The 115,343-nt window shown below is 74.1% G+C and carries 84 protein-coding genes, 1 tRNA gene and 3 pseudogenes (1 of these 88 running past the window's edge); 57 read left to right on the forward strand and 31 right to left on the reverse strand.

Features of this window, described 5'->3' with window-relative positions; genetic code table 11:
• Both ACIBAD_RS13270 and ACIBAD_RS13275 read left to right on the forward strand, forming a co-directional pair.
• Positions 1–95, forward strand: a pseudogene (locus ACIBAD_RS13270) (ABC transporter permease); the annotation flags it as partial.
• Between the two features lie 8 nt (positions 96–103).
• Entirely contained in the window at positions 104–901 is a 798-nt protein-coding gene (locus tag ACIBAD_RS13275; RefSeq protein ID WP_398906444.1) for a sirohydrochlorin chelatase, read from the forward strand.
• A gap of 154 nt (positions 902–1,055) precedes the next feature.
• Here ACIBAD_RS13275 and ACIBAD_RS13280 read toward each other — a convergent pair whose 3' ends face one another.
• Positions 1,056–2,057: a ketopantoate reductase family protein gene (locus ACIBAD_RS13280; RefSeq protein ID WP_398906446.1), complete on the reverse strand. Its 1,002-nt coding sequence runs from the start codon at positions 2,055–2,057 to the stop codon at positions 1,056–1,058.
• A 46-nt stretch (positions 2,058–2,103) separates the two neighbouring features.
• Between ACIBAD_RS13280 and ACIBAD_RS13285 the strand changes: the two genes are divergently transcribed.
• Positions 2,104–2,952, forward strand: coding sequence for an aldo/keto reductase (locus tag ACIBAD_RS13285; RefSeq protein ID WP_398906448.1), 849 nt, complete (start codon positions 2,104–2,106; stop codon positions 2,950–2,952).
• Positions 2,953–2,954: 2 nt separating this feature from the next.
• On the opposite strand, the gene ACIBAD_RS13290 is transcribed toward ACIBAD_RS13285, so the two are convergent.
• Positions 2,955–3,506 (reverse strand): DUF1697 domain-containing protein, encoded by a 552-nt coding sequence (locus ACIBAD_RS13290; protein WP_134070216.1) that lies wholly within the window; start codon positions 3,504–3,506, stop codon positions 2,955–2,957.
• Positions 3,503–4,779: pseudogene (gene mgt / locus ACIBAD_RS13295) on the reverse strand (macrolide-inactivating glycosyltransferase). Before mgt ends, ACIBAD_RS13290 begins: the two are co-directional and overlap by 4 nt.
• Positions 4,780–4,851: 72 nt before the next feature.
• Here mgt and ACIBAD_RS13300 point away from each other — a divergent pair.
• Positions 4,852–5,712, forward strand: a complete 861-nt coding sequence (locus ACIBAD_RS13300; RefSeq protein WP_398906451.1) for a phosphotransferase enzyme family protein — start codon at positions 4,852–4,854, stop codon at positions 5,710–5,712.
• A gap of 73 nt (positions 5,713–5,785) precedes the next feature.
• On the opposite strand, the gene ACIBAD_RS13305 is transcribed toward ACIBAD_RS13300, so the two are convergent.
• Together ACIBAD_RS13305 and ACIBAD_RS13310 are read right to left on the reverse strand one after the other, a co-directional pair.
• Entirely contained in the window at positions 5,786–6,310 is a 525-nt protein-coding gene (locus tag ACIBAD_RS13305) for an AAA family ATPase (RefSeq protein WP_398906453.1), read from the reverse strand.
• Between the two features lie 95 nt (positions 6,311–6,405).
• Positions 6,406–6,602 (reverse strand): annotated as a pseudogene (locus ACIBAD_RS13310) (transposase); the annotation flags it as partial.
• 555 nt (positions 6,603–7,157) lie between these two features.
• Between ACIBAD_RS13310 and ACIBAD_RS13315 the strand changes: the two are divergent.
• Together ACIBAD_RS13315 and ACIBAD_RS13320 are read left to right on the forward strand one after the other, a co-directional pair.
• Positions 7,158–9,224: a hypothetical protein gene (locus tag ACIBAD_RS13315; protein ID WP_134070226.1), complete on the forward strand. Its 2,067-nt coding sequence runs from the start codon at positions 7,158–7,160 to the stop codon at positions 9,222–9,224.
• Complete coding sequence (locus ACIBAD_RS13320; protein ID WP_134070228.1) at positions 9,221–10,759, forward strand: hypothetical protein; 1,539 nt, start codon at positions 9,221–9,223, stop codon at positions 10,757–10,759. Before ACIBAD_RS13315 ends, ACIBAD_RS13320 begins: the two co-directional genes overlap by 4 nt.
• Positions 10,760–10,777: 18 nt before the next feature.
• On the opposite strand, the gene ACIBAD_RS13325 is transcribed toward ACIBAD_RS13320, so the two are convergent.
• Positions 10,778–11,533 carry a 3'-5' exonuclease gene (locus ACIBAD_RS13325; RefSeq protein WP_134070230.1) on the reverse strand — a complete coding sequence of 252 codons (756 nt, stop codon included), beginning with the start codon at positions 11,531–11,533 and terminating at the stop codon, positions 10,778–10,780.
• A 90-nt stretch (positions 11,534–11,623) separates the two neighbouring features.
• Positions 11,624–12,934, reverse strand: a complete 1,311-nt coding sequence (locus tag ACIBAD_RS13330) for an SAV2148 family HEPN domain-containing protein (RefSeq protein ID WP_134070232.1) — start codon at positions 12,932–12,934, stop codon at positions 11,624–11,626.
• Between the two features lie 307 nt (positions 12,935–13,241).
• Here ACIBAD_RS13330 and glgX point away from each other — a divergent pair, with 307 nt between their 5' ends.
• Positions 13,242–15,356 (forward strand): glycogen debranching protein GlgX, encoded by a 2,115-nt coding sequence (gene glgX / locus ACIBAD_RS13335; RefSeq protein ID WP_398906456.1) that lies wholly within the window; start codon positions 13,242–13,244, stop codon positions 15,354–15,356.
• Here glgX and ACIBAD_RS13340 read toward each other — a convergent pair.
• Positions 15,341–16,717: an MFS transporter gene (locus ACIBAD_RS13340; protein WP_398906458.1), complete on the reverse strand. Its 1,377-nt coding sequence runs from the start codon at positions 16,715–16,717 to the stop codon at positions 15,341–15,343. The genes glgX and ACIBAD_RS13340 overlap by 16 nt on opposite strands.
• 82 nt (positions 16,718–16,799) lie before the next feature.
• Here ACIBAD_RS13340 and treY point away from each other — a divergent pair, with 82 nt between their 5' ends.
• Positions 16,800–19,187 carry a malto-oligosyltrehalose synthase gene (gene treY, locus ACIBAD_RS13345; RefSeq protein ID WP_398906460.1) on the forward strand — a complete coding sequence of 796 codons (2,388 nt, stop codon included), beginning with the start codon at positions 16,800–16,802 and terminating at the stop codon, positions 19,185–19,187.
• Positions 19,188–19,271: 84 nt separating this feature from the next.
• The gene (locus ACIBAD_RS13350; RefSeq protein ID WP_398906463.1) at positions 19,272–20,627 is read left to right on the forward strand and encodes a M14 family zinc carboxypeptidase; all 1,356 of its coding nucleotides are present in this window, start codon (positions 19,272–19,274) and stop codon (positions 20,625–20,627) included.
• On the opposite strand, the gene ACIBAD_RS13355 is transcribed toward ACIBAD_RS13350, so the two are convergent.
• Positions 20,617–21,129: a GNAT family N-acetyltransferase gene (locus tag ACIBAD_RS13355; RefSeq protein ID WP_398906465.1), complete on the reverse strand. Its 513-nt coding sequence runs from the start codon at positions 21,127–21,129 to the stop codon at positions 20,617–20,619. The genes ACIBAD_RS13350 and ACIBAD_RS13355 overlap by 11 nt on opposite strands.
• 68 nt (positions 21,130–21,197) lie before the next feature.
• On the reverse strand, positions 21,198–21,761 hold the full coding sequence (locus tag ACIBAD_RS13360; RefSeq protein WP_134070244.1) for an FHA domain-containing protein: 564 nt from the start codon (positions 21,759–21,761) through the stop codon (positions 21,198–21,200).
• Between the two features lie 112 nt (positions 21,762–21,873).
• Between ACIBAD_RS13360 and treZ the strand changes: the two genes are divergently transcribed.
• Complete coding sequence (gene treZ / locus ACIBAD_RS13365) at positions 21,874–23,628, forward strand: malto-oligosyltrehalose trehalohydrolase (RefSeq protein WP_398906468.1); 1,755 nt, start codon at positions 21,874–21,876, stop codon at positions 23,626–23,628.
• Between the two features lie 266 nt (positions 23,629–23,894).
• On the opposite strand, the gene ACIBAD_RS13370 is transcribed toward treZ, so the two are convergent.
• Both ACIBAD_RS13370 and ACIBAD_RS13375 read right to left on the reverse strand, forming a co-directional pair.
• Positions 23,895–25,034: an aminopeptidase P family protein gene (locus ACIBAD_RS13370; RefSeq protein ID WP_398906470.1), complete on the reverse strand. Its 1,140-nt coding sequence runs from the start codon at positions 25,032–25,034 to the stop codon at positions 23,895–23,897.
• 39 nt (positions 25,035–25,073) lie between these two features.
• Positions 25,074–25,919: a LysR family transcriptional regulator gene (locus tag ACIBAD_RS13375; protein ID WP_134070250.1), complete on the reverse strand. Its 846-nt coding sequence runs from the start codon at positions 25,917–25,919 to the stop codon at positions 25,074–25,076.
• A 117-nt stretch (positions 25,920–26,036) separates the two neighbouring features.
• Between ACIBAD_RS13375 and ACIBAD_RS13380 the strand changes: the two genes are divergently transcribed.
• The 3 genes from ACIBAD_RS13380 to ACIBAD_RS13390 all read left to right on the forward strand — a co-directional run bounded on the left by ACIBAD_RS13380 (position 26,037) and on the right by ACIBAD_RS13390 (position 27,497).
• On the forward strand, positions 26,037–26,555 hold the full coding sequence (locus tag ACIBAD_RS13380; RefSeq protein WP_398906473.1) for a hypothetical protein: 519 nt from the start codon (positions 26,037–26,039) through the stop codon (positions 26,553–26,555).
• Between the two features lie 72 nt (positions 26,556–26,627).
• A complete protein-coding gene (locus ACIBAD_RS13385; protein WP_398906475.1) occupies positions 26,628–27,350 on the forward strand; it encodes a hypothetical protein in 723 nt (240 codons plus the stop codon).
• 74 nt (positions 27,351–27,424) lie between these two features.
• Positions 27,425–27,497 (forward strand) — tRNA-His (locus ACIBAD_RS13390).
• A gap of 62 nt (positions 27,498–27,559) precedes the next feature.
• Here ACIBAD_RS13390 and ACIBAD_RS13395 read toward each other — a convergent pair.
• Both ACIBAD_RS13395 and ACIBAD_RS13400 read right to left on the reverse strand, forming a co-directional pair.
• Positions 27,560–28,315 (reverse strand): alpha/beta fold hydrolase, encoded by a 756-nt coding sequence (locus tag ACIBAD_RS13395; RefSeq protein ID WP_134070252.1) that lies wholly within the window; start codon positions 28,313–28,315, stop codon positions 27,560–27,562.
• Positions 28,316–28,588: 273 nt separating this feature from the next.
• A complete protein-coding gene (locus ACIBAD_RS13400) occupies positions 28,589–30,649 on the reverse strand; it encodes a phosphocholine-specific phospholipase C (protein WP_398906477.1) in 2,061 nt (686 codons plus the stop codon).
• A 187-nt stretch (positions 30,650–30,836) separates the two neighbouring features.
• Between ACIBAD_RS13400 and ACIBAD_RS13405 the strand changes: the two genes are divergently transcribed.
• From ACIBAD_RS13405 to ACIBAD_RS13440, 8 genes are all read left to right on the forward strand, one after another.
• Positions 30,837–33,101: a hypothetical protein gene (locus ACIBAD_RS13405; protein WP_398906479.1), complete on the forward strand. Its 2,265-nt coding sequence runs from the start codon at positions 30,837–30,839 to the stop codon at positions 33,099–33,101.
• Position 33,102: 1 nt separating this feature from the next.
• Positions 33,103–34,407, forward strand: coding sequence for a hypothetical protein (locus ACIBAD_RS13410; protein ID WP_398906481.1), 1,305 nt, complete (start codon positions 33,103–33,105; stop codon positions 34,405–34,407).
• Entirely contained in the window at positions 34,404–36,968 is a 2,565-nt protein-coding gene (locus ACIBAD_RS13415) for a GTPase-associated protein 1-related protein (RefSeq protein WP_398906483.1), read from the forward strand. The genes ACIBAD_RS13410 and ACIBAD_RS13415 overlap by 4 nt, the downstream gene beginning before the upstream one ends.
• Positions 36,965–38,701 (forward strand): hypothetical protein, encoded by a 1,737-nt coding sequence (locus tag ACIBAD_RS13420; RefSeq protein WP_398906485.1) that lies wholly within the window; start codon positions 36,965–36,967, stop codon positions 38,699–38,701. Before ACIBAD_RS13415 ends, ACIBAD_RS13420 begins: the two co-directional genes overlap by 4 nt.
• A gap of 54 nt (positions 38,702–38,755) precedes the next feature.
• Positions 38,756–38,884, forward strand: a complete 129-nt coding sequence (locus ACIBAD_RS13425) for a hypothetical protein (protein ID WP_267880912.1) — start codon at positions 38,756–38,758, stop codon at positions 38,882–38,884.
• A 36-nt stretch (positions 38,885–38,920) separates the two neighbouring features.
• Positions 38,921–39,583, forward strand: coding sequence for a VWA domain-containing protein (locus tag ACIBAD_RS13430; RefSeq protein WP_134074325.1), 663 nt, complete (start codon positions 38,921–38,923; stop codon positions 39,581–39,583).
• Positions 39,584–39,663: 80 nt separating this feature from the next.
• Positions 39,664–40,620: a protein phosphatase 2C domain-containing protein gene (locus ACIBAD_RS13435; RefSeq protein ID WP_398906488.1), complete on the forward strand. Its 957-nt coding sequence runs from the start codon at positions 39,664–39,666 to the stop codon at positions 40,618–40,620.
• Positions 40,617–41,948, forward strand: coding sequence for a protein kinase (locus ACIBAD_RS13440; RefSeq protein WP_398906490.1), 1,332 nt, complete (start codon positions 40,617–40,619; stop codon positions 41,946–41,948). Before ACIBAD_RS13435 ends, ACIBAD_RS13440 begins: the two co-directional genes overlap by 4 nt.
• Positions 41,949–42,020: 72 nt before the next feature.
• Here ACIBAD_RS13440 and ACIBAD_RS13445 read toward each other — a convergent pair whose 3' ends face one another.
• The 3 genes from ACIBAD_RS13445 to ACIBAD_RS13455 all read right to left on the reverse strand — a co-directional run bounded on the left by ACIBAD_RS13445 (position 42,021) and on the right by ACIBAD_RS13455 (position 44,225).
• The gene (locus ACIBAD_RS13445) at positions 42,021–42,347 is read right to left on the reverse strand and encodes a hypothetical protein (protein WP_134070262.1); all 327 of its coding nucleotides are present in this window, start codon (positions 42,345–42,347) and stop codon (positions 42,021–42,023) included.
• Between the two features lie 28 nt (positions 42,348–42,375).
• Positions 42,376–43,878 (reverse strand): hypothetical protein, encoded by a 1,503-nt coding sequence (locus tag ACIBAD_RS13450; RefSeq protein WP_398906492.1) that lies wholly within the window; start codon positions 43,876–43,878, stop codon positions 42,376–42,378.
• A 143-nt stretch (positions 43,879–44,021) separates the two neighbouring features.
• On the reverse strand, positions 44,022–44,225 hold the full coding sequence (locus tag ACIBAD_RS13455) for an MbtH family protein (protein ID WP_398906494.1): 204 nt from the start codon (positions 44,223–44,225) through the stop codon (positions 44,022–44,024).
• Positions 44,226–44,454: 229 nt separating this feature from the next.
• On the opposite strand from ACIBAD_RS13455, the gene ACIBAD_RS13460 reads away from it, so the two are divergent.
• The 9 genes from ACIBAD_RS13460 (at position 44,455) to ACIBAD_RS13500 (ending at position 68,794) form a co-directional block, all read left to right on the forward strand.
• Entirely contained in the window at positions 44,455–46,806 is a 2,352-nt protein-coding gene (locus ACIBAD_RS13460; protein WP_398906496.1) for a lantibiotic dehydratase, read from the forward strand.
• Positions 46,806–48,311, forward strand: a complete 1,506-nt coding sequence (locus tag ACIBAD_RS13465) for an amino acid adenylation domain-containing protein (RefSeq protein ID WP_398906498.1) — start codon at positions 46,806–46,808, stop codon at positions 48,309–48,311. Before ACIBAD_RS13460 ends, ACIBAD_RS13465 begins: the two co-directional genes overlap by 1 nt.
• Positions 48,308–49,432, forward strand: coding sequence for a pyridoxal-phosphate dependent enzyme (locus ACIBAD_RS13470; RefSeq protein WP_398906500.1), 1,125 nt, complete (start codon positions 48,308–48,310; stop codon positions 49,430–49,432). The genes ACIBAD_RS13465 and ACIBAD_RS13470 overlap by 4 nt, the downstream gene beginning before the upstream one ends.
• A gap of 117 nt (positions 49,433–49,549) precedes the next feature.
• Positions 49,550–49,831 (forward strand): acyl carrier protein, encoded by a 282-nt coding sequence (locus ACIBAD_RS13475; protein WP_398906502.1) that lies wholly within the window; start codon positions 49,550–49,552, stop codon positions 49,829–49,831.
• A gap of 10 nt (positions 49,832–49,841) precedes the next feature.
• The gene (locus ACIBAD_RS13480; protein WP_398906505.1) at positions 49,842–52,142 is read left to right on the forward strand and encodes a lantibiotic dehydratase; all 2,301 of its coding nucleotides are present in this window, start codon (positions 49,842–49,844) and stop codon (positions 52,140–52,142) included.
• 198 nt (positions 52,143–52,340) lie between these two features.
• Positions 52,341–58,694, forward strand: a complete 6,354-nt coding sequence (locus ACIBAD_RS13485) for an amino acid adenylation domain-containing protein (protein WP_398906507.1) — start codon at positions 52,341–52,343, stop codon at positions 58,692–58,694.
• A gap of 52 nt (positions 58,695–58,746) precedes the next feature.
• On the forward strand, positions 58,747–66,093 hold the full coding sequence (locus tag ACIBAD_RS13490) for an amino acid adenylation domain-containing protein (RefSeq protein WP_398906509.1): 7,347 nt from the start codon (positions 58,747–58,749) through the stop codon (positions 66,091–66,093).
• Positions 66,090–67,454 (forward strand): cytochrome P450, encoded by a 1,365-nt coding sequence (locus ACIBAD_RS13495; protein WP_134070274.1) that lies wholly within the window; start codon positions 66,090–66,092, stop codon positions 67,452–67,454. The genes ACIBAD_RS13490 and ACIBAD_RS13495 overlap by 4 nt, the downstream gene beginning before the upstream one ends.
• Before the next feature lie 65 nt (positions 67,455–67,519).
• Positions 67,520–68,794, forward strand: coding sequence for an MFS transporter (locus tag ACIBAD_RS13500; protein ID WP_134070276.1), 1,275 nt, complete (start codon positions 67,520–67,522; stop codon positions 68,792–68,794).
• Between the two features lie 11 nt (positions 68,795–68,805).
• Here the strand turns inward: ACIBAD_RS13500 and ACIBAD_RS13505 are convergent, their stop codons facing one another.
• The 3 genes from ACIBAD_RS13505 to ACIBAD_RS13515 form a co-directional block, all read right to left on the reverse strand.
• Positions 68,806–71,724 (reverse strand): AAA family ATPase, encoded by a 2,919-nt coding sequence (locus tag ACIBAD_RS13505; RefSeq protein ID WP_398906512.1) that lies wholly within the window; start codon positions 71,722–71,724, stop codon positions 68,806–68,808.
• A 109-nt stretch (positions 71,725–71,833) separates the two neighbouring features.
• Positions 71,834–72,061: a hypothetical protein gene (locus ACIBAD_RS13510; protein WP_134070280.1), complete on the reverse strand. Its 228-nt coding sequence runs from the start codon at positions 72,059–72,061 to the stop codon at positions 71,834–71,836.
• A 104-nt stretch (positions 72,062–72,165) separates the two neighbouring features.
• Positions 72,166–75,417 carry a type 2 lanthipeptide synthetase LanM family protein gene (locus ACIBAD_RS13515; RefSeq protein ID WP_398906515.1) on the reverse strand — a complete coding sequence of 1,084 codons (3,252 nt, stop codon included), beginning with the start codon at positions 75,415–75,417 and terminating at the stop codon, positions 72,166–72,168.
• Between the two features lie 321 nt (positions 75,418–75,738).
• Here ACIBAD_RS13515 and ACIBAD_RS13520 point away from each other — a divergent pair, with 321 nt between their 5' ends.
• The 4 genes from ACIBAD_RS13520 (at position 75,739) to ACIBAD_RS13535 (ending at position 78,611) form a co-directional block, all read left to right on the forward strand.
• Positions 75,739–76,371 carry a LuxR C-terminal-related transcriptional regulator gene (locus ACIBAD_RS13520; RefSeq protein WP_134070285.1) on the forward strand — a complete coding sequence of 211 codons (633 nt, stop codon included), beginning with the start codon at positions 75,739–75,741 and terminating at the stop codon, positions 76,369–76,371.
• On the forward strand, positions 76,368–76,829 hold the full coding sequence (locus ACIBAD_RS13525) for a response regulator transcription factor (protein ID WP_398906517.1): 462 nt from the start codon (positions 76,368–76,370) through the stop codon (positions 76,827–76,829). The genes ACIBAD_RS13520 and ACIBAD_RS13525 overlap by 4 nt, the downstream gene beginning before the upstream one ends.
• Before the next feature lie 89 nt (positions 76,830–76,918).
• Positions 76,919–77,848, forward strand: coding sequence for a hypothetical protein (locus tag ACIBAD_RS13530; protein ID WP_134070287.1), 930 nt, complete (start codon positions 76,919–76,921; stop codon positions 77,846–77,848).
• Between the two features lie 19 nt (positions 77,849–77,867).
• Positions 77,868–78,611, forward strand: coding sequence for a hypothetical protein (locus ACIBAD_RS13535; protein ID WP_398906520.1), 744 nt, complete (start codon positions 77,868–77,870; stop codon positions 78,609–78,611).
• 28 nt (positions 78,612–78,639) lie between these two features.
• Here ACIBAD_RS13535 and msrB read toward each other — a convergent pair whose 3' ends face one another.
• The 4 genes from msrB to ACIBAD_RS13555 form a co-directional block, all read right to left on the reverse strand.
• Positions 78,640–79,047, reverse strand: a complete 408-nt coding sequence (gene msrB, locus ACIBAD_RS13540) for a peptide-methionine (R)-S-oxide reductase MsrB (RefSeq protein WP_134070289.1) — start codon at positions 79,045–79,047, stop codon at positions 78,640–78,642.
• A 21-nt stretch (positions 79,048–79,068) separates the two neighbouring features.
• Positions 79,069–80,466: a UDP-N-acetylmuramate--L-alanine ligase gene (gene murC, locus ACIBAD_RS13545; protein WP_134070291.1), complete on the reverse strand. Its 1,398-nt coding sequence runs from the start codon at positions 80,464–80,466 to the stop codon at positions 79,069–79,071.
• A 117-nt stretch (positions 80,467–80,583) separates the two neighbouring features.
• Positions 80,584–81,069: an indole-3-glycerol phosphate synthase gene (locus tag ACIBAD_RS13550; RefSeq protein ID WP_134070293.1), complete on the reverse strand. Its 486-nt coding sequence runs from the start codon at positions 81,067–81,069 to the stop codon at positions 80,584–80,586.
• A gap of 130 nt (positions 81,070–81,199) precedes the next feature.
• Positions 81,200–81,994 carry a pyrimidine reductase family protein gene (locus ACIBAD_RS13555; RefSeq protein ID WP_134070295.1) on the reverse strand — a complete coding sequence of 265 codons (795 nt, stop codon included), beginning with the start codon at positions 81,992–81,994 and terminating at the stop codon, positions 81,200–81,202.
• A gap of 84 nt (positions 81,995–82,078) precedes the next feature.
• On the opposite strand from ACIBAD_RS13555, the gene zapE reads away from it, so the two are divergent.
• From zapE to ACIBAD_RS13580, 5 genes are all read left to right on the forward strand, one after another.
• Positions 82,079–83,143, forward strand: coding sequence for a cell division protein ZapE (gene zapE, locus ACIBAD_RS13560; RefSeq protein WP_208329090.1), 1,065 nt, complete (start codon positions 82,079–82,081; stop codon positions 83,141–83,143).
• Between the two features lie 71 nt (positions 83,144–83,214).
• A complete protein-coding gene (locus ACIBAD_RS13565; RefSeq protein ID WP_030863232.1) occupies positions 83,215–83,640 on the forward strand; it encodes an OsmC family protein in 426 nt (141 codons plus the stop codon).
• A gap of 88 nt (positions 83,641–83,728) precedes the next feature.
• Complete coding sequence (locus ACIBAD_RS13570) at positions 83,729–85,069, forward strand: alkaline phosphatase PhoX (protein ID WP_134070299.1); 1,341 nt, start codon at positions 83,729–83,731, stop codon at positions 85,067–85,069.
• Between the two features lie 213 nt (positions 85,070–85,282).
• Positions 85,283–86,113 (forward strand): PPK2 family polyphosphate kinase, encoded by an 831-nt coding sequence (locus ACIBAD_RS13575; RefSeq protein WP_398906895.1) that lies wholly within the window; start codon positions 85,283–85,285, stop codon positions 86,111–86,113.
• Between the two features lie 84 nt (positions 86,114–86,197).
• Positions 86,198–87,124 (forward strand): polysaccharide deacetylase family protein, encoded by a 927-nt coding sequence (locus tag ACIBAD_RS13580; RefSeq protein ID WP_398906525.1) that lies wholly within the window; start codon positions 86,198–86,200, stop codon positions 87,122–87,124.
• Positions 87,125–87,140: 16 nt separating this feature from the next.
• Here ACIBAD_RS13580 and ACIBAD_RS13585 read toward each other — a convergent pair whose 3' ends face one another.
• From ACIBAD_RS13585 to ACIBAD_RS13600, 4 genes are read right to left on the reverse strand one after another with little or no spacing between them, the layout of a single operon-like run.
• On the reverse strand, positions 87,141–87,341 hold the full coding sequence (locus ACIBAD_RS13585; RefSeq protein WP_398906527.1) for a hypothetical protein: 201 nt from the start codon (positions 87,339–87,341) through the stop codon (positions 87,141–87,143).
• A gap of 14 nt (positions 87,342–87,355) precedes the next feature.
• The gene (locus tag ACIBAD_RS13590) at positions 87,356–88,015 is read right to left on the reverse strand and encodes an ABC transporter (RefSeq protein ID WP_134070306.1); all 660 of its coding nucleotides are present in this window, start codon (positions 88,013–88,015) and stop codon (positions 87,356–87,358) included.
• Positions 88,012–88,827 carry an ATP-binding cassette domain-containing protein gene (locus tag ACIBAD_RS13595; protein WP_398906897.1) on the reverse strand — a complete coding sequence of 272 codons (816 nt, stop codon included), beginning with the start codon at positions 88,825–88,827 and terminating at the stop codon, positions 88,012–88,014. Before ACIBAD_RS13595 ends, ACIBAD_RS13590 begins: the two co-directional genes overlap by 4 nt.
• Complete coding sequence (locus ACIBAD_RS13600) at positions 88,824–89,498, reverse strand: AIM24 family protein (protein WP_398906530.1); 675 nt, start codon at positions 89,496–89,498, stop codon at positions 88,824–88,826. Before ACIBAD_RS13600 ends, ACIBAD_RS13595 begins: the two co-directional genes overlap by 4 nt.
• A gap of 71 nt (positions 89,499–89,569) precedes the next feature.
• Between ACIBAD_RS13600 and ACIBAD_RS13605 the strand changes: the two genes are divergently transcribed.
• The 5 genes from ACIBAD_RS13605 (at position 89,570) to ACIBAD_RS13625 (ending at position 95,485) form a co-directional block, all read left to right on the forward strand.
• Positions 89,570–90,337: an aminoacyl-tRNA hydrolase gene (locus tag ACIBAD_RS13605; protein WP_398906533.1), complete on the forward strand. Its 768-nt coding sequence runs from the start codon at positions 89,570–89,572 to the stop codon at positions 90,335–90,337.
• Between the two features lie 129 nt (positions 90,338–90,466).
• Positions 90,467–91,768 carry a DUF692 domain-containing protein gene (locus tag ACIBAD_RS13610; protein WP_398906535.1) on the forward strand — a complete coding sequence of 434 codons (1,302 nt, stop codon included), beginning with the start codon at positions 90,467–90,469 and terminating at the stop codon, positions 91,766–91,768.
• Positions 91,765–92,883, forward strand: a complete 1,119-nt coding sequence (locus tag ACIBAD_RS13615) for a TIGR04222 domain-containing membrane protein (protein ID WP_398906537.1) — start codon at positions 91,765–91,767, stop codon at positions 92,881–92,883. Before ACIBAD_RS13610 ends, ACIBAD_RS13615 begins: the two co-directional genes overlap by 4 nt.
• 32 nt (positions 92,884–92,915) lie before the next feature.
• Positions 92,916–93,677, forward strand: a complete 762-nt coding sequence (locus ACIBAD_RS13620) for a TIGR04222 domain-containing membrane protein (protein ID WP_398906899.1) — start codon at positions 92,916–92,918, stop codon at positions 93,675–93,677.
• Between the two features lie 98 nt (positions 93,678–93,775).
• Entirely contained in the window at positions 93,776–95,485 is a 1,710-nt protein-coding gene (locus tag ACIBAD_RS13625; protein ID WP_398906539.1) for an alpha/beta fold hydrolase, read from the forward strand.
• Between the two features lie 131 nt (positions 95,486–95,616).
• Here the strand turns inward: ACIBAD_RS13625 and hemQ are convergent, their stop codons facing one another.
• Positions 95,617–96,330: a hydrogen peroxide-dependent heme synthase gene (gene hemQ / locus ACIBAD_RS13630; protein WP_030154553.1), complete on the reverse strand. Its 714-nt coding sequence runs from the start codon at positions 96,328–96,330 to the stop codon at positions 95,617–95,619.
• A gap of 47 nt (positions 96,331–96,377) precedes the next feature.
• The gene (hemG, locus tag ACIBAD_RS13635; RefSeq protein ID WP_398906542.1) at positions 96,378–97,811 is read right to left on the reverse strand and encodes a protoporphyrinogen oxidase; all 1,434 of its coding nucleotides are present in this window, start codon (positions 97,809–97,811) and stop codon (positions 96,378–96,380) included.
• A gap of 179 nt (positions 97,812–97,990) precedes the next feature.
• Here hemG and ACIBAD_RS13640 point away from each other — a divergent pair, with 179 nt between their 5' ends.
• Both ACIBAD_RS13640 and ACIBAD_RS13645 read left to right on the forward strand, forming a co-directional pair.
• Entirely contained in the window at positions 97,991–99,004 is a 1,014-nt protein-coding gene (locus ACIBAD_RS13640) for a DUF4349 domain-containing protein (RefSeq protein WP_398906544.1), read from the forward strand.
• Positions 99,005–99,075: 71 nt separating this feature from the next.
• Positions 99,076–100,464, forward strand: a complete 1,389-nt coding sequence (locus ACIBAD_RS13645) for an FAD-dependent oxidoreductase (protein ID WP_398906546.1) — start codon at positions 99,076–99,078, stop codon at positions 100,462–100,464.
• A gap of 194 nt (positions 100,465–100,658) precedes the next feature.
• Here the strand turns inward: ACIBAD_RS13645 and hemE are convergent, their stop codons facing one another.
• A complete protein-coding gene (gene hemE / locus ACIBAD_RS13650) occupies positions 100,659–101,723 on the reverse strand; it encodes a uroporphyrinogen decarboxylase (protein ID WP_134070316.1) in 1,065 nt (354 codons plus the stop codon).
• Between the two features lie 91 nt (positions 101,724–101,814).
• Here hemE and ACIBAD_RS13655 point away from each other — a divergent pair, with 91 nt between their 5' ends.
• From ACIBAD_RS13655 to ACIBAD_RS13705, 11 genes are all read left to right on the forward strand, one after another.
• On the forward strand, positions 101,815–102,471 hold the full coding sequence (locus tag ACIBAD_RS13655; protein WP_134070318.1) for a DUF3000 domain-containing protein: 657 nt from the start codon (positions 101,815–101,817) through the stop codon (positions 102,469–102,471).
• 339 nt (positions 102,472–102,810) lie between these two features.
• Positions 102,811–103,473, forward strand: coding sequence for a response regulator transcription factor (locus ACIBAD_RS13660; protein WP_007267191.1), 663 nt, complete (start codon positions 102,811–102,813; stop codon positions 103,471–103,473).
• Positions 103,474–103,598: 125 nt separating this feature from the next.
• Complete coding sequence (locus ACIBAD_RS13665; RefSeq protein WP_134070320.1) at positions 103,599–104,870, forward strand: ribonuclease D; 1,272 nt, start codon at positions 103,599–103,601, stop codon at positions 104,868–104,870.
• A 131-nt stretch (positions 104,871–105,001) separates the two neighbouring features.
• Entirely contained in the window at positions 105,002–105,796 is a 795-nt protein-coding gene (locus ACIBAD_RS13670; protein WP_398906550.1) for a ferritin-like domain-containing protein, read from the forward strand.
• Positions 105,797–105,995: 199 nt separating this feature from the next.
• Entirely contained in the window at positions 105,996–107,222 is a 1,227-nt protein-coding gene (locus tag ACIBAD_RS13675; protein WP_030154540.1) for an acetyl-CoA C-acyltransferase, read from the forward strand.
• Positions 107,219–109,348, forward strand: a complete 2,130-nt coding sequence (locus ACIBAD_RS13680; protein ID WP_398906553.1) for a 3-hydroxyacyl-CoA dehydrogenase NAD-binding domain-containing protein — start codon at positions 107,219–107,221, stop codon at positions 109,346–109,348. Before ACIBAD_RS13675 ends, ACIBAD_RS13680 begins: the two co-directional genes overlap by 4 nt.
• A gap of 126 nt (positions 109,349–109,474) precedes the next feature.
• Positions 109,475–110,530: a signaling protein gene (locus ACIBAD_RS13685; RefSeq protein WP_134070324.1), complete on the forward strand. Its 1,056-nt coding sequence runs from the start codon at positions 109,475–109,477 to the stop codon at positions 110,528–110,530.
• Positions 110,531–110,639: 109 nt separating this feature from the next.
• On the forward strand, positions 110,640–112,634 hold the full coding sequence (locus ACIBAD_RS13690) for a hypothetical protein (RefSeq protein WP_134070326.1): 1,995 nt from the start codon (positions 110,640–110,642) through the stop codon (positions 112,632–112,634).
• 96 nt (positions 112,635–112,730) lie between these two features.
• Positions 112,731–114,236: a bifunctional cytidylyltransferase/SDR family oxidoreductase gene (locus ACIBAD_RS13695; protein WP_134070328.1), complete on the forward strand. Its 1,506-nt coding sequence runs from the start codon at positions 112,731–112,733 to the stop codon at positions 114,234–114,236.
• A gap of 2 nt (positions 114,237–114,238) precedes the next feature.
• Complete coding sequence (locus ACIBAD_RS13700; RefSeq protein WP_398906556.1) at positions 114,239–115,048, forward strand: rhamnogalacturonan acetylesterase; 810 nt, start codon at positions 114,239–114,241, stop codon at positions 115,046–115,048.
• A gap of 12 nt (positions 115,049–115,060) precedes the next feature.
• A protein-coding gene (locus ACIBAD_RS13705; protein WP_134070332.1) for an Ig-like domain-containing protein crosses the window boundary here: on the forward strand, positions 115,061–115,343 show its beginning. Its footprint extends 527 nt past the window's final position; 283 of the gene's 810 nt are visible here — the first part of the coding sequence; its start codon is at positions 115,061–115,063; the stop codon falls past the right edge of the window.

The following is a 115,343-nucleotide window of genomic DNA, read 5'->3' on the forward strand; positions in this document are numbered from 1 at the left end:
TGATCCTCACCGTCGGCATCGCCATCGACCTCCTCATCTTCAGCCCCCTCGAACGCCGCACCCTGCGCACCCGCGGCCTCCTGGTCAAGAGCTGAGTCGCGCCATGCGTTCCGTGTTCCGCGCCACCGGCGCCGGCCCCGCCACCGGCCCCGCCGCTCCCGCCCTGCTGGTGATCGCCCACGGCAGCCGCGACCCGCGGCACGCGGCGACCGTGCACGCCCTCACCCGGCGGGCGCGGGCGCTGCGGCCGGGGCTGCGGGTGGAGACGGCCTTCCTCGACTTCGACACCCCCACCGTGGCGCAGATGACCTCCGCCCTGTACCGGTCGGGCGTGCGGGAGATCGTGGCCCTCCCCCTGCTGCTGACCCGGGCGTTCCACGCGAAGTCCGACATACCCGCGGTGCTCGCCGAGGCCACGTCCCGGCTGCCGGACCTCTCGGTCCGCATCGCGGACGTCCTCGGCCCGTCCCCACTGCTGGTCGGCGCCCTGGAGCGGCGCCTCGCGGAAGCGGGCCTCACCCCGGCGGACCGCGCCACCACCGCGGTGGTGCTCGCGTCCGCCGGTTCCTCCGACCCGGAGGCGATCGCAGTGATCGCTGAAATCGCGCGGGAGTGGCGGCACACCGGTTGGTGCGCCGTGCGGCCTGCGTTCGCCTCCGCCTGCCTGCCCCGTACGGAGGACGCCGTACGGGCCCTGCGCGCCGACGGCGCACGCCGGGTGGTGGTGGCCCCGTACGTCATCGCCCCCGGACGCCTGCCGGACCGTATCGCGGCGGGTGCGGAAGCCGCCGGGGCGGACCTGGTGGCCGGCGTCCTGGGCGCGGCCCCCGAACTGGCCCGCCTGCTCCTGCGCCGCTATGACACGGCGCCGCGCGGCGTGCCCCTCCTCGCCGCGGCCTGATCCCCACGACATGAACAACCCGTCCAGCCAGGCGACCTGGCGCAGCGACCGGACGTTCTGACACGGTCCCGGCAATTCCGACCCGCCCCGTGCCCAGGCCTCTGATGGGTGCGGAGCACGGGGCCGCCCGGCATCGGAGGCCTGGCAACGCCGTTCAGGCCCTGGCCGCCGCCTCGTCGGCCAGGGCCGTCAGGTCCTCGATCGACATCGCGCCCGGCGGAAGGCCTTCGCGGGCGAAGATGTTCGCCGCGTGGCGGAGGGTGTCGTTCACCGGGGTCGGGACCTGGTGGAGGCGGCCCAGCAGGGAGATCTCGCCATTGAGGTAGTCCGCCTCGATGGAGCCGGTGCCCCGGTGCAGGGACTGCCAGGAGGAGCCGCCGCGCACGCCGGGCGGCTGGTCGACCTTGCCGTCACGGGCCGCCGCCTGTTCCGCGTCGGAGGCGTACGGGATACCCGCCGCCCCGAGCACCGACCGCCCCTCCCGCTGCGCGCGCAGCAGCAGGGCCGTCTTCGCCGGGTGCGGCTCGGGGCCCGTCGTCGCCTGGACCGCGTTGCCCAGGTTCCCCAGCAGTTTGGCGTACTTCCACCGCATCACGTCCTCGACGACCGGCGCCTCGAAGCCGGACTTCTCCAGGTCGGCCGCGATCCGCCGGGCCCGCGCGTCCGCGCCCCCCGCCGCGAGCCCGATGTGCAGGATGCCCGTCAGCGGCGCGCACAGCGCGGAGACCACGCCCGGCTCCAGGAAGGTGGCGGGCAGCCAGACGCAGACCCCGTACACGCGGGCGAAGCGGCGCAGCGCCAGCCGCTCGCTCTCCACCCCGTTCTGGGCGCACAGCACCGGCAGGCGCTGCGCCGCGGTACCGCCGCCGGCCACCTCCGCGTCGCCCCACGCGTCGAGGGCGGCGATCGCGTCCTGGGTCTTCACGGTCAGCAACAGGACGTCGTCAGGCCGCAGTTCGCCGAGCTCCGCCGGTCCCGTGACCACGGGGATCCGATACACCCGGGCCCCGTCCGCCGTGGTGAGCCGCAGCCCGTCCGCCGTGAGGGCCTGCGCGTGCGCGCCGCGCGCGACGAGCACCACCTCGGCGCCCGCCTCCGCCAGCCGTCCGCCGATGGTCGCGCCGATCGCCCCGGCGCCGATGATGATGTAACGCATGGCCAGGAGCCTGGCACATCCGGGCCCCTGCGCTACCGTCGGGGGCATGGTCGACGACGTGTTCCTCCTCGGTGGAGAACTTCCCGTACGGCGGCTCGGCCTCGGCACGGGCGGCCTGGTCGGCCCCGGCTACTGGGGCCCGCGCGGCAGCCGCGCCGAGGCCCGGGCCCTGCTGCTCACCGCCGTCGAGCGCGGTGTCACGCTCATCGACACGGCCGACAACTACGGCCCCGACCTGGCCGAGGAACTGATCGCCGAGGCCCTGCACCCGTACGGGGAGCGGCTCGTCGTCGCGACGAAGGGCGGGGTGGTGCGCACCGGCCCAGACCGGTGGCACGTCGCGGGGCGGCCCGAGCAGCTGCGGGCCATGTGCGAGGCGAGCCTGCGCCGGCTGCGGGTCGAGAGCATCGGCCTCTACCAGCTGCACCGCTTCGATCCGACGGTTCCGGCGGCGGAACAGCTGGGCGCGCTGGCGGGCTTGCGGGCGGAGGGCAAGATCCGGCACATCGGCCTGGACACGGTGACCGCCGAACAGCTGCGGCAGGCGCTGGAGGTCGTCCCGGTCGCCGCCGTGCAGAACCCGTACAACCTGATGGACCGGTCCTCGGCGGAGGTCCTCGCGCTGTGCGAGGCGCTGGGGATCGCGTTCCTCCCGTACTACCCGCTGGGCAGCGGCACCCTGACGCGCGAGAGCGCGAGCGCGGTGACGGCCGTGGCCGCCGAGCACCGGGCGGGGCCGGGGCAGGTCGCGCTGGCCTGGCTGCTGCACCGGTCGCCGGTGCTGTGCCCCACGCCGGGGACGGGGTCCCTGCCCCACCTGGCCGAGAACCTGGACGCTGCGACCGTCCGGCTGACGCCGCGGGAGCTGGCGGCCCTCGACGCGGTCGGCGGGTAGCGTCAGCCTGCCGTGAGCTCGACGAGCTTGACGACGGTGTTCCAGTTGCGGGTCGTCGCGTCGATGCCCTTGAAGACGGCGGGCCTGTGGAGCGCCTCGCCCAGTTTGGAGCGGCCCAGGCCGTCCGGGGCGTAGAGGTAGACCACCCGGTCGCCGATCCGGTATTCCTCCGGCAGGTACGCGGGCCCGTCGATCGCGGCGAACCGCTCCTCGCCGGGCTGCGCGGAGAGGAACGTGGCGTGCAGCTGCCTGCCCTCCAGCTCGGCGGCCGGGAAGGGGCAGGCCTCGGCGACGGCGCTCAGGTACTCCCCGTCGACCACCAGGCAGGCCACGGCGAAGCCGAAGCGGGCCTCGATGGCCCGCTCCAGCTCGCGGGCGAGGGCGGCCGGGTCCTTCTCCGGGCTCGTGAAGACGGCGTTGCCGCTCTGGAGGTACGTCTGCACCTCGGTGAGGCCGAGGTCCGTCAAGACCTCGCGCAGCTCGGCCATGGGGACCTTCTTGGCCCCGCCGACATTGATTCCGCGCAGCAGGGCCGCGTACTTCTTCGTGGTCATGACCGAACGATAGGGCGGGGCACCGACAGTGCGGCCAGTTCCGCCTCGATGAGGTCGGCCGCCTGCCGCGTACCGCCCTCGGCGGCCATCCCGGCGCGGATCGCCTCGGCGCGGGCGGCCACCTCGGGGTCCTCGACGAGTGCGAGGACGGCCTCCCGCAGGGTGCGGGCGTCGGCCTCCGCCATGGGGACGTGCCGGGCGACGCCGAGGCCCTGGAGCATGTCGGCGTTGCCGAACTGGTCGACGGCCTGCGGGACGGCGACCATCGGGGTGCCCGTGGCGAGGCCCTCCTGGCTGCCGCCGGCGCCCGCGTGGGTGATGAAGGCGTCGGCCCGGCGCAGGATGTCCAGCTGGGGAACCCAGCGGTGGACCTCCACGTTGGCGGGGACGGCGCCGAGTTCGGCCTCGTCGGTGAACTTGCCGATCTGGAGGACGACGTGCCAGTCGGGGAGGTCGCCGAAGGCCTCGATGCAGGCGCGGTAGAAGGCGGGCTGGCGGGTGAAGGCGGAGCCGAGGGAGACCAGCAGCACCTTCTTCCCGGCGGCCGCGGCCGGGCGCTCCCAGGTGCCCTGGGTGGCGCTGCGGTCGCCCTGGCAGGCGCCGACGAAGGTGTGGACGGACTCGTCGACGCGGTCGGCGTGGGGCTGGAGGACGCGCGGGATGAGCACGATGCTGCGGCGCGGCCGGCCGACGAAGTGGTCGCTGTCCTCTTCGATGCCGTTCTCGTCGAGCCAGGCGCGGAAACGGGCGTAGTACGCCTGCCCGCGCTCGGTGGCGCGCAGTTCGGCCGTCATCGGCTGGCCGACCTCCTCCTCGTACCCGCTCCAGGCGACCAGGTTCGGGGAGAGGGAGACGGCGGGGACGCCCCAGCGGTGGGCGAGGACGCGCGCCGGGTAGGAGGTGATGTCGTGGAGGACGAGGTCGGGCTCGTCTCCCTCGAAGGCGGCCGCGAGCTGCGGCAGGGCTTGGATGGCGTCGTTCAGGAACGGCTCGACGTTGTCGATGAGTTCGGTGCCCCAGGCCTCGGGGTCGTCGTCGGTGGGGAGGGTGGATTTCCAGATCACCGGGGTGGCTCCGGTCTCCGCGATCTTCTCGGCGAAGGAGGCGGGGACGGCGTAGCTGACGCGGTGGCCGCGGGCGACGAGTTCCCGGACCACTTCGATGCTCGGGTTCACGTGCCCGTGGGCGGCGATGGAGAACATGGCGATGTGTGCGGGCTTGGCTGAGGTCATGCATCGAGCGTAACGAGACGATACGTCTCGTGCAACGTGATTTTCCGGCCAGGTCCGGGTCGGGGTGCGAGACTTGGCGGATCCACGAAGATCCGGATCCGGAGAGACACCGCATGGACGAGGCGCAGGCCAGGGACGTACTGACGGCGGCGGGCCTGACGGGAGCGGCCGGGCCGCCCGCGCTGCTGGCGCTGGGCGAGAACGCGGTGTTCGCGGCCGGCGACCTGGTGGTGAAGGTCGGCCGGGAGGCGGCGCTGCTGGAGCGGGCCGAGCGGGAGCTCGCGGTGGCGGGCTGGCTCGAACAGGCCGGGGTCCCCGCGGTCCGCGCGGCCGAGCCGAAGGCACGGCTGGTGGCGGGGCACCCGGTGACGGTGTGGCACCGCCTCCCGGACCCGACCCGCCCGGCCGGCCCCGAGGACCTGGCGGCGCTGCTGCGGCAGATCCACGCCCTCCCGACGGCGCCGTTCCCCCTGCCCGCGCGGGACCTGCTGGGCGGGGTCGAGCGCTGGCTCCGGCTGGCCGGCGAGGCCGTCGACCCGGCCGACGCCGCGTACCTGCGGTCCCGGCGCGACGCGTACGCCGGCGAGGTGGCCGCGCTGACCCCGCACCTGCCGCCGGGCCCGATCCACGGTGACGCCCTGCCCCGCAACGTCCACGTGGGCCCGGCCGGTCCGGTCCTCGTGGACCTGGAGACCGTCTCGGCCGATCTGCGCGAGCACGACCTGGTGGTGATGGCCCTCTCCCGCGACCGGTACGGCCTGCCGGCGCAGTCGTACGAGGCCTTCGTCGCGGCTTACGGCTGGGACGTACGCGACTGGGAGGGCTGCGCGGTACTCCGCGGCGCCCGCGAAACGGCCAGCTGCGCCTGGGTGGCCCAACACGCCCCGACCAACCCGAAGGCCCTGACCGAATTCCGCCGCCGCGTCACCTCCCTCCGCGACGCCGACCCGGAAACCCGCTGGCACGCCTTCTAGGGGCGGTCCGGCGGATCATCTCGGGCTGGTGCAGGCACGCCCGGTACGGGCGAGTTGTCGTGGGCCGCAGCAGTCACGCGAACGACGGCCACCGGTCGGCGGCCCACTCCCGCCAGTCGACCCACCCCGGCGGCGGGCCGGCGCCCCTGCGGCCCTCCAGCTCCGCCGCGTCGGGCTCCTCGAAATGCGCGCGCCCGTGCAGGACGTCGGCCTCGGACATCGGCAACGTCTCCTCGGGGGTGGCCGCCCAGCGGTGGGCGATACGGGCGCGTTGGGTCTCCTCGTCCACCGGCAGGTAGACCATGCGGAAGCACGCCCCCTCGGCCTCCACCAGCCAGCGGATCGCGGACCGTTCGTCCCGTGACCAGCAGCCGTAGTCCACGACGACGTCGGTGCCCAGTCTGACCGCCTCCAGGGCGAGCCAGAGCATGCGCCCCTCCAGCACATCGCGCTTCCCGTCCGCCTCCGCCCCGCCGAACAGGGGAATCATCCAGTCGTCGGGCGTCAGACGCAGCGCGCCGTGCTCTGCGGCGAGCTGCCGAGCCCGTGTGGTCTTTCCGGCCCCTGGCAGGCCGACCATCAGGAACAACGTGGTCACCCCCAGATCGTGGCAGGGAAGCCGATCAGGCAGCCACCGTTTTATCCGCCCGATCACGGGCTGAGCCACAGGCGGAGGGGCGCCGCGGTGCGGGCGTCGGCATCGGTCGGGACGGCTTGCACGATCCGATCCAGGTGCCGTCCGCCGACCACCGGCGGTGACGCTCACAGGCCGTCTTCCAGCTCCCGAACCGGTGCGGCAGATCCCGCCAAGGGACTCCTGTGCGGATCCGGAACAAGATCCCGTTGAGCACTGTTCGATGGTCACTCCAACGCCCGCCCCGGCCTCGCACACCACACTGTGCACCGCCCGTCCGGGCGCCGTGGAATTCAAGGTCATCCGCCCGGCCCGGGACCCCCGGCCACGCGGTGCCCGTGTCCCTGAACGGCTCGTTCGACCAGGAAGCCGCCCACCTCACGGCAGGGTTGCGGGCCCTCGCGGCCACCTCGCCGAGGTCGCTGGTCCACCTGCCGGTCCGGGCCCACGCGAGGGCGGGCCACGCGGGCCCGTGCGTGGAGCGCCCGCTCGACCTGGTCCCGCCGCACCACTCCCCGCAGTTCGCCCCGTCCAGATGGAAGAGCTGCGCGGCCGGCTCGGGCGCGGACGGCCGCGCACCGTGGACCTGGTCGCCCGGCCCCAGACGCGGCAGGGGGTTCCTCCTGCGGTTGATGGGGCCGACGGGGCCGAAGGGGCGACACAAGGGGCCAATGGGGCGTTCGGTCCACCGTGAGTCACGAATGCGTAACCTAGAGGTGCGGCTTCGTCATATACCTGCGGCGCTATGCGGTCGTCCGCTTACTCTCCATCCATCGCGGCGGTGGTTCGAGCCGGACGGCTGGGGGGTCACGTGACGTTGTACGGACGGGCGGCGGTGCTCGACGCCGTCGTGCCTTCATTGGTGGGGCTCGAATCCCGGGGCTCCGCCCGGCTGCGGATACCGGGCGGGAGTCCGCTGCTGATCGAGTGCGGCGGCGGGCGGCTCAGCGGCAAGACCGCGCTCCTGAGGGAGTTGTCGCACCGGTACGCGCAACGCCTGCCGCAGGCGTACGCGGACCTCGGTGCGGCGGACTTCGGCCAGCCCGGGCTGGCCTCCTCGGCCGATGCGACCACGGCGAACGCCTCGCGCACCTCCGACCTGCTCTTCTACCTGATGGACCGGTTAAGCCGGAAGCCGAACGAGTTCGGCTGGAAACCGTCCTTCCCGCGGCTCACCCAAGGACTGCTCGCGGTCACCAGCTGGCAGTCCGGGACGGTCCAGCCGGCCGAGCTGGCGGCCGCCCGCCGCCTCCTCGCGGGGCTGCTCCGGGAGAGCCAGCCCGACCTCCAGGAACGCAACCAGCGGGTGGCGGGCTGGATCGGACAGGTCACCGCGGCCGCCGCGGCCGGGATGGGTCCCGGCGTGGGCGAGCTGGTGGCGCCGCTCATCGACATCGTGACCACCGAACTGTTCGGCCCGCGCGCCAACAAGCACGGTCTGAGCTGGTGGGCAGGGCGACGGGTCGGCCCCCAGGGCGACGGGTACGCCCAGTTGACCGAGCTCGCCATGTGCTTCCGCGGCGACGAGGACGACCGGCGGGACGCGGAGCGGCACTTGGTGGCCGCCCTCCTGGAGGACATAGCGGACCAGTACACCTGGATGCGACTGAAGAACCGTGTGCCGCGCCCGCTGCTGCTCCTGGACAACTGTCACACCCCGCTGGGCCGGACGGTCATGGACGCGCTGACCGGCGTCTGGCACGAGGAGCCCGCGAGAACGCGTCCCGGCGTCGTCGTGACCGCCCTCGCACCGGAGCCGGCCGTGCCCGACCGCGAAGGCGTCACCCCGTCGACGAGGAGTGCGGCGGGCCCGTTCTGGCGGCAGGACCGGCCGCAGACGGCGGCCGGCTGGGTGCTGAGGCTGCCGCTGGCACAGCTCGATCTCGACGAGGTCAAGGAGATGCTCGAAGGGAACCGGGCGGAGCCCGAAGCGGCCCACATGATCCACCGGCTCAGCTCCGGACGCGCCGGGATCGCCCGCCCCCTGGCCCTCGCCGCCGACTTGAGGATCAACGCGCCGGAGCCCTACGAGCACGCCGGGCTGCTCGACCTGACACTCGCCGACGAGCCGGCGCTGCCCGTCTACGAGCGGCTGCTCCGGCTCCTGACCCCGGGCGGCGAGGCCCGGGCACGACTCGCCCACTACACCCCGGCTCTCGACGACGCGGCCGCCCACGCGCTGAACACCGACCACGTGCCGCGCAGCCCTGACGGAAACCCCGTGGAGGGGGCCGCCGTGGTGCCCGTGGCGGAGACCAGGAGCCTGTTGCGGCAGGACGGTTGGGCCCAGGGATGCTGGCCGGGCACCGGCGGCCCGTTCGTCGGTGATCCCACCCTGCGCGCCCTGCTCCTGCACGACCTCCGCACCCGCAGCAGCGGGCCGGCCGGGGCCGCGGAGTGGACGGGCCGACACCGGCGGCTGCGCCTCCTGTACCCCACGGACGCCGCCGAGCCGCACGATGCGCGCTACCTGCACCACTCGCTCGCGATCGGCGAGAGCGACCTCGTCGTCCGCGCCCTGCACCGCCGCCTGGCCGGGCAGGACGCGCCCGGGTGGCTCGCCGCCCTCAACCTGGTCTGTGCCGCGCCGCACCCACCGGGCGCCCCGGCCGGGGCCGAGCCCCACGCGGCTGCGGGCGACCCCGTGCGCCAGGCCGTGGAGCGCCTCGTACTCGACCTGTGGCTGCAGTCGCATCCGCTCGCGCCCCCCGACCAGCAGAAGATCAACAGCATCAGGCTGCAGCTGCTCACCCTGGCCCAGAACAGCCCCGTCGGCCCCCAGGAGGTCTTCTACCGGGCCTTCGAGGAGTGGCCGCAGCTCCTGCACCACTGGATCCAGGCACCCGACCTGCCCGCCTACGGAGAGAGGCGCCCGTGACACTCTGGCCCGCCGGACCGTTGAACCGTGCCCTGCTGATCGTCGCCCTCGCAGTCGTCCTGGGAACCGGCGGCTACGTCGCCTACGACCGCTGGCTCGCCGAGGACCCGGCCTGCGCCCCCGGCGTGGCGCAGCGCGGCGCCCGGCACGAGTGTGTCGGCGTCACCGACGGCAGCTACGTCTTCCACCCGTCGCTGAAACAGGTCAGCGAGCGCATCAAGGCGGAGAACGACAGCGTCGCCGGCAAGTCCCCGGCCACCATCGCCCTGATGATCCCCATGATCTCCGACGCCCCCGCCGAGCGGCGGGAGTACGTCGAACAGGTCCAGGGCGCCTATCTGGCCCAGTACCGCGCGAACCACCAGGCCAACAACAAGCAGCCGCCCATCCGGCTGGTCCTCGCCAACCCCGGCCGGGGCTACAAGGAATGGCGGACCGTCTCCGACCAGCTGGCGCAGGCCGCGGCCGACGGGAAGCAGAACCTGCGGGCCGTCGCCGGCATCAACATCAGCATCACCGAGACCGAGGCGGCCGTGCGCTACCTCACCCGGGACAAGGGCATTCCGGTCGTCGCGGGTCCCATGACCGCGGACGACATCAGGAACACCGCCGCCGACCCGCACCGCTACCCGGGGCTCGCCCGGGTCGCACCCGGCAACACCGACCAGGCCAACGCCCTGGCCTCGTACGGATCGGACATCAAGCCCGAAGAGACACTGGTGGTCGAGGACATCCGCGAGGGCGACAACTATCTGACCAGCCTGCGCCAGACCTTCGAGAAGCTCGCCAAGGGAGCGCCCAACGCCCCGGAGACCTTCCGGTCGCCGCCCGACTTCAACGACGAGGCCAACCTCGCCAACGACTTCCACCAGATGGTGCCGGACATCTGCGCCTCCGCCGCGCAGACCGTCTACTTCGCCGGCCGTCCGGTGCAACTGCGCCAGTTCCTCGTCGAGCTGGGCAACCGGACCTGCAACAAGCACTACACCGTCATCAGCGGCTCGCACGCCTCCACCCTGACGGTCGACGAGAAGTTCGCCGACCAGTGGGGAGCCCTCACCAAGGGCGCCGGAATCACCCTGCGGTACGCGGCCCTGGCCCACCCCGGCGCCTGGGGGGAGAGCAGCACGGCGGCGACCGGCGGCTCCAAGGCCGCGCTGAAGGAGCTGTCCGACCTGGTCAAGAAGTTCGCGACCAAGGAGCCGGACTCGATCGGCCCGACCGACCTGTCCGACGGCCGCGTCATCATCACCTACGACGCGGTCTCCACCGCTGTTGCGGGCATCCGCAACGACGCGGTGGGCAGCGTGAAGATGCCCTCCCTCTCCGAAGTCGCCGACAGCTGGCTGCGTCTGCACGGCAACAACCGGGTCGAGGGAGCCAGTGGCTGGATCTGCCTGGACCAGTACGGCAACCCGTACAACAAGACCATTTCCATGGTCCACCTGGACCCTGCCACCAAGACCGCCGCCTTCGACGGCATCGCGTGGCCCGCCGGCCGTGCCCCCGACGCCAACTGCTCCATCCCCAACTGAGGCAGGCCGGCCTCGGCCTCAGGCCTGGGTCGGGGCCTCGGTCGGGGCCTGGGCCTGGGCCGGCAGCAGGCCGCGCAGCGGCCACGCCGTGTCGATCACCGCGTCCGGGGTGCCCTGGCGGCGGAGGTAGGACTGGAAGTCGCGGGCCCAGCGTTCGTGCCAGGTGCCCTGGCGGGCGTGGAGGGCGGCCGGGGTGAGCGCCGCCACCTCGGGGTGGCGGGCGGCTATCGCCCGGGCCACCTGCACCGCGGCCAGCGCGTCGGCGCCCGCGTCGTGCGCGGAGTCCAGGACGACCCCGTACACCTCGCACACCGCCTCCAGCGTCCGCTTGCCGCGCCGGTAGCGGTCCACGGCCCGGTCGATGGTCAGCGGGTCCACCACCGGCCCGGTCTCCGTCCCGCCCAGCCGCTCGGCCAGCGAGGGCAGCCCGTGACGGGCCAGCTCCGCCGCCAACAGGGTCAGGTCGAAGGCCGCGTTGTACGCGACGACCACCGCGCCCCGGCGCCAGTGCTCCACGAGCGCCCGCGCCACCTCGTCCGCGACCTCCCGCGCCGGGCGGCCTTCCGCCACCGCGCGCTCCGTGCTGATCCCGTGGATGGCCGAGGCGCCCTCCGGGATCAGTATCCCGGGATCGGCGAGCCAGCCGCGCCGGTCGCGCACCTCGCCCGCCCGCACCTCGACGACCGCCGCCGTCACGATCCTCGACTCGCCCGGCTCCGTGCCGGTCGTCTCCAGGTCGAATCCGATCAGCACACCGCCGTGCCAGTCCCCCATGCCGTGCCGGTCCTCCACCCCGTGTCCCTCCCCCGTGCTCCCCGTACGCCTTCGGTCAATGACTTTCAGCCTGCCACGGGGCACTGACAGTCAGGACACCGGGCGGGAGTCCTCCCAGATCGACTCGAATTCCTCGCGGTACGTCGGGAACAGCCCGTGCTCCGCGTCCCGCGCCGGGCCGCGGGTCCCGCCGCCCCGCAGGACCAGCACCGGAGCCTCCATGCCGCGCGCCCGGCGCAGGTAGGACTGCACGACCGCGATGCCCGAGTTCTCCCCCTCCACCAGATAGGCGGTGAAGCGGGGCGTCTCGTCGAAGACGTGGATCTCGAACCGCGAGGGATCCCGCAGCCCCGCCCGCACCCGGCGCACGTGCAGGATGTTCATCTCCACCGAGCGGCTCAGCTCGCCCTTGCGCAGGCCCAGCTCCCGCTCGCGCCGCTTCACGGCGCTGCTGGCCGGGTTCAGGAACAGCAGCCGGACGCGGCAGCCGGCCTCCGTCAGGCGCACGAGTCTTCGGCCCGAGAAGTTCTGTACCAGCAGGTTGAGTCCTATGCCGATGGCGTCGAGCCGCCGCGCACCCCCGAACAGGTCCTCCGCCGGGAGCTGCCGCTGCAGCCGCACCCGGTCCGGGTGGACCGAGATGACGTCCGCGTACCGGTCGCCCACCAGGTCCTCGACCGCGTCGATCGGCAGCCGGTCCGCCGCCGGGGAGCCCGCGCCGCCGCCCAGCACCTCCAGCAGCCTCGCCGAGGCCCGCTCCGCCTGCTCCAGCACCGCCCGCGACAGCGCCCGGTTGCGGGAGACCACGTTGCGGGTGACCTCCAGCTCGTCGAGCGCCAGCTCGATCTCCCGCCGGTCGTCGAAGTACGGCTCGAAGCAAGGCCAGTGCTGGACCATGAGCTCCCGCAGCTGCGGGAGCGTCAGGAAACTCAGCACGTTGTCGTCGGCCGGGTCCAGGAGGTAGCCCTTGCGCCGGCTGACCTCGCGGACCGCGACGGCCCGCTGCACCCACTCCTGTCCGGCGGGCCCGGCGGCCGCGACCACCCAGTCGTCCCCGCCGTGCACGGGCTCGTAGATCGGCCGCAGCACCGCGCCGACGACGGCGCGCAGCCGCTGTTCGATCAGGTTCAGCCAGATGTACGCACGGCCGGCCCGCTGCGCGCGGGTGCGGACCTCGCTCCACGCGTCCGCGCCCCAGTCCAGCTCGGCCCCGGCCCGCACACTCCCGGCCGCCGCCGGGGCCAACGACACCGCCCCGGCCGGCACCCCCGTGGGCACCCCGCCCGACACCCCGCCGGAACCCCCGCCGGGCGCACCACCGGGTGCACCTCCTGGGGCGTCCGCCGGGCCGCCCTCGTGACCGTTGTCACCAGGGGGCAGCTCCAGACCTCCCGAGCTCACCCGTGCACCGCCTTCTGCGTCTGGACGCCCGTCTCCAGTGATCACGGAAGGGTACTCCGAGCTCGGCTCCCGATGCAGCCCGATGCGGTCCGATGGGCCGTACACGGATGGCCCGTTGACCCATTATCGGATGCCCGCATAGTCCGCTGACCCGCATATCGGCTCTCCGGGTCACCCGGTAGGAGCATCCCAAGTCCCCGCGTGCGGCCCCACTTTCGGGGAAGATCTGGCAGAGACGCGGTCCACGCCGGATCGGCACCGACACATCAGCCCGCGAGTCGGGGGAACGAGGGGAAGAACCGTATCCATGCAGGTCTGGCCGGGACAGGCGTATCCGCTCGGCGCCACGTACGACGGCGCCGGCACCAATTTCGCGGTCTATTCGGAGGCCGCCCGACGCATCGAGCTGTGCCTGCTCCACGAGGACGGCTCGGAAACCGCGGTCGAACTGCGCGAGACCGACGCCTTCGTACGCCACGCCTACCTGCCCGGGGTGATGCCCGGGCAGCGCTACGGCTTCCGCGTGCACGGCCCGTACGAGCCCGAGCGCGGGCAGCGCTGCAACGCGGCGAAGCTGCTGCTCGACCCGTACGCGCGGGCCATTGCCGGGAGCGTCGACTGGGGCGAGGAGGTGTACGGCTACCACTTCGGCCGCCCCGACTCGCGCAACGACCTCGACTCGGCCCCGCACACGATGAGTTCGGTCGTCGTGAATCCGTACTTCGACTGGGCCAACGACCGCCCGCCGCGCCACGAGTACCACCACACCGTGCTGTACGAGGCCCACGTCAAGGGTCTGACCATGCGCCATCCCGACCTGCCCGAGGAGCTGCGCGGTACGTACGGGGCCCTCGCCCATCCGGCGGTCATCGGGCACCTCACCAAGCTGGGGGTGACGGCGCTGGAGCTGATGCCCGTACACCAGTACGTCAACGACCACCGGTTGGTCGACGACGGGCTCAGCAACTACTGGGGCTACAACACGATCGGCTTCTTCGCCCCGCACAACGGCTACGCCTCCGGTGACCGCGGCCAGCAGGTGCTGGAGTTCAAGTCGGCGGTACGGGCCCTGCACGAGGCGGGGATCGAGGTCATCCTCGACGTGGTCTACAACCACACCGCCGAGGGCAACCACCTGGGCCCGACGCTGTCGTTCCGCGGGCTCGACAACGCCTCGTACTACCGGCTCACGGACGATCCCCGGCACTACATGGACACCACGGGGACGGGCAACTCGCTGCTGATGCGCTCCCCGCACGTGCTCCAGCTGATCATGGACTCGCTGCGCTACTGGGTCACCGAGATGCACGTGGACGGCTTCCGCTTCGACCTCGCCGCCACGCTCGCCCGGCAGTTCCACGAGGTGGACCGGCTGTCCTCGTTCTTCGACCTGGTCCAGCAGGATCCGGTGGTGAGCCAGGTGAAGCTGATCGCGGAGCCCTGGGACCTGGGCGAGGGCGGCTACCAGGTGGGGAACTTCCCGCCGCTGTGGACCGAGTGGAACGGCAAGTACCGGGACACCGTACGGGACTTGTGGCGCGGGCAGCCGCGCACCCTCGCGGAGTTCGCCGGGAGGCTGACCGGCTCCTCGGACCTCTACCAGGACGACGGGCGCCGCCCGCTCGCCTCCATCAACTTCACCACCTGCCACGACGGTTTCACGCTGCACGACCTCGTCTCGTACGACGAGAAGCACAACGAGGCGAACCGCGAGGGCAATCGGGACGGGGAGACCCACAACCGGTCCTGGAACTGCGGGGTGGAGGGACCCACGGACGAACCGGAGATCCTGGAGCTGCGCGAGCGCCAGATGCGCAACTTCACCGCCACGCTGATGCTTTCGCAGGGTGTGCCGATGCTCAGCCACGGCGACGAGTTCGCCCGCTCGCAGGGCGGCAACAACAACGCGTACTGCCAGGACAACGAGCTGTCCTGGGTGAACTGGCCGGAGCCGGGCAAACCGGCTCCCGCCCTGCTGGAGTTCACCCGGCGGATGGTGTGGCTGCGGCGCGACCACCCGGTGTTCCGGCGGCGCCGGTTCTTCCACGGCCGGCCGGTGGAGGGAACCAACGACGACCTCTCCGACATCGCCTGGTTCACCCCGTACGGGGAGCCGATGCGGGCCCGCGACTGGCAGGCGCAGCACGCACGTTCGCTGACGGTGTTCCTCAACGGGGAGGCGATCTCCGAGCCCGGCTCGCGCGGGGAGCGGATCACCGACGATTCGTTCCTCCTGATGTTCCACGCCGGCGCCGAACCTCAGGACTTCACGATCCCGGCCGGCCACGGCGCGCAGTGGCGGCTGGTCGTGGACACGGCGCGGCCGGACGTGCTGCCACCCGGCACCGGTCCGCAGTTCGCGGCCGGGGACCGGGTGGCGCTGGCGGGGCGGTGCCTGGTGCTGCTTCAGCGACCGGCGTAGGAGGAGCCGGGCGCGGCGGCCTCCGACGCGCCCGCCGCCTCCGGGGAGGCGGTCTGCTGCGCCGGGATGAACACCGTCGGCGCGGCGGGGTGCGCCCGGGCGGCCGGCACCCGGGTCCCGAGGGCGAGGAGCAGGGACAGCGCGGCCGCCCCGACGGCGACCGCGAAGGCCCCGGCGGGGCCGTACCACTCGGCGAGGCGCCCGCAGGCGGCGAGCGCGGCGGCCTGTCCGGCCACGAGCGAACTGGCGGCGAAGGCCGTCGCCTCGGCGAGCCGGGCCGGCTCCACGACCCGCTCGGTGAGCGCGAAGGCGGTGATCAGGTGCGGTGCGTACGCGGCGCCGAGCACCGTGACGACCGCGTACAGCGCCCATAGGGCGTGGGTGGAGAGCAGCGGTACGGAGAGCACCAGCGCGGCGGCGGTGGCCGCCCGCCAGCGCACCCGCAGCCCGATGCGGGCGGGCAGCGCGCCGAGCGCGAGGCCGACGGCGGCGCTGACGACGCCCATCGCGGCGTACACGATGCCCGCCTGGCCGGGGACGCCCAGACGAGCGGTAAGGGCGGCGATTCCGGCCTGGCAGGCGCCGAACATGGCGCCCTGGAGGAGCAGGGAGCCCCGTACGGCGTACACGACGCGCGGGTGGCGGGCCGGGCGCGGGGGCGGATCGGCACCGACACCGGCACCGGCACCGACACCGGCACCGGCACCGGCACCGGCACCCAGATCCGTATCGGCCTTCGGGCCCGCCCCGGCCGTGACGGCGGCGGTCGGGTGCAGGGCGAAGGCAGTGGCGAAGACGGCGACGAGGGCGGCGGCCCCGCCGAGGGCGATCGCGGGGTGCGCGACGAGCGCGGCGAGTCCGACGAGGGCAGGCCCGAAGACGAAGGAGACCTCGTCCAGCGTGCCTTCGAGCGAGTGGACGGCGCCCACCACGCCCTCGTCGGCCTCGGCGCGATGGGCGAGGGCCACGGACCGGGTCCGGGCGAGCGGCCCGATCAGCGGTACGGATGCCCCGGTGACGGCACCGATCGCGGCGAGGGGCACTGTCGCGAGACCGCCGAGGGCCCCGGCGACCAGTGCCGCGGTGGCGACCGCGTTGACCGCGGCGGCGGCCAGTACCACGGGCCGCTGCCCGTACCGGTCGGCGAGCCGGCCCAGGACGGGCCCGAAGACCACCTGGCCGGCGGAGAGGGTGCCGCCGACGGCGCCGGCGGTGGCGAGCGATCCGCTGGTCTCGGCGACCAGCAGCACGCTCCCGAACTGGGACATCGCGACGGGCAGTCGCGCGAGGAAGGAGAGGAGCGGGAGAAGGGGCCCGGTCAGGGCGATGACTCTTCGATAGGTGTTGACGGTTCCGGCCACTTGATCAACGCTAACCCGGCGCAGTCACCCGGATGCATTGGGTAATGGCACGGAATCCGGGAAGGTGGGTACGTACGTTCTCATGAGCCAGCCGTCTGCGCGCATCCAAACGGAATCTGATGTTCTGACAGCCGTCACTCCGGCGTCATCCGCGGCCCCGACGCCCGCCTCCGGGCCGGCCCCGGCGCCGAGTCCGGCCCCGAGCCCGGCCCCGAGCCCGGCCCCGACTTCGACCTACCGGCTCCAGCTCCGACCGGAGTTCCCCTTCGCGGCGGCCGAGGCGGCCGTACCGTACCTGGCCTCGCTCGGGGTCTCGCACCTGCACCTCTCGCCGGTGCTGGAGGCGGTCCCCGGCTCGACGCACGGGTACGACGTCACCGACCACAGCCGGGTACGGGCCGAGCTCGGCGGCGAGCCGGGGCTGCGCGCCCTGGCCGCGGCCGCCCGGGGGCACGGACTCGGCCTGGTGCTGGACATCGTCCCGAACCACATGGCGGTACCCTCCCCACTGCGGCTGAACGGGCCCCTGTGGGAGGTGCTGCGCGAGGGGCCGGACTCCCCGTACGCCCGCTGGTTCGACATCGACTGGGAGGCGGGCGGCGGCCAGGTGCTGCTGCCGGTGCTCCCCGGGCCTCCCGAGCCGGACGCGTTCACGGTGGACCGGGACCGCGCGGTGCTGCGGCACGGGGAGCTGGAGTTCCCGCTGCGCGAGGGGACGGCGGGGATGGCGGTGCCGGAGCTGCTCGCCGCCCAGTGGTACCGGCCGGCCTCCTGGCGGGCGGCCCGAACCGAGCTCAACTACCGCCGGTTCTTCACCATTTCGGATTTGATCGGAGTCCGGGTGGAGGACCCTGAGGTGTTCGCGGCGACGCACGCGAAGGTGCTGGAGCTGGTACGGGACGGGGTGGCCGAGGGGCTGCGGATCGACCACGTGGACGGGCTGGCGGACCCGGAGGGGTACCTGCGGCGGCTGCGGACGGCCGTCGGCGGGGGCTGCTGGGTGGTGGTGGAGAAGATCCTGGCCCGCCACGAAAGGCTGCCGCCCGGCTGGCCGGTGGCGGGGACCACCGGATACGACGCCCTGCACCGGGTGGACGGCGTGTTCACCGACCCGGCGGGCGCGGCGGAACTGGGCCGCCGATACGCGGAGTTCACGGGGTGCGCGGACTGGGCGCAGACGGCCCGGGCGTGCGCGCGGGAGGTGCTGACCGGCGATCTGGCGGCCGAGCTGGCGGCACTGGAGCGGGCCGCCGGACCGGAACTGGCGACCGGCGTGCGGGAGTTGCTGATCGCCTATCCGGTCTACCGGCCCTATCCCGGGGAACCGGAGCTCGACCCGCAGGCCCTGGCGGAGGCCGCCGCACCGGCCGGTCCGGGCGCGGTGGCCGGCGTACGGGACCTCGTGCTGCGCGATCCGGCCTTCGCGGCGCGCTTCGCCCAGACCTCGGCGGCGCTTCGGGCCAAGTCGCTGGAGGACCGGGCCTTCTACCGGCACGCCCCGCTGCTGTCGGCCACTGAGGTCGGCGGGGATCCGGGCCAACCGGCGCTCCGGCCGGCCGAGTTCCACGCGTACTGTGCCGAACTCGACCGGGACTGGCCCCGCTCCGGGACGGTGCTGTCCACGCACGACACCAAGCGCAGCGCGGACGTCCGGGCCCGCATCTCCGCGCTCTCCCAGGCCCCCGGGGCGATGGGCCGGCCCGCCGGGCCCGATCCCCAGCTGGCCTGGGTGGCCCGGCAGACCGCGCTCGGCCTCGGAGACGACGCCCCCGAGGCCGCCGAGCGCCTCGGACAGGCGCTCCTCAAGGCCGCCCGCGAGGCCGCCCTGCACACCAGCTGGACCGATCAGGACCCGGCGTACGAGGCCGCCGTCGCGGCGTGCGCACCGGACCCGGAGCTGCCGGCCGGGCTGGCCGAGGCGGCCCGGGCGAACCTGCTCGGCATGGCGCTGCTGCACCTGGCGATGCCCGGGGTCCCGGAGGTCTACCAGGGCGCCGAGACGGAGTACCGGGCACTCGTCGATCCGGACAACCGGCGTCCGGCCCGGTTCCCGCGCGAGGTCCTGGCGCGGCTGGACGCGGGGGCCGTACCGCAGGGGCAGGCGGAGGAGAAGCTCGCGCTGACGGCCGCCCTGCTGCGGCTGCGCCGCGACCGGCCCGAGCTGTTCAGCGGGTACACCCCGCTGCCGGCCCGCGGCCCGGCGGCGGAGCACTGTCTGGCCTTCGCCCGCCCGGCCGGTCTCGTCGCCGCGGCCACCCGGCTCTCGCACCGGCTGGCCGGATCCGGTGGCTGGCGGGACACCGCCCTGGCCCTCCCGCCGGGGCGCTGGACGGCGCTGCTGGACGGGGGGTCCTCGTACGAGGGTGAGGTACGGCTCGCGCAGCTGTTCGCGGACCGGCCGGTCGCGCTGCTGCTGCGCGAGGGCCGCCCGGGCGCGGGCGCGGTGCCGGGGGGCGGGTCGGGGGCGTAGCGGTAAGGCGTTGGCCAGGGGTTTCCGGTAAGTGTGGGGTGCGCAGAGCGGTAGGGGGCGTGCGCGGCGGGCATTGCATGAGACGTGACCCTCCTCCGTGAGATGTGCTACCCCACCCCATCCGAACTTGAGCTGGCCGCCCGGGCGCTGGCGCACGAGCACCCCGGCCCGGTCCGGCTCCGCCAGGCCGGCACCTCCCGGGGCGGCCTGCCCCTGTGGGTGCTCTCCGTCGAGCCCAGCGGCCGCCGGCGGGGCGCGGGCGTGCTCGTCGTCGCCGGGGCCCACGCCAACGAACCCGTCGGCGGTGCCACCGCGCTCGCCCTCGCCCGGCGCGTCCTCCACGACCCGGCGCTCCGCGACGGCCGCGGCTGGCACTTCCTGCTCTGCGCCGATCCCGACGGGGCGGCCCTGCACCGCACGCCCCGCCCCCACTCCCTGCTCGACTACCACCGGAACTTCTTTCGGCCCCCCGGTCCCGAACAGCCGGAGTGGGCGCCCTCTTTACTGCCTCCGGACCGGCTGCCGCCCGAGACCCTGGCCCTGACCGCCCTCATCGACGAACTGCGGCCCGTCCTGCAGGTCTCCCTGCACGGCACCGACCTCGGCGGCTCCTGGGTGCAGCTCACCCGGGACATACCCGGCCTGGCGGAGCCGTTCGTCAAATCGGCCGCCGAGCTGCGGATCCCCGTGGAGACCGGGGCCTCGGACGCGGCCGGCTGGCCCTCCCCCGGGCCCGGGATCTTCGTGATGCCGCAGCCCGGGGCCGGCGCGGGCGGGTCGTTCCACCCGGAGGACACGCGGCTCAGCACCTGGTACCACGCCCACCGGTACGCCGGCACCACGGCCATCGTCGAAGTCCCCATGTGGGCCTCGGACCTGGTGGACGACCCCGCTCCGCACCCGGATCCGCGCGGCGCCCTGCGGATCCTGGCGGGGCGGCTCACCGCGGACGCGGCGCTGGTGGCCCGCGTACGCGACCGGGTGCAGGGGCCGCCGGAGCCCGGCAGGGACTCCGGCGCGGGATCCGGTGCGGACTCCGGCACCGCCGCGCTGCTGCGCGCCGTGGACTGGACGCTCGCGCTGATCCCCCACGTCACCGTGGAGTGGACGGGCGGCGGGGCCCCCGCCGAGGCCACGGCGGCCTCGATCGGCAGCATCGACGCCTTCGGTCGGCGGCTGTCGCTGCGCGCCGCCGCGATGCTGCTGCGGGTGCTCCGGGCCCAGGACCACCCGGCCGCCCCGGGGCTGGACCGGCTCGTCACCGGCTGGTGCGAGGAGTTCTCCGCCCGGTTCCGGGCGCGCCGGATCCCGGTGGCCACCCAGGTCGAGCACCAGACCCGTACGGTCCTCGCGGCGTACGAGCGGCTCCTGGCGGAGGGGCTGGGCGGACCGGAAGGCGCCGACCGGCTGGACGAACCCGACGGGACGGTCAGCGCGTAGCGGCGGCCGCCGGCTTCCCGGCCGGCGGCACGGGCAGGGTGTAGCGGCGCTTGGGCGCGCCGCCGGCGCCGAGCCGGTCGTAGAAGCGGATCGCACCCTCGTTCCAGTCCGGGGTCTGCCACTGGACCTGGTCGAGGCCGAGCTCGCAGGCGAGGTCCGCCACCCCGTCCATCAGGGCTGCGCCGAGGCCGTGGCCGCGGGCCTCCTCCGCGAGGTAGAGGCAGTCCATGTGGAGGTAGTGCCGGGCGTCCCAGAACGCGAACTCGGCCGAGCAGGCGGCGTATCCGGCCACCGAGCCGTCCGGGGCCTCGGCCAGCAGCACCCACAGCCGGGCGCCGTCCGCGAACAGCTGCGGACCGAGCCGGTCGGCGAGGCCCGGGGGCCGGGGCGCGGACTTCTCGTACGCGACGTGCTCGTGGACGAGCTCGACGAGGCGGGGCAGGTCCTCGGGGCGCGCTGCACGCACGACGGGCCGGTGTTCCCTGGGGTCTTCAGCTTCCATGGGCACCATCATCGGGCCCGGCGTGATCCGCGGACACCGCGGGCCGGGCGGGACCTTGCGGACACTCCCTAGCTGGAGGAGAGCCGGAAGTTCATCCGGCCGAAGCCGATCTGGTCCCCGTCCCGGACCGCCACCGAGCCCGTCACCCGGCGGCCGTTGACGGTGGTGCCGTTGGAGGAGCCGAGGTCCGTGAGCACCCACACCCCGTCGCGCATCCCGAGCTCGGCGTGCACCCGGGAGACCGTCTCGTCGGTGAGCCGCAGCCCGTTCCCGGGGTCGCGGCCGATCCGCAGGGACCGGGCGCTCGGGTGCGGCAGCAGCAGCTTCGGCAACCGCTCGGCGTTCCAGGCCCGCCGCACGCCGGCGGACACGGCCGAGGCCCGGCCCACCCAGGCGAAGACGCGCCGGGTCCACGGGCCTTCGCCGCCGCCGCGGCTGCCGAGGTCGGCGGTGAGGACCGCGAGGTCCTCCGAGCGGCGGGCGACGAGGGCGAGTTCCATGCGGCGCAGGAACGTGTCGTGGGACAGCTTCCCGAGGGCCGCACCCTCGCGGAGCTGCTCCAGCGCCCGGTCGCGCTCCGCGTCGGACAGGCGCGGCACCGGGAAGGCGGGGAACTCGAAACTCGACGTCACAGGGTGATTGTCGGCCCGTCAGGGCCGGAGTGTCCAGAACTCCTCCGGCCGTCCGCGCGATGATGGACCCGGCACACGTTCCGGGTACCGCCGCAGACGAGGGGAACCGTCCGTGCAGTTCGAGGTGTGGGCACCGCTGACAGACCGGGTCGCTCTGCGGCTCCGCGAGGCGACGTACGAAATGGCACGCGATCCGGAGCGCTCCGGCTGGTGGATCGCCGAGGCCCCGGCCGCCGACGGGGACCGGTACGGGTTCCTGCTGGGCGTGGCGCCCGGGGAGGAGCTCGTACGGCCCGACCCGCGCGGGAGGCGGCTGCCGGACGGGCCCGACGGCCTCTCGGCGGTGGTGGACTTCGAGCCGATCACCCCGCAGGCACCGGAGCCCGGCACGCGGCTCCAGGACGCGGTCCTGTACGAGCTGCACATCGGCACCTTCACCCCCGAGGGCACCTTCGACGCTGCCGCCGCCCGCCTCGGGCACCTCACCGCGCTCGGGGTCACGCATGTGCAGCTGATGCCGGTCTGCCCCTTCCCCGGCCGGAACGGCTGGGGGTACGACGGGGTCGCTCCGTGGGCGGTGCACGAGCCGTACGGCGGCCCGGCCGGGCTGGCCCGGTTCGTGGACGCGGCGCACGCGGCCGGGCTCGGGGTGGTGCTGGACGTGGTCCACAACCACTTGGGCCCTTCCGGCAACCACCTCCCCGCCTTCGGCCCGTACTTCACGGAAACCCACCACACCCCGTGGGGCGCGGCGGTCAACCTTGACGCGGCCGGCTCCGACGAGGTGCGCGCGTACCTGCTGGGCAGCGCCCTCGCCTGGCTGCGGGACTACCGGATCGACGGGCTCCGGCTGGACGCCGTGCACGCGCTCGCCGACGGGCGGGCGCTGACGTTCCTGGAGGAGCTGTCGGCAGCCGTCGACGAGCTCGCCGCCGAGTCCGGCCGCCCGCTGTTCCTGATCGCCGAGTCCGACCGGTGCGATCCGCGCACCACGACCCCGCGCGGGGCCGGCGGCCTGGGCCTGCACGCGCAGTGGAACGACGACTTCCACCATGCCCTGCACTGTGCGCTGACCGGCGAGTCCCAGGCCTACTACGCCGATTTCGCCCAGGCTCCGCTCGCCGCCCTGGCCAAGACCATGACCCGGGCGTTCTTCCACGACGGGACCTGGTCCTCGTTCCGGGGCCGCAGCCACGGCCGCCCGGTGGACCGGCGCCGGACCGCCGCGCACCGCTTCCTCGGCTACACGCAGACCCACGACCAGATCGGCAACCGGGCGCTCGGCGACCGGCTCGCGGCCTCGCTCTCCCCCGGGCTGCTGGCCTGCGGTGCCGCGCTGGCGCTGACCGGGCCGTTCGTGCCGATGCTGTTCATGGGCGAGGAGTGGGCCGCGGGCACGCCCTGGCAGTACTTCACCGACCACGGGGATCCGGAGCTCGCCGAGGCCGTGCGCAGCGGCCGGCGCCGGGAGTTCGCGGCGCACGGCTGGAAGGCCGAGGAGATCCCGGACCCGCAGGACCCGGCCACCCGGGACCGCTCCTGTCTGGACTGGGCCGAGCCGGAGGGCGCCCCGCACGACCGGATGCTGGCCTGGTACCGGACCCTGATCGCGCTCCGGCGCACCCACCCGGACCTGCGCGATCCGGACCTTGCGGCGGTGCGCGTGGCGTACGACGAGGAGCGCCGCTGGGTGACCTTCCGGCGGGGTGACGTACGGGTGGCGGTGAACCTGTCCCCCGAGCCGGTGACGATCGCCCTGGGCCGCAACGGGGTCCGGGTCCTGGCGGCCTGGGACCCGGTCGAACACCCGGGACCGGACGGCCGCGTGCACGTCCCGGCGGAGTCGGCGGTGCTGCTGGGGCCGTAACCTTCCCGGCCGCGGCGCCACTTGATCCCGGTCGTGCCCGCCCGGTGGCGGAACTCCCCCTCGCGGAGAGCGCTTTCGACGCCGCCATGGCGGTGCTCGCCGTCGCGACGCTTCCGGCCGCGGTCCTGGAGCCGACGGTCGAGCGGGTCCGCGCCGACCCGGGATCCGGGGCCTGGCGCCGGTGCCACGCCCCCCTGCCGGAGCAGGGGAGCGCGGGCTGCGGCTACCGCCCGGTCATCGCCGGGGAGGTGCGACCGCTCGGGCCCTCACTCCACGACGGCCAGCTCGCGCGGGGCGTTGTTGAAGCTGCGGCCGCCGTCCTCGGTGACCGTGACGATGTCCTCGATCCGCACCCCGAAGCGCCCCGGCAGGTAGATGCCCGGCTCCACGGAGAAGCACATCCCGGGGACCAGCGGCCGCTCCTCGCCCTCGACCATGTACGGGGGCTCGTGGGTGGTCACGCCGATGCCGTGGCCCGTACGGTGGATGAACCGGTCGCCGTAGCCGAACTCGGTGATCACCGCGCGGGCCGCCCGGTCCACGTCCTGGCAGGCGATGCCCGGGCGGACTGCCGACGAGGCCGTCTGCTGGGCCTCGCGGACGATGTCGTGGACGCGCTGCTCCTCGGCGCTCGGCTCGCCCACGTGCACCGTGCGGGAGATGTCGGAGCCGTAGCCGTGCTTGAGCCCGCCGAAGTCGAGGACCACCATGTCGCCGTGCGCGATGGTCCGCCCGCCCGCCTCGTGGTGCGGGTCGGCCCCGTTGGGTCCGGAGCCCACGACCGTGAAGTCCACCTGGGAGTGGCCGTGTTCGCGCAGCAGCGCGGCCAGGTCGGCGGCGATGTCGCTCTCCCGCCGGCCGGCGAAGGGGACCTCCAGGATCCGGGCGTACGCGGCGTCGGCGGCCGCGCCGGCCGCCGCGAGCCGCTGCAGCTCCCGCTGGTCCTTGACCGCCCGGAGCATCGGCAGGACGTCGGTGAGCGGGGCGTACGAGGTGGCCGGCAACTCCCGCTGCAGGCCGAGCAGATGCAGCGCCCAGGTGTTGTCGCTGACCCCGAACCGGCCGCCGGCGTCGAGGAGCGGCGCGGTGACGCCGTACGGGTTCTTCCCGTCGGTCCAGTCGCGCAGGGCCAGCGCGGGCGCCCCGGGGGCCTTGGCGGCGTCGGGGGCCTCCAGGGCGGGCACGACGAGTACGGGCTCCCGCCCCGCGGCGAGGACGAGCAGGGTCAGCCGCTCCGTGTCGACGGGCCGGTAGCCGGTGAGGTGGGCGAGATCGGGCCCGGGGGCGATGAGCAGGCCGGCCAGTCCGGCATCGGCGGCGCTCTGGGCGGCGGCGGCCATTCGGGCGGCGTAGTCGGCGTGCGTGAACGGATCGGGTTCGGGGTCGGGGTCGCGTTCGGAGTCCATGGGGCGATCCTCCCGCCGCCCCGGGCCGCGCGCGAGTGGTTACCCGGACGCGGTGAGCCGGGCGGCGAGGGCGGCGGCGGCCGGGGTCGGGGCGCCGGGGGCGAGGAGTTCCGTACGGTGCACCAGGCGCGGGTCGCCGAGCGGTACGGCGACCCCGGCCCCGGCGGCCTCCGCCACCCGGCGCGGCAGCAGGACCAGGCCGTGTCCGGCGGCGGCGAGGGCGCACAGGGCGTGCAGGTCGGTGCCGTCGTAGCGCAGGGCCGGACCCGTGCGGACGGTGGCGGGCGCCGGTCCCACGCCGGGGGCGTCGATCCAGCGGGCGTCGGCGAGGTCGTCGAGCCGGATCGAGGCCCGTCCGGCACAGGGGTGCCCGGCCGGGAGCAGTACGGCGAGCCCGTCCTCGCCGACGCCGGTCACGGTGAGCGGGGCCACGTCGGGCAGCCGGAGCGGGTCGCTGGGTGCGGCGAGGCCGTCGACCAGCCCGAGGTCGCAGCCGCCGGTGGCGACGGCGGCGGGCACCTCGGCGGGGGGCAGCACCCGCAGCGCGACCCCGGTGGCGGGCAGCGCGGCGAGCAGCCGGGGCCCGACGGCGAGCGGGGACGCGGCGACGGTGACCCGCCCGGGCGGCGCGGCGGCCAGCCGCAGCACGTCGGCCCGGGCCGCGTCGAGCCGCAGCAGCAGCGGCCCGGCGTGTTCCAGCAGCCGCACCCCGGCCGGGGTCGGCTCGACGGGCCGCCGGGTGAGCAGCTCCGCCCGCAGGTCACCTTCGAGGGCGGCGATGTGCTGGGACACGGCGGACTGGGTGTAGCCGAGCTCGCGGGCGGCGCCGGAGAAGGAGGACAGCCGGGCGACGGTGACGAAGGTACGGAGGAGGTGCGGATCCATGCCGCCAGCGTGCCACCGCAGCGGGGCGGGCCGGTCGGCGGGCGGGCCGGGACGCGGGCGGGCGTGCCCTCGGCGTGGCCGGGGGGTGGCGGGGTGGGGGCTCCCTATCGTGGGAGGGTGAGCACCCCCAGTGGCCAGGCCGCAGGCCGCAGCAGGCCGCAGCGCGCCCGCCGGACCGACTCCGCCGGCGCCGTCTACGGCTCCCTCCTGGCCACCTCCGTGGTGGCCACCGCCGGCGCGGCCGGCGAGTACCCACGGGTTCAGCTCGTGGTTCTCCTGATCGTCACGGGGCTGGTGTTCTGGGCCACGCACGTATACGCCCAGCTGGCGGGGGAGCGGCTGGTCGGCGAACCCTGGAACCGGCAGGAGCTCCGCCGCGTCGCCCTGCACGAGTGGCCCATCGTCGAGGCCGCCGTCCTGCCTGCGGCCGCAGTCGCCCTCAGCGGCGTCCTCGGGCTGGGCTACGTGGCGACGGCGTGGCTCGCCATGGGCGTGGCAGTGACCCAGCAGGTCGTCTGGGCGTGCCTCGGTGCCGCCCGCGCCGGTGCCACCCGCGGCCAGTTGGCCACCGAGGGAGTCGTCAACCTCGTCCTCGGACTCCTCCTCGTGGCCACCAAGGCCGCATTGAAGCACTGATCAGCTCTGCTTATCGAACATGCAGGAACAATCGTTGGCGCTGAACCGGCTCCGCGCCGCACGATGATCCGCATGACCACCGCAACCGCACGCATCGCCCTCGTCGGCGACCGCTCCCCCCACGTGACGTCCCACACCCGGATCCCGCTCCTCCTCGACGCCCTCGCCTCCCGCGACGGGCTCGTCCTCGACGCGTACTGGATCCCCACGGGTGAAGCCGGGGCCGAGGCCGCCTCCGGGGCCCTGGCCCGCTTCGACGCGGTCTGGGTGCTGCCCGGCAGCCCCTACGCCAGCGAGTCGGGGGCGCTCGCCGCGATCCGGGTGGCGCGAGAGGAGGGCATCCCGTTCCTCGGGACCTGCGGCGGCTTCCAGCACGCCCTGCTGGAGTACGCCCGCTCGGTCTGCGGGCTGGCCGGCGTCGCGCACGCCGAGAACGAGCCCGGGGCCGAGGAGCCGCTGATCTCCCCGCTCGCCTGCTCGCTCGTCGGCCACGAGGGCCTCGTACGGGCCGAGCCGGGCTCGCTCGCCGAGTCCGCACTCGGCGCGGAGCGGTCCATGGAGCGCTACCACTGCACCTACGGGCCGGAGCCGCGCTACCTGCCGGTACTCGCCGCGCACGGGCTGCGGCTGTCGGGGCACGACGAGGAGGGGCAGCCGCGGATCGCGGAGCTGCCGGGGCACCCGTTCTTCCTGGCCACGCTCTTCCAGCCGGAGCTGTCGGGGGACGGCAGCCGCCCGCACCCCGTCGTGAAGGCGCTCGCGGCGGCGGCCGTCGCACACGCCGCGGCCGGATAACGCGTGGCGGGACCACCCTCCTGATCAGCTATGCTGTGCATGCACATCGAACGGGCGGCCCGCCGCCCTTCGTGGTGGGTGTAGCTCAGTTGGTAGAGCACCTGGTTGTGGTCCAGGTGGCCGCGGGTTCAAGTCCCGTCACTCACCCTGATCCCCTGGGGGTACGAGGTCTCCTCGTACCCCCAGGGGTTTTTCGCGTCCTCCTCCCGCTACCCCCGGAGGAACGCCTCCGCCGCCGCGACGAAGCCGACCGGAGTCTCGTGCGGCGGGTAGTGCCCGGCGCCGGGCACGGGGTGGACGCGGCAGTTGGGGTACGAGACCTGCCAGGTGGCCCGCATCACGTCGGGGGTGAGGGCGAGGTCGTACTCCCCCACGAGGACCAGCACCGGGACGGTACTGCCCTTCACGGCGGCGGACAGGTCCAGCGACTGCCAGCTCGCGAGGTAGCCGGCGAAGGCCTCCGGCCGCGAGACGTCAAGGGAGTGCGCGACCATCCGGTCCAGCCAGTGGGGGCTCGCGCGGTGGCCGGTGACGAGGTCGAGGATGGTCCGCCGGTTCCCGGCGCTGTCGGCGGCTCCGTGGAAGAGGGCGTGGGTCGCGTCGTCCATCTCGTACGGGGCGGCGGGGACCGGGTTGATCCCGATCAGCTTCTCGATCCGCTCGGGGGCCCGGACCAGGACCTGCTGCATCGCCTTGCCGCCCATGGAATGGCCCATGAGGGAGAAGGTGTCCCAGCCGATCCCGTCGGCGAGCGCGAGGACGTCGTCGGCGATCTCGGGGAGGGTGTAGCGGCCGGTGACGTCCCTGCGGTCGCCGTAGCCGCGGTAGTCGAGGAAGACGTACGAGAACCCCTCGGGGTCGAAGTAGTCAAGTACCGAGCCCCAGTTGGCGGAGGTGCCCAACCAGTCGTGCAGCACGATGACGCGGACGGGGCCAGTGCCGATCCTGCGGTGGGCGATGGCCATGCGTTCTCCCTCGGAGACGGGGGTGGCTGAGCCGGACGCCGTACGTTCTGCCCATCGGATCCACGATCACACCGTCAGGCCGGCATCCCGCGCGGTGCACGCCGTCGTCAGCGCCGGCCGGACGGCCGGACGGCTCGGGGAGCACCACCCGGCGGCGTACGCGATCCGCGACCGGGGCGACGTCCGGGGGCTGCTGCTCCGGCACGCGCGCAGCCACCGCCCCGCGGACCTCCCGGTCCTGGAGCGGCGGCCGGCGCGCACCGGACGACCGTGTCAGACGGTCTTGATCGCCGGGTCGGAGAGGCCCGGGGCGCCCGTTTCGACGTGGCCCGCGAAGCGGCGGAGGAAGGTGGCGTCCGCGCTGGAGGTGACCTTCACGTCGTACCAGCGGCCCGTCGTGGACAGGTCCGCCGTGTACGCGGCCGAGCCGCCCGCCGCGACCCGGAGGGTCTGGGTCGCACCGCCGTAGGCGTTGGTCACCGTGAGGTCCACCGCCGTCGCGGCGGAGTTGGTCAGCGTCAGCATCAGGTTGCCGGTGGCGGCGTCGTGGCGGGCCGTGGCCTCCGGACCGGTCTTCTTCGCCGGGCCCTTCCAGGTGCGCAGGAAGCCGTTCGGGCCCCAGACCGTCAGGTTGATCTGGTTGCCGGTGGAGCTGCTGGTGCTCCAGGTGTCCGAGAGGGCCTTGCCCGCCTCGACCGTGTAGGGCCAGGGGCCGTCCGTCCGGTTGCCCGAGGTGCTGTGGAAGTGCGCGCCGAGGGTGGGGCCGGAGGAGAAGGTCAGCGTGAACTGGCCCGTGGAGGCGGTGGCCTTGCCGTCCACGTACGGGACGTAGCCCAGCGCGCGCGTCGGCTTGCCGCCCGCCTCCTGCCCGGGCAGGGCGCCCGTCGCCGGCGGGACCGGGTGGTAGGAGGGGTGCGCGTTGTGGTCCGGCGGGACGTAGCCCGCCGTGGAGGGCAGGGGCGCGGGCGAGGCGTCCGCCTTCGTGAAGTCGAACGCCGAGGTCAGGTCACCGCACACCGCGCGGCGCCACGGCGAGATGTTGGGCTCCTGCACGCCGAAGCGCTTCTCCATGAACCGGATCACCGAGGTGTGGTCGAAGGTCTCGGAGCAGACGTATCCGCCCTTGCTCCACGGGGACACCACGATCATCGGGACGCGGGGGCCGAGGCCGTACGGGCCGGCCGCGTAGCCGCCGCCCCCGGCGTACAGGTCGCGGGTGACGTCGGCGGTGGACAGGCCCCAGGCGGCGGAGGCCGGCGGGTACGGCGGGACGACGTGGTCGAAGAAGCCGTCGTTCTCGTCGTAGGTGATGAAGAAAGCCGTCTTGGCCCACACCGCGGGGTTCGCGGTCAGCGCGTCCAGGACCTGCGAGATGTACCAGGCGCCGAAGTTGACCGGCCAGTTCGGGTGCTCGCTGAAGGCCTCGGGCGCCGCGATCCAGGAGACCTGGGGCAGCGTGCCGTTCACGACGTCGGCGCGCAGCTTGTCGAAGTAGCCCTCGCCCGCCTTGGCGTTGGTGCCCGTACGGGCCTTCTCGTACAGGGGGCTGCCCGGCGCCGCGTTGCGGTAGGAGTTGAAGTACAGCAGCGAGTTGTCGCCGTAGTTGCCGCGGAAGGCATCGCTGATCCATCCCCAGCCGCCGGCGGCGTTCAGGCCGTCGCCGACGTCCTGGTAGATCTTCCAGGAGACCCCGGCCGCCTCCAGGCGCTCCGGGTAGGTCTTCCAGCCGTACCCGGCCTCCTGGTTGCCGAGGACGGGGCCGCCGCCGGTGCCGTCGTTGCCCGTGTGGCCCGTCCACATGTAGTAGCGGTTCGGGTCGGTCGCGCCGATGAACGAGCAGTGGTAGGCGTCGCAGACCGTGAAGGCGTCGGCGAGCGCGTAGTGGAACGGGATGTCGTGCCGCGTCATGTACGCCATGGTCGTGGCTGTCTTGGCCGGGACCCACTTGTCGTACTTGCCGTTGTTGTACGCGGCGTGGCCGCCGGCCCAGTCGTGGTTGAGGCCCTCGACGAACTTCATGCCCAGGTCGTCGACCTGCGGGTTGAAGGGGAGGATGTCCTTCGTCCCGTTGGACTGGTAGAAGACGGACTTGCCGTTGTCCTGGAGGACGGGGCGCGGGTCGCCGAAGCCCCGTACGCCCTTCATCGTGCCGAAGTACTGGTCGAAGGACCGGTTCTCCTGCATGAGCACCACGATGTGCTCGATGTCCTGGATGGTGCCGGTGGCGCCTTGGGCCGGGATGGCCGCCGCGCGCGCGATGCTCTCGTTCAGCATCGCGGCCGCGGCGGTTCCGCCCGCGATCTGCAGGAACCTTCGGCGATTGAGTTCAGCCATGGGATGACGACCTCTGCGGGTGAGGGGGATGTCGAGGGGCGCCCCAAGGAGAGCGGTCCCGGGGTACCGGACGGAGATCGGCTCATGACACGCCGCGGTACAGCCGGAGAACGGAAAGACCTCCCGGACGCTCCTCGTATCTGCTGGAATGACCTCCGAAACACACTGCACGGGGGGTGCGGAGCAGATGGCGGGGACCGAGTTCGGGCATGCCCTGGGACGGTCCCGTGCGCTTTCCGGTCTGCCGGCCGCTCCGCTGGTGGCACGGTACGGGGAACTCGTCTCCGCGCAACAGGCCCTGGGCTTACGTCACTTGGGCGAGTTGCTGGTTCCGCCCGCGGGGCGGTTCCGGGTGCTCGACGGGATCTTCACGGTCGAGGGTCCGGGGCGTCGGCGCCATGTGGGCGTCGGGGCGCTGCGGGGGCTGCGGGCCGCCCGCGGTGACGCGGAGGGCGGGGCCGGCGCGTTACTGGACCGGCTGGCCGGGATCCAGGAGCGGGACCCGGCCGCGCTGCGGCGGATCCTGCTGTACCAGCTCGTGCGGCTGCTGCACGACCATCCCCGGGGGGATCTGCCGGAGACGGCCACCGGGTTCGGGGTCGACCCCGACGAGGCCGCTGCCCTGGTTCACGCCGCCGCCGCGAGCCCCCGGCTGGATCCGGCACAGCGGGCCGCCGCCGAGGGGCTGGAGGACGCGTGGCTGGCCGGCCGGGTGCGCGCCGCCGCCCGGAGCGCCGCCGTACTGCCGCGGAGCGCGGCCGGCGGGGACCCGCTGCTCGCGGCGCGGCTGGCCGGGCTGGCCGAGCGGGTACGGGCCGCGGACGCCCTGCTGGACGAGGCCCGTGCGTACGAGGACCGGCAGGACCGGGAGCGGGCCGCGGCGGCGTACGGGCGGGCGGCCCGACTGGCCTGGGACTGCCCGCGCGCGGTGCGGGGCCTGGTCCGCACCCACCGGCCGGCCGAGGGGGACCCCGGCCCGCTGGAGGCACGGCCGGTGCCCGGCGGGGTGGCCCTGCGCCGACCGTCCGGCGCCGACCCGGACGGGATCTGGCGCGTGGTCCGGCTGACCCGGCGCGAGCCGATCGCCACGCCGCTCCCCGAGGTGCCGGGGCCGCTCGGCGCGGGGCCGCTGACGGACGGTCGGGCCCCGCTCGGCCGGGAGGTCCGGTACGTGGCCCTGCCCGGCGACGGCGGCACCCCGCTGATCAGCGCCCCGCTGCTGGTGGCCCCCGAGGTCACGGAGCTCCGCCTCACCGACGGCCGTGCCCGCGTCGAGGCCGCCTGGCTGCGCCCGCCCGGCGCGACCGGGGTCCGGGTGACCTTGACCGGCCCCGGCGGACGCACCACGGACCTCGGCACCCCGAGCGCGGCCGGCCCGGCGGGCGCGGGCGCCGCGGGGTCCCGCCGGGAGGGCGTGCGGGCCGGCGGACTGGAGCCGGGGGGCTACGTGGTGCGGGTGCGGTGCCGGTACGCGGCGGAGCAGGGCGAGGTGCTGTCCGGCGGGGTCGAGGCCGCCGTCACCGTGCATCCCTGGCCCGAGCCGGTGGTCGGGCTCGGGGCAGCCGCCCGCGGCGCCGGTGGGCTGGAGTTCCGGTGGGCGGGGGGCGCCGGGGGCGACGTACGGTTCGTGGAGTGGCCGGGGACGGCCCCCGCGGAGGGTTCCGAGCTGCCGGCCTCCGCCCTGCCGGCGGCGCTGGCCTGGGTGGACTCCGCCGGGATCGCACAGCCGCCGCCCGGCACGCTGGCCACGGTCAGCGCCGTCGCGGTCCTCGGCGAGCGGGCGCTGGCCGGGCCCGGCGTGGTGGTCGAGGCCCCCGAGGCGGTCTCCGGGCTCACGGTCCGGCGGATCTCCGCCGGGCGGGCCAAGGTCAGCTTCGACTGGCCCGACGGCGCCGGCCGGGTCATGGTCGCCGTCACCCCCGAGTCCGGCGGCGAGCGCACCGAACACCCCGTCGTGCGGGCCGTGTTCCTGCGGGAGGGGCTGGAACTGCCCGTCGGCCCCGGCGCCGCCCGCGTCACCGCGTACGCCGCCCCGCGCAGCGCGCAGGCGGTCGCCGCCGCCCCGCGCGAGGCCGGACAGGCGGCCCTCCCGGCCGACGTGGCGATCGCCTACCGGCTGCTGCCCGGGCCCCGGCGGATGCTGCGGCGCGGTCCCGCCGTGCTCCGGGTGAGCCTGCTCTCCCCCGGCGGGGACCCCGGCGCCAGGCTGCCCGACTTCGTCCTCGTCTCGGGAGCGGGCGGTGGCGGGGCCCGGCCCCACCGACCTTCCGACGGACCCGAGTTGTGCCGGGTGACCGGCGCCGAGCTCGCGGTATCGGGGACCGTCGAGCGCGAGATCCTCCCCCACCCGCCCGGCGGCGGCCCGTACGCCGTACGCGGTTTCCTCCTCGGCGGCCGTGCCGCCTCCGTCCGGCTCGACGAGCCCTCCCTCACCTCCCTGGTGGTCCGCTGACATGACCTCCGTCGTCTGCCCCTACTGCTTCGACCGCTCGGCCGCCGCCCGGCTGCCGTTCCGCTGCCAGATGTCCGCCACCGGCGTGCGGGGCGGCAAACCGTGCACGGCCGAACTCGATGGAACCTGGGCGGAGTTCATGGGCCCGAGCGTGCCGCCCGCGCTGAAGATGCGCGGACCCGTCTTCACCGCCCCGCGCGGCCTCGCCGGCCGACTCGCCGGCGGCGGCACGCGCGCGGACTGCCCGCGCTGCGGGGTGTCCACCCCGGTCCGGGTCTGCCTGCGCTGCCACAGCGACTTCCCGAGCGACTACACGGACCAGGACACGCGGATCATCGCCCTGCTGGGCCCCAAGGCGTCCGGCAAGAGCACGTACGTCTCGGTGCTGATCAACGAACTGCGCAACCGGGTGGGCCGGGCGTACGGCGCCTCCATCACGGCGATGGGCGGCGAAACCCAGCGCCGGGACCGGGAGATGGCCGAGGACCTCTACGACCGGCTGCGGCTGCCCGAGGCGACCAGACCCGCGGCGCTCGGCTTCAACGACCCGCTGCTGTACCGGCTGAGCCTGCCGCTGCGCCGCCGGCTGCGCGGGGACGGCAGCCGGCACACCGCGCTGGTGTTCTTCGACGCGGCGGGCGAGGACCTGGGCAGCGCCGAGGCCATGGACCGCTACACGCACTACCTGGCGGCCGCCGACGGGATCATCCTCCTCGTGGACCCGCTCCAGATGCGCGCCGTACGGGACCAGCTGCCGGTGGACGCGGACCTCCCGCTGCCCACGGTGGAGACCCCGCCCCAGCAGATCGCGGCGGACCTCGCGGCGCAGCTGCGGGCCCACGGGCGGGGCACCTCGCGCGGCCGGGTCACCACGCCCGTGGCGGTGGCGGTGACCAAGACGGACTCCCTGTTCTCGCTGGTGGGGCCGCACTCCCCGCTGCGGCGCAATGCCGACCACGCGGGCGGCGCGGTGGACGACGAGGACCGGCTGGCGGTGCACGAGGAGATGCGGGGACTGCTCGACGGCTGGGACTCGGGAGCGCTGTTCCGCCAGCTGGACCGGGACTTCGCGCAGCTGTCGCTGTTCGGGCTCTCGGCGCTGGGCTCGCCGCCGCCCGCGCACGCCCCGGCCGACGCCCCCAAATCGGGGCCGCAGCCGCTGCGCGTCGAGGACCCGCTGCTGTGGCTGCTGGGCCTGGGCGGGCTGCTGCCGCGCACCGGGACCGGCGGCGGCGCGGGACGCCGTACGGCGGGCGCGGCGAGTGGGACCGAGGGTCCGCGTCATGGTTCGGGAGGAGAGGCGTGAACCTCGCGCAACTGCACTACACCTCGGCGCCGCCGGGCCCGGACGGCTCGGGCTTCCGGTTCACCGCCGTCAGCCCCGGCGTGCCCGCCTCGCTGCTGCGCGAGGCCGAGCAGCTGATCGGCTACGAGCCGCCCCGGGACGCGCCGCCGCGCCCGAGCGCGGACCAGCTGGGCTCCTTTCCCCAGGCCCTGAGCCTGAACGTGCTCTCCGACGGCAGCCGGCTGCTGGCCCGCTCCGTGTACACGGGCGCCGACTACAGCGGCCGGTGGGGCAATTTCCACGCCCATGCGGTCCATCTGCCGCAGCCCGCCGACGCGGACGAGCCCGCCAGGGGGCAGCTGCCGATCACCGCATGGGGCTCCCCGCAGTGGGCGGCCGACTCCCCGCCGGCCGGGGTGCCGGTGCCGCCGCTGGCGTCGGTGCCGGCGCCGGGTCCGCTGGACCTCGGGGCGCTGGCTGCCTTCGTGGCCTCCCGGGGGCCCTGGCTCGCCGGGTTCTTCGCCGACGTGCGGCGGCTCGCCGAGGATCCGGCGGCCCCGCAGCTGGTGCTGGTGGAGCAGGACAGCGAGGCCGTGGCCTGGTGGATCATGCTGGCCTGCAGCGTGCTGCCGCACCGGCGGGGGCAGTGGCTCACGTTCACCACGTACACCCGGCGGCCGCAGCTCGCCCGGCAGCAGATCATCGGCGTGGTACCGGAGGACGGGACGGGCCTTGCCGGACAGGAGCACCGCTACCGGGTGTACGACGCCGCCCGCGCGGCGGCGCCCGAACCGGCCCCCGACGCGTGGGCGCAGACCGCCGCGCGGATCTGGCAGGCGCAGCGGCAGGAGCTGTTCGCGCACGTCCGGCGGCTGCCCGGACCGCCCGGCGGGGCTTCCGGGCCGTCGGGGCCTTCCGAACCGTCCGGGCCGTACGAGGCGGGGCCGCTGGCCGCACTCGCGCTCGCCGCCGGTGTCGGCCTGGACTCGGCGGGCCGGGCCGCGGCGGCCGACTGGGCGGCCGGACACCGGGCCGCCCTGGACGGCGCACAACTGCGGGCACTGACATGGGCGCTGGCCCGTCCGGCCGACGACCGGGGGCCGGAGGAGGCCGCCGCGAGCGGACGGCTGCTGTCGGCCCTGGCCGGCTGGGCGCCCCCGGCGGTGAGCGAGCCGCTGGTGGAGCTGGCGCTGGCCGGGGCGGTCCGCTCGGGCGGCGCCGCACCGCCCGCCGGGCTGCTGGGCGAGCCGGCCCGGCTGCGGCTGGCGGCAGAGCTGGAGCCGGAGCTGCGGGCGGCGCTCACCGATCCGGCGCGCGAACCGGCGGACCGGGTGGGGCTGTTGCGGGTCGGCGCGGAGCTCGCGGTGGACACCGACGCCCTCCTGCCCGACGTGGCACGGCAGTTGGCGCAGGCCCTGATCGCCGATCCCGAGTCGGCGTACGGGGAGGCGGTGGGGGCCGCGCTGGCGGAGCTGCCGCGGCTGCGGGAGCTGGTATTCGATCGGCTCGACGGGCTCGCGGCGGGCGATCCTGCCGCGGGGGCCCGGCTGTTCGCCGTCACCCCGCTGCGGCCGGCCGGGACGGGGACCGGGGCGCTGCCGCACCTGAGGATGTGCGCGCAGGCCCCCGCAGTGGCGGCCGGGGACCGGACGAAGGCGCTGACCCGGCTCCTGGAGCACTCCGGCGCCTCGCTGGAGGAGGATCCGCTGGTGCTGCGGACGGCGATGCGGCTGGTGTGGGGCACGGAGCCGCCGACCGCGGGCGAGGCCTGGCTGGCCCTGTCCGCGCTGGGCGAGCGGGCCCACCGGGAGGCCGGCACCTGGGAGCTGCTCGCGCGGGCGGCGGTGTCCGCCCCGGCCGGCGACCGGGACGCGGAGGCCCTGGCGGTGGAACTGCTGCGCCGCTGCTCGACGGAACTCCCGACCGCGCTGCGGGCTTCGCTGCTGCTGCTGGAGCTGGCCCGGAACCTGCGGGCCCGGGAGATCGGCCCGGGCTGGGTCCGCCAGGCCCTGGCCCTGGGCACGGCCGGACCGACGCCGACGGCGCGGGAGCACGCGTACGCGGCGGTGGCCGCCCACCTGCTCTCCGACGACCGGCCCGAGAGCGAGCTGCGGGCCCTGATCGAGAGCAACGACGCCGAGCTGCTGGCGGCGTACCGCCGGGCCGCCCGGCAGCCGCGGGTCGCGGACCGGCTGAGGCTCGACCCCCGGTACGCGGCGGAGTGCTTCGCCACCTGGTCCTCGCAGCCCCAGGCGGGCCCGGCATGGCAGGAGGCCCGCACCGATCTCCTCGACGGCGTGCTGCGCCCGGTCGTACGGGGTCTGCCGGCGCCGCAGCTCGCCGCGCTGGAGGAGGCGTTGGCCCGGCTGGGCGGCCGCTGGTCGGAGGACTTCCGGGGCTGGCAGCGGCCCGGCGCCTTCGGGCGGCTGCGCGACCGCTTCGGCGGCTCCGGCCGGCGCGGCGCGAAGGGCGCGTCCGGGAACCCGCCGCCGCGGGGCGGGTCCGGCGGACCCGTCGCGCCCGGCGATCCGGGCGGGCCCGCCGGATCCGGCGGAGCCGCCGCCGACGGGAGGCGGCCGTGACCTCCGGCGGAGCGGACCTGGCGCTGATCGCGAAGACCTTCGGGTGGACCACGGTGGCGATCGGGGCGCTGATCTGCCTCGGGTACGGGCTGTGGCGGTTCCTGGCACTGGCCCTGGGGGCGGCCGCCGGAGCGTTCACCCCGCGCACCCCCGGGGCGCCCGACCCGCGGATCTCCCCGTACACGGGTCCGGAGCCGGCGCAACCCGCCTACTGGGCACGGCAGATGTGGGTCGACGCGGTGGCCGCCGCACGGGCGGCCGCGCACACCGTGTGGTACCTGCTGGTCCACCACTGGCTCGACGAGCTCGTCCGCCGCCGGCTGCTGACCGGCCGCAACGCATCGACCGGGGACCGCGCCGAGCACGTCCTCGGGCGGCTCGTACTGCGGCTGCTCGCCCCGGCGACGGCGCTGGCCGCGCTGCTGTCGGCGCTGCTCGCCTCCGCCCTGCTCCTCGGCATCGCGGTGGTCTTCGCCGCGCAGCTGCTGCTCGTGCGGGGCGTGGCGCTGGCCGGGGTGGCGGGCGGGCGGAGCGCGGAGCGGCTGTGGAAGCTGGCCCGCGGCATCCGCATGAAGTGCCCGTACCCGGGCTGCTACCGGCCGTTCCCGCTGGCCGTGCACCTGTGCCCGGGCTGCGGGGCCGCCCACCGCGAGCTGCGGCCCGGCAGGTTCGGGGCACTGCGGCACGTCTGCACGTGCGGGCGGGCCCTGCCCACCACCGCCCTGGCCGGGAGGCGGGGGCTGGCCCTGCGCTGCCCGCACTGCGATCAGGAGCTTCCGGCGGCCGTGGGCACGACGCGGGTGGTGCACCTGCCGCTGATCGGGGGCACCTCCGCCGGGAAGACCATGCTGATGGCGGCCGTGCTCGACGGACTGCGCTCCTGGTCGCACGAGTCGGCGCTGACGGTCGAGTTCGCCTCGATCGCCGACCGGCGCGAGGCCAACACGCTGGGCCGGCAGCTGCAGACTTCCGGGTGGGCGCTCAAGACGCAGGGCGGGCAGCCCCGGGCCCTGATGCTGCTCGTCGGGCGCGGGCGCGGCCCGCTGAAGCGCCGGCGGCTGCTGTACCTGTACGACCCGATGGGCGAGTCGCTGCGCGACGCGGCCACCACACGGCTGCAGCAGTACCTCGCGCACGCCGACGGGGTGGTGCTGGTGGCGGACGTGCTGGCCGCGCCCGGCGTGCGGCGCGCCCTGCGCGAGGGCGACGGGAGGCTGGCGGTGGCGGCCCGGCCCGCCGACCTCGGTCCGGTGGACACGTACGCGGCGTTCGCGGGGGAGCTCCAGGGCCTCGGCGGCCGGCGGGGGCGCCTGGGAGTGGCGGTGGTGGTGACCAAGCGGGACGTACTGGACCGGCTGAGCTCGCTGCCGCGGCCGCAGGGGCCGGTCGACGCCTGGCTGGGCGAGATCGGGCTGGACGGGCTGGTCCGCACCTTGGACCACGATTTCGCGGCGGCCCGGTACTGGGCGGTCAGCGCCCACGCCGCCACCGGGGCGGGCGCCCTGGTGTCCGAGCAGCGGCGGGCGGCGGAGCCGGTGCTGTGGCTGCTGTCGCGTACGGGCCTGCGGACCGGCGGCGCGCCGGCCTCCGCCCGGCGGCCCCGCCTCCCGCACCTCCCCCGGCTGCCGCGACCACGCGGCCGTACCGGCGGGACGGGCGGGACCGGCGGGAGCGACCCCACGCGCCCCGGGGAACCGACCGACCCGGCGGCACCGGATCGATCAAGCCTGTGACGTGGGACGGGGCAAGGGCTAGATTCCAAGGGTCGCTGAGAGGAGCAACTGCCCATGGTGACACCGCAGATCGCACGGGGGCGGCTGCTGATGCTGATCCTGTTCGTGGCGGCGGTCGTGATGACGGCGGCCGCCGGGGTGGCGGCGCTCGTGCGGTACGTACCGCAATGGCTCGGGAGTTGAAGGAGATTAGCGGTGAGTGACATCCCCGGTGGGCCGATGGCGAACCGGCCCGTCCACTTCATCTGGCTGCTCGACTGCTCGTACTCGATGCAGGGCGAGAAGATCGGCCAGCTCAACTACGCGATCAGAGAGGCCGTGCCGGAGATGCGCTCGGTGGCGCAGGACAATCCGGCGGCCCAACTGCTGCTGCGCACGATGACGTTCTCCACCACGGCCCGGTGGCACCACCAGGATCCGGTGCCCGTGGAGAACTTCACCTGGCAGGACGTCCAGGTGGACGGCATGACCAACCTGGGCGAGGCGCTCCAGATGGTGGCCCGGGAGCTGGACACGCCGCCGATGCCGCAGCGGGCGCTGAAGCCGGTGCTGGCGCTGGTCTCCGACGGGGTGCCGACGGACGACTGGAAGGCGGGGCTGCGGGCGGTCGACGCGACGCCGTGGGGCCGCAAGGCCGTACGGGTGGCCATCGCGATCGGCGCGGACGCCGACCGCACCGTGCTCCAGGAGTTCCTCGGCAATCCGGAGCTCCAACCGCTGGACGCGAACAGCCCCAAGCAGCTGGCGGCGGCGATCCGCTGGGCCTCCACGGCGGCGGTCAAGGCGGCCTCGCAGATGGTGGCGGGTGCGTCGGACCCGCTCGCCAAGCAGGCGCCGTACGCCCCGCCGGTGCTCGACGACGACGATGACGACGTGTGGTGAGCGGGACCGTGCCACCGGAACCACCACCCGTACCGCCGCCCGTGCCGCGGTGGGCCACGCTCCTCCAGAGCGTCCAGGGCGTGAACAAAACCCGCAACCAGGACTACTGCGAGGTCCAGGGGCGCGGCACGGCCGAGGACCCGCTGATCATGGCGGTGGCCGACGGCCACGGCTCGGCGGCGCACGCCCGCAGCCATCTGGGATCCCGCTTCGCCGTGGACCTCTTCGTCGAGGAGGCCCGGCGGTTCGGGGCGCTCGCCCAGCCGCGCGGCGACGGACGGCCGCCGAGCCTGGCCTGGCTGATGCACTACGCCGAGCACGCCTTCCCGCGCCAACTGGTCAGCGCCTGGCGGGAGAAGGTGCTCGGCAACTGGGCGCGGACCAGCTCCCACGAGGAGCCGGGCCTGTCCGAGGAGCACAAGGTGCTGCTGTACGGGAGCACGCTCGTCGGGGCGGTGCTCACCCCCCGGGTGTTCGCGGCGTGGCAGCTCGGCGACGGCGAGCTGACCGTGGTGGACGACGCCGGGCGGGTGACCGTACCGCTGGCGCCGGCCGAGGCGGACCTGGGGGACGAGACGGAGTCGCTGTGCACCCCGGAGGCGTGGCTGCGCGTACGGACGCACTGGGCGCCGGTGACGGCCCCCTGGCGGGCGCCCCGGCTGGTCGCGGTCTCCACCGACGGGCTGTCGAAGAGCTTCGCCTCGGACCGGGGGTTCCTTCAGTTCATGGCCGGGCTGGACGACCGGCTGTCGGCGGAGGGCGCGGACACCGTACGGGCCGTCCTGCCGCAGTGGCTGGCCAGGGCCTCCCAGCACTCGGGGGACGACACCACCCTCGTGGCCGCCTGGCACCGGGGCACACCGCCGGCTCCGGAACCGGCGGCGGCCACGGCGGCGGCCCCGGAGGTCCCGGAGACGGATGCGGCCACGGACCCGGGAGCGCCCCCCGCCCCGGACCCCGCCGGGCCGCCGACCACCGGACCGGCACCAGCGGCCGACCCGGCACCACCGACCGACCCTCACGGGAGAGACGAATGAGCGGCATGCTCGACAGCGGGACCCTGCTGACGACCGACAGCGGTCTGGGCGTGGAAGTGTTCGACCTGCTCGGGGCCGGCGGGCAGGGGGAGGTCTACCGGGTGCGGACCCCCGCCGGGTACCAGGCGCTCAAGTGGTACTACCCGGCCTGCGCGACCCCCGCGCAGGAAGGCATCGTCCGCCAGCTGGTGGGCCGCGGCTTCGACGACGACCGCTTCCTGTGGCCCCTGGACTTCGTGGCCGACGGGCGCGGCGGGTTCGGGTACCTCATGGACATCCGCCCGGACCGGTTCAAGGGCCTGCCCCTGCTGTTCCGGCGGCAGCTGCGCACCTCGACGCGGGCCCTGCTGAAGGCCTGCCTGTACACGGTCGAGGCGTACCAGGCCCTGCACTCGCGCGGGATCGCCTACCGGGACATCTCCTGGGGCAACATCTTCTTCGACCCGGCCACCGGCGACGTGCTCGTCTGCGACAACGACAACGCGGTGGTGGAGGGCGACAGCACCGGCATCTCCGGGACCATGGAGTTCATGGCGCCGGAGCTGGTGCGCGGCGACCCGGGGGTCGCCCCCGGCACGCAGAGCGATCTGCACTCCCTGTCGGTGCTGCTGTTCATGCTGCTGATGAACCATCACCCGCTCAAGGGACGCAGGGAGTTGGCGATCCACTGCCTCGACGAGGCGGCGGAGCGCAAGCTGTACGGGAAGCAGCCCCTGTTCGTCTTCGACCCGCAGGACCGCTCCAACGCACCGGACCCGACCGAGCAGGCGACCGTACTGGCCACCTGGGCGGCGGCTCCGGACTCCCTGCGGGAGCTGTTCACCAAGAACTTCACCGCGGGCCTGCACGATCCGACGACGCGGGTACGGGAGTCGCAGTGGCGGGACACGCTGCGGGCGGTGCTCGACGCGGTCGTGGAGTGCGCGCAGTGCGGGCGGCAGAACATGACCGAGCCCCGGTCCGCCGATCCGGGCACCTGCTGGGGCTGCGGGAGCACGCTGGTGCTGCCGCCGCGGCTGGTGCTGACCACGCCCCCGCCCCGGACCGAGCACCACATCCTGCTGCACCGCTCCTCGCGGGTACAGGCGCACCACCTGGCCCCGGAGCCCGCCCGGCACGACTACGGCGACGGGACCCTGGTGGCGCAGTTGACCGAACACCCTCAGAAGCCGGGCCGGTTCGGACTGGCGAACCGCTCGGCCTCGACGTGGACGGGCACCCGCGCCGACGGCTCCACCCAGCGGATCGACCCCGGCCAGACCGTGCCGCTGCGCTCGGGCCTGGAGCTCGACTTCGGCGGCGCTCGGGCCGTCGTACGGACGAAGTAGCCGGGGCCGCCGGCCGCGGCCGGGGTGGCAGGGGCAGGGGCAGGGGCAGGGGCCTCGGCCCGGGCCGCCGGGTCAGCCCGTCACCAGGCGGCTGATCTCCTGGGCGAGGGCGAGGCCGCTGCTGCCCGCGCCGAGACCGAGGGTGATGGTCTCCAGGGAGCGGCGGATCACCCCCGGCTCGGCGCGGCGGCGCTCCTGCGCGGCCCGGTCGAGTTCGCCGTGCAGGACGTCCGCCGCCTCGATGCGGCTCGGGGCCGCGCCCTGGTCGCGGAGCCACTGGGCGAGCTCGGCGGCCAGCCGCAGGGTCTCGGCGGCGGTGTCCTGCTGCCCGATGTTGATGGTGCCGTTGTCGCCGATGATGCCGGCGTTGACGTCCCCGTTGAAGTTGAAGGTGCCCATGCGCTCTCCTGCTTCCGCTGCTCGTGGGTCAGGGCGCGCCGCGGCCCTGGCCGCCCTGGGCGCCGCCGGGTGACGCGCCCGGCCCGCCGTGGTGGTTGACGGTGCCGTTGTCGCCGATGACACCGGCCTGCACACTGCCCTGGAAGGTGTAGGTGTGGGTGTTGATGACCTGCTGCGCCTGGTCGTAGGAGCTGGTGTCGACGTTGTGGTCCTTCAGGAACCGCTCGGTCGCTATCAGCACACCCTGCTGGAGGCGCTGGAGGAAGTCCTGGGAGTCGGTCCGCTCGGTGTAGCCCAACTGGTCCCAGTCCGCGACCCGTTCGCGGATGCTGTCCACGGCGCCGTAGTCGTACAGCATGTGCCGCTTGTCGATCTCGCGCCGTGTCCTCTCCAGGGCGCGGGTGCGCCGACGGCGGGCCGAGGAGCGGCGGGAGATCCGTGAGGCGGCGCCCAGCAGCGCGGGCCCGGCGGTGCGGGTGGCGTGGGCGACCAGACTCCACCAGCGTTCGATGCCGTCCACCGGCAGCCGGTTCACCCGGTCGAAGCGGTCCTGGAGCGGAGGGATGCCGTACGCCGACACCTCCCAGGTGAGGCTGGGGTGGTGGAGGCGGGCGCGCAGGTGCATGGACACGATGGCGCGGCCGCCCTCACCGGCCCGGACCAGGCTGAGGTAGGTGCGCATGCCGGCGCCTGACTGCATCAGGCCCGCCTGGACGAGCTGCTTGGGGATCTGGGCGAGCGGCCGCTTCAGCCGGTCCGGCAGCAGTTCCGCGCCCACGTACGGCACGTGGTTGCCGATGACGTAGAGCCGGTTGCGGACCTGGAGCCCCTTGAGCCCGGCGATGTGCTCCATCTCGCGGGCCACGTAGGTGTGCAGGTCGACCGCGTCGAAGGGCTTGATGGGCAGTTTGGCGCCGTTGCCGGCCGGGTCGTCGGCAGGCCGGCTGACGTCGATGGGCTGCCAGACCATCTCCTTGAGCTTGGAGCCGCTGCCGACGAAGGGATTGGTGCGCTCGGCACTCGCGGTGTACGGCACCACGTTGGCCCGCTTCTGCTCCAACAGCCGCCGTTCCACCTCCGGTTCGACGGCGGGGGCCAGGTCGGCGGGGCGCTCCGCGCCGTGCTCCACCGTGAGCGCGGCCGTACGGGCCCGGCTCTCGGCCTGGTGGACCAGCCACCAGGCGCTCGCGTACGCGAGGGCGACGAGCCCGGCGGCCGTGGCGGCGAGGCCCGAAAGCCCGCTGGCCACCGCGTACAGCAGCACGGGCACGGCGGCCCACACCCCGACCCCGCAGATCCAGGCCAGTCGCCGGTCCCGTACCTCGATCCGCCGGACCGCGGCGCGCCCGTGCCGGGCCAGCGCCACCAGGTCGATGCCGAGGGAGAGACCGGTGGCGCGCAGCCGGTCCTCGGTGAGCTCCACGTCGACTTCCCGGGCGAAGCCCTCGTCCAGATGTGCGCCCGCGCACAGGTGCCGCGTCACCGCATCGGTCCGGTACTGCGCGAGCGCCGGTAACTGCCGTCCCCCCACGTACCCCTCCCCCATGTCCTGCCGCCACCCTACGGAACCGGGCGAAGCATGTCCCGCCGTTGGCGACGATCAGGGGGTGCACCGGTCGGCGGGGCTCCGTTCCCCCGCGGCTCAGCCACGCCGACCGGCGTTCATGGCCCCGTTCAGGACGCCGCCATGCGGCGGCGCAGGCTCAGCGGGCGCATGTCCGTCCACACCGCGGCGATGTGGTCCAGGCACTCCTGGCGGGCCCCCTGCGTGCCCTCGGCGTGCCAGCCGGCCGGGAGCTCCCGGTCCGCACGCCAGATGGAGTACTGCTCCTCGTCGTTGCGCACGACCCGGTAGCCGCTCTCGTCCGTCTCGGTCATTGGTCCGGCCCTCCCCTTGTTGTTCGGCTGTTCCGTGATGGGTCACAGCGTGCAGGGCCGGGGCGGGGCGCCATAGGGACAAACGCGCAGAAGGACCGGCGGTCGGTGCTGCCGCTCCTTCCCTGGTGGCGCCGGGGCGCGCGGCGGCAGTGTTCGGGGCAGCCAGGGTGGCGACCGAGGTACAGCGCCGCCGGCCACGTCACCCCATCAGGCTGGAAGGAGCTCCGCCATGTCGGACACCCCGGAGATCGTGCACCTGCCCACCGGCGGGTGGCGGTTGTGGGAGCACTTCGCACTCCGCGGCCCGGGTTTCCCGGCCGGGGGGGTCCTGCGCATGGCCCCGCCCGGACTCGCCCTGGCCGCCGACAAGTTCGGCCCCGGCGAGGCCCTCGCCGGCCCGGACTGGGAGACGTTCACCGGCGCCTTCGACACGGGCGCCGTCGGCACCGCCGAACTGCTCCAGGACATCGCCGCCTCGCCGCGCTTCCGGGCCGCCGTGGCCTGGCAGAACCCGGCCGTACTGCGCACCGGCATCGCCCCGTTCCTGAACTGGACGCCGACCGCCGCGAGTCGCACCAGCATGCCCCGCCAGCGCGAGGAGCTCGTCGCCCACTACTGGCAGCGGTTCTGCGTCAAGAACGACACCATCGGGTTCTTCGGGCCGGTGGGGTGGGGGCGCTGGGACCTCGCCACGGAGGGGGTCGAGGTCGACCCCGGCACCGGCGGGTTCCTCGCCGACTCGCGCGTGTACTTCGCCAGTTGGGCCATCGACGCCCTGGCCAAGTCGCTGAACGCCGATCCCGCGCTGCGGGCGTGGGTACCGCCGCGCCGGGTGTCCTTCGTACGGGCCGAGGGCCTGTCCGTGCACCTGCCGGGCCGGCCGCCGCAGCCCATCGGCGAGACCGCCCGCGCCGTACTGGACCTGTGCGACGGGACCCGGCCGCCGGCCGCGATCGCCGAGGTGCTGGGGATCCCGGCGGCGGAGGCGACCGAGACGGTGCAGTGGCTGGTGGCCAAGCGGTGGGTGCACTGGCGCCTGGACGTGCCGACCGGCACCTACCCGGAGCGGGAGCTGCGGGCCGTCCTGGAGCGGATCGGCGATCCGGCCCTGCGGGAGCCGGCCCTGGACAAGCTGGCCGTGCTGGAACGCGGGCGGGACGCCGTCCAGGCGGCCGGTCTCGACGCCGAGGCGCTGACCGCGGCGATCGGCGCCCTGGAGGCGGACTTCGCGGCGCTGACCGCCACCGACGCCCAGCGCTCGAAGGGCGAGCGGACCGCACCCTGCCGCGGGCTCGTGTACTCCGACGCCCGGCGCGCGGCGACGGCCACCCTCGGCACCGCCCTGCTGGACGAGCTGACCCCGCTCGCGCAGTGCCTGACCGCGGCGCGCTGGATGACGAACCGGTTCGCCGACCGGGTCCGGCCCCGGCTCCGCCAGGTGTACGAGCGGCTGCGCGCGGCCGGCCCGGTGGACCTGGGGGCGATGTGGCTGGGCTGCCTGCCCTCCCCGTACCCGGAGGCGGGACGCGACCTCGACGCGGTCCAGGCCGAGCTGCGTGCGAAATGGGCGCGGATCCTGGCCGTTCCCGAGGGGGCGCGCCGGGTCCGGGTCTCCTCGGCGGAGATCGCGGAACGGGTGCGCGAGGAGTTCGACGAGCCGGGAGCGGGCTGGTCGCTGGCCCGCTACTTCAGCCCGGACGTGCTGCTGCTCGCCGACGGCGCGGACGCCGTCGCCCGCGGGGACTTCGAGATGGTGCTGGGAGAGATGCACAGCGCGCTCAACACCATGGGCGCCTCGCTCTTCGTCCACCAGCACCCCGACCGCGAGGAGCTGATCGCGGAGACCACCCGCGACTTCCCCGGGCCGCGGCTGCTGCCGATGCTTCCCAAGGAGCTGCCGCTCAAGTGGTCGACGCGCAGCAGGCCTTCGCTGGACCGGCCGCAGGACTACTACGTCTCGCTGGTCGACGACACGGGTGACCCGCACCGCCCGCGCACCGTCCTGTGCGCCGACGTGAGCGTGGAGGACCGGGACGGCCTGCTGATGGCGGTACTGCCCGACGGTGCCGCGTTCGACCTGCTCGACGTGTACGCGAACACCCTGACGCAGCGCGTCATGGACCGGTTCACGCTGCGCCCCGAGGGCGACCACACCCCGCGCATCAGCATCGACAAGATGGTGGTGGCGCGCGAGACGTGGGCCTTCCCCGCGTCCGAACTCGCCTTCGCCGAAGAGAAGTCCGAGGCCAAGCGGTACGTGAGGGCCCGGCACTGGAGGCAGGAACACGATCTGCCGCGCTTCGTGTTCGTGGTGTCGCCGACCGAACCCCGGCCGTTCTACGTCGACTTCGACAGTCCGGTGTACCTGACCATCCTGGCGAAGGCCGCGCGCCGGCTGGCCCGCAAGGACCCCGGGGCCAAGCTGAAGGTCAGCGAGATGCTGCCGACGCCGGAACAGGCCTGGCTGACCGACGACCAGGGCGCCGCGTTCACCTCGGAGCTGCGCTTCGTCGCCGTCGACCAGACCGTCACCGACGTTTCGCGGCCGGCGGAGGAGCCCGCGGCGGACGGGAGCGCGTGATGCGGACCTTCGTCGACGACATCGCCGCGCACGCCGCCCTCGACCCCGGCCGGATCGCGGTGACCACCCCGGCCGGCGAGGTGACGTACGGGGAACTCATCGCCCGCGTCGACGCGCTGGCGGCGCTGCTGCGGGCCCGGGGCGCCCGGCCCGAGACGGTGTGCGCGGTGGCCGTGGAGCGCGGCGTGGACGCCGTGGTCGCACCGGCCGCGGTGGTCCGCTCGGGGGCGGCCTTCCTGAGCCTCGATCCCGAGCAGCCGCCGGCCCGGCTGGCGGCGCTGGTCCGCAGCGGCGGCGCCGACATGCTGCTGACCTCCTCGGCCCTCGCCGGCGTGCTCGACCTGCCGGTGCCGGGATCCCCCGTCCTGCTCGACCGCCCGGGTAGCCCGGCCGGGGAGGGCCCCGGGGCCGGCGGGCCGCTCTGCGGGCGGTCCCTCGCGTACGTCAGCCACACCTCGGGGAGCACCGGCGAGCCCAGCGCCGTCCTCGTCGAACACGCCGGTCTGGACTCGTACCTGCGGTTCGTCGCCCGCGACTACGGCCTCGGCCGGGACACGGTGGCGCTGCAGGTGGCCCCGCTGGGCTACGACGCCTCCCTGCGGGACACCTTCGCCCCGCTGCTGGCGGGCGGGCGGCTGGTCGTGGTGCCGCGTTCGGCGCTGCTGCGGCCCGAGGAGTTCGGCGTAGCCGTACGGGATCACGCGGTGACCGCGCTGCTGAGCGTGACGCCGTCCTTCCTGGCCTTCCTGGCCGGGCAGCCGGACGCGGACCGACTGCTGGCCGGGGTACGGGTGGTGGTGTCCAGCGGCGAGTCGCTGCGGCCCTTCCTGACCGCCGGCGGCCGGGCCCTGGTGCCGGGCGCGCTGGTCAACCAGTACGGGCCGACCGAGTGCACGATGACCTCGACCCGCTTCGCCGTGCCGGCCGATCCGGACGTCCTGACCGACGTCGTGGGCGCTCCGATCGACGGGGTCGTGGTCCGGCTGCTGGACGCCGGGCTGTCGCCGGTGCCCGACGGCTCCGTCGGGGAGGTCTGCATCGGCGGGGCCGGTGTGGCGCGGGGCTACCGCGGGCGGCCCGCCCGTACGGCCGAGTGCTTCGTACCGGACCCGCTCGGGCCGCCCGGCGCGCGCATGTACCGGACGGGCGACCTCGCCACCCGGGGCCCGGACGGGCTGGAGTACCTGGGACGGCGGGACCGCCAGGTCAAGATCCGCGGATACCGGGTGGACCCGGCCGAGGTGGAGGGCGCGCTGCTGGCCCACCCCGGGGTCACGGGGGCGGTCGTCACCCCCGACACCGACGCGCAGGGACGGGTGTTCCTGGTCGCGCACGTCACCGGGGACCTGGCGGAGGTGAAGGACGCGGCGCTGCGCGCCCACCTGGGCGCCACGCTGCCCCCGCACCTGATGCCGCGCCGGTTCGCACGGCTGGCCGAACTGCCCACCACCCGCGGCGGGAAGGCCGACCGCCGTGCCCTGTCGCAGAACGGAGGCCGGCCATGACCACCGCACCGAGCGCGCCGCGCACACCCCGGACGTCCATCGCGCTGCCCGGGCCGCGCGCGCCCATGACCCCCAGGACACCCGCCTCACCGGCCTCGTCCGTCATAGCCGCCGCGCGCACCACGACCGCCTCACCCTCCGCGACCGCCCGGGGCGTCCCGGTCCTCGGCCTGGCCGACGTGGAGGCCGCGGCGGCGCGGATCGCCGGACATGTACGGCGGACCCCGCTGCTGGCGGGGCCGGCCGCGCCCGAGCTCCGCCGGACCGGCAGGGGACTGCTGCTGAAGGCCGAGAACCTCCAGTACAGCGGTTCGTTCAAGCTGCGCGGGGCCGCCAACGCCGTCCTCGCGCTGGGCGCCCGCCGGATCGTGACCGGCTCCTCCGGGAACCACGGCATCGCGCTGGCCCGGCTGGCCGCCCCGCTGGGCGCCGAGGTCACCGTGGTGCTGGCCGGCGGGGCGCATCCCGCCAAGATCGCCGTGATCAAGGCCCTCGGCGGGCGTACGGTCCGCGTACCGGGCGGGGTCGCCGAGCGCGACGCCCGGGCGCGGGAGCTGGCCGAGGAGACGGGCGCGGTGCTCGTCCCCTCCTCCGACCACGAACTGGTGGTCGCCGGGCAGGGCACGGTCGGCCTGGAGATCCTCGCCGAGGCACCCGACACGGAGACCGTGTACGTGCCGACCGGCGGGGGCGGACTGCTCGCGGGGGTGTGCCTCGCCGCGTACGGGCACCCGGTGCGGGTGGTGGGCGTGGAGCCCGCCGGCACCCCCCGCTACGCCCGGTCCCTGGCCGCGGGGCACCCCGTACGGCTGGCGCCCGGTGACTCCGTCGCCGACGGGCTGCGCGGGCAGCAGCCGGGGGCGGTGCCGTACCCGATCATCCGGGACCGGGTCGACGACCTGGTCACCGTGTCGGACGCACAGATCCTCGCCGCGGCCGCGCTGTTGCGCCGGCGCGGGTTCGAGGCGGAGCCGTCCGGCGCGGTCGCGCTGGCCGGGGCGATCCGCGCGGACCGCGGCAGCGGGCGCTCCGTCGCCGTCGTGTCGGGCGGCAACACCAAGACGGCGCTGATGGCGGCCGCCGCGTCGGCAGCCCCTTCCCGTACCCACTGCACCACCTGAACCACCTGAACCACAGGCACGACCCACACCACCCACACCACCCACACGACGCACACGACGCACACGACGCACACGACCGCCGCGCACACCGACGCGCCCGCTCCTGGAGGAGAACCCATGACCATGACCGTGAACGAGACCGCGAACCCGACCGCGCAGCTGACCGCCACCGCCCTGACCGAGCTGGTCGTCTCCATCTATCGCGAGACCCTGGGGGTCGCGGACCTCGACGAGCAGAGCGACTTCTACGAGTGGGGCGGCGATTCGCTGACCGCCTTCCGGATCACCGCACGACTCGAAGAGGCACTCGGGGCGGAGGTCCCGGTGGCACTGGTCTTCGCCTACCCCTCGCCCGCGGACCTCGCCGACGTCGTCCACGCCGACTTCGTCCAGGCATGAGGGGCCGGTCATGACGGACACCTACGTACCCGGCGGCCGCTGGCGGCTGTGGGACCAGTTCGCCCTGCGCGGGGCGGGTTTTCCGGCCGGGGGCGTGCTGCGGCTGGCCCCGGACGGGCTGGCCACGGCCGCCGACAAGTTCGATCCCGGCGAGGGCCCGGCCGCCCTGGCCGGTGAGCGGTGGGGGGAGTTCACCGCCCTGTTCGCCGAGGCCCAGGTGGAGACGGCGCACACGCTCCAGGAGATCGCCCGGACGCCCGCCTTCCGGGAGGCGGTGGCCTGGCAGAACCGCCCGGTGCTCGCCTCCGGGATCACGCCCTTCCTGAACTGGACGCCGACCGCGGCGGGCCGGACCAGCATGCCCCGCCAGCGCGAGGAGCTGGTGGCCCACTACTGGCAGCGGTTCTGCGTCAAGAACGACACCATCGGGTTCTTCGGGCCCGTCGGCTGGGGCCGCTGGGACCTCTCCGCGGACGCGGCGGACGGCGTCCGCGTCGATCCCGGTACCGGCCTGATCGCCGGATCGGAGGTGTACTTCGCCAGCTGGGCGATCGACGCCCTCGCCGCGCGGATCGACGGCGATCCGGCGGTACGGGAGTGGGTGGCGCCCCGGCGCGTGCCCTTCGTCCGCCAGTCCGGGACGGACGTGACGGTGCCGGGCCGGCCGCGCCAGGCCCTCGGCGAGGAGGGGCGGGCGGTGCTCGCGCTCTGCGACGGCGTACGCCCCGCACGGGAGATCCGCGCCGCGCTGCCGGGCGTGGACGTGTCCGCCGCACTGGCCGACCTGGTCGCCCGCCGGTGGGTGGTGTGGAAGCTGGAGGTGCCCGCCGACGCCCGTCCGGAGCGCCATCTGAGGGCCTGGCTGGACCGGGTCGGGGACCCGGGTCTGCGCGAGCCCGCCCTGGCCGCCCTGGACGCTCTGGAGCGGGGCCGGGACCGGGTGGGCGAGGCGGACGGGCCCGAAGCGCTGGTGGCGGCGCTGGCGGAGCTGGAGGGCGAGTTCGCCGCACTGACCGAGACCGCCGCCGTACGCGAGAAGGCGGCCGGTACGGCGCCCTGCCGGGCCCTGGTGTACTCCGACTGCCGGCGGGCGGCGACCGCCTCCCTCGGGCGGACCGTGCACGAGGCCCTGGCCCCGCTGGATCCGCTGCTGACCAGCGCCGGCTGGCTCACCGCGCAACTCGCCGACGCGGTGATGGCCCGGGCGCGCGAGGTGTACCGCCGGCTGGCCGGGCAGGGCCCGGTCGATCTGGCCGCGTTCTGGTTCGCCTGCATGCCGATCCTGCACGGCGCCGCCCGCGCCGAGTCCGCAGAGCTCCAGCAGGAGTTCCGCAGGCGCTGGGACACCATCCTGGCGCCGCCGCCGGGCACCCGCCGGGTCAGGCTGCCGCTGGAGGCCGTCGCGGGGCCCGTCGCCGAGCAGTTCGGCGGCCCGGGCGGCGGCTGGAGCGCCGCCCGCTACCTCAGCCCCGACATCATGATCGCCGCCTCCGGGGAACAGGCCGTGTCCCGGGGCGACTTCGAACTGGTCCTCGGTGAACTGCACGTCGCCGCGAACACCTTGGGCTCCTCGCTGTTCGTCAACCAGCACCCGGACGCCGAGGAGCTGCTCGGACTCACCGGCCGGGACCACCCCGGTCCCCGGCTGCTGCCCCTGCTGCCCAAGGAGCACCGCTCCCGGCTCTCCGCGCGGACCCGGCAGGTCCTGGTCCGCCCCGAGGACTACTACGTCGCCCTCGTCGACTTCACCGCCGACCCGGGCCGGCCGCGTACGGTGCTCAGCGCCGACGTGGCGGTGACCGAGCGGGCGGACGGCGAGCTGGCGGTGGTACTGCCAGACGGGTCCGAGTTCCCCGCGGTGGACGTGTTCTCGCACGTCCTGACCACCCTGGCGATGGACCTGTTCCAGATCCTGCCCGACGGGGCCGACCGCTCCCCCCGGGTCACCGTGGACCGGCTGGTGGTGGCCCGCGAGACCTGGCGGCTGCCGCCTTCCGACATGGACTTCGCCGAGGAGAAGGACGAGGCCCGCAGGTTCGTACGGGCCCGGCAGTGGCGGGAGCGGCGCGAACTGCCGCGGTTCGTGTTCGTCGTGCTGCCGACCGAGACCCGTCCGTTCTACGTGGACTTCGACAGCCCGGTGTACGTCAACATCCTCGCCAAGGCGGTCCGCAGGATGGCCCGCAAGGAGCCCGGGGGCCGGGCCGTGTTCACCGAGATGCTGCCGAGCCCCGAACAGGCCTGGCTGACCGACGACCGGGGCGAGGCCTACACCTCCGAGCTGCGCTTCGTCGCGGTGGACGAGGGCTGACCGCAGCGGCGCACCCGGCGGCAGGGCCACATACGGAGCGACGCGCACCGGCGGCGCGCACGGCGGAACGACAGGCCGTGCGGGGCCGCCGTTGCGCGTTCTACCCCCCGGCGGCTGCGTGCGCGGCTGCGTCTTCTTCCCTACTGACGGATCTCCGCAGACAGCAGTGTGGGGGAAAACACCGCTTGGAGGCCCACAGTGAAGGTTGTCGCAGCGCACGGCGGACCGGCGAGGCACGGCAGCGAAGCCGGCGACGTCGTACGTGACGGTGACGGAGTGTCGTTCGCGCAGCGGAGGCTGTGGTTCCTCGACCAGCTCACCGGAGGCTCCGCCGAGTCCCTGCTCCCGTTGGCCCTGCGCATCCGCGGCGCCCTCGACGTGCCGGCCCTGGAGCGCTCGCTGGCCGGGATCGTGGACCGGCACGAGGTGCTGCGCACCCGCTTCACGGCCGTCGACGGGGAGCCCGTGCCCGTGGTGGACCCGGCGGGCCGCACCCGGCTGGCGCGGACGGAGGCGGGCAGCACCGAGGAGCTGTTCGACCGGGAGCTGGCGCGCCCGCTGGACCTGGCGAAGGAGCACCCGCTGCGGGCCACCCTCGCCCGCCTCGGACCCGACGAGCACGTCCTGCTCCTGGTGGTCCACCACATCGCGGTGGACGGCTGGTCCTGGGACGTGCTGCTGCGCGAACTGGACGCCGGCTACCGGGGCGAGGCCGTGGACGCGCCGCCGCTGCAGTACACCGACGTCGCCCGGACCGAGGCCGAACGCCTGGGCGGGCCGCGGATGGAGCGGCTGCTCGCGTACTGGCGGGAGCGGCTGGCCGGGGTCGCCCCGCTCGCGCTGCCCGCCGACCGTCCGCGGCCGGCGTTCTGGGAGGGCTCCGGTGACGTGGTCCGCTTCGAGCTGCCGGCCGAACTGGTCGCCGAGGTGGACCGGGTGGCCCGCGAGCAGCGCGCGACCCGCTACATGCTGCTCCTCGCGGTGTACCAGGCGCTGCTCGGCCGGTACTCCGGGCGCTCCGACATCGCCGTGTGCACCACCCTGGCCGACCGCGGGCGCGCCGAGGTGGCCGGTCTGATCGGCCCGTTCGTGAACACGATCGTGCTGCGCACCGACCTGTCCGGGGATCCGACCTTCGCCGACCTGCTGGGCCGGGTCCGGTCGGGGGCGCTGCGGGACTTCTCGCACTCCGAGGCGCCGTTCGACCGGGTGGTCGGCGAGGTGGTCACCGAGCGCGACCTGTCCCGGCACCCGCTGGCACAAGCCTCCTTCACCCTCCTGAACACCGTCCCGTCGGCGGCCCGCCTGGACGATCTGGACGTCGACCTGGTGCGGACCCCGCTGACGGGAACCCCGCTGGACGTGTTCCTCGACCTGAGCCTGCGCGCCAACGGCGACATCGCGGCGCGGCTGCAGTTCTCCACCGCCCTGTTCGACCGGGGCTCCATGGTCCGCTTCACCGAGGGGTACGTGGAGCTGCTGCGCGCGGTGACGGCCGCGCCGCAGACGTCGGTGGCCGAACTCGCGGGGCGTCTTGAGCCGTTGCCCGGCAAGGAGCGGGCCCGCCTGGTCGAGTCGGCGGGCTCGGGGCGCCCCGCACCGGCCGCGGCCGCGTTCACCGTGGCGGGCGAGCCGAACGCCGTGGCCCTGGTGTGCGGGGAGAAGATCCTGCGCTACCGCGAGCTGGACGCCCTCGCGGGCGGTCTGGCCACCGCCCTGCGCACGGCGGGCGCCGGCCCGGGGACCCCGGTCGGCGTGTGCGTGCAGCGCGGGATCCGGTCCGTGGTGGCGATGACCGCGATCTGGCGGGCCGGCGGGATCTACGTACCGCTGGACCCGGCGCTCCCCGAGGAGCGGCTGCGGTTCATGGCCGAGGAGGCCGGGCTGCACTGCGTCCTCGCCGACGCCGCGACCGCGGAGCTGGCCGGCGCGCTCGGCCCGCGGGTGCTGCGGGTGGAGGACGCCGGATCCGATGCGGGCGCCCCGCACCACGCGCCCGACCCGCGGGACCTCGCGTACGTCATCTTCACCTCGGGTTCCACCGGCCGCCCGAAGGCCGTCGGCATCGAACACGGCGCGATCGACGCGCATGTCGCCGCCGCCCGCGCGGAGTTCGGGATCACGTCCCGGGACCGGGTACTGGCCTTCTCGTCCTTCTCGTTCGACGCCTCGCTGGACCAGCTGCTGACCGCGCTCGGCTGCGGGGCCACCCTGGTGGTGCGGCCGGACGAGCAGTGGCTGCCCGCGCAGATCCCCCTCGTGGTCGAGCGGTACGGGATCACGATGCTGAACCTGCCGCCGACGTACTGGGCCGAGCTGGCCTTCTCGCTCACCGACCGCACCGCCGCCTCCCTCGCTGCGCTGCGCCTGCTGGTCCTCGGCGGGGAGTCCGTCCCGGCCGCCGCGCTGGCCGCCTGGCAGGCGCGGGCGCCGCACGTACGGGTGCTCAACGCGTACGGCCCGACCGAGACCACCGTGACCGCCACCACGCACGAGATCGGCGCGGCCGGGGACCCCGGCCGGGTGCCGATCGGGCGGCCGCTGGGATCCCGCCGGGCGTACGTGGTCGACGCGCACGACGAGCTCGTGCCGGTGGGCGAGCCCGGCGAGCTGCTGATCGGCGGTCCGGAGCTGGCCCGCGGCTACCTCGGGCAGCCGGCCCTCACCGCACAGAAGTTCGTTCCCGACCCGTTCGGGGAGGACGGCGGGCGGCTCTACCGCACCGGCGACCTCGTCCGCCGACTGCCCGGCGGGGAGCTGGAGTTCCTCGGCCGCACCGACGACCAGGTCAAGATCCGCGGCTTCCGCATCGAACTCGGCGAGGTGGAGGCGGCCCTGGGCGAGTGCCCGGGAGTGGTGGCCGCCGCGGTGGCCGTCGGCGCGGACGCCCAGGGCGGCAAGAGCCTGACCGGCTACGTGGTGGCCGGCCCCGGCGGCCCGGTGGAGCCCGCCGTACTGCGCTCCTTCTGCGCCGGCCGGCTCCCGCACTACGCCGTGCCCGCGGACTTCGTGGCGCTCGACGCGCTGCCCGTGAACGCCTCCGGCAAGCTCGACCGGGCCGCGCTGCCCGCCGCCCGGCCGGACGGGGAGCGTGCGGAGCGGGACCGGGCGGCGGCGGGCGGCGCCGAGTTCATCGCTCCGCGCGACGCCACCGAGCAGGTGGTCGCCGACATCTGGGCGGAGGTCCTGGGCGTCGACCGGGTCGGCATCGACGACGGGTTCTTCGACCTGGGCGGCCACTCGCTGCTCGCCACCATGGCCGTCTCCCGGATCGCGGAGCGGCTGGGCCGTGAGGTCGAGCTGCGCACCCTGTTCGAGAACCCCCGCATCCGCGCGTTCGGCCCGCTGGTGGCCGCGGCCCGGCAGGCGGGCGCCGCCACCGTGGTACCGGTGGACCGCTCGGGACCGCTGCCGCTGTCCTTCGCGCAGGAGCGGATGTGGTTCCTGGACCGCATGTCCGACGTCGGCGACGAGTACGTGCTCTGGTTCTCGTGGCGGATGCGCGGCGGGCTCGACCGCGACGCCTGGCAGGGCGCCCTCAACGAGGTGGTGGCCCGGCACGAGGCGCTGCGCACCGCCCTGGTCGAGGTGGACGGCCGGCCCGCGCAGCGGGTGGTCGACGGGGTCCGCGTACCACTGGTGTGGCAGTCGGCCCCGGCCGGGGACGACGAGGCCGTACGGCTGGAGCGGCTGCGCGCGGTGGCCGTCCCGTACGCCACCCGCCGTTTCGACCTGGCGGGGCCGCCGCTGCTGCGGGCGGGGGTGTGGGAGCTGGACCCCGAGGACCACGTGGCGGTCATCGCCTTCCACCACGCGGCGACGGACGGCTGGTCCAAGGACGTGATCATCGGGGAGCTGGCGGAGTCGTACGCCGCCCGGGTGGCCGGGCGGCCGGCCGAGCTGCCTCCCGTTCCGATCCAGTACGGGGACTTCGCGGTCTGGCAGCGCGACCGGATGGCGGGCGAGGTGCTGGAGCGGCAGCTGGCGTACTGGGAGGAGGCCCTGGCCGGCGTCCCCGTACTGGAGCTGCCGACGGACCGGCCGCGCCCGGCGGGCTGGTCCGGCCGGGGCGGCGCGGTCGAGGTCGACCTGCCGAAGGAGCTGGAGGCCGCCCTCGGCGAGCTGGCCCGGCGGCACGGGGTGACCCGGTTCACGGTGCTGCTGGCCGTGGTGCAGATCGTGCTGGGCCGCTGGTCCGGACAGCGGGACGTGGCGGTGGGCACCCCGGTCGCGGGCCGCGGACAGCTGGAGCTGGAGCGGCTGGTGGGGCTGCTGGTGAACACGGTGGTGCTGCGCGGGGACCTGTCCGGCGAGCCCTCGTTCACGGAGTTCCTGGGCCGGGTCCGGGAGTCGGTGCTCGGCGCCTTCGACCACCAGGAGGTGCCGTTCGAGCGGCTGGTGGAGCAGCTGCGGCCCGAGCGGGACCCGTCCCGCAACCCCCTGTTCCAGGTGATGTTCGACGTGCAGGAGAGCGCCGCGGGCGGGCCCCGGGTCGAGGGGCTCGACGTGGAGCACTTCGTCCTGCCGTGGGGTTCGGCCAAGTTCGACCTGACCGCCACCTTCCTGCTCTATCCCGACCGCTTCGCGCTGAACGTGGAGTACGCGAGCGACCTCTTCGACGCCGCCACGGTCACCCGGTTCGCCGGGCACGTGGGCCGGGTGCTGGAGGCGGTGGTGGCCGATCCGGAGCAGGCCGTGGGGCGGTTGGAGCTGCTGTCCGCGGCCGAGTACGCCGAACTGGCCGGGGCGGCGGGCTCCGCGGCGGCCGCCCCGGTGGCGCCGCCCTTCACGGTGGCGGGCGCGCCGGACGCCGTGGCCCTGCTGTGCGGGGACGAGAGCCTGACGTACGGCGAACTGGACGGGCTGACCGGCGGGCTGGCCCGGGCGCTCGCGGCCTCCGGGGTACGGCCGGGCACGCCGGTCGGCGTGTGCCTGCGCCGCGGCATCCGCTCGGTCGCCGCGATGGCCGCGATCTGGCGCGCGGGCGGGGTCTACGTACCGCTCGACCCCCGGCTGCCCGAGGACCGGCTGCGGTTCATGTGCGCCGAGGCGGGCGTGCACAGCGTCTTCAGCGACGCCTCGACCCACGCGCTGGCCGCCGCCCTCGGACCGCGGACCATCCCCGTCGACACCGTCGCGCCCGACCCGGACGCACCGCACCACACCCCCGGTCCCGAGGACCTCGCGTACGTGATCTTCACCTCGGGCTCCACCGGGCGCCCCAAGGCCGTCGGCGTGGAGCACCACGCGCTGGGCGCGCACACCGCCGCGGCCCGCGAACTGTTCGGCATCACGGCCGACGACCGCGTCCTCGCCTTCGCCTCCTTCTCCTTCGACGCCTCGCTGGAGCAGGTGCTGCCCGCCCTCGGCGCGGGAGCCTCGGTCGTGGTCCGCCCCGACGAGGTGTGGTCGGTGGAGGAGCTCGCCGAGGCCGTCCGCACCCGGGACATCACGGTCATGGAGGCCACCCCCGCCTACTGGGAGGAGATCGTCGCCCGCCTCGACGCGGTCGCCGGGGACCTCAAGGGCCTGCGGCTGCTGGTCACCGGCGGAGAGGCGCTGCCCTCGGCGCCGCTGGCCCGGTGGTTCGCGCACCTGCCCGACGTACCCGTGGTCAACACGTACGGGCCGACCGAGGCGGTCGTCTCGGCCACCGCCCACACCGTCACCGCGCCGGTCGACGGCCGGGTGGCGATCGGCCGGCCGCTGGGCTCCCGCCGGGCGTACGTCGTGGACGCGCTCGACCAGCTGGTCCCCGTCGGGGTGCCGGGCGAGCTGCTGATCGGCGGCCCGGAGCTGGCCCGCGGCTACCTCGGGCAGCCGGCGCTGACCGCGCAGCGGTTCGTACCGGACCCGTTCGGGGAGGACGGCGGGCGGCTCTACCGCACCGGCGACCTGGTCCGCCGACTGCCCGGCGGGGAGCTGGAGTTCCTCGGCCGCACCGACGACCAGGTCAAGATCCGCGGCTTCCGCATCGAACCGGCCGAGATCGAGGCCGTCCTGGAACAGCACCCGGACGTGCACGCCGCGACCGTCCTGGTCCGGGAACTGCGGGGCGAGCGCGCCCTCGTCGGCTACGCGGCCGGTCAGGACCGGGGCCTGGACGCCGAGGCGCTGGCCGCCTGGTGCCGGACGCAGCTGCCCGGCTACATGGTGCCCGCCGCGTTCGTCCTGCTCGACGCCCTGCCCCGGACCGTACAGGGCAAGGTGGACACCGCCGCCCTGCCCGATCCGCAGCTGCCCGCACCGGCCGCGTCCGTGGCTCCGCGCACCCCGACCGAGGTGGTGACGGCCCAGATCTGGGCCGAGGTCCTGGGCCTGCCCGAGGTCGGGATCCGGGAGGACTTCTTCGCCCTCGGCGGCCACTCGCTGCGCGCCGTGGCGGCCGCGTCCCGCCTGCGCACCGCATTCGACTGCCCGATCCAGGTACGCGACCTGTTCGACCACCCGACGGTCGAACTGCTCGCCATCGAAGTGGAACGACAGCTCATCGACCAGATCTCCTCGATGAGCGACGACGAGATCGACCTGTCCCTGACCTCCGACTTCTGATCGCCGCAGCGATCCGAGCCCCGACCCCAGCCTTGATAGGACGGCACTTGCGATGACCACTGCACAGGTCGAACCCTCCACCACCGCTTCCACGACGCCCGGCGGCCTCTCCCCGGCGGCCCGCCGGCTCCTCGAAATGCGCCTGCGCGGCAAGGCCGCCGCCGCGCCCGCGGGGATCCCCCGCCTCGACCCGCGCCCCGCGCAGTCCCCCCTGTCCGCCGCCCAGCAGCGGCTGTACTTCCTCGACCAGCTCGACCCCGGCGGCGTCGAGTACCTGATGCCCGCCGCCTGGCGGTTCACCGGCCCCCTGGAGGTGGCCGCGCTGAGCGCCGCGATCGGGGACCTCGTCGCCCGGCACGAGCAGCTGCGGGTGGTCTTCTCCCACGAGGACGGCGTGCCCGCCCAGCGCGTGCTCCCCGCCGACGCCGCGGCCGGCCTCGACGTGGTCGACCTGCCGCCAGCGGTCCGCGAAGGCGGCCCCGAGGCGATCGCCGAGGCCGTACGGGAGGTGGCGCTGCGCCCCTTCGACCTGGCCGCCGCACCCCCGTTCCGGGCGACCCTGCTGCGGATCGCCGCCGAGGACCACGTGCTCGTCCTGGCCATGCACCACATCGTCTCGGACGGCTGGTCGCTGGACATCCTGACCGGCGACCTGAGCACCTGCTACCACGCCAGATGCCAGGGCCGGGCCCCGCAACCCGCCCCGGCTCCGGTCGACTACACCGACTACGCGCACTGGCAGCGCGGGGCCGACGAGAGCGCGGACCTGGACTACTGGCGCACGGCTCTGGCCGGCCTGACCCCGCTCGAACTGCCCACCGACCACCCGAGGCCCGCCGTGCGCACCTCCGCCGGCGCCGTCCACGCCGTCGAACTCCCGGGGACGCTGACGGCGGCCCTGGCCGAGCTCGGCCGCCGGGCCGACACCACCTCGTACATGACCGTGATGGCGGCCTTCCAGGCGGCGCTCGCCTTCCACAGCGGCCAGGACGACATCGCGATCGGCACCGTCGTCGCCAACCGGGAGCGCCCGGAGATCGAGCAGCTGGTCGGGTTCTTCGTGAACACCCTGGTGATCCGCACCGACCTGTCGGGCGACCCGACCTCGGCGCAGCTGCTCGCCCGGACCCGGGAGAGCGTCCTGGGCGCCCTGTCCCACCAGAGCCTGCCCTTCGAGCGGGTCGTCGACGAGCTGAGCCCCGAGCGGGACCTGTCGCGCAACCCCCTGTTCCAGGTGCTGTTCTCGCACTCCGCCGCCGCACGGCAGGGTGCGTACGCCCTCGGCGGGGCGCGGGGCACGGCCTTCCCCATCGACCTCACCACCGCGAAGTTCGACCTGACGCTCGACGTCAGCGAGGACGCGGACCGCGTCCTCCTGCAGTTCGTCTACCGTCCCGACCTGTTCGACGCGGCATCGGTGGCCCGGCTGGCCGAGCACACCGTCGCGGTACTGCGGGCCTTCGCCGAGGCCCCGGACGTGCCGCTCGGCATGGCCGACCTGCTCACCGCGGACGAGCGGGCCGCGCTGCTCGGCCCGGACGGCCCGGCGAACCGCCCGCCGGCGGGCACCGCACCCGAGACGGCCCCCCGGCTCGCGATGGAGCGGCTGGCCGAGCGGATCCGGCTGACCCCCGCCGCCGTGGCCGTCTCCGGCGGCGGCCGCAGCCTGACGTACGCCGAACTCGACGCGGCCTCGCTGGCCCTGGCCCGGAGGCTGCGGGCCGCGGGCATCGGCCCGGAGTCCCTGGTCGGCGTCTGCCTGGGCCGCACGGTCGACCTGGCCGTCGCGCTGCTCGGGGTCTGGCGGGCGGGCGCGGCGTACCTGCCGCTGGACCCCGCCCACCCGCGGGCCCGGCGGGAGTTCACCGTCGGCGACGCCGGGGTGGAGTGGGTGGTCGCCGACGCCGTCGGCCGCGCCGCGGTGGAGGGGCTGCCGGTGGGCCTGATCCCGCTGGAGGACGCCGCCGAAGGCCCGGGCGACGACACCTCCGACGACTCCGACGATCTGCACTGCGGCGTACTCCCCGCAGCGCAGGACCTCGCGTACGTCATCTACACCTCCGGATCGACCGGGCAGCCCAAGGGCGTCGAGATCACCCACTCGAACCTGGCCTGGCTGCTCGGCGCCGCCGACCGCCACTTCGACTTCGGCTCCGACGACGTGTGGACGCTCCTGCACTCCCCCGCGTTCGACTTCTCCGTCTGGGAGCTGTGGGCCCCGCTGACCTCCGGCGGCCGGGTGGTGGTACTGACCGAGGACGAGGTCCGCGACCCCGCCGCCGTCCACGCCGTCCTGCGCGACGAGCGGGTGACCGTGCTCAACCAGACCCCGGCCGCCTTCAAGGGACTGCGAGCCCATCTGGCCCAGCAGGGCGCGGAGTTCGGCGCCCTCGCGCTGCGCACGGTGGTCTTCGGCGGTGACGCCTTCGACGCCCGCGACTACCGCGACTGGTTCACCGTGCCCGAGGACGAGCGGCCCGCGCTGGTGAACATGTACGGGATCACCGAGACCACCGTGCACGTCACGTACCGGCTGATCACCGAGGAGGACACGGTCTCCCCCGTCTCCTCGCCGATCGGCCGCCCCCTGGCCGGCCAGCACGGCTACGTCCTGGACCGGGCGGGCCGCCTGGTGCCGCACGGCACGGTGGGAGAGCTGTACGTGGCCGGCGGCGGCGTCGCCCGCGGCTACCGCAACCGGCCGGAGCTGTCAGCCGAGCGCTTCCCGCTCGACCCGTTCGGTCCGGCCGGGACCCGCATGTACCGCACCGGCGACCTGGTACGGGTGCTGCCCGACGGGCAGTTGGCGTACGCCGGGCGGGCCGACCACCAGGTGAAGATCCGCGGCTTCCGCATCGAGCCCGGCGAGATCGAGACCGCTCTGCGCGCCCTGCCCGGCGTACGGGACGCCGCGGTGGTGGCCCGGCCCGACGCGCACGGCGGCGCCCGCCTGGTCGCCCACGTGGTGCTGACCGAGGGCCGGCCGCTGGACGCGCCGGACCTGCGCGACCGGCTGCGCCTGACGCTGCCCGAGTACATGGTGCCCGCGCTGTTCGTCCGGCATCCGAGGCTGCCGATCACCGCCAACGGCAAGGTGGACCGCAAGTCCCTGGTGGCGGTGGCCGTCGAGGGGGCCGCCGCGCCCGCCGGACACGTCCCGCCGGCCGGTCCGGCCGAGGAGGCGCTGGCCCGCATCTGGTCGGAGGTGCTGGGCGCCGAGCGGATCAGCCGTACGGCGAACTTCTTCGACCTGGGCGGCGACTCGATGCTGGCCCTGCGCGTGATCGGGCAGGCCCGCAACGCCGGACTGGGCCTCAGCGTCCCGGACCTCTTCCGGGCCCGCACCCTGGGTGACCTGGCCGCACGGGCGACGGAGGCCGCCGCGGACACCGGCCCCGCGCCCGTGGAGCCCTTCTCCCAGCTCGACCCGGCCGACGCGGCCCGGCTGCCGCAGGGCCTCGACGACGCGTACCCGCTGACCATGCTCCAGGCCGGCATGCTGCACGAGATGCTGGCCGACCCGGGCCGCGGCGCCTACCACAACGTCACCGACCTCAAGATCACCGTGCCGGAGGGCTTCGACCTCGCCGCCTTCCAGGCGGCGGTGGACACCGTCGTGCGGGGCCACAGCATCCTGCGGTCCTCCATCGACCTGGTCTCCTTCTCCGAGCCGCTCCAGCTGGTGCACGCCGCCGCCGAACTCCCGGTCGGGTACAGCGATCTGCGCGGCCTGCCCCACGAGGAGCAGTGGGCGTCCGTACGGGGCTACGTCGACGCGGAGTTCACCCGGCGCTTCGACCTGGCGGCCCCGCCGCTGGTCCGCATCCACCTGCACCGGCTCACCGACCGGGAGCTGCGGCTCACGCTCACCGACTGCCACGTGGTGCTCGACGGCTGGAGCCTGACCTCGCTGATCGCGGACCTGCTCGACCTGCACCGGCAGGCCGTGGCGCAGGGCCTGACCCCGCAGCTGCCGGCGGCGCCCCCGTACGCCGAGTACGTCGCGCTGGAGCGGGCCGCGCTCGTCGACGAGGAGGGCCTGGAGTACTGGCGGTCGGCGCTGGGCGACCTGAGCCCGATCCGGTTCACCCGGCGGGGTACGGAGGCCGCCGAGGGCGGGCAGTTCGTGCACGAGGTGCGCCGCTCGTACGCGGCCCTCGCCGAGCCGATCGGCCGGCTGGCGCGGCTGGCCGGGGTGCCCCGCCGTACCGTCCTGCTCTCCGCGTTCCACCACACCATGAGCCTGTTCGCCGAGCGCGACGGCTCCGCCGAGGGGCACTCGGTCGGCCTGGTCACCAACGGCCGCCCCGAGGTGCCCGGCTCCGACCGGATGCGCGGGCTGTTCCTCAACACCGTGCCGTTCGGCGTCCGGCGCCCCCGGGGCAGCTGGTTGGAGTACCTGAAGGCGGCGTTCGCCGCCGAGCAGGAGATGCTCCCCTACCGCAGGGTGCCGCTGGCCCGCCTCGCGCAGCTGCGGCCGGGTGAGCCGAGCCTGGCGGACACCCTCTTCAACTACGTCAACTTCCACCGGCTGTCGGGGGACAGCTGGGACGACTCGCTGGAGATCGCCCGCACGGCGTTCCCGCTGATGCTCAACGCGAGCGTGGAGTCCTTCACCCTCGACGTCGACCCGGACTACCTGGCCCCGGCCACCGCCGAGCAGCTCGCCGACCTGATGTGCGGGGTGCTGAAGGCGATGACCGACCGGCCCGAGGCCGCGGTCACGGCGCCGACGCTGGCCGGCGAGGCGCGGATGCGGGCGCTGGAGGAGTGGGGCCGCGGCCCCGAGCTGCCGAACACCTCGCTGATGTTCCACGAGTGCGTGGCCGAGCACGCCGTGCTCACGCCGGGCGCGGTGGCCGTCCGGCAGGGCGAGCAGGAGGTCACGTACGGCGAACTGGACGCCTCGGTGCGCGAGTTGGCGGACCGGCTGCGGGCCCTCGGGGTGGGTCCGGAGGTACCGGTCGGCATCTGCCTCGACCGGGGTCCGCAGATGGTCCGGGCCGTGCTCGGCGTGCTCCGCTCGGGCGGCGCGTTCCTGCCGCTGGAATCGCAACACCCTGCGGAGCGACTGAAGTTCATCGTCGAGGACAGCGGGATGCCGGTGCTCATCACCCAGTCCTCGCTGGTGGGGACGGTGCCGTTCGACGGTCCGACCCTGGTCGTGGACGATCCGGCGACGTGGCTGGCGCCCGTAGAGGTCCCGGCCCCGGCCCCGGCCGTCACCGCGGACAACGCGGCCTACATCCTCTACACCTCGGGCTCCACGGGTACGCCCAAGGGCGTCACCGTCCAGCACCGCAGCCTGACCAACATGCTGGAGGGACAGCGCGACCTGTTCCCCGTGACCCCCGCCGACCGGGTGCTCCAGTTCGCCTCCCTCAGCTTCGACGTCTCGATCATGGACCTGACCTGGGCCCTGGCGAACGGCGCCCAGCTGTGCACACCGCCCCGGGAGGCGCTGCGCGCCGGCGCCGACCTCGCCGACACCCTGCTCGGCTACGGGATCACCGTCGCGATGCTGGCCCCGAGCGCCCTGGCGGCCCTCGGCGAGGACCGGTTCCCCGCCCTGCGGACCCTCCAGGTGGCCGGCGAGGCCTGCCCGGCCGAACTGGCCCAGAAGTGGGCCCGCGGACGTCGGTTCTACAACGTCTACGGGCTCACCGAGACGGCCGTGTGGTCCGTCTCCACCCTCCTCAAGCCCGACTGCAAGCGCCCGCCGATCGGCTGGCCGATGCGCAACACCCAGGTCTACGTGCTCGACGAGGACCTCCAGCCGGTTCCCGTCGGGGTGCAGGGCGAGGTCTACCTCGGCGGGCGGGCCATCGGCCGGGGCTATGTGAACCGGCCCGACCTGACCGCCGCCGCGTTCGTCCCCGACCCGTACGGCGCCCCCGGCGGCCGGCTGTGCCGCACCGGGGACATCGGCGTCCAGCTGCCCGACGGAGCCGTGGAGGTCCTCGGCCGCCGCGACAGCCAGGTGAAGCTGCGCGGATTCCGCATCGAGCTCGGCGAGATCGAGCACGGGCTGCGGGAACTGCCCCAGGTGCAGCAGGCGGTGGTCCTGCTGCGGCGGGACCTGCCGGAGCCGGCACTGGTGGCGTACGTGGTGCCCGAGGAGGGCGTGGAGCCCGTCGTCGAGCCCTTCCGCCGGGCGCTGCGGGCCAAGGTGCCCGCGTACATGGTCCCCGCGCGGTTCGTCTTCCTCGACGCGATGCCGGTCAACAGCAGCGGCAAGGTCGACAAGAAGGCCCTGCCGCTGCCCTCGGCCGACCGGCTGGGCAGCGCCACCGACTACGTCGCGCCGGGCACGCCGGCCGAGGTGGTGCTCGCCGAGGTGTGGCGCACGGTCCTCGGCATCGAACAGGTCGGCGTCCACGACGACTTCTTCGCCCTCGGCGGCAGTTCGCTCTCCACCGTCCGAGTCGCCGCGCAGGCGGCCGCCCGCGGCCTGAGCGTCTCCGTACGGGACCTGCTCGAACTGCCCACGATCGCCCGGCTCGCCGCCCGCGCCACGGACGCGGCGGCGCAGTCGGCCCACGCCGAGGCCGCGCAGGCTCCTCCCGGCGCGAAGGCCGTCACCTCGGAGGTCCGCCTGCGCGAGGGCGACGGCGCCCCGCTGTGGTGCGTCCACCCCAGCGGCGGCAGCGGCGCCTGGTACGTACCGCTCGCCCGGGCCCTCCCGCCCGGTCAGCCGGTCCGGGCCTTCCAGGCCCGCGGCCTGCTGGGCGGGGTGGACCCGACCACGATCGCCGGGATCGCGGCCAACTACGCCGCCGAGATCGCGGCCCACGGCGGGCACGGCCCGCACGACCTGCTGGGCTGGTCCATGGGCGCCGACATCGCCCTGGAGATGGCCACCCAGCTGCACGAGGCCGGTCACACCGTCGCACCGCTGACGCTGATCGAGCCGCACCTGCCCCATCCGGCGGCCCGCGAACGCCTCGCTGCGGTCGGCCGGGAGATGGAGCGGGGGCTGCGGATGCGCGATCGCGTCCGTGCGCTGGCGCCCTCTCCCGAGCGGGACGCGGCCGTGGCCGAGCTCACCGCCCTGCTGCTGGGGGCGGGTATGAGCCCCGGCGAGGCGGCCCTGGTGGAGCAGGCCCCCATCGAGGTCTGGCACTCGCTGCTGACCGCCCTGTCCGACTACGTACTGCGCCCCTACCCCGGCCACGTCCACCTTCTGGTGGGCAGCGCCGCCGCGGGACTGCCCGACGGCGAACCGATGCCCGGGCTGGACGTGGACTTCCGCACCTACGTCGAGCGCTGGCGTGAGATCGCGCTCGGCGGGCTGACCGTCCACGTCACCGAAGGCGACCACATGTCCATGATGTCCGAACGGCTGATGCACAAGACCGCTGCTGTGCTCGGCCGGATCCAGTCGGAGGCACGCCGATGACCGTCCTGACCACGAACGCGAACACCGACACGAGCACGACCGCCGACACGTCCCCCCTGGTGTGCCCGTTCACCGGGCGGACCGCCCCGCCGGCCGCCCCGCAGACCACCCCGCCGCCCGCGGCGACCCGTACGCCGCCGGCCCCGCCGGCAGCCTTCACGGAGCGGTACCTGCTCGACCCCGCCGTCAACGCGGACCCGTACGGGTACCTCAACTCCCTGCGCGACCACGACCCCGTGTACTGGTCCGCCATGCACCGGGCCTGGCTCGTCACCGGGCACGCCCAGCTGATGCACTGCCTGCGCGCCCCCGCCGTCTCCGCCGAGCGGGTGCGCCCGCTGATGGACGCCGTGCCGGAGGGCGCCCGCGAGGACGCCGAGCGGGCCTTCGGGATCCTGTCCCGCTGGATGGTGTTCAACGACGCCCCGCAGCACCGGCGGCTGCGCCAGGTGTTCCAGGAGCAGTTCGCGGCCCGCTCGATCGGCCGCTACCGGGCCTTCGTCGAGCGCGCCACCCGCGCCATGCTCACCCGGCGCGCCGTCCCCGGCCGGATCGGGGACCTGGTCGCCGACATCGCCCGGCCGCTGCCCGCCCTCGTCTTCGCCCGCTGGCTGGGCGTCCCCCAGGCGCACGGCCCGTCCTTCTGGTACTGGAACGCCCGGGTGGGCGACCTCGTCCTCGGGGCCGCCCAGGAGGAGCGCGAGTACCGCACCTCGCTCCAGTCCCTGGTCAACCTGGACGACTACCTCGCCGACCTGGTGCGACAGCGCCGCGCCGACCCCAAGGACGACCTGATCAGCGCCGTGCTGGCGGGCGGCCAGATCGGGAAGTCGGTCAGCGAGGAGGAGTTCGTCGGGATGCTGACGCAGATGGCGTTCGCCGGCGGCGAGACCACCAGCAACCTCATCGTCAACGCCGTACTCGCCCTGCTGGAGCACCCCGAGCAGATGGCCGCCGTCCGGGAGGACCCGTCCCTGGTGCCGATGGCGGTCGAGGAGGCCATGCGCTTCGACGGCCCGTCCAAGATGTCGATCCGCACCGCCGCCCGCGACTTCGACCTCGACGGGCGCTCCGTCCGCGCCGAGGACCGGCTGTTCCTGGTCACGGCCGCCGCCAACCGCGACCCGGCCCGCTTCCCCGACCCGGACGGGTTCATCGTCCGGCGCGGCAGCGCCTCGCACCTCGGGTTCGGCTTCGGCGCCCACTTCTGCATCGGGGCGGCCTTCGCCCGGCTGGTGGCGGGCGCGGTGGTCGACGTACTCGTCCGCGAGTACCCGGGGCTGGAGCTGCTCGACCAGCAGCACACCTGGCAGCCCTCCCTCCTCAACCGCGCGCTGACGGCCCTGCCCGTCCGCTACTGACCTCGCCCGCCACCGGCCGGGCCGCCCGACGGCGGCCCGGCCCCGGCCCTACGAAGGGTTCGTCCATGGCTTCCACCCTGGTGGACGCGCGGGAGCGGCTGAGCGCCCCCGCCCGGCTGCCGTCGTTCCGGCTGCTCTGGCTCGGGCAGTCCCTGTCCCTGCTCGGCGACGGGTTCAGCTACATCGCCTTCTCCTGGATCACGCTCGGCCTCACGCAGTCCACGCTGGCCCTCGGCTACGTCCTCGCCTTCCAGGCGGTGCCGCGGGCCCTGCTGACGCTGGTCGGCGGCTCCCTCAGCGACAAGTGGTCCTCGCGGACCCTGATGAAGCTCTCCAGCTGGGCCCGGGCCGCCCTGATGGCGGCCGTGGGCCTGGCGGGCCTGACCGGATCCCTGACGCTGTGGATGCTGTGCGGCGCCGCCGCGGCCTTCGGCGCCGTGGACGCGTTCTTCCAGCCGGCCCGGGCGTCGATCCTGCCGTCGGTGGTGGACGAGGAGCAGCTCGCCCCGGCCAACGCCCTGCTGGCCGTCGGCACCAAGGTGGCGGCCGTGCTCGGCCCGGCCGTCGGCGGCATGGTGGTGGCCTTCTCCAACGCCCCCGTCGCCTTCCTCGTCGACGGGGTGTGCTTCGCGCTCTGCGGCCTGTGCGTCGCGGGGATCCGCCCGCTGCCCCGCCCCGCCGGGGAAGGCGCGGCGGCGGACGGACCGGCCGCGAGCGCGGGTCCGTCGAAGGCGGAGGTCTCGCTGGGCGCCCGGATCCGCGCCGGGCTGCGGTACGCGTTCGAGGACCCGCGGATCCGTACGATCCTGGCGGTCGACGCGGCGGTGACCTTCTGCCAGGCGGGGCCGTTCACGGTCGGCTTCGCCACCCTGGCCAAGGTCGACCTGCACGGCGGCTCGGCCACCCTGGGCCTGCTCAACGGCGCGCTGGCGGGCGGGGCGATGCTCGGCACCCTGGTCGGCGGGGCCGTGGGCAGCCGCCCCCGGATCGGCCTGCTGATCGCCGCGCTGGCGGGCTGGCTCGCGATCGGCACGGGCCTGCTGGGCCTCGTCGGCAACACCGCGGGGGCTCTGGCGACGGTGCTGGCGATGGGCTTCGGGATGGGCTTCCAGGGGGTCTTCGGCCTCAGCTGGATCCAGCGCACGATCGACGGTTCGGTGCTGAGCCGGGTGATCTCGGTGGACATGGTGATCGGCTACGCGGTCGCCCCGCTCTCCCTGATCCTCTGCGGAGCACTGGCGCAGTCGGGCACGGCCCCGATGTTCGCCGTCTCGGCGGCGGTCCTCGCGGTGACGGCGATCGGCATCCTCGGCTCGCGCACGGTCCGCGAGATGCGGTGACCGGACACCCCCTAGGTCCCCGAGGCCTCCAGGGACGCCGAGAGTTCGCAGAGCGCGGCCCGGTTGGAGCGGCCCGTCTTGGTGCCGAGAGCCGCGATGTGCTTCTCGACCGTACGGGGCGAGATGTAGAGGCGGTCGGCGATGTCCTTATTGCCCAGCCGTTCCGCGAGGAGCCGGAAGACCTCGTACTCGCGGACCGTGACGCCCTGCGTGCGCAGGACGTCCGGGATCGTGCTCGTCCCCGTACGGCGCTGCCGGCCCGGGGCGCCCATCCGGCGCAGGGCCGCGCGGCAGGCGCCCGCGACCGCGGCCACGCCGCCCTGGTGGAAGTGCTCCTCGGCCTGGCGCAGCCAGGCCACCGGCTCGCCCCAGCCGTCCTCGTACGCCGCGTCGGCGATCAGCCGCAGGCCCAGGTGGAGGGCGGTGGCGTACGGGGCGGCGAGGCGCAGGGCCTCGGCCACCGCGGCCGCGGCCTCCTCGGGCCGGCGTTCGCGGCCCAGCAGGACGGCGCCGGCGAACAGGACGAACTGCCGGTTCCAGCGCATCCGGCCGGGCGCGGTGGCGGCGATCTCCTCGTACGCGGCGCGGTCGGCCACCCCCGAGAGCGCGTCCAGGAGCAGCCCGATGCCGTACCGCCCGCTGAGGTAGTACGTACTGGGGTTGGCGTCCTCCAGGTCGGCGACGGCCCGCAGTTCGGCGACGGCGCCGGGACGGTCCTCCTCCATGAGCGCGCAGAAGGCCCGGGCGAGGCCGAGGGTCAGCGGTTCCTCCTGGGAGCCGGCCCCGTCCCACTCGGCGAAGGCCGCGAGGGCGCCCTCCATCGCGGGCCGGTCTCCGCGGTGGGCGGCCAGCGCGGCCCGCGCCATCAGGACGTACCGGGTGGCCGGGGCCAGCCGCAGGCGCTGTACGACGGCCAGGCATTCCTCGGCGGACTGCTGTGCGGCGGTGAACTCGGCCCGCAGGACGGCGTCGAGGATCATGATGCCGTCGATGGTGTGGACGATGTTGGCCGAGCCGAGCCGCTGGGCCTCGCTCCGGGCGGCCAGCAGGGGGGCGGTGGCGCCCTCGGTGAGCCAGTAGTTGCCGCCGATCCGGGTCAGCGCGTACATGCGCTGGAGCGGGAGCTGGTGCTGTTCGGCGGTCTGCAGGGCCGATTCCAGCAGGGCGGTCGCCTCGTCGAAGTCCCGTTCGCGGGCGAGGGTGGCGAGGAGTTCCAGGGCCTGGCAGGCGACGGTGGCCAGGCCGTGGCGCTGGGCCGCCTGGAGGGCCGAGTTGCCGAGCTTCTCGGCCAGTTGGGTGCGGTCCTGGCCGGGGGTGTCGAGCGCGAGGTAGGCGGCGGTCACGTCGATCGACGCGGTGCACTGCTCGTCGGGATGGGCGCCCAGGAGGGATCTGGCCTGGGCTATCTGTCTGTTGCCGTCCTCCCAGCGGCCCGCGGTGTGCGCCACCTTGGCGAGGCGGGTGTGCAGCGCGGCGAGCCGGGTGGCGCTCAGGCCGCTGCCGCCGAGGGTGTGCAGGTTTTCCGCGAAGCCGAAGGCGCGGGCGAAGTCCCCGGCTTCGGCGAGGGCGGGCAGCAGGGCTTCCAGGGCGTCGGTGCGCCCGGCGGGGTCCTGGCTGGCGGCGAGCAGCCGTTCGGCGCGACTGAGCAGGGTGATCGCGGAGCTGATCCCCCCGGCGGCGAGGGCGCGCAGGCCGGCGGCGGTGAACAGGCGCCCGGCCTCGGCGTCGTCCCCGGCCTGGGAGCGCAGCTCCGCGACCAGGGGGCACCAGTCGCCTTCGAGGTCGGGGTAGAGCGCCTGCACCGCGTCGGCGGCGCGGCCTGACATCTGCGCCCGGTTGCCGGGGGTGAGCTGGGTGTGCAGGGCCTCGGCGGTGAGCGAGTGGCGGAACGCGTACCAGTCGGGGGCGGGTTCGTCGGGGACGACGAGTTGCGCCGCGACGCCGGCGTGCAGGTGGCTGAGCAGCCCGCGGTCGTCGATGCCCGTCATCCGCTGGAGCACGGTCAGCGGGAAGCGGCGGCCGATCACGGCGGCCGCGGAGAGCAGGGTCAGACCCTGCGGGCCGAGCCGGTCGATGCGGCGCAGGATGCCCCGGGCGAGGGCGGTGGACACGTCGCTGCGCAGGTCGCCGACGACCCGCCAGCCGTCCTCGAAGCGGACGAGGGCGCCACTGCCGATCATGCCCTGGAGCAGTTCCTCGACGAGGAAGGGGCTGCCGGCGCTGTCGTCCCAGAGCCGGTCCAGGGCGGCCTGCGGGACGAGTTCGGGTTCGGTGTCCAGCTGGGCGGCGATGACCGCGCCGACCTCGGGCCGGGTGAGCGGCGCGAGTTCCAGTACGGTCCCCACGCCGCGCCGGCGGGCCGAGTCGGCCATGTCGAGCGCGTCGCAGGGCTCCGTACGGATGGTGGCCAGGAGCACCACGTTGGTGTACTCCAGGTTGTCCACGAGGTATTCGACGACCGCGAGCGTCTCGGGGTCGGCGTCGTGCAGGTCCTCCAGGAGCAGGAGCTGGCCGTGCTCCTTGCCGGTGGCGATGAGCAGCCGCAGCACGGCCTCGCCGAGGATGACCATGGAGCTGTTGTTCTGGGCGTCGCTGCTCCAGTCCGGGATGATCCTGCCGAGCGCGGGCCGGTAGGGGCCCAGCGGCAGGTCGTCCAGGGGTTCGCCGCTGCGGAAGAGCGACATCAGCGCTTCGGTGAGTGGCCGGAAAGGGACGGTGGGGCCGGTGGTGCTGCTCCGGCCGCGCAGGGCCCGCATGCCCATGCCGAACGCCGTGCCCACCGCTTCGGCGGCGAGTCTGGACTTCCCGATCCCGGCCTCGCCGACGAGGAAGACGACCCCGCCGCGGCCTTCGCCCGCGTCGGTCAGTGCCTGCTTGATCTCGCGCAGTTGCGGGTCACGACCGACGATGTACCGCGAACGGGAACGCATGTCCGCAATCTAGTTCATGGGATCGGCCGATTGTGCGACGAAAGTTGGCCGTTTCGAACAGCGGCGGGGTGAAGATCCGGGAGAGATCCGGAGAAGATCGGACACGCGACTACCAGGTGACGTTCGGCGCCGAGACGCTCGTGTCGATCGAGCTCAGGGTGATGACGATGCCGCTGGTGAGCACCACACCGGCCAGGGCACGGGCCCGGGCGCACGCCTTGTTCCGCCCCGACAGGGTGATCCCGCCGGCCGGGTCCTCGGTCCGCGCCTCGGCGGCGGCCGCGGCGGCGGCCTCGTCGGCGGCGGTGGACTGGGCGTTGACCTGGGTCTTCTGCATGGTCGTGAGTACCTTTCTCGATGTCTGATGGGGAGTGGTGCTCAGTGCCGGGGTGCTGACGTGCTGTGGTGCCGGAGTGCCGTGGTGCCGAAGTACGGGCCGCTCTATGCGGGTTCGAGGAGCAGGACGGACGGGACGCGCTCCGGGAAGCCCAGCCGGAGGAGGGCGTATCCGATGCCGGAGAGTCCGGTCAGGAAACCGGGGGACGGAACGTGGTCGGGGGTGCCGCAGCGCCGGCCGTGGTCCCCCAGCCGGCCGAGAATCTCCCCGGCGCGGTGGCCGAGCGCGGCCCGGGCCCCGTCGTGGCCCTGCCCGGCGAGCACGCCCAGCAGTTCCAGGGATCCGAGGGCGCCGCGGTGCAGGCTGAGGTCGCAGGAGGCGCTGGGCGCGCCCAGCAGGGCGGCGCACCGGTCGAGTTCCGCCGCGGGTACCGGCTGCCCGGCGGCCCCGAGCGCGTCGGAGCCGAGCACGTCGGCGGCGGCCAGCGCGGTGCCCGCGAGGCCCGTGTGCCAGCCGAGGTCCTCGGGGCGCAGCAGGGCTTCGTCCAGCGCCGGGCGCAGCAGGGCGGCGCCGGTCCGGGCGTACGCGGCCCCCGCCTCCCCCGCCTCCTCCAGGGCGGCGGCGTAGCGCAGCAGGGCCCAGCCGATGCCGGCGTCGCCGTGGGCGAAGCCGGGGGACGCGGGGCGCTGTCCGGCGAGCCTCTTCTCGGCCCGGACCAGCAGCCGGTCGGCCAGCCGCCGGGCCACGCCCTGCGCAAGCGGTCCGTACGTGCGCTGCGCCGCGACCGCGGCGGCAAGGGCTCCGGCGAGGCCGTCGGCCAGATCGGCCGGCCCTTCGGCGCCTTCACCGGCGTCGGCCAGGGCGGCGCGTTCCAGGGCGGCGAGGGCGTCGGGCAGGCAGTCACCCAGGCCCCCGCCCTCGCCCTCGCCCTCGCCCTCGCCGAGCAGCGGGGCCAGCCGGGCAGCCGTGTAGACGATGCCGCCGATCCCGTGCAGCGCGCCGGGCCCCACCGCGGCCCCCAGCCCGGGATCGGCGGCGAGCGTGGCGAGCAGCGCGGGCAGCGGCCGTACGGCCCGCCGGGCCAGTGCGGTGTACCGCTCGGCCCCGGTCAGGGCGCCGAGCTGGGCCAGGAAGAGCGCCACTCCGCAGTAGCCCTGGGCGAGCCCGCCGCCCATCGGCAGGACGGCCCAGTGTTCGCCGGACACCTGCTCCAGGCCGAGCCAGTTCACCCGGTCGCCGCCGTGCACCGCCCGGGCCGCGATCTCGTCGGCGATCCCGCAGGCCGCGGCCAGCAGCCGGGAGGGCTCGGGTACGACGACCGGGGCGGCCGGGCCGGCCAGCGTCGAACGGGGGCCGCCGACACTGAGGTTGGCACCGGTGACGGCGAGCGTCGCCGAGATGATCCACTCCTGGTCGTGGCGGTCCACCTCCCCCATGGCGGCGATCTTGGCGCGGACCGCGCGCAGGCTCGGCGCCGGCAGCACCCCGTCGAGGCGGGTGCCCCGGGAGGTCCGCAGCGCGGTGTCCGAGGGGTGGTGGAAGAAGAGCGGTACGTCCCCGGACCACAGGTCGGCGATCTCGTCCTCGATCAGCCGCTGCCGTGCCGGGTCGTGCTCGGATTCCGTCCAGAGCACGGCGAGTACGGTGTCCCGGGTCAGCGCGTCGCGCAGCAGGTCGGGGTGGGTGGACTCGTCCAGCAGGGTCGTGTAGAGGCGGGTGGAGCGGGCGATCAGCCGCCCCGGGCTGGTCGCCCAGCGGGCCAGCAGCCCGCCTTCGTCCCCGTCTTCTCCCCCGCCCCGCCCGTCGGCCGTTTCGGTGCCGAGCAGTTCGGCCCGGTGCTCGGTGATCGCGTCGTACCCGGCCCGGAACCCCTCCAGCAACGCCGCGCGGTGGTCGGCGTGGCCGGCCGTCCTGCCCTGCGGGCCCGGCCGGTTCTGGCCGGCCCCGGTGGCCACCGGGGCGCGCAGCAGCCGCATTTCGTCCGTTCCGGCCGCCTCCCAGCGCAGTCCGTCACTGGGGTACGAGCCGCCGTCCCCGCCGCCGAGGGCCGAGATGTCCATGGCGCCGTTCTCGCCGATCAGCAGGCTCGGCAGCAGGCAGGTGCGGTACACCGAGGCGGCCAGGGCGTCCGCCGCCGGGTCGGAGCCGCAGGTCACGGCCGCCGGCAGTCCGGCGTGGAGCAGGGTCTCGGCGTCCACCAGCACCGGCTGGTCGCCGCAGGCGATGACGTTCTCGTAGTGCATGTCCACGCCGTCGACCGCGTAGAGCAGGGCGAGCAGCGCGCCCTGGCGCCGGTAGAACCGGTCCAGTTCGGTGGGCGAGGCGCAATGGCCGTGCTCGATGAACTCCAGCCATCCGTACCCCTCGCCGCGCACCGAGCGCGGGGTCTTCAGACCCAGGCCGGCCACCTTGGCGTTGGCCCAGCCGACCGCCTGGTCCAGCAGCACGTGCTGGTCGAGCGGCCGGGGCTTGTAGACGACGGTCGCGCCGTCGGCGAAGCGCAGCAGGGCCACGGACCGGTTGCCCTGGTGGACGTCGCCCCGGCCGAGGTCCACCCGTACGAGGGCGCCCGGGTCCGTTCCGTGCAGCAGGCCCGCGACGATCTCCGGGCGGTCGGCGGTGAAGCGCTCGAACAGCTCCGCCGTGGCCGAGGCCGCGTGGCAGCAGGCCTGGCCGAGCATCCGCGCCAGCACCGGGTAGCGGGTGAACAGCTCCGCGAGGCCCCGGCGGGTGCCGAGCCGGGCGAGGAAGTCCGCGAACCGCTCCTGCGGGGTCGCCCCCGCCAGCAGACCCCCGGTACGGGCCCGGTGGAGTTCACGGACCAGGGTGCGTGCTGACTGGCGGACCAGCCGGTCGCCGAGCCGCTCCTCGAAGGCCTCCCGCACCGCGGCGAGTTCGCCGTCGGCGAGGTCGAGTTTCGCGGCCGCCTCGGCCCAGGCGGAGCCGATCAGCGGGCGCAGCGCGGGCAGGAACACCGCGGCGCCGTCCGCGTCCGCCGCCGCGTCGAGCCCGGCGGTACGCCCGGTGGGGAGTTCGGCCGGGGCCCCGGCCACCATCCGCTCGATGGAGCGGGCCCACTGCGGCTCGGCCGTACGGGCGGCCAGCCGGCCGGGGGCCTCCGCCGCGAGGGCGTACGCCGTCTCCTCCGTGGTTCCCAGGCTCGCCAGCCGGGCTGCGAAGCCGTCCGTGTCCCCCAGGGACCAGGATGCCGGTCGGCTGTGGGGGGCGTCGGCCGGTGCGGGTACCGGGGTACCCGGGGCGGCGAGCCGCTCCCGCAGGTTCAGGGCCCGGGCCCACCAGGAGGGGGCCAGGCCGCCGACCTGGGATTCTTCGGCGGTGGTGGCGGTGTCAGTCACAGGAGAAAACTCGCAGAGTGCGGGGGCGCGCGCATGGGGGCCGATCCCCCATATTCCGTGGGACCGCCCCCATGGGGGCGGCGGGCCCGCCGTACGGGGTGGTGCGGCGGCCGGCGGGGAGGGCCGCGGGGTGCGCGTTCCGGCAGGTCGCGGGCGGCTCGGAAGCCTGCCCGCGCAGGATGCGGGCCGGTGCGGGCGCTCCTGCGCAAATGTGGGGGCCGGGGCCCGATGCCGCACCGGGCCCCCGACCCGCAGCCTGTGTGCAGTGCCCCTTCCGCCCTGTCCGGCACCCCGGCCGGCGGATGATCATCGGAGGACCTGGTGGGAGTACCCGTCCCTGTAGACGTCGTCGCATTCGACCCCGTGCTGGAAGCCGGAACCAAGAGCACCCTGTTCGCCTGCCCCGAGGTGTCCCTGACCGTTCCGGGCGAGGCCCCGAGGGTCGTGGTCATGACCGTGGACCAGGTCGGCCGGCCCGAGCTCGACGTCCTGCGCACCGTCCGCGACACCCCGGCCCGCCCCGATGTGGTGCTGGTGGCGGGCGAGTTGGCGCCCGACGGCGCCCTGCACGCCATCGCGGCCGGCGCCCGAGGACTGCTGCGCCGCCGCGAGGCGGACGTCACCCGTCTCTCGCGCGCCGTACTGGCCGCCTCCCGCGGCGACTGCACGCTGCCGCCGGACCTCCTGGACCGGCTGCTGGAGCGATCCGGCGCCGGCGGCCGGGCGGGCGGTGGCGCCGACGGCACGGACCCGTGGGCGGCGGCGGGTCTGAGCGACCGGGAGCGCAGCGTGCTGCGGCTGGTCGCCGACGGCCACGAGACGAACGAGATAGCCAAGCAGCTGTGTTACTCGCCGCGGACCGTGACGAGCGTCGTCCACGACATCACCCAGCGGTTCCGGCTGCGCAACCGCGCGCACGCGGTCGCCTACGCGATGCGGGTGGGCCTGCTGTGAGCGCCGTCGCCGAACTGACACGCGAGACGTATGGGACGCGTGAGTCGCATGCGGTGCGTGAGGTCGCGCCCGTACGGATCCCCGCGACCCCGGACCGGCTGAGCCTGCTGCGCCAGGCCGGGGACGGCCGGATGCCCTACCCGGCCCTGGTCCGCCTGCTCGGCGCGGCCACCTCCGCCGGCGCGGGCGCCGGTGCGGCCGCCTCCGCCGGTGCCGCCGCCGGAACCGCTCCCGCGGCCCGGTCCGCGGCGGCCCCGGCGGACACCCCCCGGCTCACCGCCCGCCAGACCGCGGTGCTCACGCTGATGGCGGAGGGCCACGGAAACGCGGTGATCGCCCGCACCCTGTCCTGCTCCGAGCACACGATCAAGAACGTGATCTACGAGCTCATGTCCCGCCTCCAGGCCCGCAACCGGGCGCACGCCGTGGCCTGCGCCGTCCGCCACAGCCTCATCTGACGCCATGGCCAAAAACCCGACCTTGCCCGTCGGCCCACGGGTGTACGGTCATCGATCAGGCGGGGTGCTCGGCCGGGGGACGGGGGAACATGAGCGACGCGATGCGCCGTCGGGGCGCGGACGTCCGGCGGAGGGTGGAGCAGATAGCGCTCGGCCTGATGGCCGCTTCGGGCGTGGTGGTCCTGCTGGCCGACCTGTTCGGCTGGCTCGACGCGCTGGCCCCCGGAGGTGCGCTCCCCAAGGTCACGCTGCTCATCCTGAGCACGGTGACGGTGTTCCTGTTACTCGAACTCGACCGCCTGAAACGGCTCGACGAGGTCCACGACGACGTCAAGGCCCTGGACACCAGCGTCCATACGAAGATCGACAACCTGAACGCGAACGTCGAGGCGCACCTGTCCAAGCTGGACATCGACGCCATCGCCCGGCGCCTCAAGCGGCAGCACTACGGCGGCGTGGTCGCGGTGCACAGCCGCTTCCCCGAAGACGTGTTCACCGGGTACCTCGGGGACGCCGCGGACGAGATGGTGGTCCTGCAGACGTGGATCCCCAACCTGCACCACCTCAAGGCCGCGATGCACAAGGCACTCGTCGACCAGCAGGTCCACGTGCGCATCCTGCTCCTGCACCCCTCGTCGCCGGTGGCGGGACTGCGGGACGAGGCGCTCAGGGCGGTACGGGACCCGGCACTCGCGGTGAACGTCCGCGCCAGTGTGGAGTACTGCCTCGCCGGGCTCGCCCAGCTGAACGCCGAGATCCCGGCCGGGAGCCGGGCACGCCTCCAGGTGAGGCTCTACAACTCCCTCCCCTCGATCGCCGTGTTCAAGGCCGATCGGCATTTTCTGGTCAGTTCGTTCCTGCACGGCCAGCTCGCCATCGATTCCACCCAGATCGAGATCGACGGCGCGGACACCGTCATGGGCGAAGAAGTCCAGCAGGAGCTGCGCACGCTGTGGAGCATCGGCAAGGACGTGGATCTCCTCGACTGGCGCACGTCGGTGGCAAGCATCAGCCTGTGAACCACGGAGAGGTAAGACCATGCACGATCTGCACGCCCTGGACGGATTCGAAGACGCACTGATCGAGCGGTTCCGGGCCCACCCGGTCCTGGCGAACGTCACCGGGCTCCCGGAGGAGGACTTCGCCGCGCTCCTGCTCCAGCGGCGCTTCGTCTCGCTCGCCTTCACCCCCTGCTACGACCTCGCCATCGACCTGCTGCGCGACGAGGCGGGGCTGCGGATCGCCCGGGTCATCCTGCGGGAGGAGTATCCGGACGGCCACGGCCACACGCCCTCGCACCGGGAGGACATGACGCGGGACATGCGGCTGCTGGGGATCTCGCGCCCGGCCCTGGTCGCCTCCCGGCCCACGGCCGACACGCAGGAGGTCATCCGGGACACGCTGGAGCTGATCGCCGACGCGGGCGGCCACGCCGACGCCGACCTGCGGCTGCTGACGATCCTGCGGTTCTGGGGCGAGGTGCTGGTCTCCGTCGAGTACGGGCGGCTGTGGGAGCGGATGGCCCCCCTGCTGACCGCGGAGGGCAGGAACCACTCCCGCTTCTACTTCCCGCACCACGTCCACGACGCGAAGACGCACTCGCTGGCGACGGTGTCGCTGCTGTCCGGCTCCCACTCCGACCGTCTGGCTTCGCGGGTGACCGAACTCCTCGCCCAGGAGGGGTCCACCGACAGCTTCCGGGAGCTGGAGGAGCGGGCCCTGCACCTCAAGGCCCGCTTCTACGACCAGTTCCTGCCCGCCGTGGACCGCCTCGCGGTGTGATCCCGACCGCCTCGCGGTGTGAGCCCCGTCAGCCCTCCTCGGGGGTGAGGCGCAGCGAGATGGAGTTGATGCAGTAGCGCTGGTCGGTGGGGGTGGGGTAGCCCTCACCCTCGAACACGTGCCCGAGGTGGGAGCCGCACTTCGCGCAGAGGACCTCGGTGCGGACCATCCCGTGCGAGACGTCCGCCTTCAGCTCGACGGCGTCGGAGTCCTTCGGGTCGTAGAAGGACGGCCAGCCGCAGTGCGACTCGAACTTCTCGGTGGAGCGAAAGAGCTCGGAGCCGCAGGCGCGACAGGAGTAGACGCCGGCCGTCTTGGTGTCGGTGTACTCACCGCGGAACGCTGGCTCGGTGCCCGCCAGGCGCAGTACCTGGTACTCGGACGGCGTCAGCTCCGCCTGCCACTGCTCGTCCGTCTTCTCGACCTCGTACGACATGACTCTCCCGCTCCCTCGTTCTCAGTCCGTCAGGCGGGCGAGGATCGCCGGACCGAGGTCCGTGACGTCGCCCGCGCCCATGGTGAGAACGAGATCACCGGGCTTCGCCATTCCCGCGATGACGTCGGCGACCTCGGCCTTGTCGTGCTCGGCGGTGACGTCGGCGCCGGCGCTGCGGGCGGCCGCGATGATGATCTCGCTGGTGATGCCGGGGATCGGGTCCTCGCGGGCCGGGTAGATGTCGAGGACCACGGCGGAGTCGGCGAGGGCGAGGGCCTGGCCCATCTCCTTGCCCAGCTCCTGGGTGCGGGAGAAGAGGTGCGGCTGGAAGACGACCAGGATGCGGGAGTCCCCGGCGGCGCCGCGGATGGCCTCCAGGTCGGCGGTCATCTCGGTCGGGTGGTGCGCGTACGAGTCGATGACCTGCACGCCCGAGGCCTCGCCCTTGAGCTGGAGGCGGCGCTTGACGCCGGTGTACTTGCCGAGGGCGGAGGCCAGGTTGTGCACCGGGATGCCGAGGGCCACACCGGCCGCGAGGGCGGCGACGGCGTTGTGCGCGTAGTGCCGGCCGGGCACGGAGACGGTGAAGGTGAGCATCCGGCCGTCGATGACCACGGTGACCTCGCTGGTCAGACCGCGCGGGGTGATCTTCGTGATCCGGACGTCGGCGCCCTCCTCCTCGCCGTACGTGACGACGTGGAGGCCCTCCGTGCCGCGGACCCGGGCGGCGATCTCGGCGGCGCCCTCCTGGCCGTGGGCGACGACCAGGGTGCCGCCGGGCACGATCTTGCCGACGAAGGTCTCGAAGGACTCGTAGATCTCTTCCATCGACGCGTAGTTCGCGTGGTGGTCGAGCTCCGCGTTGAGGATGATCGCGACCTGCGGGGTGTACTTGTGGAAGCTGCGGTCGCTCTCGTCCGCCTCCGCCACGAAGATGTCGCCCTCGCCGTGGTGGGCGTTGGAGCCGGGGGCGTCCAGGTCCCCGCCGATGGCGTACGAGGGGTCCAGGCCGAGGGCCGACAGGGACACCGCCAGCATCGAGGTGGTGGTGGTCTTGCCGTGCGTACCGGCGACCGCGATCGGCCGCAGGCCGTCCATGAGGCCGGCCAGGGCGTCGGAGCGGTGCACGACGGGGACGCCGAGCTCGGCGGCGCGCGCCAGCTCCGGGTTGTCGGCGCGGATGGCGCTGGAGACGACGACGCAGGTGGCGTCGGAGGCGAGGTGCTCGGCCGCGTGCCCGATGTGGACCGTGGCGCCGTGGGCGCGCAGCGCCCCGGCGGTCTCGGAGTCCTTGGCGTCGCTGCCGGCGACCTGCGCGCCGCGCTGGGCGAGGATCTTCGCGATGCCGGACATCCCGGCGCCGCCGATGCCGATGAAGTGCGGGCGTTCCATGGCGTTCGGCAGGCCGGGCGGCGTCATACGGGATCTCCCCAGGGTGCGGGTCGGTACGGAGCGGTACGGGTCGGTCGCGTCGGGGGTCCGGGCGGTGCGGACGGCCGTCCCGCCGTCGCCCCGGCGCGTGTGTCGGACGCCAGCCTATTCGTTGTGGGCGAAGAGCTTGAGCACCGGAACCCCGACCTTGTGGCGCGCGCGGGAGGCCCAGTCCCGGTGGAAGAACTCCTCGACGAAGTGCGGGGCGGTCAGGACGATCACCTCGTCGGCGTTCGACTCCTCCACGACGGCCTTGAGATGGTCGAGCGGGTGGGCCTCGATGATCTGCCCGCTGGCCTTGGCGCCCTTCTTGCGCAGGGCCTCCAGGGAGTGGGCGAGGGCCTGGTCGGCCGGGCCGCGGGCAGCCTGGCCCTCGGGTACGTCGGCCTCGTGGAGCGCCTCGGGGAGCTCGCCGAGTGCCACGTCGTCGATGGCTCGCAGCAGCCGGTCCTGGTCGCCCCGGGGCTGCATGAGGACGAGGAAGGAGACCGGGTCGTCCCCGTGGAGGCTGGTGACGAAGTCCACGTCGACGCTGGTCAGCGGCTGCTCGATCATCAATACGCTCGTGAACACGGACGCCCTCTCCTTCATGGGCCGGGGCCGGTCGGCCGGCCCCTGCGGAAACCATCCTGCCCCGCTCTCACACGGGGCCCTGCGTGGATATATCTGCCCAGGTATGTGCCCACCGGAAGCTAAGCGGAACAACTAATTCCGCCCCTTGTCAGATCCGACGGTAGCTCGTGTAGAGGAACCCGGCCTCTTCCAGTACGGAGGCGGGCGCCAGCCGGTGCGGCACGGCCACCGGGGGCCCTCCGGAGATGCGCTGGGCGCCGCCGGCGGCCAGCATCGGCGAGATCGTCAGGCACAGTTCGTCCAGCGCGTCGGCGGCCACGAACTGCCCCAGCAGCCGGGGCCCGCCCTCGGTGAGCTGGCGGCGCAGCCCCCGGTCCGCGAGCTCCGTCACGATCCGGGCCGGATCCACGGCCGCCCCGTCGCCCGCCAGTACGACCTCCGCCCCGGCCGCGGCGGCCGCCGCCACCCGATCGGCGGGTGCGGCCGCCCCGGTCACCACGAGGGTCGGCACGAGGGGGGAGGTGAACAGCGGCAGGGAGAAGTCCAGGTCCAGGCCGGCCGTGACCACCGCGATGGCGGGCGCGGGGCCCTGCCCGGCCGCCGCGCGCCGGGCCGCGAAGGCCTCCCGGGCCCGGGCCGGGCGGTACCCCTCCTGGCGAACCGTTTCGGCGCCGACGACCACCACGTCGGCCAGCGCCCGCAGGGTGCCGAAGATCCGCATGTCGGTCTCGCTGGAGATCGGCTGCGAGCGCCCGTCGTGCTGGGCCGCGCCGTCCAGGGTCGAGACCATGTTGGCCCGCAGCCAGTGGCCCTCCGGGCCGAGCGCCGGGTACGCGTACGCCTCCGCCAGCTCGTCCAGCGACCACTCGCGGTCACTGCGGTCCGCGGGGGCTGAAGACGGGTCGGCCGATGTCTGATCGGTCACAGGGAACAGGCGTCGCATCGGTGCAGTGTGCCACGCCCCGTAGAGTTAAGAGCTGTGTCAACATCACTCTCCACCTCCGGATCCACCTACGGGCGACCCCCGATAGCCGGCCCGGCCGACGCCGGCCCGCAGGCCCTGTGCGCCCGCGAGCCGCGGGTGCCCGCCGAGCGGCTGGTGGCCGAGATGGTGCCGCCGCCGCGATTCGACTCGGTGCGCTTCGACACGTACAACCCGGACCCCGGTCAGCCGAGCCAGTCCGAGGCCGTCACCGTGCTCAGCGGCTTCGCCGCCGGGCTGGGCGGATCCCACGCGAGCGGCGGCGGCAAGCGCCGCTGGTTCGCGAAGAAGGCCCCGGTGCCCACCGCCCCGCGCGGGGTCTACCTCGACGGCGGCTACGGCGTCGGCAAGACGCACCTGCTGGCCTCCCTCTGGCACGCCACCCCGGCCGAGCCCGCGCTCAAGGCCTTCGGCACCTTCGTGGAGCTGACCAACCTGGTCGGCGCGCTGGGCTTCCAGCAGACGGTCCAGACCCTGGGCGGCCACCGCCTCCTGTGCATCGACGAGTTCGAACTGGACGACCCGGGCGACACGGTCCTCGTCTCCTCGCTGCTGAGCCGCCTGGTCGAGCGGGGCGTGGCGCTGGCCGCCACCTCCAACACCCTGCCCGGCAAGCTCGGCGAGGGCCGGTTCGCCGCCGCGGACTTCCTGCGGGAGATCCAGGGGCTCTCGGCGCACTTCCGCCCGCTGCGCATCGACGGCCAGGACTACCGCCACCGCGGCCTTCCGGAGGCGCCGGCGCCGTTCTCGGACGAGCAGGTGACGAAGGCCGCGTACGCGACCGAGGGCGCGAGCCTGGACGACTTCCCCGGGCTGCTGGAGCACCTGGCCCGGGTCCACCCCAGCCGGTACGGCGCCCTCACGGACGGCATAGCGGCGGTCTGCCTGACCGGCGTCGGCCCGGTCCCGGACCAGTCGACGGCGCTGCGGCTCGTGGTCCTGGCGGACCGGCTGTACGACCGGGAGATACCGGTCCTGGCGTCGGGAGTCCCCTTCGACCGGCTCTTCAGTGAAGAAATGCTGAACGGCGGGTACCGCAAGAAGTACTTCCGGGCCATCTCGAGGCTCACCGCACTGGCACGCGACGCGAAACCCCTGGTGTCCCAGTAGGTTTGGGGACGCCGGCCCGACCCGTCACCGGGCAGTCCGGCAGTTCCCAACTTCCTCCGAAGGGATCCACGATGGCCACCACGCGTACCGCGCACACCAACTGGGAAGGCAACCTGCTCAAGGGTGCCGGCGTCGTCACCCTCGACTCCTCGGGTCAGGGTTCGTTCGACGTCTCCTGGCCCTCGCGCGCCGAGGCCGCGAACGGCAAGACCAGCCCGGAAGAGCTGATCGCCGCCGCGCACTCCAGCTGCTACTCGATGGCCCTCTCGCACGGCCTGGACGGCGCCGGCACCCCGCCCACCCGGGTGGAGACCAAGGCCGATGTGACCTTCCAGCCGGGCGAGGGCATCACCGGCATCCACCTGACGGTCCGCGCCGAGGTCCCGGGCCTGGACGCCGAGGGCTTCGCCGCCGCGGCCGAGGACGCGAAGAAGAACTGCCCGGTCAGCCAGGCGCTGACGGGCACGACGATCACCCTGAGCGCGGAGCTGATCTAACGGTTCCCCGGCTCGGCGCGTCCGGGGGAGGGGGGCGCGGGCACGTGGTAACACGGGCCCGTCACCCCCCTCGCCCCGGGAGCCGCCGATGTCCGTCACCCGCCGCACCCTGCTCGCCGGAATCGCCTTCAGCGGAGCCCTCGGCTCCCTCTCCGCCGGCAGCTCCCGCGCCCTCCCGCCGCCCCGCCGGGGGTACGGCCCGCTGCTCCCCGACCCCCACGGGCTCCTCGACCTCCCCGCCGGATTCCGCTACCGCGTGCTCTCCCGCGCCGGCGACCCCCTGCGCTCCGGCGAGGGCCCCGTACCGGCCAACTGCGACGGCATGGCCGCCTTCGACGCGGGCTCCGGCCGCGTCCGCCTCGTCCGCAACCACGAGAACCGCACCACCGCCGCCCTCCGCGTCCCCGCCGTCGACGGCCTCACGTACGACCCCCACGCCCTCGGCGGCTGCACCCTCCTCGACCTCGGCCCCGGCGGCGGCGTCACCGCCGAGCGCGTCGCCCTCGCCGGCACCGCCGTCAACTGCGCGGGCGGCCGGACCCCCTGGAACACCTGGCTCAGCTGCGAGGAGACCGAGGACCGCGCCGGGACCTCCGGGTACACCAAGGACCACGGCTACGTCTTCGAGGTCGACCCCGCCGACCCGCACCGCTCCGGCGCCGTCCCGCTCACCGCGATGGGCCGCTTCGCGCACGAGGCCGTCGCCGTCGACCCGTACCGCGGGGCCGTCTACGAGACCGAGGACGCCTTCATCGAGCCCTTCGGACTCTTCTACCGGTTCCTGCCCGCGCAGCCCCTCGCCGGACCCGGCTCCCTGCGCGCGGGGGGCGCCCTCCACGCCCTGCGCGTCCCGGGACTCGCCGACCTCTCCGTCGTGGACGAGCCGGGCGCCGAGTTCCCGGTCGAGTGGGTTCCCGTACCGGACCCCTCGGCGGCCGGGACCCCCATCCGCTTCCAGGACTTCGGGCCGGGCGGCATCACCCACGCGCAGAAGCTGGAGGGCTGCTACTGGGGCGACGGCGGCGTCCACTTCGTCTCCAGCTACGCCCGCCGCCTCGAAGGCGCGCCCGCCGACCACCACGGGCAGGTCTGGTTCCACGACCCGCGGCGCTCCACGATCCGCCTGGACGTGCTCTTCGGCCCGGCCGCCGACATCCAGCTGCCCGGGGACTCCCCCGACAACATCTGCCTGGCCCCGGACGGCGGCCTGATGGTGTGCGAGGACGGCGGCGGGGCCCAGTACGTCTTCGGCGTCACGCCCGGCGGCGAGGTCTACCCCATGGCCCGCAACGCCGACGACATCGGCCGGCCCGGGGCCCCGGAGTGGGGCGAGTTCGCCGGGGTCACCTTCTCCCCCGACGGTCGGACGATGTACGTCAACGCGTATGCCCCGGGGACCACCTTCGCCGTGACGGGCCCCTGGCACTGACCCGGCGGCCGCGCCCTCGCGACCCCGTCCGATGTGGTGGAGGATCGGAGGGAGTCGACCGGATCGGGGTAGGTGGCGGCGGTGGCCAAGGAGAGCGGGAAGACCCGGAAGAAGGACGGGAAGAGCAGCGGGAAGGAGAGCGGGAAGGGGACGGAGAAGGGGAAGGCCGACAAGGACCCGAAGCGGGCCCGGCCGGACGGCCGGGACGTCCCCCTGCGCCCGCTGCTGCGCGCCCCCGCCGGTGAGCGCCTCGACCTCGGCGCCTTCGACCCCGCCTCGACCCCCGGCGGCCCGGCCGGCAAGGCCGCGGGCCTCGACGCCTCCGCACGGCTGGCCGAGCCGCTCGCCTCCCTCCAGGAACGGCTGTACGCGGCGAGCACCGCCGGCGACCGCCGCCGCGTCCTGCTCGTCCTCCAGGGCATGGACACCAGCGGCAAGGGCGGCACGGTGAAGCACGTGATCGGCCTGCTCAACCCCTCCGGCTGCCGGATCAGGTCGTTCAAGGCGCCCACGCAGGAGGAGCAGGAGCACCCCTTCCTCTGGCGCATCAGGAAGGCCCTCCCCGTTCCGGGCGAGATCGGCATCTTCGACCGCTCGCACTACGAGGACGTCCTCATCGCACGCGTGCGCGAGCTGGTGTCGCGCAGTCAGCTGAACCGCCGCTACGCCCAGATCAACCGCTTCGAGCAGTCCCTCGCGGACGACGGCGTCACCCTGGTGAAGGTCTTCCTCCACATCAGCTACGAAGAGCAGCGCGAGCGGCTGCTGGAGCGGCTCGACAACCCCGACAAGCACTGGAAGTTCAGCCCGGTCGACATCGACGAGCGCGGTCTGTGGCCCGAGTACCAGCACGCGTACGAGCTGGCCCTGCAGCGCTGCTCCATCGGCGCCGCCCCCTGGTACGTCGTCCCCGCGGACCGGAAGTGGTACCGCAACTGGGCGATCAGCAAGCTGCTGCTGGAGCATCTGGAGGAGCTGGATCCGCGCTATCCCGCGGCCGGTTTCGACGTGGAGGAGAGCCGCGCCCGGCTGCTGCGGACCTGATGCCCGTCACACGGGCGGGCGATTCGTATGCCTGCCTCCGCGCCGCTGCGATCTGCTTGGCAGATGGTCATATATTTTGCGTCCGTGACCCTTTCTGTGCGCAATGTGGCGGTCGCGGCCGCCCTCAGTGCCGCTCTCTGCACCGCCCTCGCCGGCTGCGGAGGCGGCAGCGGGACCTCCGCGTCCGGCTCCGGCAACCAGGCCGCCCGTATGGGCACCCCCGGGGCGTCCGCCCCGCCGTCCTCCGGCGCGTCGGCCGCCGCGCCGCAGGCGGCCGGCTCCTCCCCGGCCGCCGCCCCGCCGCCGGCCAAGCCCCCGACCCTGGCGCCCGGGCCGAACGGCCTGACCCCCGTCTTCGATCGGGCGAAGCAGCAGAGCGACAAGACCGTCGCGCTGACCTTCGACGCCGACATGACCTCCGACCAGGGGCAGCGCGCCGCGGACGGGGAGCACTTCGACAACCCGCAGCTCATCTCGACCCTGCGCGCGCTCAAGGTGCCCTCGACGATCTTCATGACGGGCCGCTGGGCCGAGGAGTACCCCGACCAGGCGAAGGCGATCGGCACCGACCCGAACTTCGAGATCGCGAACCACTCGTACAGCCACCACGCCTTCAAGTCGCCCTGCTACGGGCTCCCCGCGCTCGACGCGGCCGCCGCCCGGGCCGACGTGGACCGGGCCTTCGCCGCCTTCCGTACGGCCGGCGCGGTCAACACGGTCCCGTACTTCCGCTTCCCCGGCGGCTGCTACGACGACCAGGCGCTGCGGGCCCTGTCCACGGCCAAGGTCACGGCCGTCCAGTGGGACGTGGTCAGCGGGGACGCCTTCGCCAAGGACCCGGACGCGGTGGCCGAGCAGGTGCTCACCGGGGTGAAGCCCGGCTCGGTGGTGGTCATGCACTGCACGCGCAGCGCGGCCCCCGTCACCGAGGAGGCCATCCACAAGATCGTCCCGGAGCTGCGCAAGCGCGGCTACCGGTTCGTGAAGGTCTCCGAGCTGATCGGGACGTAGGCGGGCGGGCGCGGCCTCAGCCGGAGCAGGCCGAGCGCTGCGCGTCCTGCCATTCGCACACCGGGCACAGCACCCGGCCCGGCGTCGCGACCCCGTACTCGGTGGGTTTCCCGCACTCCACGCAGTCCGCGTACGGCAGCCCGGCCACCCGCGCCGCCGGAGCCGCCGGGGCGGCGCAGTACGACTCGGAACCGGTCGGCGCGTCCACTTCGTCCATGCCCCCGAGCGTACTCAGCTCCGGCGCGCGCTGACGAGGCAGGCCACGGCTCCGGCACCGCAGGCCAGCGCCAGCGCCCCCGCGAAGGAGGCCACCGGCAGCGTCACGGCGTGCGCCCGGGAGCCCTCCACCAGCGCCGTCACCGCGCTGCGCGCCGGGGAGCCGGCGAGGCCCCAGGCCAGCAGGGAGCCCAGGGCGCCCGCCAGGACCGCGACCCCCGTCGGGCGCAGCACGGGCCGGCTGCACAGCGCCCCCACGGCCGCGCCGGTCAGCGCGCACGCCAGCGCCGCCAGCACCCCGGCCAGGGCGGCACCCTGCGGATCCACGCGTTCCGCGCGGCCGGAGTCGCCCATCAGCAGCACCGCCGCCGTGCCCGCGGCCCCGGCCAGCAGCGCCCCGCCCAGCGCGGTGAGCAGGGCCGCCGCGTGCACCCGTACGGGACCGGCCGCAGCGGCCGCGCAGTCGCGGGCGGCGGCGGGCTCGTTGGTCACGCAGACCCGGACCAGCCAGGCCGTGACCGGCACCAGCCCGGCGGCGGCGAAGCCCAGCGAGTCCAGGAGCGGATCGCCAGGCCGCACCCCTGCGGCCAGGAAGGCCGCGTACAGCAGGAGCGGGGCGATCCAGCGCTGGGAGCGCAGCAGCAGCGCGCACTGGTAGCGCAGCAACCCGGTCACGGAAGTTCCTCCACGGAGCGGATGTGCCAGGGCTCGGGCGAGGTGAGCAGTGCGCGCAGCACCGCGTCGGAGCGGGCGGCGGGCACCGTCAGCAGCAGTCCCCCGCCGGGTGCGGGCGCGCCGGCCAGCCCCGGCGGCGGCCCGGCGCCCGGCGGCCCGGCGGCCTCGATGCGTACGTACGGCCCCGCGGCGGCCGGCTCGCGTACGGGGACCAGCGCGGCCCCCTCGACCCGGTGGTGCGCGTCGGCCGCGCCCGCGAGCCGCGCCGGGTCGTGGTCGACGAAGACCACGGTGCCCCCGGCGGCGGTCCGCTCGGCGACGGCCCGGTCCAGCTCGGCGCGGGCGGGGGCGTCGAGCCCGGTCCAGGCCTCGTCGAGCACGAGCAGCCCGGGCTCGGCGAGCAGCGCCTGGGCGACGGCCACCTTCTGGCTGCTGCCTTTGGAGAGTTCGGCCAGCGGGGTGCGCGCGTACGCGGCCGCGCCGAACCGCTCCAGCCAGTGCGCCGCCCGGTCGGCCGCCCGGGCCCGCCCGAGGCCGTGCACTCGGCCCATGTGGGTCAGGTAGGCCGTCGCGGTGAGCGGCAGCGCGGCCGGGAAGCGCTCGGGCACGTAGGCCGTCCGGCGCGGGCGCCCGGTGATCCGCCCCTCGGACGGGGCGTCGATCCCCGCGACGATCCGCAGCAGGGTCGACTTGCCGCCGCCGTTGCGGCCTTCGACGCGGACGAGCGCGCCGGGCGGCAGCTCCAGGTCGACCCCGCGCAGCACCCAGGGCCGCCGCATTCCGTGGCGGCGGCCCACACGGTCGAGTTTCAGTGCGCGGCCGCCGTCTCGGTGACCTCGCTGGGGCGGACGATGACGAAGCCCTCGCCCCGCAGCATGAGCTGGACGGCCTCGCCGGAGCCGCCGCGGATCATCGAGCCGACCGACTGGGAGCGGTGCAGGACCGTCTCCAGCTTGGCGCTCCAGCCGACCACCGCGTCGGTGTCCACGTACACGGGGTTCTGCGCCGTGACCGGGATGACGATCGGGTGGCCGTCGCAGACCAGGGCGAGCTTGCCGGTGCCGGTGAAGAGGCTGTTGAAGAGGCCGCCGCCGGTCATGCCGGCGCCCTTCACCATCTTGATCTCGTAGGCGAGCGTCGGGTCGAAGCAGAGCACGTTGCGGCCGTTGACGGTCAGCGAGTCGCCCGGCTCGAAGTCGACGATGAAGCAGTTGGCGGCCTGGTGCGCGAACCAGGCCTCGCCCTGCCCGCGCACGGACATCAGCGCGAGCCCCTCGCCGGTGACGGCGCGCTTGAGCATGCCGCCTATGCCCTGGCCCTTGCGCTCGAACTGGAGGTTCCCCCGGAAGGCGACCATCGAGCCCTGGCGGGCGAGCATTTCACCGTTGACGGTGTACTTCACGGACTTGGCGTTCTGGAGGGTCATGCCCGGAGCGGCGGCCGGCTGGGCCAGGTTCTCGGACGCGAAAAGGTCGCTCTTCATGACCCCGATCCTCGCCCGGCCCTGGCCCCCTCGGCATCATCCTGAAGGCGGAGCCTGGCATCCTTGGCGGGATGAGCAGCCAGGACCAGAACCACACTTCAGACGTACCCGCGGTCGGGGCCGACAGCCCGTTCCGGCAGGAGCGCATCGCGCGCGACGAGGCGCCGCAGTTCGTGCTGCCGCTGGTCGTGCGGATCGAGAAGGCGCAGCCGCCCGCCCGCACGGACGCGCTGGAGACGGCCGCCCGGGCCGTGCTGGTCCTGCTGACCGACGAACGGGCGCAGGGCGAGGGCGAGTGGGCCGAGGCGGTCCGGGACTGGCAGGACGCGCGGATCCGGAAGGTCGTGCGGCGGGCGCGCGGGGCGGAGTGGCGCAAGGCCGGCACCCTGCCCGGTGTCACCGTGCACGGTGACACGGCGGAGGTACGGGTCTTCCCGCCGGTGCCGTTGGACGGCTGGCCCAAGGAGCTCGCGAAACTCCAGGTCTCGGGGACCGATCTGGACGATGCGGAGCCGGTCGCCGCGGCCGCGCCCGGCGTTCCGGTGCTGTGGCTCAACCCCGACCTGGAGATGTCCGCCGGCAAGGCGATGGCCCAGGCCGGGCACGCCGCGCAACTGGCCTGGTGGGAGCTGACCGGACCGGAGCGCACCGCCTGGCGGGATTCCGGTTTCCGGCTGGCCGTACGGACGGCCGCGCGCGAGCGGTGGGCCGGGCTGAGCGGGAGCGGGCTGCCCGTGGTCCGGGACGCCGGGTTCACGGAGATCGCGCCCGGTTCGGCGACGGTGGTCTCCGACCATCCGGCGCTGCGGGCCCGGCTCGCCGGGGGCGTGGCGCACTGACCCGCCCCCGGCGACGGCGGCGCCGGCCGGGAACCTCAAATGTTGCTCTGAACGTCCCTGTCCGCGGTTGGCCCGACTCCGTCGGGGCCATCACATCGGCACACGACCGATGAGAGGGGGCGAGGGGACATGAAGACCATGGCGCACCTGGGGGTGGGCATCGGATGGCGGCCGGAGATCGCTGACGCGGTGGAGCGGCTGCCGGGCCTGGACTGGGTCGAGGTGGTGGCCGAGAACATCTGCCCCGGCCACCTGCCCGCCCCGCTGCTGCGGCTGCGCGAGCGCGGGGTGCGCGTCGTGCCGCACGGGGTCTCGCTGGGCCTCGGCGGCGCCGACCGGCCCGACGCGGCGAAGCTGGCCGCCCTCGGGGAGCGGGCGCTCGCGCTGGGGGCGCCGCTCGTCACCGAGCACATCGCGTTCGTACGGACGGCCTCGCCGGCACTGGAGGCGGGGCACCTGCTGCCGGTGCAGCGGACGCGGGACGCCCTGGACGTGCTGTGCGAGAACGTCCGGATCGCGCAGGACGCGCTGCCGGTGCCGCTGGCCCTGGAGAACATCGCCGCGCTGATCTCTTGGCCCGGGGAGGAGCTGACGGAGGCGCAGTTCCTGACGGAGCTGGTGGAGCGGACGGGGGTGCGGCTGCTGATCGACGTCGCCAACCTCCACACGAACCGGGTGAACCGGGGCGAGGACCCGTTCGCCGTACTGGACGCGATCCCGCTGGAGGCGCTGGCGTACGTGCACGTCGCCGGGGGCGTGGAGCGGGATGGGGTGTGGCACGACACGCATGCGCATCCGGTGCCGCCGGTGGTGCTGGACATCCTCGCGGAGCTGCGCAAGCGGGTCTCCCCTCCCGGGGTGCTGCTGGAGCGCGACGACGATTTTCCGGCCGAGGCGGAGCTGGCCGGGGAACTCGCCGCCATCCGGGAGGTGGTGGGCCCCGCGGAGCAGTCCCCCACCCGCCCTTCTCCCGTTGCCCGGATCCTCCCCCCGGCGCCCCACCCGCCTGCGGGGCCGGACCGGCGGGCCCGGACGGGCATCGGGGTGGAGCAGGCCGCGCTGTTGTCGGCGCTCGTGGCGGGGACGCCCGTGCCCGAGGGGTTCGACCGGCAGCGCGTACGGGTGCAGTCGCGGGCGCTGGCCGCCAAGCGGGCCGGGGTCGTCGCGAAGCTGGCGCCCGAGCTGCCCGGGATCCTGGGCGGTGAGGCACCGTACCGCGAGGCCTTCCTCGCGTACGCCCGTAACCGGCCCATGACCGCCGGATACCGCAGGGACGCCCTCGACTTCGCCGAGCACCTGCTGATCCGGGACCTGCCCGCAGACCCCGCTGCCCGGCGCCGGCTCACCTCCTGGTGGCAGGACCGGGTCGGGTCACGGCCGCCGCGCCGGTTCGTGCGCTGGGCCCGCACGCTCGTGGGGCGTGCGGCATGAACGTTCTCGCTGTCGCGATCTGGGTCGCGGTCATCGTCTCCACCCTCCTGCTGTTCCTCGGCGTACGGCGCTCCCGGCCGCGGCCGGTCCGCCCGGCGCCGCGCCTGCACGACCTGTCCGAGGCCGCGTTCATGGCCGGCGGCCCCGGCGCGGTCGTCGACAGCGCGCTCGTCTCGCTCCTCGGCGACGGCCGGCTCGTGGTCGGCGGTCCGGGGATCGTGGCGCTGCGGACCGGGGCACGGGCCGCGGACATCGCCGAGCGGGCCGTGTTCGAAGCCCTGCGGCAGGCGCCGTCCGGCTGGCTCTACCAGGTGCGCTACGCCGCCATGCTCGACCCGGCCGTCCAGGAGACGGGCGACGCGCTCGCCGTACGCGGGCTGCTCGCCGTGCCCGGCACCGGGCGGCGGTGGCGGCGCTGGGGGCTGGCCCAGGTCGTGGTGTGCGCGGTGTGGATGGTGGCCTCGCTGCCCCTCACGTTCGTCGCGCTGGCCCTCCAGCCCGGCTCGCAGGTGCCGTTCGTCTTCAAGGTGCTCCCGGCGCTGCTCGGCGGGATCGTCATGGGATGCGTCCTCGCCGCCCGGGCCCGACAGCGGCTCACCCCGGCGGGGCGGGCCGCGCTGCGCGAGATCCGCACGCACTACATGAACGACCAGACCCCGCACGTGCAGACGGCCCTGTACGGGCTGCGGGGGCTGCGGGACCCGTACCTGCGGGGGCAGTTGGTTCCGGCCGTGCGCGGTACCCGGCTGGCGGCGGCCCAGGCGCGGAACGCGCGACGCGGCGCGCCGTCGTCCGCCTCGGCGTCCTCTTCCTCGTCCTCGTCTTCGTCCTCGGGTGTCTACTGCGGGTCTTCCGCCGAGGTCCTGCCCGTCGTATGGTGCGCGGGCAGTGACGGCGGCTCCTCCTCCGGCAGCTGCGGAAACAGCGGTTCCAGCTGCTCCGGGGGCGGTTCCAGCTGCTCCGGGGGCGGTTCCAGCTGCTCCAGTGGTTCGAGTTGTTCCAGCGGGTCCAGTTGCTCCAGCGGGTCCAGTTGCTCCAGTGGATCCAGTTGCTCCAGCAGCAGTTCGAGTTGCAGCAGTTCGTCCGGTTCGAGCTGCGGCAGCAGCAGTTCCTGACCGGGCACTTCTACACCTCGTGGGAATCGGCCATGTTCTGGGTCCTGCTCCTCCTGATGGCCTGGGCAGGGGTGCTCGCGTCGTGCACCCTCCTGCTGAGGGCCGCCGCCTCGGCCTCGGTGCCGGCGCCCGCGCCGCCCGACGGCAGTGCGGGCGCCGGCCGCGGCCCCGACGAACTGAACCTGTACGAGGCCGCCTACCTCGCCGGCGGCCCCCGACGGGTCGCCGAGCTCACGCTGCTGTCGATGCAGCGCGGGCGCCGGCTGCTACTGGCCCACACCGGCTGGGCGACCGTCGTCGACCCGGTGGGGCGGGACCCGCACGAGCGGTCCGTGCTCGGCGCCCTCGGGCCGGACGGGCAGGCTCCGGTGGCCGTCGTACGGAGCGCCGCGGCCCGGGACGAGGCCGTACGGGCCCTCGCGGACCGGCTCGACGCGGCGGGGCTCGCACTGCCCGCCGCCGCCCGCAGCGGTGTGGCCGGCGGGGTCCGGGCCGTGCGGCGGGCCGCCGGGCTGGTGGCCGCGCTGGCGGCGGCCGCGCTCTGCGTTCCGGCGGACGGGGCCACGGCGACCGTGATCCTGTGCTGGTTCGCACTGCCGCTGCTGCTCACACTGGGGTGCCTGGCCATCGCCCGCTTCGAGACGTACCCGTACTCCGCGTGGGCCTCCCCCGCCGGGCAGCGGCTGCTCGTGGCCCTGGACCGGGAGCGCGGCGAGGGGGACTCCCTCACGGCGGTGGCCCTGCGGGGCGTCGGCGTCCTGACGGATCCCGCCCTCCGGGCGGCATTGGCCTAGGCAACCGGGGGGATTGCGCCCGACACCGGGCGGCGGTCCTGTACAAGCAGCCCACTCAGAGCATCTGATCACTTCATCCGAAGAGATGAAGGCGGCCCATGATGCTGACTCCGCTCGCCCGCTGCGGGGTCGCCGCGGCGGTCCTCTGCCTCAGCCTGTGCATCCCGACCCCGCATGCCCACGCGCGCGCCCCCGGCCCGGACACCGCCGGCCGCGGGGCCGGCGCGGCAAGGGAGGCCGCCGCGAACGCGGGCGCGGAACTCGTCGCGACCCGGGCCGCCGAGGCGGCCCGGGGCACCGGTGGGCTCGTCTTCCGGGCCTGCCCGGCCGCCGAGGAGCTGCCCCCGCCCGTGCGGTGCGCGACCCTGGCGGTTCCGCTCGATTACGCGCGGCCCGACGGGCCCCGGATCTCGCTCACCGTCAGCCGGGTCGCCGCGACCCGGCGCGGCGGCGCGGTGCGGCAGGGCGCGCTCGTCTACAACCCGGGCGGCCCCGGCGCCTCCGGGACGTTCTTCCCGCTCCTCTCCGGGCTCCCCGAGTGGGAGCGCGTCGGCGCCGCCTACGACCTCGTCGGCTACGCCCCGCGCGGAGTCGGCCGCTCCGCCCCGCTGTCCTGCGAGGACCCCGCCGGCCGTGCGAAGGGCCCGACCCAGGTCCCGGCGGAGCCCTCGGCCGCGTACAAACAGCAGCGCGTCGCCGCCGCCCGTGCCTACGCCCGCGGCTGCGCGCAGCGGGCCGGCGCGGCCCTCCCGTACTACACGACCCTCGACAACGTCCGCGACCTGCACGTGCTGCGCGCCGCGCTCGGGGAGGAGAAGCTGACCTTCCTCGGCGCCTCGTACGGCACCTACCTGGGCGCCGTCTACGCCACCCTCCACCCCGCCCACGTCCGCCGGATGGTCCTGGACTCCGCCGTGAACCCCGATCCGCGCCGCATCTGGTACGTCAACAACCTCGACCAGGCCCCGGGGTTCGAGAGGCGCTGGTACGACTTCCGCGCCTGGGCCGCCCGGCACCACGCCACGTACCGGCTCGGCGCCACCCCGGAGGCGGTGCAGGCGAGCTACGAGCGCGTACGGGACGCGGTGGCGCGCACCCCGGCGGGCGAAACGGTCGGGACCGGCGAGCTCCAGGCCGCCTTCCTCCAGGCGGCGTACTACGACGACGTCTGGCCGGAGCGGGCGGCCGCGCTCAGCTCCTTCCTGGCCGGCGATCCCGGCCCGCTGGCCGAACAGGCCGGCCCGGACCCGGAGTCGGCGGCCGCGCGGGAGAACGCGCGGGCGGTGTACACGGCGGTGCTGTGCAATGACGCCGCCTGGCCCGCGCAGTGGGAGACCTGGGACCGCGACACCACCGAACTGGCTCGCCGGGCTCCCTTCGAGGCCTGGGCCAACGCCTTCCTGAACCTGCCGTGCGCGTACTGGCCCGTCCACGAGCGGCAGCAGCCGGTGGCGGTGGGCGAGCAGCCGGTCCCGGCCGGCGCGCAGCGGGCCGCGCTCCCCCGCACGCTGATCGTCGCGGCGGAGCGGGACGGGGCCACCCCGTACCCGGGTGCGCTGGAGCTTCAGCGGCGGCTCGGCGCCCGGGCCGCGCTGGTCACGGAAGAGGGGGCCGGCGCCCACGGAGTGGTCGGCGGACGCAATGACTGCGTGGACCGGCACGTGGAGCGGTACTTGCTTACGGGTGACACCTCAGGGTGGCGTGTCACGTGTGCGCCGCATCCGGAGCCCGCACCGGTGTCGCTGGACGACCGGGCAGCGCGAGGACCCGGGAAGGTACCCAGGGCTCTGCTGCCGCCAGTCGTCTGAACTTCCGGGCGGGATCTCCGGCTGCGTCGTTTCGGGGGTCAGGCCGTCATCCGGACCAGCCTCCCGATCCACCGGAGCACGCTCCCCAGTCAAGAGAGCGGTCTTCCGGTTCCTTCCCCCCAGGGGAGGTCTCAGGCGAGCCCGGCCACCAGATCGGCGACGGACTTGCGGCGTCCGGTGTAGAAGGGGACTTCTTCACGGACGTGCATACGGGCCTCGGAGGCGCGCAGGTGGCGCATGAGGTCGACGATGCGGTACAGCTCGTCGGCCTCGAAGGCCAGCATCCACTCGTAGTCGCCCAGCGAGAAGGACGCGACGGTGTTGGCCCGGACGTCAGGGTAGCCGCGGGCCATCTTGCCGTGGTCCGCGAGCATGCGGCGGCGGTCCTCGTCGGGCAGCAGGTACCAGTCGTACGAGCGCACGAACGGGTAGACGCTGACGTAGTCGCGCGCCACCTCGTCGGCCAGGAAGGCCGGGATGTGCGACTTGTTGAACTCGGCCGGGCGGTGCAGGGCCATGTTCGACCACACCGGCTCCAGCGCGCGGCCGAGCTTGGTGCGGCGGAACAGGTTGTACGCAGTCTGCAGCTCGTCCGAGGTCTCGGCGTGCCACCAGATCATGACGTCCGCGTCGGCGCGCAGGCCGGAGACGTCATAGGTGCCGCGGACGGTGATGTCCTTGGCGGCCAGCTGGTCGAACAGCTCCTGGACCTCGTCGGCGTAGCCGGTGCGGTCCTCGGGCAGGACGTCCTTCAGCTTGAAGACGGACCACAGGGTGTAGCGGATGACCTCGTTGAGGTCCTTCGCCTTCTTCCCCGCGTTGGGAATCTTCTCTGGTGCAGTCATGTGTCCATTGTCCCGTGTGCTGATCAGTGGTCTGTGCCAGGGGTGCCCTACGCGGGGAACGCGGCCTTCACCACGTCGGCGGCCCTGCCGGCGCTCGCGATGCACGCCGGGATGCCCACGCCGTCGTACAGCGCGCCGCACACGGCGAGGCCGGGCAGCGCCGCGACGGCGGTGCGGATCCGGTCCACGTGCGCGAGGTGGCCGACCGGGTACTGCGGCAGCCCGCCGTCCCAGCGGGTGACGGTGGAGGCGACCGGCCGGGCCGCGAGGCCCACGGCCTCGCCGAGGTCGCGCAGCGAGACGTCGACCAGCTCGGAGTCCTCGCGCCCCAGATCGCCCTCGTCGCCGTACCGGCCGACCGAGGTGCGCAGCAGGAACAGCTCGGGATCGGCGCCGGCCCAGGCCCACTTGTTGCTGGAGAAGGTGGAGGCCTTGATGGTCCGTCCGTCGACGGGCGGTACGAGGAATCCGCTGGCGCCGCCCCCGGTGATCGCGGCGGGCAGCTCGGAACGCCGGAAGGCCATCGTCACCAGGGCCATGGAGGCGTACTCGACGGTCCGCAGCTCGGCGGCCGCGGCTGGCGCGAGCCCGTCCAGCAGGCGGGCGGCGGGCCCGGCGGGGACGGCCAGGACCACGGCGTCGGCTTCGAAGGCCTCCGCGTCGGTGACGACCCTCCAGCCTCCGGCCGTACGGAGGAGCTCGCGCACCGGGGTACCGGTGCTGATCCTCGCCCCGGCCGCCCGGCAGGCTTCGGCCACGGCCTGCGGGAGCCGTCCGATGCCGCCGTCGATGCCGGCGAAGACGGGGCGCCCGGCCTGCTGGGGCTGCTGTGCGGCCGCCCGCTGCTGGAGTTCGCGTACGCCCTCGCCCAGCGAGGCGTGGGTACGGGCGGCCTCGAAGAGTTGCGGGACCGCGGCGCGCATGGAGATGCGGTAGGCGTTGCCGGCGTAGACCCCGCCCAGGAGGGGCTCCACCAGGCGGTCGACGACCTCGTGGCCGAGGCGGGCGGCCACGTACTCGCCGACGGCGACGTCCTCGCCGATCTCGGCGGGCGGCAGTTGGCGTTCGGCTTCGATGCGGGCCAGGCCCTCGGCGGAGAGCACCCCGGAGGCCGCGAGCGGGGCCAGGTCGCCGGGGACGCCCATGACGTGGCCGCGCGGCATGGGCCGCAGCGCCCCGCGGGTCCACAGGTGGGCGGTGGCGGTGGCGGGCGGCTGGAGGGCTTCGGCGAGGCCCACGGCCCGGGCCAGCTCCAGGGCTTCGGGGCGGCGGGCGAGCACGGATTCGGCGCCGAGGTCGACGGGGGCGCCCGCGAGCTCGCCGGCGAGCAGCTTGCCGCCGAGGCGCGGCCCGGCCTCCAGGAGCGTGACGCGCAGGCCGTCGGCGAGCAGCCGGTGGGCCGCGGCGAGGCCGGCGATCCCGCCGCCGATGACGACGGCGTGGCGGGGCGGGGCCCCTGCCGCCGTGTCGTCCGTACGCATGTCCGCTCCGTGCATGGACACATCGTCTCAGACCGTTCGGCGGACGATCACCGAGGCCGGACCGTGACCGCATCGGGACCGGCCCGGGACCGCCGCGGCGAAACCCGCGGCGGCACCCTGTACGTCACACCGGCGTACGCCACAACGGCGACATCAGCCGACCCTCGGGGGGACCACCGATGCGAACCGTCCGCAGCAGCAGAGGCACCGCTGTACGGCACCGCGGCGCGGCCGTTCTGGCCGGCCTGTCCCTGGCCGGGGCGCTCGCGCTCACCGGGTGCGGGGCCGGCGGCCAGGACGCGGCGGGCCCGGCCTCCGCCGACAAGGCCGCCGTCCGAGCCCCGGAGGGCGCGGCCCAGGGCAAGCCGGGGGCTGCGGCCGCTCCCCCGGCCGCCGCCGGGTCCGCGGGCTCCGATGCGCCCAAGAACGGGCAGCAGCCGGCCGCCGTACGCCCGCACGTGATCCGTACGGCCACGCTCGCCCTGGAGGCGGCGGACGCGCAGAAGGCCCTGGCGGCGGCCCGTACGGCGGCCGAGGGCGCGGGCGGGTACGTGGGCAACGAGACGACCGGACGCGGCGAGGACGGCCGGATGACCTCGACGCTGACCCTGCGCGTGCCGGGCGAACGCTTCGACGCCGTGCTCGGTGCCATGGAGGGCAGCGGCCGGCTGCGCAGCCGCAAGGTCGAGGCGCAGGACGTGACCGAGAAGGTCGCGGACGTCGACAGCCGGGTGAAATCGCAGCAGGCCAGCGTGGCCCGGGTGCGGGACATGATGGACAAGGCCACGGCGCTCGCCGACGTGGTGATGCTGGAGAGCGAGCTGAGCAAGCGCCAGTCGGACCTGGAGTCGCTGCTCGCACAGCAGACGGCGCTGAAGGACCAGACCTCGATGGGCACGATCACGATGGAGGTCTCGGAACCGGCCCCGGAGCCGGCGGAGAAGAAGGACGGGGAGCCCTCCTTCACGGACGCCCTGCGCGGCGGGTGGGACGTCTTCACGGCGATCGTGCGCTACCTGGCCCTGGCGGTCGCCGCGGTGGCGCCGTTCGCGGTGACGGCCGCGCTGGTGCTGCTGGGCCGGCGCGCGTACCGGCGGCTGCGCCCGGCGAAGCCGAAGACGGGCCTGACGCCGACGAGGGTCCCGGCGGCCCGGCCCGCCGACTCGACGGAAACGGCGGAGGCCTCCGACTGAACTCGGGTTCCGCCCGTAGCGTGTTCCCACGAGACTGCGGGACGCGCGGAGTGCGGAGAACGGGGCGGACGATGGCGACGGAACGACTGGTGGTGGTCGGCGGGGACGCGGCGGGGATGTCCGCCGCGTCACAGGCCCGGCGGCTCAAGGGCCCGGCGGAGCTGGAGATCACGGCCTTCGAGCGCGGACACTTCACCTCGTACTCCGCGTGCGGGATCCCGTACTGGATCGGCGGCCAGGTCCCCGGCCGGGACGACCTGATCGCCCGCACGCCCGAGGAGCACCGCGCCCGGGACATCGACCTGCGCATGCGCACGGAGGTGGTGGAGCTCGACCTCGCCGGGGGCCGCGTCCGTACCCGCGACCTGGATTCCGGGTCCGAGGCCTGGACGGGCTACGACAAGCTCGTCCTGGCCACGGGCGCCCGGCCGGTCCGGCCCCGGCTGCCGGGGATCGGCGCGCACGGGGTGCACGGCGTCCAGACCCTGGACGACGGCCAGCGGCTGATGGACACGCTGGAGCGGACGGAGGGTACGGAGGGCCGCAGGGCGGTCGTCGTCGGCGCCGGCTACATCGGCGTGGAGATGGCGGAGGCGCTCGTCGCGCGCGGGTACGAGGTCACCGTCCTGCACCGCGGACCGCAGCCGATGGCCACGCTGGACCCGGACATGGGCGCCCTGGTGCACTCCGCGATGAACCGCATGGGGATCCGGACGGTGTCGGGCGCCGAGGTGACGAAGGTCCTCACGGACGATCACGGCGCGGTCCGCGCGGTGGCCACGGCGGCGGGGGACGAGTACCCGGCGGACGTGGTCGTGCTCGGCATCGGCGTGGAGCCCCGTACGGCGCTGGCCCGCGCGGCGGGGCTGCCGCTCGGCGAGTCGGGCGGCATCCTGACGGACCTGTCGATGCGGGTCAGGGGCCACGAGAACATCTGGTCGGGCGGTGACTGCGTGGAGGTCCTGGACCTGGTGGCGGGCCGCATGCGGCACATCCCGCTGGGCACGCACGCCAACAAGCACGGCCAGGTCATCGGTTCGGGCGTGGGCGGCGGCTACGCCACGTTCCCGGGAGTGGTCGGCACGGCGGTGAGCAAGGTCTGCGACCTGGAGATCGCCCGTACGGGCCTGCGCGAGCGCGACGCCCTGTCGGCCGGGCTGCGCTTCGTGACGGCGACGATCAACTCCACGACGACGGCGGGCTACTACCCGACGGCCGCGGACATGACGGTCAAGATGCTCGCGGAACTCCGCACGGGCCGGCTGCTGGGCGTCCAGATCGTCGGCGGCGCGGGCTCCGCGAAGCGGGTGGACATCGCGGCGGTGGCCTTGACCGCCGGTATGACGGTGGACCAGGTCGTATCCCTGGACCTGGGCTACGCCCCGCCCTTCTCCCCGGTCTGGGACCCGGTCCTGGTGGCCGCCCGCAAGGCCGTCTCGGCGGTGCGCGCGGCGGGGTAGGGGCCCGGGCCGCCGCGGTGCCGCGTGGACGAGGAGGTTCTCGGGGTGGTGCCCGCCGCGCGGCTCGATACGCGCGCCACACGAGGCGTCAGGCCCCGTCGACGTGCTCTCCGTCGGATGTGCGAAACGTCGGTCCGTGCCCTGTCACGCGGGGCACGGTACCGACGTTCGCGATCTTGTCGAGCCGGTCCGGGTCAGCGGGCCGTCTTCGTGTGGACGTAGTCGACCAGGCGGGTCAGGGCGTCCGGGGGGGTGGTGGGGAGGACGCCGTGGCCGAGGTTGAAGACGTGGCCCTCCAGGCCGGAGGCCGCCGCGAGGACCTCGTCCGTCTTCGTCCGCACCGCCTCCTCCGTGGAGAAGAGCACTGCCGGGTCCAGGTTGCCCTGGAGCGCCTTGCCGGGGCCGACCCGGCGGGCGGCCTCGTCGAGCGCGACGCGGTAGTCGACGCCCACGACGTCCGCGCCGGCCTCGCCCATCAGGCCGAGCAGCTCGCCCGTGCCCACGCCGAAGTGGATGCGCGGGACCCCGTACGAGGCGACGGACTCCAGGACCTTCGCCGACGCCGGCATCACCGAGCGGCGGTAGTCCGCCGGGGCCAGCGCGCCGACCCAGGAGTCGAAGAGCTGCACCGCGGAGGCGCCGGCCTCGATCTGGACCTTCAGGAAGGCGGAGGTGATCTCAGCGAGGCGGTCCAGCAGGTCGGCCCAGAGCTCCGGGTCGCCGTACATCAGGGCCTTGGTGTGCTCGTGGTTCTTCGACGGGCCGCCCTCGACCAGGTAGCTCGCGAGAGTGAAAGGCGCACCCGCGAAACCGATCAACGGCGTGGAGCCGAGTTCACCCGTGAGCATGCCGATCGCCTCGGTGACGTACGAGACGTCCTCCGGGGTGAGGTCGCGCAGCTGTGCGAGGTCCTCGCGGCGGCGGATCGGCTGGGCGACGACCGGGCCGATGCCCGGCTTGATGTCCAGGTCGACGCCGATGGCCTTGAGCGGGACCACGATGTCGGAGAAGAAGATCGCCGCGTCGACGTTGTGGCGGCGGACCGGCTGGAGCGTGATCTCCGTGACCAGGTCGGGCCGCATGCACGACTCCAGCATCTGGGTCCCCTCGCGCACCTTGCGGTACTCGGGGAGCGAGCGCCCGGCCTGCCGCATGAACCACACCGGGGTGTGCGGCACCGGCTCCCGCCGGCACGCCTTCAGGAAGGCGGAATCGTACGTCTGACTCGGCTGGCCCGTGGGGCGGTCGTTGGCGCTCACGCCGCAAATCTTCGCACGTATGAAGAAGTGCCCGGCCCGGTGCGGGTGTCCCTGCGCCGCAGGGACGCTCGTTCCGCCTAGTCTTCCCCGCATGGCTGCGGCTCAGGGACGATTTTCAGATGGCGCTGACGGTGTGGACAGCGCGAAGGAGAGCTCCGTCCCGCTCCCGTTCCGACACGCGGTCGACGGCTTGAAGAGGGCGCGCCTGCGTCCGGGGATCGAGATCGAACCCACCAGACCGCCCCAGCGCCTGGCCCCCCACGCCTACGCCCTGGAGGCCGCGGTCGTCGACGGCGAGGACGATCTGGCCGACGGCCGGCTCATCCTGCTCCACGACCCGTCCGGGCACGACGCCTGGCACGGGACCTTCCGCCTGGTGACGCTCGTACGCGCCGAGCTGGAGCCCGAGATGGCCGCCGACCCGCTCCTGCCCGAGGTGTGCTGGTCCTGGCTGACGGGGGCCCTGGAGGCGCGCGGCCTGGCCTACGGGGAGGCGAGCGGGACCGTGACGATGGCGAGCTCCCACTACTTCGGCGGGCTCTCGGAGCGGCGGCCGGCCACCCAGATCGAGATCAGGGCCTCGTGGACGCCGCGCGAGGGCGTCGGCGGGGTCCCGGACACCCCGGCGCACCTGTCGGCGTGGTGCGAGCTGCTCTGCCAGATCGCGGGGCTGCCGCCGGTCGGGCCGACGGACTCGGGGACGGGCGTGGTGTCCCTGCCACAGCGGCGCGGTCCGCACCACCCGTAGCCGTGCCCCCGTCCGGCGGCACGCGGGCGGTCACCGTCCGCGGGGGCGGCCGAAGCGCCGCGGACTCCGGAGCCGTCACGGACGCCGAATGCGCTGCGCCCCGTAGAACGGCCGATCGAGCATCGGCGGCCCGGTGTCGGAACCGGGCACCCGTTGTGGGCTTCTGATCACCCGATGATCGATCGTGCGTCCGAATTGCCCGAATTGTTACTCACCAAATCGTGATCATTCCCTAAAGCCGGGCGGGTGACGTGCCGAAGGAGTCAGTGACCATCCGCACGGTTCGCACCGGCTTCCTTCCCCGAGCCGGCCGTCCCGCCACTCCCCCAGGAGGCCTAGGTGTCCGTTCTTCTCGAGCAGCCCGCAAGCCTGGTCGCCTACCGCCCGAACAAGCCGACGGCCATGGTCGTCGTGGCCGACCCGCGCGTGCGTTCCACCGTGACCCGCCATCTGTGGGCCCTCGGAGTACGTGACGTGATCGAGGCGTCGTCCATCGCGGAGGCCCGCCCCCGCGTCGGCAGCCCGCGCGACATCTGCGTGGCCGACGTACACCTGCCCGACGGTTCCGGTCTCACCCTGCTCTCCGAGACGCGGGCCGCCGGCTGGCCGAACGGCCTGGCCCTGTCCGCCGCCGACGACATCGGCGCCGTGCGCAACGCCCTCGCGGGCGGCGTGAAGGGCTACGTCGTCACCGGCACGCGGACCAACATCGGGCTCCCCACCCGGCCCGGCGCCGCCCCCATCGGTGCCGCCGCCGCCCGTATGCACCGCCGCCCCCCGGGTGCCCCGAGCCACCCGGGCGGCTACCGCGAGCTCTCCGGCCGCGAGGTCGAGGTCCTGCGCCTCGTCGCGGAGGGCCAGTCCAACAAGGCCATCGGCGTCTCGATGGGCCTGTCCGCCCTGACCGTCAAGTCCCACCTCGCCCGGATCGCCCGCAAGCTGGGCACCGGGGACCGCGCGGGGATGGTCGCCGTCGCCCTGCGGACCGGGATCATCCACTGACAGCCGCCCGGCGGACCCCGGGGAAACTCCCGGGGAAGCCGGGGAAACACCCGAGCCCGCGCCCCGCGCCCGTCGACGGAACGTTCCGGCGACGGGTGCGCCGTATCCACGGATACCCTTGAGCGGTGACCGACGCCCAAGAGACCGCAGCAGACCTGCGCACCACCACCGGGGGCGGCCCCCCGGACGACGTCGAAAAGGCGCCGATTCCGCTGCTCGAACCCCGCGAGGGGATCCCTCCGGTGGTCGCCGACGAAGACGCCCTCGCCCGGGTGGTCGCGGCCTTCGCCGCGGGCACCGGACCCGTGGCCGTCGACGCCGAGCGCGCATCCGGATACCGCTACGGCCAGCGCGCCTATCTGGTGCAGCTGCGCCGCGAGGGCGCAGGATCCGCGCTGATCGACCCGGTCGGCTGCCCCGACCTGTCCGCACTGGGCGAGGCCCTGTCCGGTACCGAGTGGATCCTGCACGCCGCCACCCAGGACCTGCCGTGCCTGCGCGAAATAGGCATGGTGCCCACCTCCCTCTTCGACACCGAGCTGGCCGGCCGCCTCGCCGGCTTCCCGCGGGTCGGGCTGGGCGCGATGGTCGAGAGCGTGCTCGGCTACGCGCTGGAGAAGGGCCACTCCGCCGTCGACTGGTCCACCCGCCCCCTCCCCGAGCCGTGGCTTCGCTACGCCGCGCTCGACGTGGAGCTGCTGGTGGACCTGCGGGACGCGCTGGAGAAGGAACTGGACCGGCAGGGCAAGCTGGAATGGGCCCGGCAGGAGTTCGACGCCATCGCCGCCGCCCCGCCCGCGCCGCCGCGCAAGGATCCGTGGCGCCGTACGTCCGGGATGCACAAGGTGCGCCGGCGCCGGCAGATGGCCGTCGTACGGGAGCTGTGGGAGTCCCGGGACCGGATCGCCCAGCGGCGTGACGTGTCGCCCGGCAAGGTGCTGGGGGACGCCGCGATCGTCGAGGCCGCCCTCGCGCTGCCGGTGAACGTACACGCGCTGTCGGCCCTGCCCGGGTACGGGCAGCGGATGGGCCGGCGCCAGCTGGAGCAGTGGATGGCCGCCGTGGACCGGGCGAAGGCCCTGCCCGAGAACGAGCTGCCGCAGCCGGGGTCGACCCCGGCCGGTCCGCCGCCGCCGCGCTCCTGGGCGGACAAGGACCCGGCCGCCGCGGCGCGGCTGGCGGCGGCGCGGACCGCCGTCTCGGCGCTCGCGGAGGGGCTGAACCTGCCCCAGGAGAACCTGATCACCCCGGACACGGTCCGCCGGCTGTGCTGGGAGCCGCCGCAGCGGCTGGAGCCGGAGGCGGTGGAGCAGGCCCTCGCGGGCTACGGCGCCCGCCCGTGGCAGATCGAACAGGTGACGCCCGCGCTGGTGCGGGCACTGGCGGCGACCGCCTGACGCGGCACCACATCACCGAGAGCCCCCGGCCGTTCGGCCGGGGGCTCTGCGCGTCCCGGCGAGTGTCCCGGTTCCGCTACAGCCCCGCGGGCACACTTTTGAACACGCTCAAAGCTGGCTAGCTTTTGAACATGATCAATAACGGGTACGAGGGATACGGGACGTGGGTACGCGACTTCGAGGCCGAGCGGGAGCGGCGCGCGGCGATCGGAGATCCCGAGTGGGACCGGGGAGCCGCCCTCGATCCGGCGCTCGTACGGAGCCTGCAGCGGTTCCAGGTGGGCGAGGACGGGGACGGCTCCGCCCTGATCGGCAAGGCGGACCGGGCCGGGGACGCGCAGTACGCACGGGCCGTACGGCTCTTCGTGGCGGAGGAGCAGAACCACGCGCGGATGCTGGCGCTGCTCCTGGCTGCGGGCGGGGCCGGGACTCTTTCGGGGCACTGGAGCGACGCGGTGTTCGTACGGCTGCGGCGGCTGCTGGGGCTGCGGGTCGAGCTGCTGGTGCTGATGGTGGCAGAGGCGGTGGCCCTGCGGTACTACCGGGCGGTGCGGGACGGGGCCCCGGATCCGCTGGCCGCGGAGGTGGCGGGGCGGATCCTGGCGGACGAGGAACGCCACGTGCCCTTCCACTGCCGGCGGCTGCGGGAGGCCCTGGCGCCCCTTCCGGCACCGGCCCGCCGGAGCGCCCTGCTGGCCTGGCGGGGGCTGCTCGCCGGGGCGGGCGCGGTGGTCGCGGTGGACCACGGCCCGGCCCTGCGCCACCTCGGCGTCGGGCGCCTGCGGTTCACCGCGGACGTGATCCGCTCCTCCGGCCCCCTGGCCGGGGCGATGCACCCCGCCTCCACCCGCACTCCCGCCCCCGCCCCCGTTCCCGCGCCCGCGCCCGCGCCCGCGCCCGCCGGATCCCGCCCCGCCGGGGCTTGAGGCGCGGGGTCCGGGGCGGGGCGGCCGAGCGCCGCGCTCCGGGGGCCGGGGGCCGGGAGTGTGACGTTCGCCGCTCCTCCCGGAGGGGGTGTGCATGCCAGTTACCGGCAAGTAGCATGGCCGGGTGAGCGGGCGCTCAGCAGCAGACGCAGACCGCCCCCGCGCAGCAGTGCACACCCGCACCTGGAGGAGAGCCAACGTGCCTCGTACCGTCAGGGACGTCGTCTTCGTCGACGGCGTCCGCACCCCGTTCGGCAAGGCGGGCCCGAAGGGCATCTACAACGGGACCCGCGCCGACGACCTCGTCGTGAAGGCGATCCGGGAGCTGCTGCGCCGCAACCCGGACCTGGACCCCAAGAAGATCGACGAGGTCGCCATCGCCGCGACCACGCAGATCGGCGACCAGGGCCTGACGCTGGGCCGTACCGCCGGCATCCTCGCGGGCCTCCCGCAGTCCGTCCCGGGCTACTCGATCGACCGCATGTGCGCCGGCGCGCTCACCGCCGTGACCGCCGTCGCGGGCGGCGTGGCCTTCGGTGCGTACGACGTCGCCCTCGCCGGCGGTGTCGAGCACATGGGCCGCCACCCCATGGGCGAGGGCGTCGACCCGAACCCGCGCTTCGTCTCCGAGAAGCTGGTCGACGAGTCCGCCCTGTTCATGGGCATGACCGCCGAGAACCTGCACGACCGGTACCCGACGATCACCAAGCTCCGCGCCGACGAGTACGCCGTGCGCTCGCAGGAGAAGGCCGCCAAGGCGTACGCCGACGGCAAGATCCAGCAGGACCTCGTCCCGATCTCGGTGCGCAACACCAACGAGGCCGCCGGCGAGACCGGCTGGGGCCTGGTCACCACCGACGAGCCGATGCGCCCGGGCACCACGCTGGAGAACCTGGCCGGCCTGAAGACCCCGTTCCGTACGCACGGCCGGGTCACGGCGGGCAACGCCGCCGGTCTCAACGACGGTGCCACGGCCGCGATCATCGCGTCCGAGGACTTCGCCCGCGAGAACAACCTGCCGGTCAAGATGCGCCTGGTCTCGTACTCCTTCGCGGGTGTCGAGCCGGAGGTCATGGGCTACGGCCCGATCCCGGCCACCGAGAAGGCCCTCGCCCAGGCCGGCCTGTCCATCGAGGACATAGGCCTGTTCGAGATCAACGAGGCGTTCGCGGTCCAGGTCCTCGCCTTCCTGGAGCACTACGGCATCGCCGACGACGACGCCCGCGTCAACCAGTACGGCGGCGCGATCGCGTTCGGCCACCCGCTGGCCTCCTCCGGCGTCCGCCTGATGACGCAGCTGGCCCGCCAGTTCGAGGAGCAGCCGCACGTCCGCTACGGCCTGACCACCATGTGCGTCGGCTTCGGCATGGGCGCCACGGTCATCTGGGAGAACCCGAACTTCAACGCCGAGGGAGACTCCAAGTGAGCACCACCGCTGAGCTCCTGAAGGGCGCGGCCGAGCTGTTCCCGGACGAGGTCGTCACGTCCGCGCACGTCCGCCACCTGGACCTGCCGTTCGGCGCCGGGCGCTTCGCGCTCGTCACGCTGGACAACGGCTTCGACCACACCAAGCCGACGACCTTCGGCCCGCAGTCCCTCGCCAACCTGAACGCGGCGATCGACCAGGTCGAGCAGGAGGCCCTCGCGGGCTCCATCGTCGGCGCGGGCATCACCGGCAAGCCGTTCATCTTCGCGGTCGGCGCCGACCTCAAGGGCGTCGAGCTGCTGAAGAACCACGACGAGGCGCTCGCCATCGGCAAGGGCGGCCACGACGTCTTCAAGCGCCTGTCGGCGCTGGCCGTCCCCACCTTCGCGTACTACAACGGCGCGGCGATGGGCGGCGGTGTCGAGGTCGGCCTGCACTGCACCTACCGCACCGTCTCGAAGGCCATCCCGGCCTTCTCGCTCCCCGAGGTCTTCCTCGGCCTGGTTCCGGGCTGGGGCGGCTGCGCCCTGCTGCCGAACCTGATCGGCGCGGAGCGTGCGGTCTCGGTGATCATCGAGAACTCGCTCAACCAGAACAAGCAGCTGCGCGGCAAGCAGGTCTTCGAGCTCGGCATCGCCGACGCGATCTTCGAGGGCGCCGACTTCCTGGAGCAGTCCCTCCTGTGGACCGCGAAGGTCCTGAAGGGCGAGACCGAGGTCGTCCGCGCCGAGGTCGACCGCGGCGAGGCCTGGGACGCGGCCGTCGCCAAGGGCCGCTTCATCGCGGACTCCAAGGTGCACGGCGCCGCTCCGGCCGCCTACCGCGCGCTGGACATCATCGCCGCGGCCAAGGACGGGGACCTCCAGGCCGGCTTCGACGCCGAGGACACGGCCCTGGCCGACCTCATCATGGGCGGCGAGCTGCGCTCGGGCATCTACGCCTTCAACCTGGTCCAGAAGCGCGCCAAGCGCCCGGCCGGCGCCCCGGACAAGTCGCTGGCCCGTCCGGTCACCAAGGTCGGCGTCGTCGGCGCCGGCCTGATGGCCTCGCAGCTGGCGCTGCTCTTCCTGCGCCGCCTGGAGGTGCCGGTGGTCCTCACCGACATCGACCAGGAGCGCGTGGACAAGGGCGTGGGCTACGTCCACGCCGAGATCCAGAAGCTGCTCGGCAAGGGCCGCATCAACCAGGACAAGGCCAACCGCCTGACCGCCCTGGTGAGCGGTGTCCTGGACAAGGCCGAGGGCTTCGCGGACGCGGACTTCATCATCGAGGCCGTGTTCGAGGAGATGTCCGTCAAGCAGAAGGTGTTCGCGGAGGTCGAGGCGGTCGCCCCGGCGCACGCGATCCTCGCCACCAACACCTCCTCGCTGTCGGTGTCGGAGATGGCCTCGAAGCTCCGCCACCCGGAGCGCGTGGTCGGCTTCCACTTCTTCAACCCGGTCGCGATCCTCCCGCTGCTGGAGATCGTCCGCGGTGAGCAGACCGACGACGCCTCGCTGGCCACGGCCTTCGGTGTCGCCAAGAAGCTGAAGAAGACCGCGGTCCTCACCAAGGACGCCCCGGCGTTCGTCGTGAACCGCATCCTGACCCGCTTCATGGGCGAGATCCAGAACGTCATCGACGAGGGCACCCCGGTCGTCACGGCGGAGAAGGCCATCGAGCCGCTCGGCCTGCCGATGTCCCCGCTGGTGCTGCTGGAGCTCGTGGGCCCGGCGATCGGTCTGCACGTGTCCGAGACCCTGAACCGCGCCTTCCCGGAGCGCTTCACCGTCTCCCCGAACCTGGCGGCCGTGGTCAAGGCCGGCAAGCGCGGCTTCTACGTCTACGATTCCGGCAAGCCGGAGCTGGACCCCGAGGTCGCCGCGCTCCTGGTCCAGGGCGATGTCGTCCTGACCGAGGAGCAGGTCCGCGACCGCGTCCTGAACGCGGTGGCGCAGGAGATCGGCCTGATGCTGGAGGAGGGTGTCGTGGCCGAGGCCCAGGACATCGACCTCTGCCTCATCACGGGTGCCGGCTGGCCCTTCCACCTGGGCGGCATCACGCCGTACCTGGACCGCGAAGGGGTCTCGGAGCGCGTGAACGGCAAGAAGTTCCTCGCCCCGGGTCTGGCGAGCGTCCCGGTCTGAGACCGCTGCGCCTGAACGCCCCGGACGCCCGCCCCCCTCGCTCGGGGGGCGGGCGTCCGCCGTTCGACGGGACGAGGCGGGGGCCCGGCGCGGAACCCTCCGGTCCGGACTGGCAGAATGCGGTCCATGGCGGATGGCACGACACATTTCAGCCGCCGGAACCTGCTGTTCGCGGGCGGTGCGGTGGCCGCCGGCCTCACGGCGGGCGGTCTGTCCTGGGCGCTGCGCGCCGGGGCCGGCACGCAGGACGACGGGGGCCCGGTGGACGCGGGCCCGATGGCCGGCGCGTTCGACATGCGGACCGGTGCGCAACTGCTCGCCCCGACTCCGCTGTTCAATACGACGGGCCCGCAGTCGTTCGCGTTCGACGATACGAACGGGCAGGTCTACGTACTGCAGATCGTCGAGAGCGGTATCCGGCTCGACGGCGAGGAGGATCCGGTCGACTCGGGCGATCGGAAGACATCCGGCGATATGTGCCTGACCCGGCTGAGCAGTTCGGGGAAAACACTCGGGCATATGTATCTGCGCGGCTTCGGCCACGGAATTTCCTGCGGCGTCGAGCCGACGGGCCAGCACACGTACATATGGGTGGAGGGCCGCGCCGACACCGAGAGCGGGTACGGCCGCACCGTGGTCCGGGTCCCGTTCAAGGACGGTTCGGTCCTCGACAGTTCGGACGACTCCGTCCGCCATTTCGACCCGGTTCCCGGATCCACCGACGTCTCGCCCGCGCTCGACCTGCCCGGCGGGCGGGTGCTGGTGAGCCACGAGGAGGACGGCGTGCACCGCTTCTCGGTGTACGGGATGGCGGACTTCCTGGCCGGGCGCTTCACCGCCGCCCAGGTCCTCAGGGCCGGGGTGCAGGTCAAGCAGGAGGAGTGGTTCCAGGGCTGCGCGCTGTACGGGGACCACGTCTACGTATTGACCGGCGGCCCGTACACCGGCAAGGACGGGGACAATCCGCGGAAGTCCGGCGGAAATACCTATGTCTCCGCAATTGACGTACGCACGGGGAAGGCGCAAGGCCGTCATCACGTGACCGTGGCACCGGATCTCGTGTACCGGGAGCCGGAGGGAATCGCGGTCGCCATGGCCGGCGGACGGCCCGCATTGTGCATCGGCTTTTCCGTGAAGACGCAGGACCGGCGTGAGCTGGCGTTGTATCGCTTCACGGCCTGATGGCATTGACCTGCGGTTAACCCTGCGTTCTAGAGCCATCCATATTGCTGCTTATACTACTGCGACACTTCACAGGATCCTTATACCTCCATGGGGGAGGAACCGCACCATGGGCTCCAAGCGGCTGCGCGCCGTGCTCGGCGTTCTGATCACCTCTGGGCTCATCCTCAGCTTCGTCGGGATGCTGGTCGCCGTCGCCTTCGTCTCCCTCCCCCTGTTCGCCGGCTGCGCCGCGCTCAGCTACGTCGCCGACCTGATGCTCCACAACACCGATTCGCCGACGCTGGAGAAGCTGCGCGACTCGCGCTTCGGCCTGACGATGCGCTTCCTCATCCGGCAGTTCCTGCTGCTCGGCCTGTGCGGGGCCATCGCCGACATCGAGTCGTTCGTGGCGCAGATGACCACCATCGGCCTGCTCCTGCTGTTCATCCTGCAGCTCGCGTACGGCGCGCTCCTCAAGCACGTCCGCAAGATGCGCAACGAACTGCCGTTCACCACGCGCGGACTGGACCTGGAGGCGCTCGGCATCCGCCGCATGCCGCACCCGTTCCTGATGAACAAGCACGTCCGCAAGACGCTGCACCTGGACATCCCGCTGGTGGCCGGCGCCCTCGCCACCATCGCCACGGACGACTGGCGCTTCGTCACGTACGGCATGATCACCACCGTCTTCCTCGCCTACTTCTCGCTGCTGGTGCTGGTGCCCGACGCGCGCAACGCGCTCAAGCTCCCCACCACCGACGAGGCCATCGAGGAGCTCAACCACCAGCTGGCCGAATACCGACCCCAGGTGGCGCTCTACTTCACCTTCGCGGCCGTCTCCAAAGACTTCATGTACCAGGTGAACATGTGGCTGGAGGCGCTGGAGGCGCTGGAGCTGCGGCCCATCATCGTGCTGCGCGAGCGGGCCACCCTGCGCTACCTGGACGCGACCTCGGTCCCGGTCATCTGCATCCCCAAAGCGGACAATCTCGCCCGTATCGAGATGAACGAACTCCGGGTCGCCCTCTACCCCGGCAACGCGGGCAAGAACGTCCACATGCTCCAGCGCGCCGAGGTCAAGCACGTCTTCATCGGCCACGGCGACAGCGACAAGCTCGCGAGCAGCAACCGGGTCAGCAAGGTCTTCGACGAGATCTGGGTGGCCGGCCGGGCCGGCCGCGACCGCTACGAGCGCATCAAGCACGCCGTGTCGCACCACCAGATCGTCGAGGTCGGACGCCCCCAGCTGATGCCCCTGCACCGCTGGACCGGCAAGGTCGCCGCGCCCGTCCCCACCGTCATCTACGCCCCCACCTGGGAGGGCTGGACCGATGACGCCTGCTACACCTCGGTCATCCCGGCCGGCGAGAAGCTGATCAAGGCGCTGCTCGACTACGAGCGCGACATCCGCATCATCTACAAGCCGCACCCGCTCACCGGTTCGCGCTCCGCCGAGGCCGCCGCCGCGCACCGCCGTGTCATCGCCCTTCTCGAAGAGGACAACGCCCGGCGCTTCGGCCGCAACCTCACCGACTCCAAGGCCGCCGCGAAGAAGCTCGCCCGGATCGACCAGCGCATCGCCGACCTCTCCGAGCGCGGCGTCCGCTCCAAGTACCCGGACCTCACCGAGGAGGAGCGGACCGCGCGCATCCGGCGCAGCCGCAACCAGGCGGGGGCCCTGTACTGGAACGCCGTCCCCGACGCCGCGCACCACGTGGTGACCGAGCGGATCCCGGCCCTGTACGACTGCTTCAACCAGTCCGACCTCCTCATCGGCGACATGTCCAGCGTCGTCTCCGACTTCGTCGCGACCCTGAAGCCGTACGCCATCTTCAACCTCGACGGCCTGCCCGACGACCAGTTCCGCAACGAGCAGCGGACGGCCTACGCCTCCTACCTGCTCGACGGCGACTGCAACGGCCTGGCCGAGGCCATCGAGGCCACGCTGAACCCGCGCGAGGACGTCATGGCGCCCTACCGCGAGCAGCTGAAGCAGTACCTCCTGGGCGAGGAGTACCCGCCCTCGATCGTCCGCTTCAACGCGGCCGCCAACAACCTCTACCGGCGGGGGCTGCGCGACTTCCCCATCGAATACCCGGAGCAGGTCCCCTACCCCGTGTAGGCGGACCTCCCCCGGGCATCCGGGTCGCACCGCCCGTCCACCGACCGCCACCCCGCACCACCGCCGTGCCGCACCCTCACTCAGGAAGAAGGAGCCTTGTCCTCCAGACCTGTCACCCACCGCACCGTCGCCGTCGTTCTCGCGGGTGGCACCGGCCAGCGCATCGGGCTCGAAATACCGAAGCAGCTGCTCAAGATCGCCGGAAAGCCGATCCTGGAGCACACGCTCCACATCTTCGAGAACGCGCCGGACGTCGACGAGGTGATCCTCCTGATGACGCCCGCGTACGTGGAGGACGCCCGCCGCATCGTGGAACGGGCCAAGCTGGGCAAGGTCACCCGCGTCCTGGCGGGCGGCTCGACCCGCAGCGAGACCACCCGGATCGCCATCGAGGCCGCGGCCGCCGGACTCGGCGAGGGCGAGGACTGCAACCTCCTGTTCCACGACGCGGTCCGCCCGCTGCTCTCGCAGCGCGTGGTGCGCGAATGCGTCGAGTCCCTGGAGCGCTACCAGGCCGTCGACGTCGCCATCCCGTCCTCGGACACCGTCATCGTGACCCGTACCCACGGCCCCGACGGCGAGTTCATCACCGAGGTCCCCGACCGCTCCCGGCTGCGCCGCGGCCAGACCCCGCAGGGCTTCCGGCTCTCGACGATCCGCGCCGCGTACGAGCGTGCGGCCGCCGACCCCTTCTTCCAGGCCACCGACGACTGCTCCGTCGTCGTCAAGTACCTGCCCCACGTCCCGGTCCACATCGTCACCGGCGACGACTACAACATGAAGGTCACCCAGCCCGTCGACGTCTTCATCGCCGACAAGCTGTTCCAGCTCGCCTCCCACGCCGCGCCCGCCCAGGCCGGCGAAGCCGCGTACCGCGAGCAGCTGGCGGGCAAGACGATGGTGGTCTTCGGCGGCTCGTACGGCATCGGCGCCGACATCTCCCGCATCGCCGAGGGCTTCGGGGCCCGCGTCTTCGCCCTGGGCCGCTCCACCACCGGCACGCACGTCGAGAACCTCGACCACGTCGAGGAGGCCCTGGCCGGCGCCTACGCCGAGACCGGACGCATCGACTACGTCGTCAACACCGCGGGCGTGCTGCGCGTCGGCCGCCTCGACGAGACCGACAACGAGACGATCCGCGAGGCGCTCGACGTCAACTACCTCGCGCCCGTGAACATCGCCCGGACCTCGTACAAGTACCTCAGCGAGACCCGGGGCCAGCTGCTGCTCTTCACCTCCAGCAGCTACACCCGCGGCCGCGCCGAGTACAGCCTGTACTCCTCGACCAAGGCCGCCATGGTCAACCTGACCCAGGCGCTGGCCGACGAGTGGGCCGAGGACGGCATCCGCGTCAACTGCGTGAACCCGGAGCGCACGGCCACCCCGATGCGCACCAAGGCGTTCGGCCAGGAGCCCTCGGGATCGCTGCTCACCTCCGAGTCCGTCGCCCTGACCTCCCTGGACGTCCTGCTCTCCGAGATGACCGGCCACGTCATCGACGTGCGCAAGCAGGACCCGACCACGACCCCGGCGCAGCGCTCGGGCTTCGAGGCCGCGCTGGCGTCCGTACTGATCGCGACCACGGAGGACCAGGGGGTCTAGGCGTGACGTACGCACCCGGACAGCAGCAGCAGGGCCGACGCCCGAAGATCTTCGTGGTCGGCGGCTCCAACGCCGTCAGCCGCCCGTACAGCTACCTGCCCATGGCCGGGTGGGCGCAGGTGCTTCCGCTCTTCCTCACGGACGAGGTGGAGGTGGTCGCCTGTGCCCGGGCGCGGGCCAGCTCCAAGAGCTTCCGTGAACGCGGCCGGCTCCAGTGGATCCTGGAAGCGATGGAGGAGGGCGACTACCTGCTGTTCGGCTTCGGCCAGACCGACTGGAAGCCGGACCCGGGACTGCACACCGACCCGTTCACCACGTTCCTCGAACACATGCGGGCGTACGTGGACGGCGCGCGGGAGCGCCAGGGGCACCCGGTGATCTATCTCCCGTACGAGCGGCGGCGGATCGACCGGCACGGCAACGTGGCCCGGTTCCTCGGCGACTACCCGGTCGCCGCACGCCGGCTGGCCGAGGAGGAGCACGTACCGGTCGTCGACATGTACGGGCAGAGCCTGCAGTGGTGGGAGGAGCTCGGGCCCGAGGCGACCAAGTCCGTGTTCACCTACCTGCGACGCGGCGAGCCCCTGCTCCGGGACGTCCTGGACGGGGACAACGTGCACCTGCGGGCCGAGGGTGCGATCGAGTGCGCCCGGTTCGCCGTCCGCAGCATGCTCGAACAGGGCGTCATCCCGTCCCACTGGGGCCGTGACCTCGACCGCACGCGCTTCTCGTACGACGAGATGGGCTGGCTGGACGAGGAGACGTTCAAACACCGCACCACGTCCCGTGTGTCCCAGTTCCCCGGCGCCTGAGGAGTCAGCCACGTGAATCACCTCCTGTGCCGGGGCCGGGCCCTCGGGGACGAGCCGTCCCCGGGCGCGGTCTACGCGGCCCTGTACGGCTCGGCCGACCCGCGCCGCGGCGTGGCGCCCGGCGAGACGCTCCAGCTCGGTCTGTCGGTGGCACCCGACCAGGGTGCCCCACGCGGCTGTGCCTACCTGCTGGAGGCGCCGCTGGCCGAATCCGCCGACGTCGTCGCCGTCCAGGGACTGGAGTACTTCCCGCAGCAGCGCTGGTTCCGGATCCGCGCGGAAGCCGGCGAGACCG

It is taken from the genome of Streptomyces sp. NPDC051109 (assembly GCF_044455885.1).
Lineage (GTDB): Bacteria > Actinomycetota > Actinomycetes > Streptomycetales > Streptomycetaceae > Streptomyces.

Bases quoted from the DNA above. Each gene is read 5' to 3' on its own strand.
- ACIBAD_RS13605 (WP_398906533.1), top strand. From the start codon at position 89,570: ATGAGCAGCCAGGACCAGAACCACACTTCAGACGTACCCGCGGTCGGG.
- murC (WP_134070291.1), bottom strand. From the start codon at position 80,466: ATGACGCCGCCCGGCCTGCCGAACGCCATGGAACGCCCGCACTTCATC.
- ACIBAD_RS13550 (WP_134070293.1), bottom strand. From the start codon at position 81,069: ATGAAGGAGAGGGCGTCCGTGTTCACGAGCGTATTGATGATCGAGCAG.
- ACIBAD_RS13565 (WP_030863232.1), top strand. From the start codon at position 83,215: ATGGCCACCACGCGTACCGCGCACACCAACTGGGAAGGCAACCTGCTC.
- ACIBAD_RS13625 (WP_398906539.1), top strand. From the start codon at position 93,776: ATGATGCTGACTCCGCTCGCCCGCTGCGGGGTCGCCGCGGCGGTCCTC.
- ACIBAD_RS13555 (WP_134070295.1), bottom strand. From the start codon at position 81,994: ATGCGACGCCTGTTCCCTGTGACCGATCAGACATCGGCCGACCCGTCT.
- treY (WP_398906460.1), top strand. From the start codon at position 16,800: ATGAGCCAGCCGTCTGCGCGCATCCAAACGGAATCTGATGTTCTGACA.
- ACIBAD_RS13385 (WP_398906475.1), top strand. From the start codon at position 26,628: ATGACCACCGCAACCGCACGCATCGCCCTCGTCGGCGACCGCTCCCCC.
- ACIBAD_RS13460 (WP_398906496.1), top strand. From the start codon at position 44,455: ATGTCGGACACCCCGGAGATCGTGCACCTGCCCACCGGCGGGTGGCGG.
- ACIBAD_RS13280 (WP_398906446.1), bottom strand. From the start codon at position 2,057: ATGCGTTACATCATCATCGGCGCCGGGGCGATCGGCGCGACCATCGGC.
- ACIBAD_RS13655 (WP_134070318.1), top strand. From the start codon at position 101,815: ATGGCTGCGGCTCAGGGACGATTTTCAGATGGCGCTGACGGTGTGGAC.
- ACIBAD_RS13375 (WP_134070250.1), bottom strand. From the start codon at position 25,919: ATGGATCCGCACCTCCTCCGTACCTTCGTCACCGTCGCCCGGCTGTCC.
- ACIBAD_RS13300 (WP_398906451.1), top strand. From the start codon at position 4,852: ATGGACGAGGCGCAGGCCAGGGACGTACTGACGGCGGCGGGCCTGACG.
- hemG (WP_398906542.1), bottom strand. From the start codon at position 97,811: ATGCGTACGGACGACACGGCGGCAGGGGCCCCGCCCCGCCACGCCGTC.
- ACIBAD_RS13410 (WP_398906481.1), top strand. From the start codon at position 33,103: ATGACCTCCGTCGTCTGCCCCTACTGCTTCGACCGCTCGGCCGCCGCC.
- ACIBAD_RS13610 (WP_398906535.1), top strand. From the start codon at position 90,467: ATGAAGACCATGGCGCACCTGGGGGTGGGCATCGGATGGCGGCCGGAG.
- ACIBAD_RS13430 (WP_134074325.1), top strand. From the start codon at position 38,921: ATGGCGAACCGGCCCGTCCACTTCATCTGGCTGCTCGACTGCTCGTAC.
- ACIBAD_RS13535 (WP_398906520.1), top strand. From the start codon at position 77,868: ATGCACGATCTGCACGCCCTGGACGGATTCGAAGACGCACTGATCGAG.
- ACIBAD_RS13425 (WP_267880912.1), top strand. From the start codon at position 38,756: ATGGTGACACCGCAGATCGCACGGGGGCGGCTGCTGATGCTGATCCTG.
- ACIBAD_RS13620 (WP_398906899.1), top strand. From the start codon at position 92,916: ATGTTCTGGGTCCTGCTCCTCCTGATGGCCTGGGCAGGGGTGCTCGCG.
- ACIBAD_RS13600 (WP_398906530.1), bottom strand. From the start codon at position 89,498: ATGAAGAGCGACCTTTTCGCGTCCGAGAACCTGGCCCAGCCGGCCGCC.
- ACIBAD_RS13400 (WP_398906477.1), bottom strand. From the start codon at position 30,649: ATGGCTGAACTCAATCGCCGAAGGTTCCTGCAGATCGCGGGCGGAACC.
- ACIBAD_RS13570 (WP_134070299.1), top strand. From the start codon at position 83,729: ATGTCCGTCACCCGCCGCACCCTGCTCGCCGGAATCGCCTTCAGCGGA.
- glgX (WP_398906456.1), top strand. From the start codon at position 13,242: ATGCAGGTCTGGCCGGGACAGGCGTATCCGCTCGGCGCCACGTACGAC.
- ACIBAD_RS13325 (WP_134070230.1), bottom strand. From the start codon at position 11,533: ATGGGGGACTGGCACGGCGGTGTGCTGATCGGATTCGACCTGGAGACG.
- ACIBAD_RS13470 (WP_398906500.1), top strand. From the start codon at position 48,308: ATGACCACCGCACCGAGCGCGCCGCGCACACCCCGGACGTCCATCGCG.
- ACIBAD_RS13645 (WP_398906546.1), top strand. From the start codon at position 99,076: ATGGCGACGGAACGACTGGTGGTGGTCGGCGGGGACGCGGCGGGGATG.
- ACIBAD_RS13440 (WP_398906490.1), top strand. From the start codon at position 40,617: ATGAGCGGCATGCTCGACAGCGGGACCCTGCTGACGACCGACAGCGGT.
- ACIBAD_RS13370 (WP_398906470.1), bottom strand. From the start codon at position 25,034: ATGGACTCCGAACGCGACCCCGACCCCGAACCCGATCCGTTCACGCAC.
- ACIBAD_RS13355 (WP_398906465.1), bottom strand. From the start codon at position 21,129: ATGGAAGCTGAAGACCCCAGGGAACACCGGCCCGTCGTGCGTGCAGCG.
- ACIBAD_RS13480 (WP_398906505.1), top strand. From the start codon at position 49,842: ATGACGGACACCTACGTACCCGGCGGCCGCTGGCGGCTGTGGGACCAG.
- ACIBAD_RS13585 (WP_398906527.1), bottom strand. From the start codon at position 87,341: ATGGACGAAGTGGACGCGCCGACCGGTTCCGAGTCGTACTGCGCCGCC.
- ACIBAD_RS13290 (WP_134070216.1), bottom strand. From the start codon at position 3,506: ATGACCACGAAGAAGTACGCGGCCCTGCTGCGCGGAATCAATGTCGGC.
- ACIBAD_RS13465 (WP_398906498.1), top strand. From the start codon at position 46,806: ATGCGGACCTTCGTCGACGACATCGCCGCGCACGCCGCCCTCGACCCC.
- ACIBAD_RS13275 (WP_398906444.1), top strand. From the start codon at position 104: ATGCGTTCCGTGTTCCGCGCCACCGGCGCCGGCCCCGCCACCGGCCCC.
- ACIBAD_RS13445 (WP_134070262.1), bottom strand. From the start codon at position 42,347: ATGGGCACCTTCAACTTCAACGGGGACGTCAACGCCGGCATCATCGGC.
- ACIBAD_RS13475 (WP_398906502.1), top strand. From the start codon at position 49,550: ATGACCATGACCGTGAACGAGACCGCGAACCCGACCGCGCAGCTGACC.
- ACIBAD_RS13690 (WP_134070326.1), top strand. From the start codon at position 110,640: ATGGGCTCCAAGCGGCTGCGCGCCGTGCTCGGCGTTCTGATCACCTCT.
- ACIBAD_RS13640 (WP_398906544.1), top strand. From the start codon at position 97,991: ATGCGAACCGTCCGCAGCAGCAGAGGCACCGCTGTACGGCACCGCGGC.
- ACIBAD_RS13615 (WP_398906537.1), top strand. From the start codon at position 91,765: ATGAACGTTCTCGCTGTCGCGATCTGGGTCGCGGTCATCGTCTCCACC.
- ACIBAD_RS13495 (WP_134070274.1), top strand. From the start codon at position 66,090: ATGACCGTCCTGACCACGAACGCGAACACCGACACGAGCACGACCGCC.
- ACIBAD_RS13685 (WP_134070324.1), top strand. From the start codon at position 109,475: ATGGCGGATGGCACGACACATTTCAGCCGCCGGAACCTGCTGTTCGCG.
- ACIBAD_RS13405 (WP_398906479.1), top strand. From the start codon at position 30,837: ATGGCGGGGACCGAGTTCGGGCATGCCCTGGGACGGTCCCGTGCGCTT.
- ACIBAD_RS13490 (WP_398906509.1), top strand. From the start codon at position 58,747: ATGACCACTGCACAGGTCGAACCCTCCACCACCGCTTCCACGACGCCC.
- ACIBAD_RS13395 (WP_134070252.1), bottom strand. From the start codon at position 28,315: ATGGCCATCGCCCACCGCAGGATCGGCACTGGCCCCGTCCGCGTCATC.
- ACIBAD_RS13670 (WP_398906550.1), top strand. From the start codon at position 105,002: ATGATCAATAACGGGTACGAGGGATACGGGACGTGGGTACGCGACTTC.
- ACIBAD_RS13455 (WP_398906494.1), bottom strand. From the start codon at position 44,225: ATGACCGAGACGGACGAGAGCGGCTACCGGGTCGTGCGCAACGACGAG.
- hemQ (WP_030154553.1), bottom strand. From the start codon at position 96,330: ATGACTGCACCAGAGAAGATTCCCAACGCGGGGAAGAAGGCGAAGGAC.
- ACIBAD_RS13510 (WP_134070280.1), bottom strand. From the start codon at position 72,061: ATGCAGAAGACCCAGGTCAACGCCCAGTCCACCGCCGCCGACGAGGCC.
- ACIBAD_RS13500 (WP_134070276.1), top strand. From the start codon at position 67,520: ATGGCTTCCACCCTGGTGGACGCGCGGGAGCGGCTGAGCGCCCCCGCC.
- ACIBAD_RS13285 (WP_398906448.1), top strand. From the start codon at position 2,104: ATGGTCGACGACGTGTTCCTCCTCGGTGGAGAACTTCCCGTACGGCGG.
- ACIBAD_RS13530 (WP_134070287.1), top strand. From the start codon at position 76,919: ATGAGCGACGCGATGCGCCGTCGGGGCGCGGACGTCCGGCGGAGGGTG.
- msrB (WP_134070289.1), bottom strand. From the start codon at position 79,047: ATGTCGTACGAGGTCGAGAAGACGGACGAGCAGTGGCAGGCGGAGCTG.
- ACIBAD_RS13505 (WP_398906512.1), bottom strand. From the start codon at position 71,724: ATGCGTTCCCGTTCGCGGTACATCGTCGGTCGTGACCCGCAACTGCGC.